Annotated in this window: 96 protein-coding genes and 2 pseudogenes (1 of these 98 running past the window's edge); 43 read left to right on the top strand and 55 right to left on the bottom strand. The window is 70.6% G+C overall.

What is annotated here, in order from left to right:
- Positions 1 to 842, top strand: the 3' portion of a protein-coding gene (locus H1D24_RS15480; RefSeq protein WP_181658135.1) for an SIS domain-containing protein. 4 nt of this gene lie to the left of the window's left edge; the window shows 842 of its 846 coding nt (coding positions 5-846); the start codon falls outside the window, past its left edge; it ends in the stop codon at positions 840 to 842.
- Positions 843 to 894: 52 nt separating this feature from the next.
- Here the strand turns inward: H1D24_RS15480 and H1D24_RS15475 are convergent, their stop codons facing one another.
- The 3 genes from H1D24_RS15475 to H1D24_RS15465 all read right to left on the bottom strand — a co-directional run bounded on the left by H1D24_RS15475 (position 895) and on the right by H1D24_RS15465 (position 6,870).
- Positions 895 to 2,304 (bottom strand): PAS domain-containing protein, encoded by a 1,410-nt coding sequence (locus H1D24_RS15475; RefSeq protein WP_181658134.1) that lies wholly within the window; start codon positions 2,302 to 2,304, stop codon positions 895 to 897.
- Positions 2,305 to 2,923: 619 nt separating this feature from the next.
- The gene (locus H1D24_RS15470; protein ID WP_181658133.1) at positions 2,924 to 4,984 is read right to left on the bottom strand and encodes a hypothetical protein; all 2,061 of its coding nucleotides are present in this window, start codon (positions 4,982 to 4,984) and stop codon (positions 2,924 to 2,926) included.
- 503 nt (positions 4,985 to 5,487) lie between these two features.
- Positions 5,488 to 6,870 carry an NsdA family TPR-like regulatory protein gene (locus H1D24_RS15465; RefSeq protein ID WP_181658132.1) on the bottom strand — a complete coding sequence of 461 codons (1,383 nt, stop codon included), beginning with the start codon at positions 6,868 to 6,870 and terminating at the stop codon, positions 5,488 to 5,490.
- 286 nt (positions 6,871 to 7,156) lie between these two features.
- On the opposite strand from H1D24_RS15465, the gene H1D24_RS15460 reads away from it, so the two are divergent.
- The 3 genes from H1D24_RS15460 (at position 7,157) to H1D24_RS15450 (ending at position 10,405) form a co-directional block, all read left to right on the top strand.
- Complete coding sequence (locus H1D24_RS15460; protein ID WP_181658131.1) at positions 7,157 to 7,834, top strand: bifunctional DNA primase/polymerase; 678 nt, start codon at positions 7,157 to 7,159, stop codon at positions 7,832 to 7,834.
- A 130-nt stretch (positions 7,835 to 7,964) separates the two neighbouring features.
- On the top strand, positions 7,965 to 8,753 hold the full coding sequence (locus H1D24_RS15455) for an ABC transporter ATP-binding protein (RefSeq protein WP_181658130.1): 789 nt from the start codon (positions 7,965 to 7,967) through the stop codon (positions 8,751 to 8,753).
- Complete coding sequence (locus tag H1D24_RS15450) at positions 8,750 to 10,405, top strand: transporter (RefSeq protein WP_181658129.1); 1,656 nt, start codon at positions 8,750 to 8,752, stop codon at positions 10,403 to 10,405. The genes H1D24_RS15455 and H1D24_RS15450 overlap by 4 nt, the downstream gene beginning before the upstream one ends.
- 144 nt (positions 10,406 to 10,549) lie before the next feature.
- Here H1D24_RS15450 and H1D24_RS15445 read toward each other — a convergent pair whose 3' ends face one another.
- Positions 10,550 to 11,842, bottom strand: coding sequence for an ABC transporter substrate-binding protein (locus tag H1D24_RS15445; protein ID WP_181658128.1), 1,293 nt, complete (start codon positions 11,840 to 11,842; stop codon positions 10,550 to 10,552).
- A 117-nt stretch (positions 11,843 to 11,959) separates the two neighbouring features.
- On the opposite strand from H1D24_RS15445, the gene H1D24_RS15440 reads away from it, so the two are divergent.
- Positions 11,960 to 12,460, top strand: coding sequence for an SCO4402 family protein (locus tag H1D24_RS15440; protein WP_181658127.1), 501 nt, complete (start codon positions 11,960 to 11,962; stop codon positions 12,458 to 12,460).
- A 156-nt stretch (positions 12,461 to 12,616) separates the two neighbouring features.
- Entirely contained in the window at positions 12,617 to 13,498 is an 882-nt protein-coding gene (purU, locus tag H1D24_RS15435; RefSeq protein WP_181658126.1) for a formyltetrahydrofolate deformylase, read from the top strand.
- Positions 13,499 to 13,550: 52 nt separating this feature from the next.
- Here purU and H1D24_RS15430 read toward each other — a convergent pair whose 3' ends face one another.
- Positions 13,551 to 14,900, bottom strand: coding sequence for a zf-HC2 domain-containing protein (locus H1D24_RS15430; protein WP_181658125.1), 1,350 nt, complete (start codon positions 14,898 to 14,900; stop codon positions 13,551 to 13,553).
- Positions 14,894 to 15,472 carry a sigma-70 family RNA polymerase sigma factor gene (locus H1D24_RS15425; protein WP_181658124.1) on the bottom strand — a complete coding sequence of 193 codons (579 nt, stop codon included), beginning with the start codon at positions 15,470 to 15,472 and terminating at the stop codon, positions 14,894 to 14,896. Before H1D24_RS15425 ends, H1D24_RS15430 begins: the two co-directional genes overlap by 7 nt.
- A 434-nt stretch (positions 15,473 to 15,906) precedes the next feature.
- Here H1D24_RS15425 and H1D24_RS15420 point away from each other — a divergent pair, with 434 nt between their 5' ends.
- Positions 15,907 to 16,299, top strand: coding sequence for an STAS domain-containing protein (locus H1D24_RS15420; protein WP_181658123.1), 393 nt, complete (start codon positions 15,907 to 15,909; stop codon positions 16,297 to 16,299).
- 195 nt (positions 16,300 to 16,494) lie between these two features.
- Positions 16,495 to 17,007, top strand: a complete 513-nt coding sequence (locus tag H1D24_RS15415; RefSeq protein WP_181658122.1) for an EF-hand domain-containing protein — start codon at positions 16,495 to 16,497, stop codon at positions 17,005 to 17,007.
- A gap of 39 nt (positions 17,008 to 17,046) precedes the next feature.
- On the opposite strand, the gene H1D24_RS15410 is transcribed toward H1D24_RS15415, so the two are convergent.
- Positions 17,047 to 18,582, bottom strand: coding sequence for a class I adenylate-forming enzyme family protein (locus tag H1D24_RS15410; RefSeq protein WP_181658121.1), 1,536 nt, complete (start codon positions 18,580 to 18,582; stop codon positions 17,047 to 17,049).
- Between the two features lie 238 nt (positions 18,583 to 18,820).
- Between H1D24_RS15410 and H1D24_RS15405 the strand changes: the two genes are divergently transcribed.
- The 4 genes from H1D24_RS15405 (at position 18,821) to H1D24_RS15390 (ending at position 23,139) form a co-directional block, all read left to right on the top strand.
- Positions 18,821 to 20,014: an amidohydrolase family protein gene (locus H1D24_RS15405; RefSeq protein ID WP_181658120.1), complete on the top strand. Its 1,194-nt coding sequence runs from the start codon at positions 18,821 to 18,823 to the stop codon at positions 20,012 to 20,014.
- A 9-nt stretch (positions 20,015 to 20,023) separates the two neighbouring features.
- Positions 20,024 to 21,205 carry an acyl-CoA dehydrogenase family protein gene (locus H1D24_RS15400; RefSeq protein ID WP_181658119.1) on the top strand — a complete coding sequence of 394 codons (1,182 nt, stop codon included), beginning with the start codon at positions 20,024 to 20,026 and terminating at the stop codon, positions 21,203 to 21,205.
- A gap of 7 nt (positions 21,206 to 21,212) precedes the next feature.
- A complete protein-coding gene (locus H1D24_RS15395) occupies positions 21,213 to 22,223 on the top strand; it encodes an acyl-CoA dehydrogenase family protein (protein ID WP_181658118.1) in 1,011 nt (336 codons plus the stop codon).
- A 370-nt stretch (positions 22,224 to 22,593) separates the two neighbouring features.
- On the top strand, positions 22,594 to 23,139 hold the full coding sequence (locus H1D24_RS15390; protein ID WP_181658117.1) for an ATP-binding protein: 546 nt from the start codon (positions 22,594 to 22,596) through the stop codon (positions 23,137 to 23,139).
- Positions 23,140 to 23,653: 514 nt separating this feature from the next.
- Here the strand turns inward: H1D24_RS15390 and H1D24_RS15385 are convergent.
- Positions 23,654 to 24,580 carry a cyclase family protein gene (locus H1D24_RS15385; protein ID WP_181658116.1) on the bottom strand — a complete coding sequence of 309 codons (927 nt, stop codon included), beginning with the start codon at positions 24,578 to 24,580 and terminating at the stop codon, positions 23,654 to 23,656.
- A 106-nt stretch (positions 24,581 to 24,686) separates the two neighbouring features.
- Between H1D24_RS15385 and H1D24_RS15380 the strand changes: the two genes are divergently transcribed.
- The 3 genes and pseudogenes from H1D24_RS15380 (at position 24,687) to H1D24_RS15370 (ending at position 27,242) form a co-directional block, all read left to right on the top strand.
- Positions 24,687 to 25,598, top strand: a complete 912-nt coding sequence (locus H1D24_RS15380) for an SDR family oxidoreductase (RefSeq protein ID WP_181658115.1) — start codon at positions 24,687 to 24,689, stop codon at positions 25,596 to 25,598.
- A gap of 318 nt (positions 25,599 to 25,916) precedes the next feature.
- Positions 25,917 to 26,176, top strand: a pseudogene (locus H1D24_RS15375) (acyl-CoA dehydrogenase family protein); the annotation flags it as partial.
- 16 nt (positions 26,177 to 26,192) lie between these two features.
- Positions 26,193 to 27,242 (top strand): Zn-dependent alcohol dehydrogenase, encoded by a 1,050-nt coding sequence (locus H1D24_RS15370; protein WP_181658114.1) that lies wholly within the window; start codon positions 26,193 to 26,195, stop codon positions 27,240 to 27,242.
- Between the two features lie 45 nt (positions 27,243 to 27,287).
- Here the strand turns inward: H1D24_RS15370 and H1D24_RS15365 are convergent, their stop codons facing one another.
- The gene (locus H1D24_RS15365; protein WP_258564090.1) at positions 27,288 to 28,454 is read right to left on the bottom strand and encodes a GlxA family transcriptional regulator; all 1,167 of its coding nucleotides are present in this window, start codon (positions 28,452 to 28,454) and stop codon (positions 27,288 to 27,290) included.
- A 191-nt stretch (positions 28,455 to 28,645) separates the two neighbouring features.
- Here H1D24_RS15365 and H1D24_RS15360 point away from each other — a divergent pair, with 191 nt between their 5' ends.
- A complete protein-coding gene (locus H1D24_RS15360) occupies positions 28,646 to 30,139 on the top strand; it encodes an MFS transporter (protein WP_258564105.1) in 1,494 nt (497 codons plus the stop codon).
- A gap of 1 nt (position 30,140) precedes the next feature.
- Here the strand turns inward: H1D24_RS15360 and H1D24_RS15355 are convergent, their stop codons facing one another.
- The 6 genes from H1D24_RS15355 to H1D24_RS15330 all read right to left on the bottom strand — a co-directional run bounded on the left by H1D24_RS15355 (position 30,141) and on the right by H1D24_RS15330 (position 36,135).
- Complete coding sequence (locus H1D24_RS15355) at positions 30,141 to 30,539, bottom strand: PIN domain-containing protein (protein ID WP_220136761.1); 399 nt, start codon at positions 30,537 to 30,539, stop codon at positions 30,141 to 30,143.
- Positions 30,536 to 30,805: a hypothetical protein gene (locus tag H1D24_RS15350; RefSeq protein WP_181658113.1), complete on the bottom strand. Its 270-nt coding sequence runs from the start codon at positions 30,803 to 30,805 to the stop codon at positions 30,536 to 30,538. Before H1D24_RS15350 ends, H1D24_RS15355 begins: the two co-directional genes overlap by 4 nt.
- 91 nt (positions 30,806 to 30,896) lie before the next feature.
- The gene (locus H1D24_RS15345) at positions 30,897 to 31,517 is read right to left on the bottom strand and encodes a flavin reductase family protein (protein ID WP_181658302.1); all 621 of its coding nucleotides are present in this window, start codon (positions 31,515 to 31,517) and stop codon (positions 30,897 to 30,899) included.
- A 44-nt stretch (positions 31,518 to 31,561) separates the two neighbouring features.
- Entirely contained in the window at positions 31,562 to 32,404 is an 843-nt protein-coding gene (locus H1D24_RS15340) for an enoyl-CoA hydratase/isomerase family protein (RefSeq protein ID WP_181658112.1), read from the bottom strand.
- Positions 32,405 to 32,648: 244 nt separating this feature from the next.
- Positions 32,649 to 34,874: an acetate--CoA ligase family protein gene (locus H1D24_RS15335; protein WP_181658111.1), complete on the bottom strand. Its 2,226-nt coding sequence runs from the start codon at positions 34,872 to 34,874 to the stop codon at positions 32,649 to 32,651.
- 67 nt (positions 34,875 to 34,941) lie between these two features.
- Entirely contained in the window at positions 34,942 to 36,135 is a 1,194-nt protein-coding gene (locus tag H1D24_RS15330; protein ID WP_181658110.1) for a flavin-containing monooxygenase, read from the bottom strand.
- 280 nt (positions 36,136 to 36,415) lie between these two features.
- Here H1D24_RS15330 and H1D24_RS15325 point away from each other — a divergent pair, with 280 nt between their 5' ends.
- The 3 genes from H1D24_RS15325 to H1D24_RS15315 are packed head-to-tail and all read left to right on the top strand — an operon-like array spanning position 36,416 to position 38,247.
- Positions 36,416 to 36,868, top strand: a complete 453-nt coding sequence (locus tag H1D24_RS15325) for a DoxX family membrane protein (protein WP_181658109.1) — start codon at positions 36,416 to 36,418, stop codon at positions 36,866 to 36,868.
- Complete coding sequence (locus H1D24_RS15320) at positions 36,865 to 37,323, top strand: Zn-ribbon domain-containing OB-fold protein (RefSeq protein WP_181658108.1); 459 nt, start codon at positions 36,865 to 36,867, stop codon at positions 37,321 to 37,323. The genes H1D24_RS15325 and H1D24_RS15320 overlap by 4 nt, the downstream gene beginning before the upstream one ends.
- 36 nt (positions 37,324 to 37,359) lie before the next feature.
- Positions 37,360 to 38,247, top strand: a complete 888-nt coding sequence (locus H1D24_RS15315; RefSeq protein WP_181658107.1) for a GNAT family N-acetyltransferase — start codon at positions 37,360 to 37,362, stop codon at positions 38,245 to 38,247.
- A gap of 18 nt (positions 38,248 to 38,265) precedes the next feature.
- Here H1D24_RS15315 and H1D24_RS15310 read toward each other — a convergent pair whose 3' ends face one another.
- Together H1D24_RS15310 and H1D24_RS15305 are read right to left on the bottom strand one after the other, a co-directional pair.
- Positions 38,266 to 38,922 (bottom strand): pyridoxine/pyridoxamine 5'-phosphate oxidase, encoded by a 657-nt coding sequence (locus H1D24_RS15310; RefSeq protein ID WP_181658106.1) that lies wholly within the window; start codon positions 38,920 to 38,922, stop codon positions 38,266 to 38,268.
- A gap of 318 nt (positions 38,923 to 39,240) precedes the next feature.
- Positions 39,241 to 40,431 (bottom strand): thiolase C-terminal domain-containing protein, encoded by a 1,191-nt coding sequence (locus tag H1D24_RS15305; protein ID WP_181658105.1) that lies wholly within the window; start codon positions 40,429 to 40,431, stop codon positions 39,241 to 39,243.
- Positions 40,432 to 40,728: 297 nt separating this feature from the next.
- Here H1D24_RS15305 and H1D24_RS15300 point away from each other — a divergent pair, with 297 nt between their 5' ends.
- Positions 40,729 to 41,961, top strand: coding sequence for an acyl-CoA dehydrogenase family protein (locus H1D24_RS15300; protein ID WP_181658104.1), 1,233 nt, complete (start codon positions 40,729 to 40,731; stop codon positions 41,959 to 41,961).
- Positions 41,961 to 42,449, top strand: coding sequence for a nitroreductase/quinone reductase family protein (locus H1D24_RS15295; protein ID WP_181658103.1), 489 nt, complete (start codon positions 41,961 to 41,963; stop codon positions 42,447 to 42,449). The genes H1D24_RS15300 and H1D24_RS15295 overlap by 1 nt, the downstream gene beginning before the upstream one ends.
- Before the next feature lie 278 nt (positions 42,450 to 42,727).
- Here the strand turns inward: H1D24_RS15295 and H1D24_RS15290 are convergent, their stop codons facing one another.
- A complete protein-coding gene (locus H1D24_RS15290) occupies positions 42,728 to 43,375 on the bottom strand; it encodes a TetR family transcriptional regulator (RefSeq protein ID WP_181658102.1) in 648 nt (215 codons plus the stop codon).
- A 322-nt stretch (positions 43,376 to 43,697) separates the two neighbouring features.
- On the opposite strand from H1D24_RS15290, the gene kbpA reads away from it, so the two are divergent.
- A complete protein-coding gene (gene kbpA / locus H1D24_RS15285; protein ID WP_181658101.1) occupies positions 43,698 to 44,477 on the top strand; it encodes an AfsK-binding protein KbpA in 780 nt (259 codons plus the stop codon).
- A 190-nt stretch (positions 44,478 to 44,667) separates the two neighbouring features.
- Positions 44,668 to 47,052 (top strand): protein serine/threonine kinase AfsK, encoded by a 2,385-nt coding sequence (gene afsK, locus H1D24_RS15280; RefSeq protein ID WP_181658100.1) that lies wholly within the window; start codon positions 44,668 to 44,670, stop codon positions 47,050 to 47,052.
- A 196-nt stretch (positions 47,053 to 47,248) separates the two neighbouring features.
- On the opposite strand, the gene H1D24_RS15275 is transcribed toward afsK, so the two are convergent.
- From H1D24_RS15275 to H1D24_RS15260, 4 genes are all read right to left on the bottom strand, one after another.
- Positions 47,249 to 47,809: a hypothetical protein gene (locus H1D24_RS15275; RefSeq protein ID WP_181658099.1), complete on the bottom strand. Its 561-nt coding sequence runs from the start codon at positions 47,807 to 47,809 to the stop codon at positions 47,249 to 47,251.
- Between the two features lie 224 nt (positions 47,810 to 48,033).
- The gene (locus H1D24_RS15270; protein ID WP_181658098.1) at positions 48,034 to 48,882 is read right to left on the bottom strand and encodes an enoyl-CoA hydratase/isomerase family protein; all 849 of its coding nucleotides are present in this window, start codon (positions 48,880 to 48,882) and stop codon (positions 48,034 to 48,036) included.
- Positions 48,879 to 49,334, bottom strand: a complete 456-nt coding sequence (locus tag H1D24_RS15265; protein ID WP_181658097.1) for a Zn-ribbon domain-containing OB-fold protein — start codon at positions 49,332 to 49,334, stop codon at positions 48,879 to 48,881. Before H1D24_RS15265 ends, H1D24_RS15270 begins: the two co-directional genes overlap by 4 nt.
- A gap of 1 nt (position 49,335) precedes the next feature.
- Complete coding sequence (locus tag H1D24_RS15260) at positions 49,336 to 50,487, bottom strand: lipid-transfer protein (RefSeq protein ID WP_181658096.1); 1,152 nt, start codon at positions 50,485 to 50,487, stop codon at positions 49,336 to 49,338.
- 103 nt (positions 50,488 to 50,590) lie between these two features.
- Here H1D24_RS15260 and H1D24_RS15255 point away from each other — a divergent pair, with 103 nt between their 5' ends.
- The gene (locus tag H1D24_RS15255) at positions 50,591 to 52,204 is read left to right on the top strand and encodes a FadD3 family acyl-CoA ligase (RefSeq protein WP_181658095.1); all 1,614 of its coding nucleotides are present in this window, start codon (positions 50,591 to 50,593) and stop codon (positions 52,202 to 52,204) included.
- Positions 52,205 to 52,239: 35 nt separating this feature from the next.
- On the opposite strand, the gene H1D24_RS15250 is transcribed toward H1D24_RS15255, so the two are convergent.
- The 6 genes from H1D24_RS15250 to H1D24_RS15225 form a co-directional block, all read right to left on the bottom strand.
- A complete protein-coding gene (locus H1D24_RS15250; RefSeq protein ID WP_181658094.1) occupies positions 52,240 to 52,653 on the bottom strand; it encodes a type II toxin-antitoxin system VapC family toxin in 414 nt (137 codons plus the stop codon).
- A complete protein-coding gene (locus H1D24_RS15245) occupies positions 52,653 to 52,973 on the bottom strand; it encodes a type II toxin-antitoxin system Phd/YefM family antitoxin (protein ID WP_181658093.1) in 321 nt (106 codons plus the stop codon). Before H1D24_RS15245 ends, H1D24_RS15250 begins: the two co-directional genes overlap by 1 nt.
- Positions 52,974 to 53,049: 76 nt before the next feature.
- Positions 53,050 to 53,427: a VOC family protein gene (locus H1D24_RS15240; protein ID WP_181658092.1), complete on the bottom strand. Its 378-nt coding sequence runs from the start codon at positions 53,425 to 53,427 to the stop codon at positions 53,050 to 53,052.
- Between the two features lie 89 nt (positions 53,428 to 53,516).
- Positions 53,517 to 54,476, bottom strand: a complete 960-nt coding sequence (locus H1D24_RS15235) for a hypothetical protein (RefSeq protein ID WP_309484322.1) — start codon at positions 54,474 to 54,476, stop codon at positions 53,517 to 53,519.
- A gap of 175 nt (positions 54,477 to 54,651) precedes the next feature.
- Positions 54,652 to 54,852 carry a DUF397 domain-containing protein gene (locus H1D24_RS15230; protein WP_181658091.1) on the bottom strand — a complete coding sequence of 67 codons (201 nt, stop codon included), beginning with the start codon at positions 54,850 to 54,852 and terminating at the stop codon, positions 54,652 to 54,654.
- Positions 54,833 to 55,684 (bottom strand): helix-turn-helix domain-containing protein, encoded by an 852-nt coding sequence (locus H1D24_RS15225; RefSeq protein ID WP_181658090.1) that lies wholly within the window; start codon positions 55,682 to 55,684, stop codon positions 54,833 to 54,835. The genes H1D24_RS15230 and H1D24_RS15225 overlap by 20 nt, the downstream gene beginning before the upstream one ends.
- Positions 55,685 to 56,058: 374 nt before the next feature.
- On the opposite strand from H1D24_RS15225, the gene H1D24_RS15220 reads away from it, so the two are divergent.
- Complete coding sequence (locus H1D24_RS15220) at positions 56,059 to 56,430, top strand: ATP-binding protein (RefSeq protein WP_309484321.1); 372 nt, start codon at positions 56,059 to 56,061, stop codon at positions 56,428 to 56,430.
- A gap of 71 nt (positions 56,431 to 56,501) precedes the next feature.
- Here the strand turns inward: H1D24_RS15220 and H1D24_RS15215 are convergent, their stop codons facing one another.
- From H1D24_RS15215 to afsR, 3 genes are all read right to left on the bottom strand, one after another.
- Entirely contained in the window at positions 56,502 to 56,657 is a 156-nt protein-coding gene (locus tag H1D24_RS15215; protein ID WP_181658089.1) for a hypothetical protein, read from the bottom strand.
- Between the two features lie 179 nt (positions 56,658 to 56,836).
- Positions 56,837 to 57,001: a hypothetical protein gene (locus H1D24_RS15210; protein ID WP_181658088.1), complete on the bottom strand. Its 165-nt coding sequence runs from the start codon at positions 56,999 to 57,001 to the stop codon at positions 56,837 to 56,839.
- Positions 57,002 to 57,218: 217 nt separating this feature from the next.
- Positions 57,219 to 60,176, bottom strand: a complete 2,958-nt coding sequence (gene afsR / locus H1D24_RS15205) for an SARP-family global regulator AfsR (protein ID WP_181658087.1) — start codon at positions 60,174 to 60,176, stop codon at positions 57,219 to 57,221.
- Positions 60,177 to 60,407: 231 nt separating this feature from the next.
- On the opposite strand from afsR, the gene H1D24_RS15200 reads away from it, so the two are divergent.
- From H1D24_RS15200 to H1D24_RS15170, 7 genes are all read left to right on the top strand, one after another.
- Positions 60,408 to 61,661: an amidohydrolase family protein gene (locus tag H1D24_RS15200; RefSeq protein ID WP_181658086.1), complete on the top strand. Its 1,254-nt coding sequence runs from the start codon at positions 60,408 to 60,410 to the stop codon at positions 61,659 to 61,661.
- A gap of 2 nt (positions 61,662 to 61,663) precedes the next feature.
- Positions 61,664 to 62,605, top strand: a complete 942-nt coding sequence (locus tag H1D24_RS15195) for an LLM class F420-dependent oxidoreductase (RefSeq protein WP_258564089.1) — start codon at positions 61,664 to 61,666, stop codon at positions 62,603 to 62,605.
- A 31-nt stretch (positions 62,606 to 62,636) separates the two neighbouring features.
- Entirely contained in the window at positions 62,637 to 63,416 is a 780-nt protein-coding gene (locus tag H1D24_RS15190) for an SDR family NAD(P)-dependent oxidoreductase (protein WP_181658085.1), read from the top strand.
- A gap of 110 nt (positions 63,417 to 63,526) precedes the next feature.
- The gene (locus tag H1D24_RS15185) at positions 63,527 to 64,645 is read left to right on the top strand and encodes an LLM class flavin-dependent oxidoreductase (RefSeq protein WP_374064240.1); all 1,119 of its coding nucleotides are present in this window, start codon (positions 63,527 to 63,529) and stop codon (positions 64,643 to 64,645) included.
- A 30-nt stretch (positions 64,646 to 64,675) separates the two neighbouring features.
- The gene (locus tag H1D24_RS15180; RefSeq protein WP_181658084.1) at positions 64,676 to 66,421 is read left to right on the top strand and encodes an N-acyl-D-amino-acid deacylase family protein; all 1,746 of its coding nucleotides are present in this window, start codon (positions 64,676 to 64,678) and stop codon (positions 66,419 to 66,421) included.
- The gene (locus tag H1D24_RS15175; RefSeq protein WP_181658083.1) at positions 66,418 to 67,884 is read left to right on the top strand and encodes an aldehyde dehydrogenase family protein; all 1,467 of its coding nucleotides are present in this window, start codon (positions 66,418 to 66,420) and stop codon (positions 67,882 to 67,884) included. Before H1D24_RS15180 ends, H1D24_RS15175 begins: the two co-directional genes overlap by 4 nt.
- Before the next feature lie 259 nt (positions 67,885 to 68,143).
- A complete protein-coding gene (locus H1D24_RS15170; protein ID WP_181658082.1) occupies positions 68,144 to 69,703 on the top strand; it encodes an APC family permease in 1,560 nt (519 codons plus the stop codon).
- A 100-nt stretch (positions 69,704 to 69,803) separates the two neighbouring features.
- Here the strand turns inward: H1D24_RS15170 and H1D24_RS15165 are convergent, their stop codons facing one another.
- On the bottom strand, positions 69,804 to 71,312 hold the full coding sequence (locus tag H1D24_RS15165; RefSeq protein WP_181658081.1) for a CehA/McbA family metallohydrolase: 1,509 nt from the start codon (positions 71,310 to 71,312) through the stop codon (positions 69,804 to 69,806).
- 262 nt (positions 71,313 to 71,574) lie between these two features.
- Here H1D24_RS15165 and H1D24_RS15160 point away from each other — a divergent pair, with 262 nt between their 5' ends.
- Positions 71,575 to 74,202: a bifunctional FO biosynthesis protein CofGH gene (locus H1D24_RS15160; protein ID WP_181658080.1), complete on the top strand. Its 2,628-nt coding sequence runs from the start codon at positions 71,575 to 71,577 to the stop codon at positions 74,200 to 74,202.
- 145 nt (positions 74,203 to 74,347) lie between these two features.
- On the opposite strand, the gene H1D24_RS15155 is transcribed toward H1D24_RS15160, so the two are convergent.
- Positions 74,348 to 75,757: an FG-GAP-like repeat-containing protein gene (locus H1D24_RS15155; protein WP_181658079.1), complete on the bottom strand. Its 1,410-nt coding sequence runs from the start codon at positions 75,755 to 75,757 to the stop codon at positions 74,348 to 74,350.
- Between the two features lie 291 nt (positions 75,758 to 76,048).
- On the opposite strand from H1D24_RS15155, the gene H1D24_RS15150 reads away from it, so the two are divergent.
- On the top strand, positions 76,049 to 77,167 hold the full coding sequence (locus H1D24_RS15150; RefSeq protein ID WP_181658078.1) for an ADP-ribosylglycohydrolase family protein: 1,119 nt from the start codon (positions 76,049 to 76,051) through the stop codon (positions 77,165 to 77,167).
- A gap of 79 nt (positions 77,168 to 77,246) precedes the next feature.
- On the opposite strand, the gene H1D24_RS15145 is transcribed toward H1D24_RS15150, so the two are convergent.
- On the bottom strand, positions 77,247 to 78,815 hold the full coding sequence (locus H1D24_RS15145; RefSeq protein ID WP_181658077.1) for a sodium:solute symporter family protein: 1,569 nt from the start codon (positions 78,813 to 78,815) through the stop codon (positions 77,247 to 77,249).
- Positions 78,816 to 79,162: 347 nt separating this feature from the next.
- The gene (locus H1D24_RS15140) at positions 79,163 to 79,945 is read right to left on the bottom strand and encodes an SDR family oxidoreductase (RefSeq protein ID WP_181658076.1); all 783 of its coding nucleotides are present in this window, start codon (positions 79,943 to 79,945) and stop codon (positions 79,163 to 79,165) included.
- A gap of 96 nt (positions 79,946 to 80,041) precedes the next feature.
- Between H1D24_RS15140 and H1D24_RS15135 the strand changes: the two genes are divergently transcribed.
- Positions 80,042 to 80,992 (top strand): hypothetical protein, encoded by a 951-nt coding sequence (locus tag H1D24_RS15135; protein WP_258564088.1) that lies wholly within the window; start codon positions 80,042 to 80,044, stop codon positions 80,990 to 80,992.
- A gap of 120 nt (positions 80,993 to 81,112) precedes the next feature.
- Here H1D24_RS15135 and H1D24_RS15130 read toward each other — a convergent pair whose 3' ends face one another.
- The 3 genes from H1D24_RS15130 to H1D24_RS15120 form a co-directional block, all read right to left on the bottom strand.
- Positions 81,113 to 81,322 carry a DUF397 domain-containing protein gene (locus H1D24_RS15130; protein WP_181658075.1) on the bottom strand — a complete coding sequence of 70 codons (210 nt, stop codon included), beginning with the start codon at positions 81,320 to 81,322 and terminating at the stop codon, positions 81,113 to 81,115.
- 280 nt (positions 81,323 to 81,602) lie between these two features.
- A complete protein-coding gene (locus tag H1D24_RS15125) occupies positions 81,603 to 82,460 on the bottom strand; it encodes a helix-turn-helix domain-containing protein (RefSeq protein WP_181658074.1) in 858 nt (285 codons plus the stop codon).
- A 357-nt stretch (positions 82,461 to 82,817) separates the two neighbouring features.
- Positions 82,818 to 83,558, bottom strand: a complete 741-nt coding sequence (locus H1D24_RS15120) for a GOLPH3/VPS74 family protein (protein ID WP_181658073.1) — start codon at positions 83,556 to 83,558, stop codon at positions 82,818 to 82,820.
- Between the two features lie 749 nt (positions 83,559 to 84,307).
- Between H1D24_RS15120 and H1D24_RS15115 the strand changes: the two genes are divergently transcribed.
- On the top strand, positions 84,308 to 87,145 hold the full coding sequence (locus H1D24_RS15115) for a D-alanyl-D-alanine carboxypeptidase (protein ID WP_309484320.1): 2,838 nt from the start codon (positions 84,308 to 84,310) through the stop codon (positions 87,143 to 87,145).
- Between the two features lie 384 nt (positions 87,146 to 87,529).
- Positions 87,530 to 89,467 (top strand): DUF8823 domain-containing protein, encoded by a 1,938-nt coding sequence (locus tag H1D24_RS15110; RefSeq protein ID WP_181658071.1) that lies wholly within the window; start codon positions 87,530 to 87,532, stop codon positions 89,465 to 89,467.
- A gap of 47 nt (positions 89,468 to 89,514) precedes the next feature.
- Here the strand turns inward: H1D24_RS15110 and H1D24_RS15105 are convergent, their stop codons facing one another.
- The 5 genes from H1D24_RS15105 to H1D24_RS15085 form a co-directional block, all read right to left on the bottom strand.
- Entirely contained in the window at positions 89,515 to 90,978 is a 1,464-nt protein-coding gene (locus H1D24_RS15105; RefSeq protein WP_258564087.1) for an extracellular solute-binding protein, read from the bottom strand.
- Entirely contained in the window at positions 90,975 to 92,345 is a 1,371-nt protein-coding gene (locus H1D24_RS15100) for a GlnX family signal transduction membrane protein (protein WP_309484319.1), read from the bottom strand. Before H1D24_RS15100 ends, H1D24_RS15105 begins: the two co-directional genes overlap by 4 nt.
- Positions 92,342 to 93,676 carry a vWA domain-containing protein gene (locus H1D24_RS15095; protein WP_181658070.1) on the bottom strand — a complete coding sequence of 445 codons (1,335 nt, stop codon included), beginning with the start codon at positions 93,674 to 93,676 and terminating at the stop codon, positions 92,342 to 92,344. The genes H1D24_RS15100 and H1D24_RS15095 overlap by 4 nt, the downstream gene beginning before the upstream one ends.
- A gap of 428 nt (positions 93,677 to 94,104) precedes the next feature.
- Entirely contained in the window at positions 94,105 to 96,627 is a 2,523-nt protein-coding gene (locus H1D24_RS15090) for a serine/threonine protein kinase (RefSeq protein ID WP_258564086.1), read from the bottom strand.
- Positions 96,624 to 98,849 carry a S1 family peptidase gene (locus H1D24_RS15085; RefSeq protein ID WP_181658069.1) on the bottom strand — a complete coding sequence of 742 codons (2,226 nt, stop codon included), beginning with the start codon at positions 98,847 to 98,849 and terminating at the stop codon, positions 96,624 to 96,626. The genes H1D24_RS15090 and H1D24_RS15085 overlap by 4 nt, the downstream gene beginning before the upstream one ends.
- Before the next feature lie 74 nt (positions 98,850 to 98,923).
- On the opposite strand from H1D24_RS15085, the gene H1D24_RS15080 reads away from it, so the two are divergent.
- Positions 98,924 to 99,235, top strand: coding sequence for a trypco2 family protein (locus tag H1D24_RS15080; RefSeq protein ID WP_181658068.1), 312 nt, complete (start codon positions 98,924 to 98,926; stop codon positions 99,233 to 99,235).
- A gap of 101 nt (positions 99,236 to 99,336) precedes the next feature.
- Here H1D24_RS15080 and H1D24_RS15075 read toward each other — a convergent pair whose 3' ends face one another.
- Positions 99,337 to 99,879 carry a glutathione peroxidase gene (locus H1D24_RS15075; RefSeq protein ID WP_181658067.1) on the bottom strand — a complete coding sequence of 181 codons (543 nt, stop codon included), beginning with the start codon at positions 99,877 to 99,879 and terminating at the stop codon, positions 99,337 to 99,339.
- Between the two features lie 205 nt (positions 99,880 to 100,084).
- Here H1D24_RS15075 and H1D24_RS15070 point away from each other — a divergent pair, with 205 nt between their 5' ends.
- Positions 100,085 to 100,936, top strand: coding sequence for a polysaccharide deacetylase family protein (locus H1D24_RS15070; protein WP_181658066.1), 852 nt, complete (start codon positions 100,085 to 100,087; stop codon positions 100,934 to 100,936).
- 72 nt (positions 100,937 to 101,008) lie between these two features.
- Here H1D24_RS15070 and H1D24_RS15065 read toward each other — a convergent pair whose 3' ends face one another.
- The 3 genes from H1D24_RS15065 to H1D24_RS15055 form a co-directional block, all read right to left on the bottom strand.
- Entirely contained in the window at positions 101,009 to 102,763 is a 1,755-nt protein-coding gene (locus H1D24_RS15065) for an ABC transporter permease subunit (RefSeq protein ID WP_181658065.1), read from the bottom strand.
- 6 nt (positions 102,764 to 102,769) lie between these two features.
- Positions 102,770 to 104,299, bottom strand: coding sequence for an ABC transporter substrate-binding protein (locus H1D24_RS15060; protein ID WP_181658064.1), 1,530 nt, complete (start codon positions 104,297 to 104,299; stop codon positions 102,770 to 102,772).
- 161 nt (positions 104,300 to 104,460) lie between these two features.
- Entirely contained in the window at positions 104,461 to 105,330 is an 870-nt protein-coding gene (locus H1D24_RS15055) for an arylamine N-acetyltransferase family protein (RefSeq protein WP_181658063.1), read from the bottom strand.
- A 267-nt stretch (positions 105,331 to 105,597) separates the two neighbouring features.
- On the opposite strand from H1D24_RS15055, the gene H1D24_RS15050 reads away from it, so the two are divergent.
- Positions 105,598 to 105,828 carry a hypothetical protein gene (locus H1D24_RS15050; RefSeq protein ID WP_181658062.1) on the top strand — a complete coding sequence of 77 codons (231 nt, stop codon included), beginning with the start codon at positions 105,598 to 105,600 and terminating at the stop codon, positions 105,826 to 105,828.
- Positions 105,829 to 106,409: 581 nt separating this feature from the next.
- On the opposite strand, the gene H1D24_RS15045 is transcribed toward H1D24_RS15050, so the two are convergent.
- The 6 genes from H1D24_RS15045 to H1D24_RS42370 all read right to left on the bottom strand — a co-directional run bounded on the left by H1D24_RS15045 (position 106,410) and on the right by H1D24_RS42370 (position 111,884).
- Positions 106,410 to 107,255 (bottom strand): alpha/beta fold hydrolase, encoded by an 846-nt coding sequence (locus tag H1D24_RS15045; protein ID WP_309484318.1) that lies wholly within the window; start codon positions 107,253 to 107,255, stop codon positions 106,410 to 106,412.
- 169 nt (positions 107,256 to 107,424) lie between these two features.
- Entirely contained in the window at positions 107,425 to 108,024 is a 600-nt protein-coding gene (locus H1D24_RS15040; RefSeq protein WP_181658060.1) for a DinB family protein, read from the bottom strand.
- Positions 108,025 to 108,123: 99 nt separating this feature from the next.
- Positions 108,124 to 109,116 (bottom strand): serine hydrolase, encoded by a 993-nt coding sequence (locus tag H1D24_RS15035; RefSeq protein ID WP_309484317.1) that lies wholly within the window; start codon positions 109,114 to 109,116, stop codon positions 108,124 to 108,126.
- Positions 109,117 to 109,454: 338 nt separating this feature from the next.
- Positions 109,455 to 110,123 carry a VOC family protein gene (locus H1D24_RS44040; protein WP_374064244.1) on the bottom strand — a complete coding sequence of 223 codons (669 nt, stop codon included), beginning with the start codon at positions 110,121 to 110,123 and terminating at the stop codon, positions 109,455 to 109,457.
- A gap of 392 nt (positions 110,124 to 110,515) precedes the next feature.
- On the bottom strand, positions 110,516 to 111,178 hold the full coding sequence (locus H1D24_RS15025; RefSeq protein ID WP_181658059.1) for a hypothetical protein: 663 nt from the start codon (positions 111,176 to 111,178) through the stop codon (positions 110,516 to 110,518).
- Between the two features lie 580 nt (positions 111,179 to 111,758).
- Positions 111,759 to 111,884: a hypothetical protein gene (locus H1D24_RS42370; protein ID WP_258564085.1), complete on the bottom strand. Its 126-nt coding sequence runs from the start codon at positions 111,882 to 111,884 to the stop codon at positions 111,759 to 111,761.
- On the opposite strand from H1D24_RS42370, the pseudogene H1D24_RS44035 reads away from it, so the two are divergent.
- A pseudogene (locus H1D24_RS44035) lies at positions 111,873 to 111,953 on the top strand (AbfB domain-containing protein); the annotation flags it as partial. The gene H1D24_RS42370 and the pseudogene H1D24_RS44035 overlap by 12 nt on opposite strands.
- Here H1D24_RS44035 and H1D24_RS15020 read toward each other — a convergent pair.
- Entirely contained in the window at positions 111,953 to 112,411 is a 459-nt protein-coding gene (locus H1D24_RS15020) for a hypothetical protein (RefSeq protein ID WP_181658058.1), read from the bottom strand. The pseudogene H1D24_RS44035 and the gene H1D24_RS15020 overlap by 1 nt on opposite strands.
- A gap of 98 nt (positions 112,412 to 112,509) precedes the next feature.
- Positions 112,510 to 113,451, bottom strand: a complete 942-nt coding sequence (locus H1D24_RS15015; protein ID WP_181658057.1) for a hypothetical protein — start codon at positions 113,449 to 113,451, stop codon at positions 112,510 to 112,512.
- A gap of 213 nt (positions 113,452 to 113,664) precedes the next feature.
- Between H1D24_RS15015 and H1D24_RS15010 the strand changes: the two genes are divergently transcribed.
- On the top strand, positions 113,665 to 114,660 hold the full coding sequence (locus H1D24_RS15010) for an ArsR/SmtB family transcription factor (RefSeq protein ID WP_181658056.1): 996 nt from the start codon (positions 113,665 to 113,667) through the stop codon (positions 114,658 to 114,660).
- 102 nt (positions 114,661 to 114,762) lie between these two features.
- Positions 114,763 to 115,164 (top strand): hypothetical protein, encoded by a 402-nt coding sequence (locus tag H1D24_RS15005; RefSeq protein WP_181658055.1) that lies wholly within the window; start codon positions 114,763 to 114,765, stop codon positions 115,162 to 115,164.
- The last annotated feature ends 179 nt before the right edge of the window (positions 115,165 to 115,343 follow it).

Here is a 115,343-nt window from a genome sequence, read left to right as displayed (position 1 = left end):
GCGACGAAAGCGACAGCACGCCGACCGGGCAGCATGGTGAGAGCACGCCGGCCGGGCAGCGCGGCGAGAGCACGCCGGCCGGGCAGCACGGCGACGGCACGCTGGCCTGGCAGTACTTCGACGCCGCCATCGGCCTGTTGCAGCGGGTCCGCGAAGAGGAGGCGGCGAACATCGCCGCCGCCGGAACCCTCATCGCCGACACCGTCGCCGCCGGCGGCCGCCTCTTCGCCTTCGGCGCCGGACACTCCTCGCTCGCCGCCCAGGACGTCGTCTACCGCGCCGGCGGCCTTGCCCTGATGAACCTGCTCGCCGTCCCCGGCACCGTCGGCGTCGACGTCATGCCCGCCACCCTCGGCTCCGTCCTCGAACGCGTCGACGGACTCGCCGGCGCCGTACTCGACACCAGTCCCGCCCGCGCCGGCGACACCCTCGTGATCATCTCCCTCTCCGGACGCAACGCGCTGCCCGTCGAGATGGCCATGAACGCCCGCGCCCTCGGCCTGAGAACCATCGGCGTGACCTCAGTGGCGTACGCGAGCGAGACGAAGTCCCGGCACGCGTCCGGCACCCACCTCAAGGACCACTGCGACATCGTGCTCGACAGCAAGATCGCGATCGGCGACGCCGAACTCGCCACCGAAGGCATCGAGGCGCCCTTCGCCCCCGCCTCCACAGTCGTCACCAGCGCACTCCTCCAGGCCGTCATGGCCACAGCCGCAGGTGAGCTGGCCGCCCGCGGCATCGAACCCCCGCTCCTGCGCTCCGGCAACGTCGACGGCGGCCACGAATGGAACGCGCGCGTCCTCACCGAGTACGCGGACCGGATCTTCTACCGGCACTGAAGCGGCGCCGAGCGCCGCCGCCCGCGGCGTCGGCGCAGCCCCTCACGGCCCCTTACCGCTCCCGCTCCCCACCACGCTCCAAGGCCCGCGCCAGATCCAGCGCCGCCGCGATCCGTACGGCGATGCTCTCCGCGTACATCGCATCCGCCCGCTCGAACGCGGACCGGCTGCCACCCCGAAGAAACGTCACCACGCCCAGGGTCCGCCCCCGGCTCCGCAGCACCGCGCACAGCGCATGCACCGCATCGTGCGGCCACTGCCGTTCCGCGGCCCACTCCCGCGCCCTCTCCAGCGACGACGCACCCGCACTCGCCCGCACCGACCCCGCACGCTCCACACACTGAAGCGCCGGATGCCCCTCCGCGTAACGCACCGGCAACCCCGCCCCAGGCGCCGGCATACTCGGCCCCGGCGCACCGGCAGGTGTGGCCGTCACCCGCACCAGACGCACCGGCTCCGCATCGCCGGCCGGCTCACCCGCCGCCGGCTCACCCACCACAAGATCGATGAGTGCGTGATCGGCGAACCCCGCCAGCGCGAAGTCCAGCTGGATCGTCGCCGCCTCCGCCGGATCCTCGCACTCCGCGGCCGCCCGCGCCGCACGGTGCAGCTGATTCGCCCGGAACCGCAGCTGGGCCGCCTCCTGTTCCGCCTGCTTCGACTCCGTCACGTCCCAGAACAGCCAGCCCACACCCAGCGGCACCGGCTCCTCCGCCAACGGCGACGCGAGCCGCAGGAACCCGCTCCGCCAGCACCGCCGCCGCTCACCGTCCGGCGTACGCACCGTCACCCACATCTCCGCGGGCGCAGGCGGCGTACCCTCCGCCAGCACATGCGTCAGAGCGCTCTCCAGCTCCTCGGCGCCCTGCCCAAGGAGCTCACCGAGCGGCCGCCCCAGCGGCGCCGTACGCCCCGAACCCAGCGCCCGCGCCGCATGCGCATTGACCAGGGCGGGCCGCAGATCGGCGTCCACCAGCACGACACCCCACGAGGCGTCTTCGAACAGCGCCTCGCTCAGGGCGATCGACCGCTCCAGATCGATCTGCGCATGCACCTCGCTGAACGCGCAGTACACACCGGCCGGCTTCCCGTCCTGCCCCCGCACCGCGGCCGACTGCATCCGTACGAGCACCCGCCCGCCGTCCTTCGTCAGCAATGCGAACTCGTGCACCTGCCGACCGGGCGCCTGCATCGCCGACAGCAGCCGCCCCTCGACCTCCTCGGCATCCGCCGCCCGCACGGCCCACCCCGCCAGACCCCGCCGCCCGACCGCCTCCGCGGCCGACCAGCCCAGAATCCGCTCGGCCTCACGGTTCCAGTGCGTCACCACACCGTCCGCATCGAACGCGCACAACGCCGCGTCCATACCGTCGAGCAACGCCGCAAGAAGATCCGAACCATCCCGCTCGGGCTCCGGAGGCCCCAGCTCGTCCGTGGTCCCACTACGCCGGGAAGCACTCACCTGGCACCCCCTGCAGGCCGTGTCCGCGTGTACTGCGCTGTGTACTGCCGTTACTGCCGTGTACTGCGATGCGTGCCGCACTACGTGTACCGCACCATGGATCATTCAACTCGAACGTGACCCAGCCCACATAGAGTTCCCGGGAAATCGTTGCGCGCTGGAGATTCGACCACCGGAAGCCGACGGGCCCTGCTCAGCGGGCGAACGGGTCGGCGACGAGTGGACGGCCGCCGCTGGTGAGCCCGCTGCCCCAGGTCAGAGCCGATGTCATCAGCATCGCGAAAAACCCCTTGAGGGACGTCTGGGGCCGTGCCTAAGGTGAGCCCATCACGGGAGAGGAGGTGGTTCGGCAGATGTATGAAATCCGGACGCGTGAGGTGACTGCGGGCTAGCGGCCCGTCATCACACTCAAGTGCGGTGCCGGACCGGCGCGCGAGCTGAGCGCGCAGCCGGCCGAAATTCCACGCAGTCACCCGACCCGCGGGCCGCCGGTACGTCCGGCCGGCTCCCTCCTCGGAGGGACCATGGCTCGCGGGTCGTCTGCGTTTCGGCCCGTTTCCCCGGTGGGGGAGGAGCAGCGGGCCCTTCCCGGTGGCGGGTGGCAGAGCCGTGCCACCGCTCAGAGCTGGTACGGCCTGCGCTGCGTCAGGTCGTATGTCGTCGCGATGGTGTTCCAGAGCGCTGCGGCCTTGCTCTTCTCCGTGGTGGCGGTGCCGCTCGCGCGGTCCCCTGCGCGATGGTGCGCGGTGGAGCGGGCCTCGCCCTTTCTGCAGCCCTTCTTACCGGCGACCTCGTCGGCCCATGCGGCGTAGTGGTTGTCCGCTGAAGCGGACGCCTTCCAGGCGTTGTTGAGTGCGGTGGTCAGCTTGGTGTGGTTCGGGAGCTTGTCGACGGAGAGCGCCGCGAGGCGCGTGATGAGGTCGTTGCGCTGCTTCGCCGCGTTCCGTAGATCGGTGGCTGCCTGGCCGAGGTTGTTGCAGGCGCGGACGTTGGCGACGGCCTTGATCACCGCGTCGCGGCTGTTGTTGCTGTCCGCCAGGAGCTTGTCCAGCGCGACGGCCTGTTCCTTGGCGGGGTCGGCGGTCGGCGATGCGGACTCGTCGTCGGCGGGCGCGGTCGCGGACACGGTCTTGTTGTCGTCCTTGGTGTCGTCGCCGGCGCCGAGGAGGGCGCCCGCGCCGATGCCGAGGACCGCGATGCCGATGCCGGCGGCTGCGATGAGGGGCAGCTTCGAGCGCGTACGGCCGCTGGTGCCGCCGCCGGCCGCCTGGCGTGCGGCGGCGCGGCCGCCGGTCTCGGGAACGGCCGCACCGTAGTGGCCCGCCGGGGCCGTCGGCGGCTGGAAGCGGGGCAACTGCTGGGTGGCCGCCGGGCCTTGGGGCTCCGGGTCGGCACGGAAGAGGCTGTCGAACTCGGCCGGGGGCGCCTGCCGGTCGTCCGGGGTACCGGGCCGGATGCCGTACGGGGCGCCGGGCGGCGGTGCCGGCACTGGGGCGATGTACTGCGTGGGCTCACTGTCGGGTCCGGGTCCCGCGGGCGCACCGTCGCGCGGCGCGCGCCCCAGGTACTGGGTGGCGTCGGCGGCGGCCTCGGGCGGCAGTGCGCCGGGGACCACGGGCGGGATGTACTGGGTGGCGCCTTCGTCGAAGCTCCCGGCGCCGGCCTGCGCTCCGGCGCCCGCCACGGGTGGCATGTACTGCGTCGCCTCGGCCGGGTCGACGGCGGGCGGGAGTGGGGTGCCGTGCGCGGTGGGCGGGAGGGCAGCGGCATGTCCGGCGGGGGGCAGCGGGGTGGCCTGCCCGTGGGACGGCTGAGGGCCGGTGCCCTGTCCGGGGGCGGCGGGCAGTGCCCCGCCGAAGCCGGTGGGCGGGGTCGGTGGAAGTGCCCCGCCGAAGCCGGTGGGCGGGGTCGGCGGAAGTGCCCCGCCGAAGCCGGTGGGCGGGGCCGGTGGAAGTGCCCCGCCGTACCCGGCAGCCGGCGGCTGCGGCGCGCCCTGGCCGCCGCCCGCGCCCGCGGCGCCCTGGTCGGCGGTCGGGAAGGCGTTCGCCCGGGGCAGCGGCGCGGGGCTCCCGCCCGGCTGGCGGGCGCCGGGGATCTGGGCCTCGGAGTGCTCTGCGCCGGGGACCTTGGTGCCGGTGATCTGTGCGCCCGGGTGCTGTGCGCCGGAGGTCTGGGCCCTGTGGACCTGGTTGCCGGGGGTCAGGGCCCCGTGGACGTGGGTGCCTGGGGTCCGGGCCCCGGGGTGCTGTGCGTCCGGGAGCTGCGGGTCGGCGTGGTGTGTGCCGGGGTACGGGGCTGCGGCCGTGGGTGGCTGCTGCGTCGGCTGTCCCGCGTCGTCGAGGCCCCAGGGAGCAGGGGCCGCCGGGGACGTGGCGTGGCCCGGGGCCGCGCCCCAGCCCGGTACGCCCGCCTGGGGATATCCCGGTGCCCCCGCGCCGGGTGAAGCCTGGCCCGCGGCCGCTCCCCACTCGTACCCGGAGGTCGCGGACGCCGGCGGGGCCGGCGGTGCCTCCTCCGGGCCCCAAGGCTGCCCCCAGGGGCGGCCGCCGGCCGGAGCCGTCTGGTCGCCCGCGGTGCCCGGCAGCAGCGGCTCGCTTCCGTCGGCGGGCAGCACGATGCCTTCTCGCACGGGCCGCGCCGCGGGAAGACGCGGCTCCTCGCCCTGTCCGCTCTGCGTCACCGGGACTCCTACTAGTGGGGGACTTACGGAATCGTCGGTTCACGCTACCGGGTGGCCCCACGGCGATGCCATGCAGCTCAGAGCGTTACTGCGGCCACATCGTCCGCAGTAACAAAACCGTCCGCCCTGGCGCTGTTAAGACCCCTCTCCGCGCCCGGGCCTGCGGCACAGGCCGACCGCCTGCCCAGGCGCCGTCGGGGTGCCGCTGCGCCCACCCGTGCCGCCCCAGCGGCACGACTGCCTGCAGCGGCGCGACGGCCCGCAGTGGCGCGACTTTCCCCCGGCGGCGCGACGGCCCGCAGTGGCGCGACGGCTGGCAGTGGCGCGACTGCGCCTAGCGGCGCGACTCCCGCAGTGGCGCGACGGCCTGCAGTGGGCGTGACCCCCCGCAGTGACGCGACTGCCCCCGGTGGCACGACTGCCAGCAGCGCGCGACGGCCCGCAGTGGCTCAGCCCGCAGCGGCGCGACCGCCCCCAACGGGCGCCCCCTCGAACCGCTCCGCTCAAGCAGCCTGCAGTTCCAGCCGCGCCCCGAACTCCCGCACCACCGACTCCTCCCGGTACGGCGCCAGGCGCTCCTGGAGGTCCTCCAGGTACTCCGCGCCCCGGTTCGACCGCAGCTTGCCCAGCAGTTCGATCGCCTGCAGCCCCGTATGGCAGGCCTGCTCCACCTCGCGTTTCTGCACCTGCGCGGTCGCAAGGAGCACCAGCCCGATCGCGCGCCGCCGCACCCGTGACTGCGGGTGCCTGGCAAGCGACTCCTCGGCCTGGCGCCCGGCGGCGTCGGGCTGGCCCAGGTCCCTGTGGCAGTGCGCCAGTTCGTCGGCGAGATACGCCTCGTCGAAGTGCGCGATCCACGCCGGGTCGTCGCCGGAGCCGGGGTCGGCCTGCTCCATCGCAGAGACCGCCTTCCCGATCACGGCCTGCGCCGCCCGCGCTTCGCCCATCAGCGCGTGTCCGCGTGCCTCAGCGGCGTAGAACATGGCCTGCGCGCGCGGTGTCACCCGGCCGCGGGCACCCTCCTGCGCGGCGCGTGCAAGCTGTGCGATCTCCCGCGGGTTGCCGAGCTGGGCCGCGAGGTGGCTCATGGACGCGGCCAGGACGTACCCGCCGTAGCCGCGGTCGCCGGCCGCCTGGGCGAGCCGCAGCGCCTGGATGTAGTAGCGCTGAGCGAGCCCCGGCTGGCCGGTGTCGACCGCCATGTAGCCGGCCAGCTCCGTCAACCTTGCGACTGCTGCGAAGAGTTCACGCCCCACCGCCTCGCGGTACGAACCGGCCAGCAGCCCGGAGACGACGCTGTTGAGGTAGTGGACGACGACCGGCCGTACGTGCCCGCTGCCGTACTGATGGTCGAGATCCACCAGCGCCTGGGTCATCGACCGCACGGCGTCCACATCGGCCGGCCCGACGCGCGGTCCGGCCGACCGCGCGACCTGCGGGTCCGGCGCCGAGATCAGCCAGTCCCGGCTGGGCTCGACGAGCGCGGACGAGGCGACGGACGAGCCGGACAGGAAGTCCCGGCGCCCCACGTCGCTGCGGTACAGCTCGCACACCTGCTCAATGGCGCCGAGGACGGACGGCGAGAACTGGAGGCCGACCCCGGCCGCCAGGTTCTTGCCGTTCGCCATGCCGATCTCGTCGATCGTCACGGTCCGGCCGAGCTTGCGGCCGAGTGCCTCCGCGATGATCGCGGGCGCCTGTCCTCGCGGCTGCTGCCCGCGCAGCCAGCGGGCCACCGAGGTCTTGTCGTACCGCAGATCGAGCCCGTGCTCCGCGCCGCACACGTTGACGCGGCGGGCCAGGCCCGCGTTGGAGCAGCCGGCTTCCTGGATGAGCGCCTGCAGCCGTTCGTTCGGCTGCCGCGCGACGAGAGGCCTTGCGGCCATGGCGTGTACCCCCTGTGACTAGGGCCTGTACCGGCCCGTGCACCGAAAGAGACGTGTCCGCGAAGATCAATGCCCCACTGATGAAGGGAAGATGCGGGATATGGGAGATATGCCGGGGTAAGTGCTGTTGGACCCCACACCTGCCTACCCGTCCCCTGGTGCCGATCCTCATGCGCGCCCCGGACGTGCACCCGTGCGCCCCGGATGCAGGAACGATGCGCCGTCACATGAGGCATGGCGGCCGTAACCCCTACCGGCGGCCGGAGTTGAGGCCGTCGTGGATGAAATGACCATCGGAGTGACGTCAACCGCGCAGATCCCGAAGCAGCGCGGAGCAGCCCGCGACACACCACGCGATACCTCACTGCTGGACACCGCCGTGCAGTACGCGGAAGAGCGCCACTGGGACGTGTTCCCGGGCACCTGGCTGGAGGCCGTCGAGGGCACCCAGCGGTGCTCCTGCGGCGACCCGGCGTGCGAGGCGCCCGGCGCGCATCCCGCGCGCGAGGACTGGCCCACGCAGGCGACGGGCAGCGCGACGGTCGCGCGCCGCCTGTGGTCGAAACAGCCCACGGCGTCGATCCTGCTGCCGACAGGGCGCTCGTTCGACGTGATCGACGTGCCCGAGACCGCCGGATTCCTGGCGCTGGCCCGTATGGAGCGCATGGGGCTCACGCTCGGCCCGGTGACCCGCACCCCGGACCGCCGGATGCACTTCCTCGTGCAGCCGGGCGGCGCGGCGAAGGTGACCGATCTCGTACGGAAGCTGGGCTGGTCGCCCCTCTCGCTGGACCTCGTGGTCCTCGGCGAGGGCTCCTACGTCGCGGCGCCGCCCACAAGGGTCGGTGGGCGCGGGGCCGTTCAGTGGGCCTGCCGTCCCACCGCCTCCAATCGGTGGCTGCCCGCCGCCGAGGAGATCATCTCGCCGGTGGCGTACGCGTGCGGGCGGGAGGCCAGGCGCTGAAGGCTCTGCCTGGCTGAGGTCTCGGCTCGGGTCTCGGTTCAGCCGAGGTCCGGGCCGAAGAACCGTTGCCGCAACGGAACCGCCGCCTCGACCCTTATCGTGCTCGCAGGGAACGACGGGAGGCCGGCGAGTGGTTGACGGAGCGGCGGGCGTACCGGCGGTGCGCGTGCAGGGGTTGTGGAAGCGGTTCGGGGAGCAGATCGCGGTCGCGGGAATCGACCTGGAGCTGCCCGCGGGCCGCTTCATCGGTCTCGTCGGACCCAACGGCGCGGGAAAGACCACCACTCTGTCCATGGTGACCGGCCTGCTCCGCCCCGACCATGGCACCGTCGAGGTCGTCGGACACGACGTATGGCGCGACCCCGCCCAGGTGAAGGCCCGCATCGGCGTGCTGCCCGAGGGGCTGCGGCTCTTCGAGCGGCTCTCCGGACATGAACTCCTCTCCTATACCGGAAGATTGCGCGGTCTGCCCGGCGCCGAGGTCGACAAGCGTGCCGCCCAGCTCCTCGACGTACTCGACCTCGCGGGCGCCCGGAACAAGCTCGTCGTCGACTACTCGACCGGCATGCGCAAGAAGATCGGGCTGGCCGCCGCTCTGCTCCACAACCCCGAAGTGCTCTTCCTCGACGAACCGTTCGAGGGCGTCGACCCCGTGTCCGCCCAGACGATCCGCGGAGTCCTGGAGCGCTACACGGCCTCCGGTGCGACCGTCGTCTTCTCCTCCCACGTCATGGAGCTCGTCGAGTCGCTGTGCGACTGGGTCGCCGTCATGGCCGCCGGCCGTATCCGCGCCCACGGCCCCCTCGACGAAGTGCGCGGCAAGGCGTCCTCCCTCCAGGAGGCCTTCCTCGAACTCGTCGGCGCCGGCGCCCGCACCGCCGGATCCGACCTCGACTGGCTCGGCGGCGGCGCCCGATGAGCACCACCACGACCGCATCCGGCGGCGCCACAGCGGGGTCCCTCACCTCCGTCGTCGTGCGGCTGAAGGTGTCCCTGCTGCGCAACGGACTCCGGCAGTCCACTCGACGCAGAGCCGCTTACATCACGTCCATCGTCGTCGCCCTGCTCGTCGCCGCACTCCAGCTGATCGGCCTCATCGCACTGCGGGGCAACCCGCACGCCACGGCCGTCGGCGTTCTGCTCGTCGCCGTGCTCGCGCTCGGCTGGGCCGTGATGCCGCTGTTCTTCCCCGGCGGCGACGAAACCCTCGACCCCACACGCCTGGTGATGATCCCGCTGCGCCCCGAGCCTCTCGTACGGGCCCTGCTGGCCGCCTCTCTCGTGGGCATCGGACCGCTGTTCACCCTCTGTCTCGCGGTGGGCGCGGTGATCGCGATCGCGCAGGGTGCCGCCGCCTTCGCGGTGGGCATCCTGGCGATCGCCCTCACGCTCCTCGTCTGCGTCGCTCTGGCGCGTGCCGTCGCCGCCGCCAACGTACGGCTGCTGACCAGCCGCAAAGGCCGCGACCTGGCCGTACTCAGCGGCCTCGTCATCGCCTTGGGCGCCCAGGCCGTCAACTTCGGCCTCCAGAAACTCGGTTCCTCCGGTGGCCTCGCCGCGCTCGAACCCGTCGCCGACGTACTGCGCTGGATCCCGCCCGCAGCGGCCCTCGACGCGGTCGACTCCGTCGGCGACGGGGCGTACGCCACCGCAATCGCCCAACTCGCCCTGACCGGAGCCGTGCTGGCCGCGCTGCTCCGCTCCTGGCAGCGCAATCTGACCCGCCTGATGACCTCCCCCGACGGCTCGACGCTCGGCGCCGCCGGTCCGACCCCCGACGGGACGCGCGACTCGACGCGCCCGGCCCGCCTCCTGCCCTTCCTCCGAGCCGACGCCCGCGGCGGTGCCCCCAGCCGCACCGCCACGGTCATGGAACGCAGCCTGCGCTACGTATGGCGCGACCCCAAGACCAAGGCGGCCTGGGTCACCTCACTGGCCATCGGTCTGATCGTCCCGCTCTTCAACGCCCTCCAGGGCACCGGCTCCGTCTACTTCGCCTGCTTCGCCGCCGGGATGCTCGGCATCCAGATGTACAACCAGTTCGGCCAGGACACCTCGGCCTTCTGGATGGTCGCGATGACGATCTCGTCGCCCCGTGACGCATACGTGGAACTGCGTGGCCGCGCGCTGGCCCTGCTGGTGATAACCCTTCCGTACGCGACCCTGGTGACCGTCGTGACCACCGCCATGCTCGGTGACTGGTCCGCGCTCCCCGAAGTCCTGGGCCTGTCCTTCGCCCTCCTCGGCGCCATGCTCGCCACCGGCGCCTGGTCCTCGGCCCGCTTCCCCTACTCCATCCCGCAGGAGGGCTACAAGAACGTGGCCCCCGGACAGACCGGCCTCGCCTGGATCTCGATCTTCGGCGGCATGGTCGCGGCCGCCCTGCTGTGCGCCCCGGTCCTCGCCCTCACCATCTGGCTGCACGTCGCGGACGCGGACGCCTGGACCTGGCTGCTGCTGCCCCTCGGCACGGCGTACGGCGCGGGGATCACGGCTCTGGGGCTGCGCCTGGCCGCACCCCGTACGGCGGGCCGGCTGCCGGAGATCCTGGCGGCGGTCAGCAAGGGGTGAGTGGTCGGCAGGGGCTGAGCCGTCGGCAAGGGGTGAGCGGTCAGCAAGGGATGAGGGCTCGGCAAGGGGCGAGTGGTCGGCAGGGGCTGAGCGGTCGGCAGGGGGTCATCAGCGGTCGGAAAGAGTGAGGCCCGGCCCCGCGCGTCACTCGTTCTCCAGCGTCTTCCTCATGTCGACGAAGCCGCGCTGCTCCGAGACCACGCGTCCGTCGCGGACCTTCTGGAATGTGACGTACGCGTTGACCAGACGCGGGAAGTCGCGGGCCGCGATCATGTCCTCGAAGCGCCAGCTCAGCTTCGGGGTGAGGCCTCCGGTGGTCACCTTGAGGCCGTCGTCGAGTTCGTCCCGGAGGCTCTGGGCCGTCACCTCGCCGTCCCCGAGCGACTCGACGGCCTTCTTGAGCACCGTGTAGGCGATCCAGGTGGTCTGCACGCCCGCGTCCGTGGGATCGATCCGGTTGTCGCCGAACGCGTGCTCGTTGATGACCTTGCGCATGGTGTCCCAGCGGCGGTCGCTCGACACGGGGTACCAGCCCGTGACGGAAGCCCCTTCGTACACACCGGACCTGCCGCCCGTACGGTCGACGAGGGACTGGTCCACGGAGCCGAGCACCGAGGCGATCCTGACCGCGGGATACTCGTCGCGGGTGCGCCGGAACGAGTCGAAGAAGGTGTCCGTGCGGTCGCCGAGCGCGGCCGTCACGCAGCCCTTGGTGGCGGGATCCGCACTCGCCCGCTCGAGGGCCCTGCGCGCCTGCGGCGTGTAGTCGGTGGCGTCCTCGACGGCTCGTATGTCGAGGGACTCGCCGCGGCCGCCCGCGGCGAGGCCGGCGTTGAACAGGTCCGGCAGTTCGTCGCCTGCGATCGTGTCGGGACGTACGAGTGAGACGCGGGAGCACGTCTTGGCGAGCTGGCGGCCGAGGCCCGCCATGAGCGCGGGCTGGCCGCCGTTCACGGGATACGACAGCGGGCTGGTGAATTCCTCGTCGGTGACGCCGTAGCCGCCGATGTAGGGGATGCCGGCGCCCTCCAGCGGGGCGAGGAAGGACCGGCCGTACTGGCTGTAGGAGCCGACGACCGCGACGACCTGCTCGTCGACCGCGCGCTGCGCGCACTCGCCGGCGCCCACGGTGTCGTTGTGGTCGTTGCAGGTGATGACCTTCAGCTGGCGGCCTCCGAGGCCACCGTTGGCATTGACCCAGCGCGCATACGCCTGCGCCATGGCGGGCATTCCGGGCTTGTTGGTCGCCTCGGTCTTCTCGGGCGCCATCGTCATCACGGTGACTGTCTCCCTGGAGCCCCCCGTGGCCCCAGGGAGCACGCCGCATGCGGCGAGGACGGACGCGCAGGCCGTCACGGCTCCTGCAGCGAGCAGGACCGCTTTGGCCGGGCGGGGAGGAGCGGGGTGGGTGGTGCTCATGCGTCGCCTGCCGGTCATGGACACGCACGATTCCGCCGCATCTCTAACCCCGGCGTGATCTTGGGTCAACACATGGTGACGCCTGGATGAATTACGGGGGTCAAATCGGTCGGCCGAATGAGGAACGTACGATCGATGACCGTGCAAGGTTCGGAGAAGTCTTCCCGTCGCGGCCGCCACTACACCACCATGGGCGGCATGCCTGTGAACGACATGCCGTGGTGGCGCTGGCGCAGCAATGTGCGCTCGGCGCTCCATATGCTCTCCGATCCCGGATTCCAGCGGGACGTCTGGCTGGCCGGCGTCGAGGGGTACGGGGACGTCACCGACGCCGTGTACCGCCTCGTCGAGGACACCTGGCTCGACAACTGGTCCGCCGAGAAGTACGTGGGGACGATCTTCCGCGACTCGCAGGAGGCGGCCCTCGTGGACACCGCGGTGCTGCGCGTGCTGCGGATCATGCACCAGGTGGGGCCGGACGCCCCGGTGTCCGCGTATCTCGACCACCACGGGTGGCCCGAGGCGGTGCGCGCCGCGAGGGACGCACATGTGCGGCTCGCGATGAGCGACGGGGAGGACCCGGACGCGCCGCCGCGGACGCTCGAGGTGCTGCGGATCCTCACCCGGTCGGCCTGAGGGCGGCGGGGGCCGGTCTGGCGTCGGCCGGCGGGTCGTTGCGACTCGTGGCGGAGCCGTGACGTTCCGTTCCGGCGCGTGAGGTGTCTCCCGGCCCTTGAGACGCTGGGGCAGTGGGTTTGCCCGCGGCCGGGGCTGCTGTGGGACCCTGACCGCATGAGTGAGCAGCCGGCTGGGTCTTCCGTGTCCCCTGAGCAGTACGTCCTTACCCTCTCCTGCCCGGACAAGAAGGGCATCGTGCACGCCGTGTCGAGCTATCTCTTCATGACCGGCTGCAACATCGAGGACAGCCAGCAGTTCGGCGACCACGACACGGGACTGTTCTTCATGCGGGTCCACTTCTCGGCGGAGCCCTCGGTGACCGTCGACAAGCTGCGGGCCAGCTTCGCCGCGGTCGGTGACTCCTTCCAGATGGACTGGCAGATGCACCGGGCCGAGCAGAAGATGCGCATCGTCCTGATGGTGTCGAAGTTCGGCCACTGCCTGAACGACCTGCTCTTCCGCGCCCGTATCGGCGCGTTGCCCGTGGACATCGCGGCGGTCGTGTCCAATCACTCGGACTTCGCCGAGCTGGTGGCGTCGTACGACATTCCGTTCCACCACATTCCGGTCACACGGGACACCAAGGCGCAGGCGGAGGCGCAGCTTCTCGAGCTGGTCCGCGCGGAGAACGTCGAGCTGGTGGTGCTGGCCCGCTACATGCAGGTGCTCTCCGACGACCTGTGCAAGCAGCTGAGCGGCCGGATCATCAACATCCACCACTCGTTCCTGCCGAGCTTCAAGGGCGCGAAGCCGTACCACCAGGCGCATGCGCGCGGTGTGAAGCTGATTGGTGCGACCGCGCACTATGTGACGGCCGACCTCGACGAGGGGCCGATCATCGAGCAGGAGGTCGAGCGGGTCGGGCACGGGGTGACGCCCGAGCAGCTGGTGGCGATCGGGCGCGATGTGGAGTGCCAGGCGCTGGCGCGGGCCGTCAAGTGGCATGCGGAGCACCGGATTCTGCTGAACGGGCACCGTACGGTGATCTTTGCCTGACCTGACCTGACCTGACCTGACCTGACCGGCCGGCGGGACCAGGAGCGGCGCCCTACATCCTGCTCAGTGAAGCCGCCGCGAACAGTACTTCTCTGATGGCCTCGCGGTCGCCGTCCAGGCCTGCCACCGCCTCGTGCGGGGCGATGTGCCCCGCGGCTAGCCGGGAGAACTCGACGCCGTCCAGGGCGATATGGGCCACCTCGTGCTCGGCGGAGGCGACCGCTCCGGGAGAGTCGAGGGAGATGAGCCACTCGCCCCCGCCGGCCCCCTCGACCTCCAGCCGCAGGGTGCGGCCGGGGCTCCCGGCGGCGACCAGTCGGCGGGGCGGGCTCGCGAGCCCTGCGCGCCGCCGCGCCGCCAGCGTTTTCGGGAGGAGGCGCGCCGCGAGGTCGAACATGTGGTGCAGATGGCGTGGGGCCGGCGGGTCGTACGGGTAGTCCACGGCGTCCGCGATGTCCCCCGCGTGCACCCAGCACTCGAAGGCGCGGTCCAGCATGGAGTCGCGCAGGGGCAGTTCGAAGTTGCCGTAGTCGACGGACAGCCGTCCCGGTCCGCGTGATCCTTCAGCGGAGCCGGAGCCGGAGCCGGAGCCGGAGCCGAGTGCGATGGCGGGGGCCTCGGGGCCGCTCCCGGCCTCGAAGGCCACCGTACGCACGAGCGTATGAGTCTGGTCACGCCACGGCCGGCGTACCGCGCGGGTGGGCGGCCGGTGCGACGCGCGCCAGTACGCCTCGGTGCGCTCCGCGGGACCCGGACGGCCCCCGCTCGCCTCACCGCCGGTGTGCCCGGATGCCTCGACCATCGGGGGAAGTTCGTCCAGACCGAGCGCGAGCGCCACCAGGCCGTCGACCATCATCAGATGCGCGAGGACCCCGGCGACCGTGGTCTTGCGGCTCACGAGCCCGTCCCGGTCGAACCACCGCAGCCGCACCGGGGCGTGCCACTCGGAGTCGCCGATGTCCTGCAGCAGCGCGTCGAGTCGCGCGGTCTCCGCGTCATACGGAGCGACCCATTCCGGCACCGGGATCCGGGGTGGCCGCCGGTCGAGGCAGCCCTCCAGGACCCGGGTGCGCAGCATCGGGTCGAGGTCGAGGGGCTCCGCGGGATGCAGCAGTCCTACCGCGTCGCGCAGCCGCAGCGCCTCCTCGGCGCACGGTCCGCACGTGCCGAGGTGCGCCTCGACGGCCTCCGCCTCCTCCGGGGAGCACGCGGAGAGCGCCCAGGCTCCCAGGAGCGACTTGAGTACCCGGTGCTCGAGTACGAGAGGCGCGGACGCGGTCGTCGGCGCACTGGGGGCGGGCGGCGAGGGGTCGGGCAGCGGCTGCCCGCCGTCCTCCACGGAGGAGCGGGGAGCCGGGATGCGTCCGTTGTACGACTCGAACCGGTCCGGACCGTTCACCACGTCCTCCCGTGTCCGGGTGGTGCACCCGAGGTGCTGTTGTCGTGGGCGGTCGACAGCAGTTGCAGACCGAGGCGGAGCCGGCGACGGGCCTCGTCCGCGGTGACACCGAGGTCGGCGGCGGCCTGCCGGTAGTCGCGGCGCTGGAAGTACGCCAGTTCGAGGGCGGCGCGCAGCGGGGCGGGCATGTTCGTCACGATGTAGTCCGCGCGGGCGGCCGCCGAGGCGCGGCGGACCTTGCGTTCCAGATCCTCCGTGGTGCCCGAGCCGTCCCGGGCCAGCGCCGCGGCCTCGGTCTGCCGCAGCCGCTGCACGGCCAGTCGGTGGGTGAGCGTGGCCACCCAGGAGCGCAACGGACCCTGTTTGGGGTCGAACGTCTCGGGGTTCTCCCAGATGTGGGTGAAGACCTCGCGTGTGATGCGGTCGGCGTCCCCCTCGTCGTCGAGGACGCGATGCGCCAGTCCGTGTACGAGCGATGCGAAGCGGTCGTACAGCTCGCCGAGCGCCGCCGCCTCGCCGCGCGCCAGTCGTTGCTGCATGGTGCGGTCCCAGCGGGGCGGTGCCTCCTTCGCCATGCGACCCCCTCACCTGGTCGTGCCGCGCGCTCCGTGCGTCTGCCACCGTGTTTCGAATGTAGTCCGCGGTCACTGCGGAGCACGTCGCTTTGCGTCAATGCCCGTCCAGTTCAGGCCGTGAGGTGGTATTGGCCACCCCAGACCCTTCCGCCGACTTCTCTTGCGCGTACTGTGAGCATACGAGACCCACAGGTGACTGAAAGAGACCGAACCAGTCCAAGTGTGATACGTCTGCGGGTTCTTGTGCGGTCGAATGCACAAGGTGCTTCACGAGGTGCTCCATCAGGTCTCCCCGTGACGGGTGCCGCACCGGATGCCTCGCGAGGGGTGCCGTACCAAGGGGTTTCGTCCGGGGTGTTTCGTGGAACGGCGGCCGGGCAGCCGCGAAGGGAAGCGAAGGTAAAGCTTCCGGATCGACTGGCGAAGGACGTGACGTGACACTGAGCGTGAGAGAAGGAGTCAAGGGCGAGTGGGTCGTTCTGTCCGTATCGGGTGAAATGGACCTGGTGACCTCCCCCTTGCTGCGACAGCGGGTGCACGACGCCGTGGCCGACGGCCGCCGCAGCCTCGTCCTGGACCTCTCCGAGGTCTTCTTCTGCGACTCCAGCGGGGTCGGCGTCCTGATCGCCACGCGCCGTCTCATCCGCTCCTGCCAGGGCCGGCTGCGGTTGATACTTCCCGCGCAGGGCGCCGACGGCGGCTCGGCGAGCGGGGGAGGCGCCCACGTCAACAAGGTCCTCGCCGCCCTGGGCGTACGCCGGCTCTTCGACGTCTATCCCGACGCGGCATCGGCCGTCGACGACGAGGCCGGCCCCCTCTCCGCGTGAGGGCCGGCCGCCTGCTCCCAGGCGGCCTCCCGCTGTGCGGCATCGATCACATCACGCCATCGCAGTGCCACGCTGTTGTCCCGGAATTCCTGCGGTCTTGGTACAAGCGTCGTTTTCCGGCTCCCGAACCCGCCCCGGCGTCGTACGCTCCCTGCCAGATACACCACCAAGTGACGTAAGGCGGCCCGAGAACACATGGTCAGCACCGAGTACGAACGCAGGATCGCTGCCCGTTTCGCCACGTTCGACCAGGACGGCAACGGCTATATCGACCGCGAGGACTTCAGCAGCGCCGCCAAGTCGCTGCTCGCCGAGTTCGGTACGACGGCCCGGTGCGACAAGGGCCAGGCCCTGTACATCGGCGCGGAGGCGTTCTGGCAGGGCATGGCCGGGATCGCGGACCGGGACGGCGATCAGCGGATCACCCGCGACGAGTTCGTGAACGGTGCCCTGAAGCGGCTGCGTGACAACCCGGACCGGTTCGCCGAGATCGCCCGCCCCTTCCTGCATGCCGCGCTGGCCGTCGCGGACTGCGACGGGGACGGCGCGGCCACCGTCGAGGAGACCGCACGGGTACTGAAGGTGCTCGGCGTGCCCGACGACATCGCCGCCGCGGCCGCCGCGACCCTCGACTCGGACGGCGACGGCCGGGTCATGGAAGCGGAGATCGTGACCGCGTTCGCGCGGTACTTCACGGTTCCCGAGTAGCGGTACTTCACGGACCCCGGGTAACGGAACGCCACCGGCTCACGCCCCCGCGAACCGCTCGCGCAGCTTGTACTTGAGGACTTTGCGCAGGGTCTCGTTGCGCGGAAGGGCGTCCACCAGCTCGAGCTGTTCGGGGAGCTTGTGCACGGACAGCCCTTCCGCCCGCAGATGGGCCGTGACGGTCTCCAGGGTCAGCTTCTCCGCGCCCGCCGGCTGTTCCACCACCGCGCAGACCCGCTCGCCCCGCTCCGGGTCCGGCAGCCCGATCACGGCGACATCGCCCACCGCCGGATGCTGATGGAGCAGGTCCTCGATCTCCTTCGCGGAGATGTTCTCGCCCTTGCGGATGATGACGTCCTTGACGCGGCCGGTCAGCACCAGATGTCCACCGGGCGTGAGATGCCCCAGATCGCCGGTGATGAGAAATCCGTCGGCGTCGAAGACCTCCGCGTTCTGCACCGGGCCGAGATACCCCTGGCAGACGGCCTCTCCGCGCAGCCGCACCTCTCCGTCCGTCCCCGTGGGCACCTGATCGCCGTTCCCGTCCGTGATCCGTATCTCCATTCCCTCGGGCGGACGGCCCTCCGTGGTCGCGAGGTTCTCGGCGGTGTCCTCCGGGTCGCCCATCGTGATCATGGGGACCTCGGTCATGCCGTAGCCGTGCGCAAGCTGACAGCCCATCTCCCGTACGACCGCGTGGTAGAGCTCGGGCGGCTTCGGTGCACCGCCGCCCGCCAGTAGCCGCAGGGATGGGATGAGCTTCCGGCCGGGCTGTTTGCGCTGCTCGGCGAGGAACATCGAGTAGAAGGCGGTCGAGCCGCCCGCGACGGTCACGCCGTGCCGCCGGTAGCCCTCCAGCGCCTCCGGCAGCGCGAACTGCTCGAACATGACAGCCGGTACGCCGTACAGCAGCAGCATGACGGTGTAGTCGGGTCCGCCGATGTGGGCGTACGGAAAGGCGATCGAGCCGACGTCGTCGGTGGAGAGGCGCAGCGCGTGGGCCAGGCACGAGCCGCCCGCGATCAGTGAACGGTCCGTGTGCAGCACGCCCTTGGGGTCCGATGTGGTGCCCGACGTCCAGTAGATCCAGCGCACGGCGGTGCCGTCGGCGGGCGGCGGGGGCAGGATGGCGGGGTCGCCGTCGGGAAGTGAGTCGTACGCCTCGAAGACGCCCTTCGCGCCGAGCCGTCGCCCCATCGCGGTGTGGTCGAAGCCGCGCCAGACGCCCGGTACCGCGAAGTACTCGGCCTTCGACTCCGTCAGCGCGAAGGCCACCTCACGGTCCCGGTAGAAGGGGATGACCGGTGACTGCACCGCGCCGAGCCGGGCCAGCGCGAAGGAGAGCAGGGCGGTCTCGAGACGCGTGGGGAGCTGCCAGGCGACGACGGTGCCGGGGCGTACGCCCATGTCGTACAGGCCGGCCGCGACCCGCTCGGCGCGGTCCCGCAGGGCGCCGAAGGTGAGGCTCCGGTCGTCCTGGAACAGGACGGGGGCATCGGGGGTGAGTGCGGCGCGGCGGTCGACGAGCTCCCAGAGCGTCCGGGATGCGCCCAGTGCGTGTGCGGTGTCGGTCACGGCGGTCCGTCCCCTCGTCACTGACGTCAGCTCGCAACTGACGATCAGCTCTTAACTGACGGCTAGTCAGATCGTGCGGAGAGCGTAGGGCCCGTCGCCTTGTCGGTCCAGGGGTGCGGGGTTAGCCTGACCTCAGCAAGGATCTGACGAACCATCAGAATCTGTCAGAAGCGATGAGGCTGATCAGCGACGACGGGCGCCGACGGGCCACCGGAAACGCCGGAGGGAACACGGACACATGACCGAACTGCCTCGGATCATCAGCGTCGACGACCATGTGATCGAGCCGGCGCATCTCTTCGAGACCTGGCTGCCGCAGAAGTACCGGGACTGCGGCCCCAAGCCGCTCACCGCCGGTATCGGGGAGCTCGCGTACGTCGGCGGGAAGTACCAGATCACCATGGACCCGGACGGGCCCCCGACGGACTGGTGGATCTACGAGGACCTCAAGTTCCCGTACAAGCGCAACATCGCCGCCGTCGGCTTCGACCGCGACGAGATGACGCTGGAGGGCATCACGCGCGCGGAGATGCGGCGCGGCTGCTGGGACCCCGCCGAGCGGCTGAAGGACATGGACCTGAATCATGTCGAGGCATCGCTCTGCTTCCCGACCTTCCCCCGCTTCTGCGGGCAGACCTTCGCCGAGGCGCACGACAAGGAGGTCGCCCTCGCCTGCGTACGCGCCTACAACGACTGGATGGTCGAGGAGTGGTGCGGCGACAGCGGCGGCCGGCTCATCCCGCTGTGCCTCATTCCGCTGTGGGACATCGACCTCGCAGTGGCCGAGATCCAGCGGAACGCGGCACGCGGGGTGCGGGCCGTGACCTTCAGCGAGATCCCGACCCACCTCGGGCTGCCGTCCATCCACTCCGGCTACTGGGACCCGTTCTTCGCCGTCTGCCAGGACACCGGCACCGTCGTCAACATGCACATCGGGTCGTCGTCCCAGATGCCCGCGGCCTCGCCCGACGCCCCGCCCGCCGTCCAGGCGTCGCTGTCCTTCAACAACGCCATGGCCTCGATGATGGACTTCCTGTTCTCCGGGGTGCTCGTGAAGTTCCCGCGGCTGAAGCTCGCCTACAGCGAGGGCCAGATGGGCTGGATCCCGTACGCCCTGGAGCGCGCCGACGACGTGTGGGAGGAGCACCGGGCCTGGGGCGGGGTGCGCGATCTGATCCCCGAGCCGCCGTCCACGTACTACTACCGGCAGATCTTCTGCTGCTTCTTCCGCGACAAACACGGCGTCGCCTCGCTGGACGTGGTCGGCCGTGACAACGCGACCTTCGAGACCGACTACCCGCACGTCGACTCGACCTTCCCGCACACCAAGGAGGTCGCCCTCGACCACGTCAAGGGCCTCGACGACGAGACGGTCTACAAGCTGATGCGCGGCAACGCCATCCGCATGCTCGACCTCGACTTCGACAAGTAGAGCGCGCACGTGGACCTCACGTACACGGAGGAAGAGGAAGAGTTCCGGGCCGGGCTGCGCGAGTGGCTCACCAAGGTGCTGCCGGGGCTTCCGCCGAAGCCCGACCCCGGCGACTGGCCCGCGCGCAGGGCGTACGACCTCGGCTGGCAGCGGATGCTGTACGACGCCGGGTACGCGGGGCTGCACTGGCCCGTCGACGCGGGCGGCCGTGGAGCGACCCCGACCCAGCACCTGATCTTCCTGGAGGAGACGGAACGGGCGGGCGCGCCCTACGTGGGCGCCAACTTCGTCGGCCTGCTGCACGCGGGACCCACGATCGCCGCGGAGGGGACACCGGAGCAGCGGGCCCGCTGGCTGCCGCCGATCCTGCGCGGCGAGGAGGTGTGGTGCCAGGGCTTCAGCGAACCGGACGCGGGCTCGGACCTCGCGTCCCTGCGTACGAGGGCGGTCCGGGACGGCGACGACTACGTCATCACCGGCTCGAAGATCTGGACCTCGCACGCGGAGGTCGCCGACTGGTGCGAACTGCTCGTGCGCACGCAGCCCGTCAGCGACGACGTGCCCAAGCACCGCGGCATCACTTGGCTCGTGATGCCTGTGGACGCGCCCGGCGTCACGGTCCGGCCACTGCGGACCCTCGCGGGCTCGACGGAGTTCGCGGAGGTCTTCCTCGACGAGGTGCGCGTTCCGGTCGGGAACCGGGTGGGCGCGGAGAACGACGGCTGGCGCGTGACGATGGTGACGCTGTCCTTCGAACGTGGCACGGCGTTCGTCGGCGAGGTCGTGGCCTGCCGGCGGGTGCTCGGAGAGCTCGCCCGCGAGGCACGGGTGAACGGCCGCTGGGACGACCTCGTGCTCAGGCGCCGCCTGGGCCGGCTGAACGCGGAGTTCCGGGCCCTGTGGCGGCTGACCCAGTGGAACGTGAGCGAGTCGGAGAGGACCGGCGGAGTCCCGGGCGTTGGCGGTTCGGTCTTCAAACTGCGGTACTCGCACGCCCGCCAGGAGCTGTACGACACCGCGGCCGAGGTTCTCGGCCCCGACTCCCTCGACCTGTCCCGCGAGTGGACCCTGGACCGGCTGTCCTCGCTCTCGTACACCATCGCCGCCGGAACGTCGCAGATCCAGCAGAACATCGTCGCCGAGCGCATCCTCGGCCTCCCGAAGGACCGGAACGGACGGAAGGACGGGTGAGCCCGGGATGCACTTCCAACTGACGGACGACCAGCGCGCCTTGCAGACGGGCGTACGGGAGCTGCTGGCCGGCCGGTTCGGGCGCGAGGCGCTGCGGGCGGCCGTCGACGCGGCTGGCGTGGACGGGTCGGGGGCCCGCCTTGACCGCGGCCTGTGGCGGGAGCTCGGCGAGGCCGGGTTCTTCGCGCTGTGCCTCCCGGAAGCGGACGGCGGCGTCGGACTCGGACTCCCCGAGGCCGTACTTGCCTTCGAGGAGGCGGGGCGTGTCCTGCTGCCGGGCCCACTCATCGCCACACACCTCGCCGCGGGCACCGTCCCGGGAGCCGCCGAGGGCCTGACCGTGGTCACGGCAGTGGACGGGGTCGTGGACGGGACCGGGGGCGGGGCGCTGGTGGAGTGGCTGGACGAGGCGGACGTCGTACAGGGCGATGCCTCCGGGGCCGTGCCCCTGCAGTCAGTAGATCCGCTGACGCCCTTGCACAGGGTGCACGCCGTTGTGGGCAATCGTTCCGCAGGGCGATGGGGGTCCCCCCTGCTCGAGCGAAGCCGAGAGCTTGGGGGAGGGTGGGCACAACCCACGACGGCGGGCGCCGACAACTCGTTCGCTGAGCTGCTCGGCGCCGCCGAACAACTCGGCGGCGCCACCCGTACCTGCGACATGGCCGTCCGGTACGCCCGCGAACGACAGCAGTTCGGCCGGCCCATCGGCTCCTTCCAGGCGGTCAAGCACCTGTGCGCCCAGATGCTCGTACGCACCGAGATGGCGCGCGCCGCGGTCTACGCGGCCTCCGTGACCGCCGACCCGCTCGACATCGCCACCGCCCGGCTCCTCGCCGACGAGGCGGCGGTCCGCGGCGCCCGCGACTGCCTCCAGGTCCACGGCGGCATGGGCTTCACCTGGGAGGCCGACGTACATATGTACCTGAAACGGGCATGGGTGAGGGCCCGGCGGGGGCAGAGCACCGCGGTGCACGAGGAATCTCTGGCAGCGGACCTGCTGCTACCGGAGAAACGGTAACCCTGCGTCGATACACGGTTGTGTCCTACGCGTGACTCGTCACAGCAAGGAGTCATGTCCCGGCTCGGGTACCTTGTGTGGGATGCGACCGGTTCCGAGACTGAGCCATCCCGGAGTTGCCCCTGGGGCGACGCCGGAACGGGTGATGTGCGCCGGTCGCAGGGCATGGCGACGTCACGTGCCTGCCTGTTCGACCCCCTGCAGCACGCGTCGCACAGTATGCCGCACGCGTACTCCTTCGCGCTGGAATATGCCCGAAGCGCTTGTTGGGGTGACTGTACGTCAACCATGCTGTCTCACAAGGGGATCACGGTCCGTGACCCCGTGGAGGCGCGAGGCGATGTGTCCGCCGGTTCGGATGGTGTGAGCGGTGCAGGTGCTTCAGGTTCAGATCGAGGTCCGGCCCGACCCCGCGGAAGTGGGACGGGCGCGGAGATGGGCCCGGTCGCGGCTCGCCGGGTCGGGCATAGAGGCTGACGAACCGCTGGCCGAGACGCTCGTCCTGCTCGTCTCCGAACTGGTCACCAACGCCGTTGTGCACACCGGCTGCCCCGCCGTGCTGCGCATGCTTCTCCCCGGAGTGCCCGCAACGCCTCCCGGCACGGTCCGCGTCGAGGTCGCCGACTCCAGCACCCGGGCCCCGCGGGCGCGGCAGGCCGACGGCGACGAGACGAACGGACGCGGCCTGGCCCTGGTCGACGGGCTCGCCGACCGCTGGGGCTGGCAGCACGAAGGGACGGGCAAGCGCATCTGGTGCGAGGTGGACCGCTGCGAAGCGGCGACGGCCACCGCGTCGTACGAGGCGACGGTGCACGGCGGTGCGGGGTACGAAGGCCCGGCGTACGAAGGTGCGGGGCACGGGGGTACGCGGTACGAAGGTGTGGCGTACGAAGCCGTGCAGGCGGAAGCTGTGTAGCAGAGGTCGCGCGCACCGTGCGGGTCATGCAGGTCATGCAGGTCATGCGGGTCATGCGGGTCATGCGGGTCATGCGGGTCATGCGGGTCATGCGGGTCTTGCGGTTCCTGTGGCAGAGGTCCGTACAGCAGAGGCCGTTGAGCAGGCGGCGTGAGGCGCCGGGGCTTGAGCCCCCGAGTTGAGGTGCGCGCGGTATCGCGCCCCTGTGCGCTCCCATGCACGCCCCTATAAATCAGGCATAACTTACATAACACCCGAGCGGGTGTTGACGTGAGGTGTCCGATTCATCACCCTTGTGGTCAGCGATTCGCGGCGAGGGGACGCCGAGGGCGTCCATCACGGGGGTCCTCGGCGAGTGTGGATCGCGGCGTGGCGGCGGCACCTTGCGGGGGCACAGGGGATGCGGTGCCGTTACGCCGGAGTTGGATGGCGGTGCGTGGTTCCGTGCTCGGGGCGGATGCGGCGCGCCGCCACTCCATCGCTTCCCTCCAGCCCGCTCTGCGATCGCGCCGGACTACAGGATCGCGACCGGCGCCACGGGAGTTCCCGTCCCGCCGACGAACGGCTCGGGCATGGCGGACAGCAGGAAGGTGTAACACCCCTCGTCCGCGCAGGCCGCGGAGAGCTCTTCGAGGTTCCAGTTCTGGCCCTGCAGCATTCCCATCTCGACCAGGTCGAGCGCGTGCACCGGCAGCCACAGGTTCTCGATCTCCGGCGGGAAGATCTCGAAGGTCAGGGTGTCGTTCGCGACCGCCGCAACATCGCGTGCGTGGAACCACTCGGGCGTCCGCACGGAGAGTCCGGGGGACGGAAAGCCGTATCCGTGCTTGTCCCCTGCCAGATACGCCTGGATCTGCCCGGTGCGTACGAGGACGATGTCGCCTGCCCGTACCGTCGTGCCCGCGAACTCCTCGGCGGCTTCGAGGTCCTCGGGGGTCACGGCGTGACCGCCGTCGAGCCGGTCCGTGCCGTGTGCGCGGGCCACGTCCAGCAGGACGCCGCGCGAGACGATGTGCCGCGGCTTGTCGATACCGCTGAACCCGGCTCCGCCGTGCGGCGTGATGGTGCTCGCTGGGCGGCCGTTGTAGATCTTCCCCGAGTGTGAGACATGCGTGAGGGCGTCCCAATGGGTCGCCGCCTGCAGCCCCATCGTCACGGCGTCGTCGCTGCAGGCGACGGTGCCGGGGCCGAAGATCTCCTGGTTGATCTGCACCATGGTGTGCAGCGGGTTGACCCGGCCCGGGATCACGCCGGTCTGCACGCCGTCCTGCTGGAGGGGTAGCGAGAGGGGCACCCGGCGCCCCGTGCGGACGGTCGCGGCCGCCTCCCGTACGACCTCGTCCGTGATCAGGTTCAGCGTGCCGATCTCGTCGTCGGCGCCCCAGCGGCCCCAGTTGTTGACGCGCTTGGCGATGTCGTGGAACTCGTCCGGCAGCGACATGGGTCGGTCCCTCCCCGGGGCTTGTGTCGAGGTATCTGACGGGTCGTAGAATCGGCTCGGGAATCGAATCTAACGGTCCGTCAGCAAACTCGGGAAGGGGCCGGACGTGGGGAACTTCTTGGCAGGCAAGGTCGTCGCGGTGACCGGCGCAGGGCGCGGTATCGGCCGGGCGGTCGCCCTCGCCGCGGCCGCGGAAGGCGCGAAGGTCGTCGTCAACGACTACGGCGTCTCGATCGAGGGCGCCCAACCGGCCAGCGAGATAGCCGATGCGGTGGTCAAGGAGATCGAGTCCGCGGGCGGAGAGGCGGTGGCGGTCGCCGACGACATCTCCACGATGACGGGTGGGCAGCGGCTCGTCGACGTGGCGCTGGCGGAGTACGGGCGGATCGACGGCGTCGTGTGCGTGGCGGGCATCCTGCGCGAACGCATGCTCTTCAACATGTCCGAGGAGGAGTGGGATCCCGTGGTGGCCACGCACCTCAAGGGCACCTTCACGGTCTTCCGCGCCGCCTCGGCGGTCATGCGCAAGCAGGGCTCCGGGGCGCTCATCGGCTTCACCAGCGGCAACCATCAGGGCTCGGTGTCCCAGGCCAACTACTCGGCGGCCAAGGGCGGCATCATCTCGCTCGTACGCAGCGCGGCACTCGGCCTGCACAAGTACGGCGTGACGGCGAACGCGGTGGCCCCCGTGGCCCGTACGCGCATGTCTGCGGGCGTCCCCATGGAGCTCAAGGAGATCGGCGAGCCCGAGGACGTGGCCGCTCTGGTCGTCTATCTGCTCAGCGACCGCGCGAAGGCGGAGAACATCACCGGGCAGGTGTACACGATCGCCGGCCCCAAGATCGCCGTGTGGGCGCAGCCGCGCGAGTTGCGCGCCGGGTACGCGGACGGCGCCTGGACCCCGGAGAAGATCGCCGACTTCCTCCCCGGCACGGTCGGCACGGACCCGATGCCGATGCTGGCCCGACTTGAGGAGATGGCGAGGGCGGCGGCAGCGAAGGAACGGCCGAACGCGTAGGGGTTTTCCGCTGTGGCGTCAGGGGGCTTGCATGTGTGGGCAGGTGCGCCGCTCCCGTAGTGGGCAGGCGTTCCGCAGGGCTGGGGACACCTCCCACGCCCACGCCCTTAAAGCTGCGCATGATGCGCTGGAACGCCCTTCGTACGCTGTGCAGTCCGGGCCAGGGTCGGGTTCGGGGTCGAGGTCAGGGCCAGGGTCGGGTTCGGGGGTCGAGGTCGGGTTTGGGGCCGGGGTCGGGGACGAGCTCCGGGCCGAGGGCGGGCTCCAGGGCGGGCGCGGGCTCCGGGCCGGGGGCGGGCTCAGACCCGGGGGGCGGGCTCAGACCCGGGTGCGCCGAGCGTCGCCAAGCTGCTGTGGGGCGGCTGGCACCAGCGGCTCGGCGAGCTTGCGATGCAGGTCCGAGGCGCCGCCGCTGCCGTGGGACTGCGGACTGGTCGCCGGACGCACCGTACGAACTCGACGCGCTGCAACGCCTGTTCCCCTTCAGCCGTGCCGACACGATCTACGGCGGCTCGGACGAGATCCAGCGCAACATCATCGCCGAGCGGGTGCTCGGCCTACCCAGGGAGCCGCGATGAGGAGCGTGCATCAGTGATGCGAGGCGTGATCTTCGACGGGAAACAGGTCCAGGTGGTCGACGACCTGGAGATACGGGAGCCGGGCCCGGGTGAGGTGCTCGTCCGGGTCTCCGCGGCCGGGCTCTGTCACAGCGATCTGTCGGTGGTGGACGGGACCATACCTTTCCCCATACCTGTGGTGCTCGGACATGAGGGCGCCGGTGTGATCGAGGCGGTGGGTGTGGGCGTCACCCATGTCCAGCCCGGTGACCATGTAGCACTGTCGACGCTGGCCAACTGCGGGGCGTGCGCGGAGTGCGACCGGGGACGCCCCACGATGTGCCGGAAGGCGATCGGCATGCCGCAGCAGCCGTTCGCACGGGACGGACGGCCGCTGTACCAGTTCGCGTCCAACTCGGCCTTCGCGGAACGGACGATCGTGAAGGCGGTGCAGGCCGTGCGGATCCCGCCGGGGATGCCTCTCACGTCGGCGGCGCTGATCGGGTGCGGGGTGCTGACGGGAGTCGGCGCCGTGCTCAACCGCGCGCGTGTGGACCGCGGCGACAGCGTGCTCGTCATCGGCACCGGCGGCATCGGCCTGAACGTCATCCAGGGTGCGCGGATCGCGGGCGCCCTCACGATCGTCGCGGTGGACGCGAACCCGGAGAAGGAGGCGGTGGCACGGCAGTTCGGCGCCACGCACTTCCTCACGTCGACGGAGGGCGCCAGGGACGTACTGCCGAACGGCGCGGACCACGCGTTCGAGTGCGTGGGGCGCGTGGAGCTGATCCGGCAGGCGATCGACCTGCTCGACCGCCACGGCCAGGCGGTCCTGCTCGGCGTCCCGCCCGCGACCGCCGAGGCGTCGTTCCTCGTCTCGTCCATGTACCTCGACAAGTCCATCCTCGGCTGCCGCTACGGCTCATCGCGTCCGCAACGGGACATCGCCCTGTACGCGGACCTGTACCGGGACGGCCGGCTGCTCCTGGACGAGCTGGTGACCACGACGTATCCGGTGGAGGACTTCGCGAAGGCGACCCAGGACGCCCGCGAGGGACGGGTGGCGCGGGCCGTACTGACGTTCTGAGCGTGGCGGTACTACCTCATGAAGCAGCCATGGTGGGCGTCCCCCTCATGAAGCAGCTCGGTCGGCAACCCCTTGGGCAGGCAGGTTGGCAGGCAGGTTGGCAGGCCGGTTCGCAGACGGGTTGGCGAGTTCGGCGGGCGGATTCGCAGGCGGGTTGGCGGGCGGGCTGGCAGGCAGTTCGGCGGGCGGATTCGCAAGGGGCTTGGCAGGCCGGTTGGCAGGTGGGTTTGTGGAACGGAAGGTGCGCCGGTAGACGGTCGGTGTGACGCCGAGAGCCGCCTGCAGGTGCTGGCGCATGGACTGGGCGGTGCCGAAACCGGCGTCATGTGCGATCTGGTCGACCGAGAGGTCGCTGGACTCCAGCAGCTGCCGGGCCCATTCCACGCGCTGCTGCGTCAGCCACTGGCCAGGGCTGACACCGGCCTCCTCACGGAACCGGCGCGTGAAGGTGCGTACCGACATCGACTCCTGCGCGGCCATGTCGCGCAGCTGGATGGGCTCGTGCAGCCGCTCCAGCGCCCAGGCGCGCGCGGCAGCCGTGTTCGCCTGCTGCGGTTCGGGGATCGGGCGCTGGATGTACTGCGCCTGCCCGCCGTCGCGATGGGGCGGTACGACGATGCGGCGCGCGACATCGTTGGCCACCGCCGTGCCGTGGTCCCGGCGTACGACATGCAGGCACAGGTCGATGCCGGCGGCTACCCCGGCCGAGGTCAGCACATCTTCGTCGTCGATGAAGAGGACGTCCGCGTCGACCTTGATCGAGGGGAAGAGCTGCTGGAAGTGTTCGGCGTGAGCCCAGTGTGTGGTCGCGGGCCGGCCGTCGAGATAGCCGGCAGCGGCCAGGACGTAGCCGCCGGTGCAGATGGAGAGAAGCCGGGTCCCCGGCCTCAGGTGGGCGAGGGCGGCGGCCAGTTCGTCCGTGAGCCGGCCCTCTTCGAAGACCGGGCCGAGCTCGTACGAGGCAGGCACGACGAGCGTGTCCGCGGTGGCCAGCGTCTCCGGCCCGTTCTGGACGAGGATGTCGAAGTCGGCGTCCGTACGCACCGGACCCGGCGGCCGGACGGAGCAGGTGACGACCTCGTACAGCCGTCGTCCCTCGGCATCCCGGGCGCGACCGAAGATGCGCTGGGGGATGCCCAGCTCGAAGGGGAGCAGCCCGTCCATGGCGAGGACGACGATGCGGTGTCTGCGTAGTGCGCGGACGGCAGTCATGGCCCGATCCTAGCGAAGGCTGTCCTTCGGGCCACTCGCTCACGGTGGCAGGGACAAGGAAGCTGTAGGGCGTGACGCAGAACGACGTGACCCCGACAACCACAGCGCCCGGCACCCAGGACGAGCCGCCGACCGCAGACCGCCCGAACCGTTCGACGGAGGGGGCCGGAAAGCCGGGCCCGGACCGTTCGATGGAGGGGGCAGGACAGTCGAGCCCGAACCGTTCGACCGATGGGGCAGGACAAGGGCTGGACCGGGGTGCCGGTTCCGGCCATGGTGCCGAACATGACGACCTGGCCGGCTCAGCCGATGCGAGCGGTGCGGGTCGTGCGACCGGCGCGACCGAGGCCAACCGCGCGCCAGGTGCGACCGTCGGGACCGGCGCAGCGGGCGCGCCCGCGCGCCCGCTGCGGACGCGCAGGCTGCCGGTTCACTGGGCCTGGTTCGTCGCGGCCGTCACCTTTGTGACGATCATCGGCGCTGCGGCCTTCCGCTCACTGCCGGGCCTTCTGATCGACCCTCTGCACCGGGAGTTCGACTGGTCGCGCGGCACGATCGGCCTCGCCGTGTCCGTCAACCTCGCGTTGTACGGCCTCACCGCGCCGTTCGCCGCGGCGCTGATGGACCGGTTCGGCATCCGGCGGGTGGTGGCCGTGGCGCTGACCGTGATCGCGCTCGGCTCCGGTCTCACGGTATGGATGACGGCGGCCTGGCAGCTGCTGTTGTGCTGGGGCGTGCTCGTCGGTCTCGGTTCCGGCTCGATGGCGCTCGCGTTCGCCGCGACCGTGACGAATCGGTGGTTCATCGAGCGCCGTGGCCTGGTCACGGGCATCCTGACGGCCGCGTCCGCGTCGGGACAGCTCATTTTTCTTCCCCTTCTGGCCTGGATCGTGGAGGAGCACGACTGGCGGCCGGCGGCTGTGACGGTGGCGCTCGCCGCGCTGGCGGTGGTCCCCTTCGTATGGCTGCTCCTGCGCGACCATCCGGCTGATGTGGGGCTGAAGCCGTTTGGCTCCGAGGTGTTCGTGGAGAAGCCCCCGCCCGTCCCCGGCGCTGCTCGGCGCGCGGTCAAGGTCCTTCTCTCCGCGGCGCGGACCGGCCCGTTCTGGCTGCTCGCCGGCACTTTCGCGATCTGCGGCGCCTCGACGAACGGCCTCATCCAGACACATTTCGTCCCGGCGGCCCACGACCATGGCATGCCCATCACGGCGGCGGCCTCGCTGCTCGCGGTCATCGGCGTCTTCGACGTCGTCGGCACGGTGGCCTCCGGCTGGTTCACGGACCGCTTCGATGCACGCCGCCTGCTGGCCGTCTACTACGCCCTGCGCGGCATCTCGCTCCTCTTCCTGCCGATGCTCCTCGCCTTCGGCGGCCCCTCCGTGCGCCCGCCGATGATCTTCTTCATCGTCTTCTACGGCCTCGACTGGGTCGCCACGGTCCCGCCCACGTTGGCCCTGTGCCGCGAGCACTACGGCGAGGACAGCGCGATCGTCTTCGGCTGGGTCCTGGCCTCCCACCAGGTGGGCGCGGCCCTGATCGCCTTCCTCGGCGGCGTCGCCCGGGATGTCTTCGGCTCCTACGACATGGTCTGGTACGCGTCGGGCGCGCTGTGTGCGGTGGCGGCGTTGATGGCGCTGGTGATCCGGAAGGGGCGCGCGATGGTGCCGGCGGTGGCGGGGGCGTAGGTCAGACGCGGATGACTTGGACGCCGGGGAAGGCGGTGAAGCCGTCGTCTTGGGTGATGACAGGGATGCTGTTGGCCCGGGCGGTGGCCGCGATCCAGGCGTCGTTGACGCGCGCCTTGGGCAGCCGGCGGCCGGACCTGACTATCTCGGCCATCATCTGCGACCAGACGGAGGCGACGATACGGTCGGGCACGAGGATCCGGTGCCCGGCTGCTGTGCGGAGGGTCGCGAGCCGACGCGCGCGTGTCTCCCCGTCGCGGGCTGTGCTGACGCCCAGACTCAGCTCAGCCAGTGTGATCGATGAGACCCCGAACCGTCGGGGCAGCGCCGCGGCCATGGGGCGGCCCGCCTCGCGGCCCACGAAGAAGCTGGTGTCTGCGAGGGCGAGTTCACTACTCACGACACGTCACCGGAGTCTCCGGAGGTGTACTCGTCCGAGCCGGAGAACAGGGCGTCGATCTCGTCCAGCATCTCGCGGTCAATGCCGCCACCGGACTCCCAGAACCGGATCATCTCCTCAGCTGTGAGGTAGGGCTTATCGCCCTCGATTACCTGGATCACCTCACCGTGATCCGTGATCTCGACCGGGTAGGGACCGGCGACGAGTTGCGTCAGGCGGTGGGGCTCGTGCAGCTCGGACACGTCGATGCGCGTGGGTTCGTTCATGCCTCGAAGGTAGAGGCCCCGCCACGCTCCGTAACAGCCCCCATCGTACGAATCACTCGCGCTGATGAGCGCCATCTGCGGAATCGAGGATTCAGTCGCTCAACCGTCCGAACCGCCCCCGATGGAACAGCAGAGGGTCCCCGGGGCCGTCGTCCAGCGTGCCCAGCGCGTTCACGCGCCCCACCACGATCAGATGGTCGCCGCCGGTGTGTACGGCCTGGATCGTGCAGTCGATCCAGGCAAGCGCACCGGAGAGGCGGGGCGAGCCGGACACCGGTGCCGGGTCGTAGTCGACGCCCGCGAACTTGTCAGCGCCGCTCACCGCGAAGCCGCGGCACAGGTCGCCCTGATGTGCTCCCAGGATGTTGACGCAGAAGACGCCTGCTCGTGCGATGCGTGGCCAGGTGGTCGACGTACGGGCCACCATGAACGCGACGAGTGGAGGATCGAGGGAGAGCGACGAGAAGGACTGGCAGGCGAAGCCCGCCGGGCCGTCCTCCTCCTCGTCGGCCGGGGCGGTGACCACGGTCACGCCGGTCGCGAAGCTCCCCAGTACGCGCCGGAACTCGGCCGCATCGACCGGCGCGCGCTCGTCGTCCCCGACCGCACGCAACTCCGGCCGCGGCAGCGCTTCGACGACGGCGGCGGCGGTGGGCGCCCCGACAGACCTGAGGTATCGGACGACGGTGGCCGCCATCCCTGCGTGTCCCATCACGTCACCCATTGAATCTGACGATTCGTCAGAAGTGAAGTCGTTCAGCGCCCCTTGTACGCCGGAGCGCGGCGCTCCACGAACGCGGTCACACCCTCCTGTGCGTCCGCCGTCGCCATGTTGATCTCCTGCGCGGCGGCCTCGGCCGCGAAGGCCGTCGCGCGGTCCGAGTCGAGCGAGGCGTTCACCAGGTGCTTGGTGAGGGCCAGGGCTCGGGTCGGGCCGGCGGCCAGCCGCTGTGCCCAGTCGCGGGCCGTCTTCTCCAGTTCGCCGGGCGGCACGACGCGGTTGACGAGCCCGAGCCGTTCGGCCTCGGCGGCAGGGAGCGAGTCGCCGAAGAACATCAGTTCCTTGGCGCGCTGCGGACCGATGAGACGAGGGAGGAGATACGCACCCCCTCCGTCCGGCACCAGTCCCCGCCGTACGAACACCTCGATGAACTTGGCGGATTCCGCGGCCAGTACGAGGTCGCAGGCGAACGCGAGGTGGGCGCCGATACCGGCGGCCGTGCCGTTGACGGCGGCGATCACCGGCTTCTCGCAGTCCAGGACGGCCGCGATCAGACGCTGGGCACCGAGCCGGATCGTCCTCGCCACGTCGCCCGGGATCCGCTCGGCGGTGGAGGGGGCCCCGCGCAGATCGGCTCCCGCGCAGAAACCCCTGCCGGTGGCGGTGATCACGACGGCTCGTACGTCAGGATCGGCGGAGGCGTCGGCGAGCAGCTGAATGATGCGTTCTCGCTGGTCCCAGGTGACGGCGTTCATGGCTTCGGGCCGGTTGAGCGTGATCCACAAGACGCCGTTGTCAGTGGCGTGCAGTACCAATGAATCGACGGATTTCTCGGGGGAGTCGTCGGGGGAGGGTGTCGTGAGGGGGGCGTTGGCCATGGGGGAGTGGCTCCGTTCGGTACGGCGGTGGGCTCGGGCGTGGTTGCGGGCGGGGGCATCGGCGTCGGCGCCCGCATGGGTACGGACGCGGGCATGCGTGCGGACGCGAGAATGGTCAGGGGTGCGGGCGTGGACCCGGGCAGGGGTGCGGAGGCGGGCATGGGCACGGGCGGCGCGAGCATGGGCAGGGGCGCGGGCCCCGGCGCCCGTGCCGCCGCCGGTTGCGGTGGATACGCGGGGAACCTCAGCGGCACACGGCCAGCGCGTCCAGCGCAACCGCCCCCTGCCCACGGGGCAGCACCATGAGCGGGTTGATGTCGAGCTCCGCGAGGTCGTCGCCGAGTTCGAGCGCCATCCGCTGAACGCGCAGCACGACCTCGACCAGCGCCTCCACATCGGCAGGGGGCGCCCCCCGGACCCCGTCGAGGAGGGCCCGCCCGCGCAGTTCGCCGAGCATGGCCCGTGCCTGGTCCTCGCCGAAGGGCGGCACGCGCACCGCCGCGTCCCGCATCACCTCGACGAGTACGCCGCCGAGGCCGACCGTCACGGTGGGCCCGAACAGCGGGTCCTGCGCGACGCCGACGACCATCTCGACGCCCCGCTCGACCATCTGGCACACGAGGACACCGTCCAGCGAGATGCCCTCGAAGCGGGCGATGTCGGTCAGCTCACGGTAGGCATCGCGGACCTGGCTGGCCGACGTCAGCCCCATCTTCACCAGACCCAGTTCGGTCTTGTGCCCGAGCTGAGCGCCCGACGCCTTCATCACCACCGGGTAGCCCACGAGCCCGGCGGCGCGCACGGCCGCGGCTGCGCTGGTCACCAGCTGCTCGCGCGGCACACGGATGCCGTAGGTGCGCAGCAGTTGCTTGGCCGCGTGCTCGCTCAGCTGGTGGCCAGGCCGCATCAGCGCCTGCGCCTTGCGGCAGGCGGGCGACGCGGTGCGGGGCGCCTCATCGAAGGGCGAGCGGTACGCGGTGGTGAACCGGTGGTGGTCCAGGTACGCGCGAACTGCGGTGATGCAGTTCGCGAAGGTCCGGAACGTGGCCACGCGCGAGGACCCGAGGAGGGTGTTGCGGTAGGCGTCCTCGGTGCCGACCGGCGATCCCCAGACCACGCACACCAGCTTGTCGGTCCGCTCCGCGGCATCCACCAGGTCCTGCGCGAGCTTGTCGCTCATCGGTGGGAAGGGCCCGGTGATCGGGCAGATCAGTACGCCGACGGAGGGGTCGTCGAGGATCGCATCGATGATCTTGCGTCCGCGCCAGTCGCCCACGGGGTGCCCGCCGTTGTCGACGGGATTGGCGACGTTCAGATACTCGGGTATCCACTGGTGCAGTTCGGCCTGCTTCGCCTCGGAGAGCGTCGGCAGTTCGAGCCCGGCCTCCGTCGCCAGGTCCGAGAAGTGCGCGCCCGTGCCGCCCGAGATCGAATAGACGACGACCCCGTCGGCCTCCGGTCTGCGGGCCCGTGCCAGCAGGGCCGCGGTGTCCTGGAGTTCGTCGAGCCCGTCCACGCGGATCACGCCGTACTGCCGCATCGCCGCGTCCACCACCGTGTCCGCGCCGGTCAGCTTGCCGGTGTGTGAGGCGGCGGTCCGGGCACCGGTCTCCGTGCGGCCGACCTTGACCGCGACGACCGGCACTCCCCGCCGGGCGGCCCGGTCTGCGGCGAGCAGGAAGGAGCGTCCGTCCTTGAGGCCCTCGACGTAGCAGGCGATGGCGCCGACCTCGGGCTGCTCGGCGAAGTAGGAGATGAAGTCCGCGGTCTCCAGGTCGGCCTCGTTACCCGTCGGTGCCCAGTGGGAGAGGCGGATGCCCAGTTCCTGCAGGGCGAAGACGGGGCGGCCCTGGTGCCCGGACTGTGTGATCAGCGCGATCGCCGGTCCGTCCAGGTCCTCGCGGAACTGCTCGAAAGCGTTGAGGTTGGTGTTGGGGCCCAGCAGCCGTATGCCGGAGCGTTCGACGGCGGCGGCGAGCCGGTGCTGGGCGTCCGCGCCCGCCTCGCCGGTCTCGGCGAACCCGGAGGCGAAGGCCACCGCGAACTTCACCTTGGTTTCGGCGAGTTCCTCGATCACGGGAAGGGGGTCCGCGACGAGCAGTACGGCCAGGTCGACCTGTTCGGGCAGGTCTCTGATGGAAGGGAAGCACGGTATGCCGAAGACGGACTGACGGGTCGGGTGCACCGGGTGCAGCCGGGCGCCGACCCGCTCGGCCCAGGAGAGCAACTGCCTGGTGATGCCCGTGTTCGGCCGCCCCTCGGTGTCCGAGGCGCCGACGACGGCCACGGACTCGGGGCGGAAGAGGCGGTCCAGGTCGGGCACGGCGGCGTTCAGCGGCCGTCCGCTGACATCCAGGTCGCCGGCCGTCGCGGCGCTGCCGTGCACGGCAGGCGGCAGGGTCTCGCCGCAGGCCACGACGCGCGTGCGGCGGGAGTCGGTGGTCAGGGTGCCGTATGTCGATCCAAGCATCGGTCCGCCCGCTCCTGTGTGACAGTCAATAACTGACGCATAGTCAGATTACTGAACTGACGCCCAGTCAGGAACGGGTCGGCGCCGACGCTCTTCCGGCGATCGCCTTGGCGATCTTCTCCGCGTCGATGGCCAGTTCGCGGAGCATCCCGCTGATGGGATTGGTGAATCCGGTGAAGTAGAGGCCGGGGGCGTTCTCCGGCGTGCGTGCGCCGTGGACCACCGGGCGGCCTCGCCCGTCGAGTACGTCGAGGTGGCCGACCAGTTCCTGCAGCCCCTGGGTGTAGCCGGTGGCCGCGATGACGGCCTCCGGGCCTATGCGGCTGCCGTCCGCGAGGACGACCTTGCCGTCCTCGAAGGACTCGACGGCCGCCACCGGTTCGACGCGGCCCTTGCGTATGGCGTCGATCAGGCCGACGTCCTGCACCGGGATGGAGCCCTCGTTGACGCGGGAGTACAGCCCTGTGTCCGGTCGCGGCAGGCCGTGTTCCGTCAGATCGGGGACGCTGATCTTCGCCAGGGTCCGGGCGAGGCGGTCGACGACGGCGACCGGCAGCCGACGCACCAGGATGCCGGTGAACTGGGCCGCCCAGCCCGCCGTGGACCGGCGCACGATGTGCGGTGCCGTGCGGACCGAGAGCCGCACCCGCGAGGCGCCGCCCTCGACCAGGTCGACGGCTATCTCGGCGCCCGTGTTGCCGACGCCGACGACGAGGACGTCGCGGCCGGCGTAGGGCGCGGCGTTGCGGTAGTCGGAGGCGTGCAGCAGCTCGCCGGCGTACGAGCCGCGGCCGGGCCAGTCGGGCAGGCGCGGGGTGTGGTTGTGGCCGGTGGCGACCACGATGGCGCTGCCCGTCAGTTCGCGTCCGCCCGTGGCGTGCAGCAGCCAGCCCGAGCCGTCGGGGGACGGCTCCACGCGGGACACCTCGACCCCGGTGACGATCTCGAGTTCGTGGTGCTGGGCGTACTTCTCCAGGTAGCGGACCACGTTGCCGCGCGAGACCCACCGCCCGAAGGAGCGCGGCATGGCCAGTCCCGGCAGGGCGGACAGCCGCCGGGTGGTGTGCAGATGGAGGCGGTCGTAGTGCCGGCGCCAGGAGGCTCCGACGTGCTCCGTCCGCTCGAGTACGACGGCTCGTACGCCCCGAGACCGCAGCGCGAAGGCCGCGGCAAGCCCGCCTGGCCCGCCGCCGATCACGTAGACGGGGCGGTCTTCGTGGTGCGGCACCGAGGGGCGTGCGGGGGTGGTCGAGTCGTTCATGGGCGGGAGCGTATCGGCGTTGCCCCTGGTAGGGACATGGTCGAGGCGGAAACCGATTGCGAATCGATCACGGGCGTCAACCGGGCTCTTGCGAGTCCCTTTCCGTGCCCGGAGGTACCGCGTGCGCACGCGGAGCCGCCGGCGCGAGCGTCGGCAGGGCTCTTGTCAGGCGCGTCCTGATGCGCTGAACTGACGTACCGTCAGGTACTTGCCGTCGGCAACACCCTCGGGTGTCGGTAGTGCCGTCGGGATAGCGTCCAGCAGTGGGAGGAACCCGCCCATGGAGTCCATCTGGCTCACCGGTGCGGAATGGCTCGCCGTGCTCCGTATCGGACTCGGTCTGTGGTGGCTGGAGAGCTGGCGGCACAAGGACAAGAAGGGCTGGTTCGAGCGGGGCACGGGGATCGCGTGGGCGGCGGACGTCGCCGCGAAGCACAGATGGAACGCGGTACGCAGCGGCTTCGACACGGTCGTCGCACCCCGGCCCAAGGTCATGGCGTATGTCGTCGTCTATGCCGAACTCGCACTCGGCCTCGGCCTGATCCTCGGCTTCTTGACGCCGATCGCCCTGGTCGGCGGGCTGCTGCTCAACGTCCTCTACCTCGTCCTCATGATCCATGACTGGGCCGAGCAGGGACAGAACTCGATGATGGCGCTGATCTCGTTCGTCGCGCTCTTCGGCATGTCCTGGCAGACCTGGTCCCTCGACAGCGCGATCGGACTCTTCGGATGACGCCGGCAAGCGCGGCCCCGCGGTTCGACCTCCCCGAACCCGACGCGTTCACCCGCCCCTACTGGGAGGCGGCGGCCGAGGGCCGTCTGCTGGTGCGCCGCTGCCGTGCCTGCGGCCGCGCCCACCACTACCCCCGCGAGTTCTGCCCGCACTGCTGGAGCGAGGACACCGACTGGGAACGGGCGAGCGGCCGCGCCACGCTCTACACCTGGTCCGTGGTCCACAGGAACGACCTGCCGCCCTTCGGTACGCGCACGCCCTACGTCGCCGCAGTCGTGGACCTCGAAGAGGGGCCGCGGATGATGACGGAGGTGGTGGACTGCGAGGAGGGGGCGCTGCGGATCGGAATGAGGCTGGAGGTGGCGTTCCGGGCCGTGGCGGGCGATGACTTCGTGGTGCCGGTGTTCCGGCCCGCGGCGGCCGGGGACCAGGGGCACGGGCAACCCCGAAATTAGCTTCCGCCGTACCTGCGGCTCCCGCCACCATGAGGTATGGCCGCACCCTCGTATGACATCGACTGGCAGCTGACCAGCGACCTCGACGACTTCATGGACCGCGCCGGGGACTTCCTGCGCGCTGATCCCGTCCTGCACACCGTGCTGCTGACCGTCACCGAGAACCTGCGAGTGCGCGGTCGTCATGTCTATGGCGCAGGCGAACCGCTGTTCGGCACGCTCTCGGTACGGGGTGAGGTCGTCGGTGCCTTCCTCTGGACGCCGCCGTTTCCGGTTCAGCTCACGTCCGTACCGGCGGAGGCCGCGGCTGCCCTGGCGGAGCGGCTGGCCGACCGGACCGCGGATGTGCCCGGCGTGGCGGCCGAACAGGCGACCGCCGACGCGTTCGGGGTGGCTTGGCAGAAGCGCACCGGTGCGGTCCCCCGTGTCGGCCTCCGCCAGCGCCTCTACCGGCTCGAGAAGCTCACGCCGCCGGAGCCCGTGCCGCCCGGCCGCGCCCGGGTCGCAGGCGAAGGCGACCGGGAGTTGCTGAAGCGCTGGCACACCGAGTTCAGCGAAGCCGTCGGCGACGGGCCCGGCATGGACCCGGGCGAGTGGGCCGACAGCCGCCTCGCCTACGGCGGCGTCACGCTCTGGGAGACACCCGACGGCACCCCGGTGTCCATGGCGGGCGCAACCCGGCGCATCGCGGGCATGGTCCGCGTCGCCCCCGTCTACACCCCGCGGGCGCTGCGCGGCCGCGGCTATGCGGGTGCCGCCACCGCCGAGGTGAGCCGCGCCGCGCTGGCCGCGGGCGCCGACGAGGTGCTGCTCTTCACCGACCTCGCCAACCCCACCAGCAACGGTCTCTACCAGCGCATCGGCTACCGCCCCGTACAGGACTCCCTGGTCTGCCTCTTCACGGCGGCCACAGCGGCCGTCTGACCCAGCCCGTCTGCCTCGTCACGGCCACAGCAGTTGTTTGACCCAGCCCGACCCGGTCCGGCGGTACGTGAGCCGGACGTGGCGCCGCCGCTCGTCGCCCTGGAAGAACTCCACCTCGTCCGGGGCGACCCGGTACAGCGTCCAGGACGGGGCAGCGGCGTCCGGTTCGCGCTGGGCGCGCTCCCAAGCCACCTCTGAGGCCCGCGTCAACTCCTCGGTCGACTCCAGGACTTCGCTCTGGCGCCCCACCAGTGCGGCCGCCAGTGCGCCGGTCGAGCGGGCGTGCAGATCCGCCTGGCTCTCCTCCGGCGGCGCCACCGTGACGGGGCCGCGGACACGGACCTGGCGGCCGTGGACGGGCCAGTAGAACCCCAGGGCCGCATACGGGCGCGCGGCCAGCTGCCGGCCCTTGCGGCTGGTCGAATGTGTCGCGAACGACCAGCCCTCCGCGTCCGCCCCGTGCAGCATCACCGTGCGGACGTCGGGCAGACCGTCCTCGTCCGCCGTCGCCAGGGCGACGGTGTGCGGTTCGGTCTGGCCCGCAGTCACGGCCTCGGCGAACCACTGCTCGAACAGCGGCAGCGGTTCGGCGGGCGCGGCGGACGGGTCGAAGCCGGGCAGCTCCGTGTCCCACACCCGCAGTGATCTCAGCAATTCGTGAAGATCCGTTCCCATGCGCCTGAGTATCCCCCTGGCACCGACAGCGCTCCCCTGGAGGCCACGGAAGCCTCGGAGGCCCCGGAAGCCCTCGGCCTCGGATGCCTCGAGCCCCGGAAGCCTCGGATGCTTCGAGCCCCGGATGCCTCGTGCCCCGGAAGCCTCGGAGGCCTCGTGCCTCCGAAGCCTCGAAATCCCCGTATGCCTCGTGCCTCGGAAGCCCCCCGAGGCCCGGATGCCTCGGGCCCGGAAGCCTCGGGTGCCTCGGGCCCGGGAAGCCCCGGATGCCTCGGAGTCCCCGGGAGCCCGTCACCCCGAGCAGCCCTCGGCCCGCGCTCACCCCCGCCCCAGCACCACCGTCCCCGACGAGCAGAACCACCCTCCCGTACCGGACGCCACCGCGAGCTGCGGCAGGCGGCCGCCCGGCCTGCGCACCTGCCGCTCATCCGCATCGCCACGCAGCTGCCGCACGGCCTCGACCAGCAGGAACAGCCCGCGCATCCCCGGGTGCTGGGCCGACAGCCCGCCGCCATCCGTGTTCACCGGCAGGTCGCCCGTCAGCGTCAGGCGGCCCTTCTCGACGAACGAACCGCCCTCGCCCTTCGCGCAGAAGCCGAGGTCCTCCAGCGTCACGAGTGTCATGTACGTGAAGGCGTCATAGATCTCGGCCACGTCGACCTCGTCCGGCCGCACGCCCGCGCGCTCGAAGGCCAGCCGTCCGCTGACCGCCGCCGGGGAGACCGTGAAGTCCGGCCACTCCGACATGGTGGTGTGCGAGACGTGCTCGCCGGTGCCGAGAACCCAGACAGGGGCGGTGCGGCAGTCCCGTACGTAGTCCTCGGCGGCCAGCAGCACGGCCGCCCCGCCGTCGGAGCGTATGCAGCAGTGCAGCTTCGTGAACGGGTCCGCGATCACCGGGCCGGAGAGGACGTCGTCGACCGTGATCGGGTCGCGGAACATCGCGTCGGGGTTGTGCGCGGCATTGGCGCGCGCCTGTACGGCCACCGAGGCGAGCTGCTCGAGCGTCGTGCCGTACTCGTGCATATGGCGGCGCGCGGCCATCGCGTACTTCGAGATCAGCGTGTGCCCGTAGGGCACCTCGAACTGGAGGGGGCCGCGCGCGCCGAAGGACAGGTTGGAGGTGCGGCGGCCCGCCTTGATGTCGGCGCGGGCCGTCGAGCCGTAGACGAGCAGCACGGCGTTCGCGTGCCCGGCCGCGATGGCGTCCGCCGCATGGGCCGCCATGACCTCCCAGGTGGAGCCGCCGACCGAGGTCGAGTCGACCCAGGTGGGCCTGAGGCCCAGGTACTCGGCCACCTCGGCCGGCGCGAGAGTGCCGAGCCCCGCGGAAGCGAAGCCGTCGACGACCTCGCGGCCGAGCCCGGAGTCGGCGAGGGCGCGGCGGGCGGCCTGGGCGTGGAGGGCGTAGGGGGTGGTCTCGTCGACGCGGCCGCAGTCCGAGAGGGCTATGCCGACGACGGCCACCTTGCGGGTCCCGGCTGCGCCGGAGGTCGATGAACCTGGCATGAATCTGACGGTACATCAGATCGGGCGGGCGACGGGAGGGGAAGTGGTGCGGCGTGCGTCATCCTGCCCATGCGATCCCGCCCAAGTGATCCCGGCCAAGCGATCCCGGCCAAGTGATCCCGACCAAGCGGACCCTGCCAAGCGATCCCGCCCCTGTGCTTCTGTGCACTCGAGCCCTAACATGACGCACCGTCAGATTAGCTGTGCTGGACACAGGGATCTTCACCTGGACACGTGGACAGCTGCTCAGATCCGATCGGGTTCGGTACGGATCCGGCCCGGGGAGGAGCCCCGCCGATGGATGCCACCTTCACCGCCGAGCAGGACGAGATCCGCCGCACCCTGCGAGAACTCCTGCTTAAACGCTGCGGTCCGGACGAGGTGAAATCGGCAACGCGGACCGCCGCCGGCTACGACACCGCCCTGTGGACCGCGCTCTCCGAGCAGGTCGGCCTCCCCGGGTTCGCCATCGCCGAGGCCTACGGAGGCGTGGGCTGCTCAGTCAAAGAACTCGCCCTTGCCTGTGAGGAGTCGGGCCGGGCCCTGGCGCCGTCCCCGCTGCTGGCCACCGCCGTCCTGGCGGCGCCTCTCCTCATGGCCCTCGGCACGGAGCGGCAGCGTGCGGAACTGCTGCCCCGCATCGCCTCGGGCGCGCTCACCGCGACCCTCGCGGTCCCCGGTGCGGGGCTCGCCACGGCACTCGGGCTGACCGGGGACAACCGCGGCGACTGGGCCGGCGGCGGCCGCGCGGGCGGCGTGCAGGCGCGGCGGGCGGACGGGGGCTGGCGGCTGTACGGGCAGGCCGAGCAGGTGCTGGACGGCCACAGCGCCGGACTCCTCCTGGCGGCCGCCCACACCGGTGGCTTCGCCCGCTCGCGCACGCTCCTCTTCCTCGTGCGGGAGGGGACGGCGGGGCTCGGGCGCACCCGGCAGACGTCGCTGGACGAGACCCGCCCGCAGGCGCGTGTCGAACTGCGCGACGTCGAAGCGGAGTTGCTCGGAGAGGCCGGACGGGAGAGTGGCGCCGAGGGCGCCGAGGGCGAGGCCGACGTGGCGGCTGCCCTGACCGCCGTCGGGGAGACGGCCGCCGCGGTGATCGCCGCGGAGGCGGTGGGGGCGGCCGACCGGGTGCTCGAGCGGACCGTCGAGTACGTACGGCAGCGCGAGCAGTTCGGGCGCCCGGTCGGCTCCTTCCAGGCGGTCAAGCACCGGCTGGCCGACATGTACGTACAGGTGCAGGCGGCGCGCTCCGCCGCGTACTACGCGGCCTGGGCCGCGGCAGCGGTCGGCGGTCAGGGCGGCGAGGAGCGGGCCGTGGGGAGCCTGGCCCTGGCGCAGGCCCTCGAGGCGCTGCGCTCCACCGCATCCGAGGCCGTGCAACTGCATGGCGGCATCGGTTTCACAGGGGAGCATGACGCGCACCTGTACTTCAAGCGCGCCTCGAGCGACGAACTGCTCTTCGGCCCGGTGCACCGCCTTCGGGCCCATGCCGCGGAACGGTCGGGACTCTTCGAGGAGGCCGGCATCTGATGTCTCCTGCAATCTCGGGCACGCCCGCGCTGCGCCTCGTGCAGAAGGTCTCCAGCTCCCGCGCCTTCATGAAGCTGGCACCGCACTTCCTCCCCGCGGTGGACCTCGCCGTGCACCGGCTGACCCGTGGAAAGGTGCAGCTCAGCGCGCAGGCGCTGCCGGGCCTCGTCCTCACGGCGCGCGGAGCCAAGAGCGGTCTGCCCCGGCGTACGCCCCTCGCCTGCATGCCGGAGGCGTCAGGTGACTGGATCGTGATCGGCTCCAATTACGGCCGGCCGGACCACCCGCTGTGGACCGTGAACCTGCTCGCCCACCCGGACGCCGAGATCAACTGGAGGGGGCGGGACATCCCGGTGACGGCGCGGCTGCTGGAGGGGGAGGAGCGGGCGCGGGTGTGGGAGGAGGCGCTCGGGTTCTGGCCGCCGTACGGGCTGTACCAGGCACGGGTCGAGCGGGAGATTCGCGTTTTCCGGCTGACGCCTCGATGACAGTGCCGCGGGGCGCTCGCCGCTGACGGTCGTGCGGAACGCCTGCCCACAGACGGGCAGACCCGGCCTCCGCCATCGCACAGACGGGCAGACCGGGCCTCCGCCATCGCACAGACGGGCAGACCCGGCCTCCGCCATCGCACCGACGGGCAGACTGGGCCGCGGTGAGGAACGCCACCCAGTCCGCCGCCGCCGTCTCCCATCTCCCCGCAACGCAACAGGCGGCAGATCACCTGGGTGAGCTGCCGCCTGCCTGACAGGACTTCGGTTGCCCGGGGCTACCGGGTCGGCTTCCTTCCGGTGATGCCCAGATGCACCAACAGGGCCAGGTTGGGCTTCAGTTCGGCCTGCTTGACACCCCAGGACTGGAAGCCCTTCTGGTGCCCGGCGACCGCGGCGAGCATGGCGACCAGGGAACCCGCGATCGCCGCGGGGCTCACCTCCTTGTCGACCTTGCCCTTGGCCTGGAGCTCCTTGACCGTCTCGGTAAGTGAATTGTTGACGGAGTTGAGAATCTTCATCCGGATCTTGTAAAAGCGCTTGTCGCCCTCGGCTGCGCCCAGATCGACGACCCGGAGGATCGCGTCGTTCTTGCGCCAGAAGTCGAGAAAGCCGTCGACCAGGTCCTGTGCCGTCTGCCAGCCCGCCTTGCCGACCCAGGACCGGCCGGCGAGGAGCTCGGTCAACCCGGCGCCCTCCGCGGCCATTTGCTCGGCGATCTCGAGGACCGCCCCTTCCACGTCCGGAAAATACTGATAGAAGGTCGCGGGCGAGGTCCCCGCCTTCCGGGCCACATCGATGACTTTGACGTCCCGATAGGGCGACGAGCTGAGCATTTCACTGAGGCACTCGAGCAGCTTCTGACGCGTCGCCTGCCCGCGCCTTCCGGCCACACGGCCGTCAACGGTACGTACTTGTCCTGTCATGCCGTCAGCTTACCGAGGGGTGATCGGAGCGCGATTCGGCCGACTGCAAATGGGGTTGGCGGCCTCCGTGAGCGTGTGTCACCCACGTCTCGTGCGTCACAGGATGTTCACGTACGGGCGGTTATGCACAAGTGTTATCAACAGCCTGTGGACATGATCGGTGGATGAGAAATTGACCAAGTGTTCGAATCAAGGGCCTGCGGGCGCCGTGAGCGGCCGTTAGCTTATGTGTGACGGACGCCACACGTGGGTGTGGGCGGGTGCCACAGGGCGGACACCGAAACCAGAGGGACCACAGAGAAAAGAGGGGCAGGGCAGGCTCATGGGCGAGAGAACCTTCGCGGAAGGCGTTCCGTGCTGGGTGGACGCGATGCTCCCCGACGTCGAAGCGGGCAAGCGCTTCTACGGCGAGATCTTCGGCTGGACCTTCGACGAGGGCGCGGGCGCGGAGTACGGCTACTACACGCAGGCGTACAGCGACGGAAAGAACGTGGCGGCCCTCGCGCCCAAGCAGGACGGCCGGATGCCCACCGTCTGGACCGTCTATTTCGCCACCCCCGACGCGGTCTCGCTCTCCGGCCGCATCCGGGACGCCGGCGGGCAGCTGGTCGTGGAGCCCATGCCCGTCGGGCCCTTCGGCACCATGGCGCTCGCGGCCGACCCCGAAGGCGCCGTCTTCGGGCTCTGGCAGGGCGGCACCCACACCGGCTTCGAGAAGCAGCAGGAGCCGGGGTCCTTCTGCTGGACCGAGGTGTACTCGCGCGACAAGACGGTCGTCGACCCCTTCTACGAGAGCGTCTTCGGCTACGGCGGATACGACCTGGAGGACGCCGGGGTCGATTTCCGCACCTGGTCGCCCGCCGGCGCGAAGCCGGGACCGGACACCGCGATCGGCGGCAGGAGCGTGATGTCCGGCGCCTTCCCCGTCGAGATGCCCTCCCATTTCCTCATCTACTTCAACGTCGCCGACTGCGACGCGACAGCCGATGCGGTGGTCCGGCTGGGCGGCCGCGTTCAGGCACCACCCTTCGACATCCCGTACGGCCGCATCGCGGTTCTCATGGACGACCAGGGCGCGTCGTTCGCGGTGCTGCAGGACTGAACCCGGTCACCCGGGGCGGCGGCGGGGAAGTAAGGGATACGTTTTGCCCTGAGACACCCCGAAGCGGCCCCGGGTTCGCAACCGGTGCCCAAGACAGGAAGAATCGGGGTGCGCGGCGCCGTGGCGATCCGGGGTGAGACGCTGCGCAGTGGCTGCTGCGGCGCAGCGGCGTACGGGGAGGTGGCAGGAAGTGGTGGATCAGCTGACGCAGCACGATCCGAGGCGGATCGGGCCGTTCGAGGTGCTGGGCCGGCTGGGTGCCGGAGGCATGGGGCTGGTCTATCTCGCGCGGTCGGCCTCGGGCCGGCGTGTGGCGATCAAGACCGTCAGGACCGAGCTCGCAGAGGACCAGCTGTTCCGCGTCCGCTTCACGCGCGAGGTGGAGGCGGCCCGTGCCGTGTCCGGCTTCTACACGGCCGCGGTCGTGGACGCCGACCCGCGCGCCGCGGTGCCCTGGCTCGCCACCGCGTACGTTCCCGCCCCCTCGCTCGAGGAGATAGTGAACGAGCACGGGCCGCTGCCGGTCCAGGCGGTGCGCTGGCTGGCGGCCGGTGTCGCCGAGGCGCTGGAGTCCATCCACGGCGCCGGCCTGGTCCACCGCGACCTCAAGCCGTCGAACGTGCTCGTGGTCGAGGACGGGCCGCGCGTGATCGACTTCGGTATCGCATCCGGGGTCTCCAACACCCGCCTGACCATGACGAACGTCGCCGTCGGCACCCCCGCGTACATGTCGCCCGAGCAGGCCAAGGACTCCCGCAGCGTGACGGGCGCGAGCGATGTGTTCTCGCTCGGCTCGACCCTCGTCTTCGCCGCCACCGGGCACGCGCCCTTTCACGGCGCGAACCCCGTCGAGACGGTGTTCATGCTGCTGCGCGAGGGCCCCGACCTCGAAGGGCTGCCGGACGAACTCCGTCCGCTCATCGAATCCTGTATGCAGATGGAGGCGACCGCCCGCCCCACCCCCGCCGACCTCCAGGCCCAGCTCGCACCGCATCTGTTCGGGCCGGGCTCCGACGACAGCGGTACGGCGTCCGCGTGGCTGCCCGAACGTGCCGTGGCGCTGATCGAGGCCCGGCGGGGCGGCCGCCCGCCCGTCAGGAGCAGCGGCTCCGGGCGCAGCGGCGGACGGGGTGCCGCCCCCGCCGTACCCCCGCGACCCGAGCTCCCCCCGGCGCCCGAGCAGCACCTGGGGCCCGCGCCCGTGGGCGACGGCGGCGGCCGGCAGGGCGGCCCCGCCCCGGACGCCGGACCCGTACGCCTTCCCGGCGCCCAGGTGCCCATCGGGCCCGGACCCCGCGTGGCCGACGCCCGCGCAGCCGCCGTCAAGGCCGCTCCCGTCGCCGGGGGCCTCGCCGCCTCCTGGTCACGGGCCGGCGCCGCGGTCAACGGCGCTCCCGCGGTGCCCGCGCCCACCACCGCACCACCCGTGCCCGAGCCCGAGGCGGGAGCTGCCTGGCGCCCCTGGCGGTTCCGGATGTCCAACGAGGTGTGGGGGACGCCCGTCGTCGCCGGAGACCTCGTGTATGTCACGTCGTTCGAGGTCCACGCGCTGGACGTCGGCACGGGCCGGCGCCGGTTCAAGACGCGGGACGTCGCCTGGTCGCTGGCGGTGGCCGACGGGCGTATCCACGCCTCGGACGGGCCCACGCTCCTCGCGCTCGACGCCCGCGAGGGCTCCGACCTGTGGCGGCTGACCGTCAACGGCTGGGTCTACTCGCTGAAGGCCGACCGCGGCACCGTGATCACCGCAACGCGCGGCGGCGGCGTCCAGGCCTGGGACGCGGGGAACGGCGACAAGCTCTGGGAGATCACCGGCGCCCAGAGCGACTTCGAGACCCCGGAGGCCGGGCCCGTCGTGCACGACGGGACGGTGTACGTGTGGCAGAACGCGCGGCTGCGCGCGCTCGAGGCACGCACCGGCGACGAACGCTGGTCGTACCCGATCGGCGACGCCGCGTCCTGCGGCGGCGTGCCGGTACGACTGACGCCGGCGCCCGACGGCCATGTGTACATCTCCGCGGGCACCCGGGTGCTCGCGGTCGACGTGGCGAGCGGCCACGTCCGCTGGCACTTCGAGGCGCCCGCGGTCTTCCTGAGCCCGCCCGCGTACGTACCCGGTCCCGCGGTCACCGGCGGCGGCGTCTACCTGGCCGACTACCTCGGCACGGTGTACGCCCTGGACGCGACGGACGGCCGCGACCGCTGGCGCATCGCCACCGAGTCCCGGTCCTCCGTGGACCCCGTCCTGGTCGCGGACGGCCATGTCCATGTGGGCAGCGGCAAGGGCCTGTACACGCTGGACGCGGTGACCGGCACCCCGAAGTGGCGTTTCCAGGCGGGCGGTGACGTGGTCGGCGCGCCCGCCGTCGCCGATGGCCGTATCCACTTCGGCTCGACGGACCATCTGCTGTACACCCTCAAGGCGGACGACGGCCGCCTGCGCTGGAAGCTCGCGACGGGCGGCGAGATCACCGGGTCGCCGGTCGTGGAGGACGGGGTCGTGTACGCGTGCAGCAAGGACCGCTGCGTGTACGCGCTGGACGCGGAGAAGGGGACGGGGACGGCGCGGGGGTGACCCCGCGCCGTCCCCGGGACCCTGGGGCTGCGCCCCAGACCCCCTGATCGCCCTGACGGGCTCGTCCTCAAGCGCCGGACGGGCTGAGTTTTCAGCCCGTCCGGCGATTGAGGACCGGGGGTCCAGGGGGCTGGCCCCCTGGTTACGGGAAGGGGCGGGGTGGGGAGCGATGCTCGGACGGGTGCCCGCTGAGCGATCAGGTGTGGTCCGGCGGCCGCCGCCAGATCGGACGCGTCGGTTCGTCGTACGGCTGGTCCTCGCCGGCCCGGGAACCTTCGACCGTGGCCGTGGGCTCCGCCGCGGCCGGCGGTGTGGTCCGCCGCCTGCGGCTCCGGCGCCGCTTGCGCCCCGGCATCACCAGGGCCGCGAGCAGCAGCACCGCGCCGCCCCCGACCGCGCCCAGGAGACCCGTCTCAAGGCCGGGACCGTCACCGCCGACCGTCAGGCTGCCCTGGGCAAGCCCCAGCCGCACCATCCACAGCACGGCGAAGCCCAGGACGATCAGGCCCGCCAGGGCCACCAGACCGCGCGAGCGGAGCACGATCCCGACCAGCGTCACCACCGCGGCGGCAGCGAACGGCAGCACGAGCGAGCCGAACAACTCGGCCTTCGCGGCCGTGACACCGGTACCGGAGAACAGCTCCGCGAGGCGGTAGTCGCGCCCGAGACGGCCGTCGTACCAGACACGGAAGGGGCTCCAGACGGCGGCCGTCGCTCCTATGAGAGCGAGGACGGACCCGAGGACGTTGCGGACCATCGCAGGCCTCCCCAGCAGCTCTCGATCACGACGCTACGCCCCGTGCGCGAGCCGCGCCATACGGCAACATCCATACGGCAACATCCCAGCCCAGGACGCCCGGGACCATTGCGCGGGTACCCGCGAAGGCGTACGTGAACCGTCCGCCCACGCCTCGCCGACCCCGTGACGGCGCCGCGACGCCTATGCGGCGCCGGGGAAGTTCACGTACGTCCCGGCGCCGCTTAGCGGAAGCGGTGGCCGGAATCAGAACCGCCACCGCCACCGCCACCGCCACCGGCTCCGGCCCCGGCCCCGGCGCCGGAGCCGGCACCAGGCCCCGAGCGGCGGGCGGCGAACAGCTCCGCCTGCCGCTCGGGCGGCAGACTGCCGAGCGCGATGAGGTGCGGCGCCTGCGCGAACGCGTGGTCCCGCGCCGCCTCCTTCGCCGCCCACACGGCACGCACCGTTCCCTGCACGGCCTCGGTCGGATACGAGGCGATCACCCGGGCGCACTCGAGAGCGGCGTCCAACGCCTCACCGGGCGCAGTCACTTGCGAGACCAGCCCCGTCTCGTACGCCCGGCGCGCCGAGATCCGCTCGGCCGTGCCCATCAGCGCCATCCGCGCGACCTCCCCGATCGGCATCCGCTGCGCCATGAGGATCGGCTCGTACGCGCTGACCATGCCGTACGTCGTGTGCGGATCGAAGAACGTCGCCGTCGCGTCCGCGACCACGAACTCGGCCTCGCCGAGGAGATAGAAGGCGCCGCCGCAGGCCATGCCGTTGACGGCGCCGATGACGGGCTTCCAGAGGTCGTTCGCCTTCGGCCCGATGGTGAGGAGCGGATCGTCGGTCGAGTACGGCGAGGCGGGCTGCGGGACTTCGGTGGAGCGGTCGATCCCGGTGCAGAAGGCCTTGGTGCCGGCGCCGGTGATCACGAGCGCACGTACGGAGTCGTCGGACCGGAACTCCCGCCATGAGGCCGCCAGTTCCCCGGCCGTCTCGAGGTCGATGGCGTTGTGCCTGCTCGGACGGTCGAGGGTGACGACGGCCACCCCGGTGTCCTTGTGCACCTCGGTACGGACGGTCATAGCCGCTCCAGTACCCAGCGCGGCACCGCCACACCGCCGACGTACGCGAACACGACCTGTACCTTCGCGCCGATCCGCAGCCGCTCGGACGGGATGGAGTTCAGCGGGGCGTTCGGCCCGCTGACGAGATTGCCGGCCAGCCGTATGTGCGGGGCGTCGGCGAGCTCCACGAGGATCGCGTTGTACGGGGCCAGCTCGGCGTAGGCCGGAAGCAGCGGCGGATGCGGGAGCACGTACGACCAGATTCGCCCCCGCCCGCTCATCCTGCGCCACTCGCTGTCGAACGACTGGCAGTGCGGGCAGCAGGGGCGGGGCGGGAAGCGCAGCGCGCCGCAGTCGGGGCGGGCGCACGCCTGGATGCGGAGCTCGCCGCGCGAGGCGTACTCCCAGAAGGGGGCGCCGTCGTCGTCGATGACGGGCGAGAGCAGGGTGTCGGTGTCGGACCGGGCCATCTCAACTCCTCAGCAGCAGAGCCGACGTGGGGACTCCCTCGCCCGCCGTGACCAGGCAGGTGGAGGCGTCCGGGACCTGGGCGGTGCTCGTGCCGCGCAGCTGTTTGACGCCTTCGTTGATGAGGTTGAAGCCGTGGACGTAGGCCTCGCTCAGCCCGCCACCGCCGGTGTTGATCGGCAGCTGCCCTCCGATCTCCAGTGCCCCGCCTTCCGTGAATGCGCCGCCTTCACCGCGGCCGCAGAAGCCGTAGCCCTCGAGGGAGAGCGGGATGAGAGGGGTGAACGCGTCGTAGATCTGTGCGACGTCGACGTCCTCCGGCCCGAAGTCGGCCTGTTTCCAGAGGTGTCGCGCGGCGGTCCACGCGGGCCCGGAGAGGGGGTCGTCGTTCCAGTAGTTGACCATGCCGTGGTGCTGGGACGGCAGGCCCTGGGCGACCGAATGGACGTACACCGCCTTCCGGCGGCAGTCGCGGGCGCGCTCGGCGGAGACGATGACGCAGGCCAGCGCGCCGTCGGTCTCCAGGCAGTTGTCGAAGAGGCAGAGGGGTTCGCTGATCCAGCGGGCGGTCATGTACATCTCGCGGGTCAGCGGGCGCTCGTACATGATCGCCGCGGGGTTCTGGTTCGCCCGGTTGCGGCAGGCCAGGGCGACGTTGAAGAGGTGGTCGCGGGTCGCCCCGTACTCGTGCATATAGCGGCGGGCGAGCATCGCGATCTCGTCGGCAGGACGGAGGAGCCCGAAGGGCCGGGTCCACTGGGCGGGGGTCGGCAGCTGGACGGCGGTGTTCTTCCACGGCCGGGGCCCGGACCCCCGTTTCCGCGACCGCCAGGCCACACCGACACTGGCCTGCCCGGTGGCGACGGCGGCGGCGAGATGCGCGACGGTGGCGCAGGAGCCGCCGCCCCCGTACCCGACCTTGCTGAAGAAGGTGACGTCGCCGGCCCCGATCGCCTTGGCGATCTCGACCTCGTCGGTCTCCTCCATCGTGTAGGAGGCGAAGGCGTCGACCTCGGAAGGCGCTATTCCGGCATCGTCGAGAGCGGCGAGGACGGCGCGGCAGGCGAGGGTCTTCTCCGATTCGGGGAGTCGTTTCGCGAAGGGGGTCTGGCCTATCCCGACTATCGCCGTAGCGTCCTTGAGACTCGCCGCCACCTGCCACCTCCACCGTGGGGCCACCAGTGCTGACAGGCCGTCAGAGTACAGCTAATCTGACGGACAGTCAGCTACTGCTTTTCGGTCTTGTGGGAGGCGTGCGATGCGCGGGGATCTGGAGTGGGGGAGCATCCCGGGGCTCGTACGGGCGGCGGCCGAGCGGTACGGGGACGGGGAGGCCGTCGTCGACGGCCGCACCCGGGTCTCGTACGCGGAACTGGGCGAGCGCGTGGAACGGGCGGCCGGGGCATGCATCGCGAACGGGGTGCGGGCGGGGGACCGGGTGGCGGTGTGGGCCCCGAACACCCTGGACTGGATCGTCTCGGCGCTGGGGGCGGTGACGGCGGGGGCGGTGCTCGTACCGCTGAACACGCGCTTCAAGGGCGCCGAGGCGGCGTACGTACTGGAACGGACCCGCGCGAAGCTGCTGTTCGTGACGGGGACTTTCCTAGGGGCGTCGTATGTGGCGTCGCTGCGGAGGGCGGCGGGCGAGGGGGGTGAGGGGACCGCGGGTCCGCTGCCTGGCCTGCCGTACCTGGAGCAGGTGGTGGTGCTGTCGGACGACGCTCCGGCGGACTTCCGTACGTGGAAGGACTTCCTGGCGGACGGGGAGGGGGTGACCGATGCCGAGGTCCGTGCGCGGGCGAATGGGATCACGGGCGGGTGTGCGTCGGACATCATCTTCACGTCGGGCACGACGGGCCGCCCCAAGGGCGCGGTGATCACGCACGCCCAGACGCTCCGCGGCTACGAGGTGTGGAGCGACCTGGCGGGCCTGCGCGAGGGCGACCGCTATCTGATCGTGAACCCCTTCTTCCACACTTTTGGCTACAAGGCCGGGATCGTGGCCTGCCTGATGCGGGGCGCGACGATGGTCCCGCAGTCGGTGTTCAACGTGGACACGGTGCTGGCGAACATCGCGGCGGAACGCATCTCGGTGCTGCCGGGCCCGCCGACCCTGCACCAGTCGCTTCTGGACCACCCGTCCCGGGACGCGTACGACCTCTCGGCCCTGCGGCTGGTGGTGACGGGCGCGGCGGTGGTGCCGCTGCAGTTGGTGGAGCGGCTGAGGGGTGAACTGCACGTCGACACGGTGCTCACGGCGTACGGCCTGTCGGAGGCGAGCGGCATCGTGACGATGTGCCGGCGGGGGGACGCGGCGGAGGCGATCGCGTCGACGTCGGGCCGGGCGATCCCCGGCACGGAGGTACGGGTGGTGGGGCCGGCGGGCGATCCGCTGTCCCCGGGCACCCCCGGCGAGGTCCTGGTCCGCGGCTTCAACGTCATGCAGGGCTACTTCGAGGACCCGGAGTCCACGGCCGCGGTACTGACGCCGGACGGCTGGCTGCACACGGGCGACGTGGGCGTACTGGACACCGCCGGGAACCTGCGCATCACGGACCGCATCAAGGACATGTTCATCGTCGGCGGCTTCAACGCGTACCCGGCGGAGATAGAGCAGTTGCTCGGCCTGCATCCCGACGTGGCGGACGTCGCGGTCATCGGCGTCCCGGACGCCCGGCTGGGCGAGGTCGGCAAGGCGTATGTGGTGCGGCGGCCGGGGGCTGTGGTGACCGCGGACGACCTGATCGCCTGGTCGCGCCGGGAGATGGCGAACTACAAGGTGCCGAGGTCGGTGGAGTTCGTGGGGGAGCTGCCGCGGAACGCCAGCGGGAAGGTGGTCAAGGGGGAGTTGCGGGCGGGATGGAACAGGTGATCGGCCACTCATGGCTTCGCTGAGACCGGCGGAGATCACTCAGGGCTTGGGCTCTTGACCGGCAGGCCCAATGATTCTGCGGATTCGACGAGTCGTTTGTCGTAGGCGACGAACGCGATGAGCGCGCGACCCAGCCCGCTCGCCGCCGCGAGGTGCAGCGCGTCGAGAGAGCGGAGGCGTGTGCCTGGGCACAACAACCCGGCTCGGTCGAAGAGGTTGGCTGGTATGCGGATCAGTGCGCTCTCCTCGAGCCAGTCCTCGGCTTCCGCGACGATCTCAGAGGCCGCGTTGGCGGCGTGCAGCGCCCGACGTACTTCGGTACGGGTGAGATCGCAGGTCAACACGGTGGCCGAGCCTTCGGTGGACAGCCACGCCTTCAGAGCCGACGTCTCATGCTCCTGTTTGAACAGCTTGAGTGCCGCGGACGTGTCGAGATAGATGAAACGCATCAGCGGTCGGAGTCCTCGTCTCGCAGCTCGGTCAGCGTCTGGCTGAGCGGTGTCTCTCCGGGAGCCGATGGCGCGGTCCTGATCCGTGCGGTCTGGGCGGCGGTGCGCGCGCGTGAGAGCTCCGTGAGGTCGATCAGCCCGTCGGAGACGGCTTGGTTGATCGCCTCCTCGGCGGGGTCCGGGGGGATTATCCGGGCGACCGTCCGACCATGACGGGTGACGCTGATGGTCTCGCCGTGCTCGAGCCGCTTGAGAACGGCGGCGGCGTTGCGTTGCAAGTCGCGCACGGTGATCTTGATGTCGTCCTCATGGGCTTCCATGTCGCACATTTTAAGGTCGTGTGCGACACCTGTCCATTATGTACGTCAAATCGATCTGACCAGGGAGTATGAGTGATCAGCCGACCGCCCGCTCGGCCGCACTGCGCTCCACGCAGAACTCGTTGCCCTCGATGTCGGCGAGTGTGACCCACCCCGTTCCGTCGGGACGCCGGTGATCCCCGACGAGCGTGGCGCCGAGGGCGAGGAGCCGCTCGACCTCCTCGTCCCGTGACCGGTCCTGCGGCTGCAGGTCCAGGTGCACCCGGTTCTTCACGCTCTTGGGCTCGGGCACGCTGATGAACAGCAGCCCGACTCCCTTGGCGGTGACCAGCGCCTCCGGGTCACCGGGGTTGTCGTCCTCCGCGAGCGAACCTTCCAGCACCTCGGCCCAGAAGCTCGCGAGGCGGTAGGCATCGGCACAGTCGAAGGTCACGTGACGCACGAGAGAAGCCATGGGCGTCACTATCGTCCTCGGCGGACGCGTGCGTCCACGGGTTTTGAGGCGCCCAGGCCGGGACGGCACCGCGCTGAGCGGGCTGCTGATCACTGTGGTGCGCGCCCGTGTCGGAGCCGGATGAGGGTGTTGCGGATGTCCTCGATCAGGTGAGTGGGCCGTTGGAATACGTCCACGGCGGTATAGCGGAGGAGCGTGCGGACCTCGGCGCACTGAAGTACTTGGTTGAAGCGCGCGAGGTCACGGCGGTGTGACTCGCGGGTGCCGTGGTAGGCATATCCCTCGATCTCGACGGCCAGGCCTTCGGCTCGGAAGAGGAAATCCAGGAAGCAGCGGCGGCCGCCGGGGGTGAGGAGTTCGGCTTGGCTCTCGGGGCGGAGGCCCGCGTCATGCATGTGCAGGCGCGCAACCGTCTCGGCCGGTGAGCCGGCGTTCGGGTCGGCGAGCTCCAGCCAGCGGCGGGCTCTGGCCGTCCCGCGGAGCGGGGTTCCGGAAGATTCAGGAGCTTCGAGAGCGGTGACGACCTCCGCGAGGGTCGTGAGCGGCCCGCGGCGTACGCGGTCGACGGTGCGCCGGGTGAGCGCCGACTCCACGGCGACGAGCGCGTCGTCCCTCGGCCCGGCCCGCAACAGGTCCGCGAGCGTACGGCGGACGGTGGTGACCCGCAGCCCGCGACGCTCCACCACCTCGTCGTGCGGGATCGGCACCCGGTACACGCGCACCCCCGTCCCCTCCCGCCGGACGGCGAGCCCGGGGTCGCTGAACTCCAGCGTCGGCCGCCGAGCCGAGCCCAGCACCTCGATCCGCCAGAGGGCGGCCGCCGAGCGATGGCTCACGACGAGCTGCGGCTTGAGCAGCTGCGCGGCCCGGAGGCGGGTGGGCAGGTCGACTTCCCACCCCGGCTCGGCCCAGGCGCCGGCCTGGACGCGGGTCCACCCTTCCGCACCGAGCCTCCGAAGGAGGGACCGCCGCGGCCACCCCGCCTCCAGGGCACGCGAGGTGAGCAGCACCCCACCTTCCACGAGCCCGCGCAATTCCCCCCGCTCCACGGCCCCACTCTCACGAGAGGCCCGGAGTTCCCGCGCCCCCTGTGGATAACCGGCCGGGGAGGGGGCGGCTGGCGATCGGGGAGTGGCAGATTTGGGCCACGCATGTAACGTTCTGGCACGGTGGCTACGTCACAGGGGTGGCCCAAATCTGCCAATTGCCGCACAGAGAGTTGGGTCAGCGCTTCACTCCGGCCATGAAGGCGGTCCAGGCAGGGGTCCGGAACAGCAGTACGGGGCCGTCCTGCACCTTGGAGTCCCGGACCGGGACGACTCCGGGGAGGCCGTCGGCTACCTCGACGCAGTCGCCGCCGTCGCCGTTGCTGTAGCTGCTCTTCCTCCAGTGCGCGGCGCTCAAGTCAAAGGCGTTGTTTGCCATTTCGGTAGTCCTCAGCCGCATCCTCGATCATGGCGAGGGACGCCTCAGGCGGCAGTGCGGCGGCCCTGAGCCGATCGTATGCCTTGCGGTACTGCTTCACGAGGGCCGGATCCTCGATGGTGTCGCCGCTGTACGGCGACTCCGTGTAGACCATCGGCGGGGCGTCGGGGAAGGCCATCGTCTTGACGGCGCCGAGCATCAGAGGATGTGCCCCGCAATTCCACGGAAGGATCTGTGGAGTGATCCGGGGCCGACGAGCCAACGCCGCAATATGGGCGAGCTGTTCGGCCATCGCCTCCGGCGGGAGGGACGGCAGCCGTAGTAGCGACTCGTGCAGGATCGCCCAGTACTCGGGCGTCGTGGGGTCGTCGTCGAAGAGGCGGGCACGCGCCAGCCGGGCGTGCACCTTCGCGTCTGTCTTCTCCTGCGGTTCGAGGGGATGCGTAGCCCGGACTACGGCTCGGGCGTACGCCTCAGTCTGGAGCAGCCCCGGAATGAGGGTCGGGCACCACTCCTCGACCTCCGCGTGCTTCTCCGCCTCCAGGACCTTCTCGAAGTACCAGGCGTGCCCGGCCCGCCGGGCCTTGCGTACCTCCTCGCAGCGGCGGGCGAAGAACCCGTCGGTCTTCAGCACCCGGTCCACGTGTTCTGCGAGGTCGCGGGGCATGCGGCGCTCGCCGCGCTCGATCTCGCTGAGGTGGCTCTGCCCGTAGAAGCTGCCCTCGACCAGCTGCTGAAGCGTGAGCCCCGCCTCCTCCCGCTTCCACCGCAACTCCTTGCCGTAGAAGCAGGGGACGCTTTCCGAGCCGTCGATGTCCTTGCGTCGCACCATGGACTACCGCCAATTCCACGTCTTCCGCGCTCAGTTCCGCGATTCGCAGCCGGGAACCCAAACCCCTTTTACGGTACGCCGCTTCACGTCACGGTGTGACTGGTTCATTACAGAGCGCACAGGAAGGCGTACACCGATGAACACGAGCCAGGACCGTCACGCACCCGCCAGCCCGACCGCCGACGACGTAACCCGCTGCGTGGACGAACTGCGCGACGCCCTCGCCGTACACGGCATCACCCTCCCCTCCCTCCGCGCCGACCTGCCGTCCTTCGCGGGTACGTATCTGCCTCCGGCGGGGCTGGTCGCGCTCGGCAACTGCAACACCGCCACTGCGCGCAGTCTGCTAGGGCCCTCCGTGAGGCGGCGGCCCAGTGAACGCGGTGCGCTTGGAGGTCGACCTGCTGGCCCTCCCCAAGGCCGTGCCCGAGCTGCGCCGGAGCGTGCGCGAGTACGTGGGCGCTCCCTGCGCCGACGTCCAGCTCTGTGTCACCGAGCTGGTGGGCAACGTCATCCGGCATCTGGGGGAGGGGACGCCCGTACGCGTACGCGTGGAGTGCGGCGGCGGGCGAACCCGTGTCGAGGTCACGGATCCTCACCAGTGCGCCATCCCTGTCCTCGTACCCGCCACGGCTGACGACGAGGCCGGGCGTGGCCTGGCCCTGCTCGATGCGGTGGCGCTGCGGTGGGGTGTGGAGCAGGAGGTGGCGGGCAAGACGGTGTGGTGTGAGGTGGGGGAGGCGTAGTGCGGACGGTTCGCTGAACGGCAACGGGGGCCAAGCGGACGCGCCCGGCCCTCGTTGCGAGCTGGGACTGATCAGCCGGCGTGGTTGTCCTGGGGGGTGATGACCGTGGCGTGATTGTCCTGCGGCGTCACCGTGATGTGGGTGTCCGCCATCGCCGTGCCAGCCGTGCCGAGAGCAGCCGCGGCCGCGACGGCGACAGTCACGAGGATCTTCTTGGTGCGGGTCATTCCAACTCCTTGGGGAGACGGGACTTCCGTGCGCACAGGGACCGTAGCGACGCCAGTGGCAACTGTTCGAGCTGCTCGCACGGTTCGCGCCAGAGATGGGCCGGATTCTTTCTCCGTACATGCATCGGCCGCGACGGCTCCCCTCCGCGCCGCCGCGGCCGATCCCCCGTTGAGATGGGCTAGTTGGATGGTTCCGTCGTCATGTGCTCGTCGAGCGGCTTGACGTCGCCGTCTTCGGTGCCGCCCGTCATGTGCTCGTCGAGCGGCTTGACGTCGCCGTCCTCGCTGCCGCCCGTCATGTGCTCGTCGAGCGGCTTGACTTCAACGACCTTCTTCTCGCTCATCGCGTCTGTCCTTCCGGGCCTGGTTCCTGGAATTGGCGGAGTCCGCCCGGCCGCTCCCCCGTGGGCTGCCGGACGGACTCCTCGGTGGCCGCTCACCCTAGGGCGTAGGGCCTTGCGTCGGCCGTCTGCCCCCCGACGCGACGGATCGACAGACATCAGAGTGACGCTCGGCGATAAACGAACGATGAACGTGTCGTCGTGATGCGGGAGTACGTGGCTACGCCGCTGCGGCAGGAGCCAGCAGTCCACGTACCTCAGCAGCCTCGGACGATCCGAGCTCCTCGAAGATGGACAGTGCTTCCTGCCAGCAAGCTCGCGCCCGCCCCTGCTGTCCCAGACCTGCCAACGCTCGTCCGAGGACGGTCAGGGCGTTCCCTCGGCGCCACTCCCCTCCGATCCCGCGCAGGATTGCCAGCGCTTGCTCTGCCTGAGCTGCGGCTTGAGCGGGGCGGCTGTCGGCCAGGTGCACTTCGGCGATTCTGAAGTTGGTCATCCCCTCCCACAGGCGCTGACGACTGTCGCGGAACAGGTCCAGGGCGACCGACAGGTGGGTTGCGGCATCGCTCAATCTGCCCGCTCGAGTCAGGGCGAGACCGAGCGCGTACAGGCCGTTGGCCAGTCGCAAGGTCAACCCCAAGCCGTCGTAGATCGCGACTCCTTGCTGGGCCAGCTCGACGGCACTTGATGTCTGGCATAGAGCGAGGCGTACGCGCGAAAGGTTGCAAAGGGCGCTGGCCTCGCCGGGACGGTTTCCGTCTGAGCGGAAGGCGTCGATGGCTTGCAGAAAGTGGACCTCCGCGTCGCTGTGGCGGTTTTGGTAGGCGGCAATGAGCCCACGCTGGTTCGGCACGCGGCAGGCAAGCAGAGGATCGTCGAATGCCACGACGAGAGTCGCGGCGAGCTCAGCTTGTTCGAAAGCATCGTTGAACCGGCCAGAAAGACTGTGCACATGAGCGAGGAACGTTCGCGCCCGGGCTTCCGATCGCGGCGCTTCGCAGCGCTCGGCGGCGTCGCTGACTGCAGCGGCCGCAGCCGCGTAACTACGGGCGTTGGCGCCGGACTCCGCGAGATCCGTTGCGGCCATGAGTAGGTCAGCTGCCCGCGGAAGAGTGCTTCGGCTGTTCGCGGCCTGCTGGGCGCAAGTCAGCAGACAGTCAGCCTCTGCGAACAGCCAGTCCAGTGCGGTGTCCCGGTTCCCGAAGCTCAGCCCCGCATACTCCGTCCGCTCCAGGTGATCCACCAACCGATCCCCCGGCCGCTCAATCGCATAAACCCCCGCCGCCGTAGCGAGATAGAAATCCAGCAGCCGCGACATCGCCGCTTCCCGCTCGCTCGGCGGCTGTTCGTCCCGCTCCGCGCACGCACGCGCGTAGAGGCGGACCAGGTCGTGGTAGCGGTAGCGGCCCGGCGCTGCCGACTCCAGCAGTGACGTGTCGACCAGCGACTCGAGCAGGTCCTCCGTCGAGTCCACCGGGAGGTCCAGGACCGCCGCAGCCGCCGCCAGCGAGATGTCCGGGCCGTCCGCCAGCCCCAGCAGGCGGAACGCCCGCGCCTGCGCCGGCTCCAGCTGGCCGTACCCCAGCTCGAACGTCGCCTTGACCGCCAGGTCGCCCGCCTGGAGTTCGTCGAGGCGGCGACGCTCGTCCGCGAGCTTCGCCGCAAGCACCGACACCGTCCACGTCCGCCGCGACGCCAGGCGGGACGCCGCGATACGGATGGCCAGGGGCAGGAAGCCGCACGCCGCCACCACGTCGAGCGCTGCCTCGCGCTCCGAAGCGACCCGTTCCTCGCCCACGATCTTCGTGAAGAGCTGAAGGGCCTCCTCCGGCGACATCACGTCCAGGTCCACCAGATGCGCCCCCGCCAGGTCCACCATCCGCACCCGCGCCGTCACCAGCGCGGCGCAGCCCTCCGTGCCCGGCAGCAGTGGCCGCACCTGGGCCGCGTCCCGCGCGTTGTCCAGCAGGACCAGCACCCGGCGGCCGTCCAACACAGACCGATAGAGGGCCGACCGCTCCTCCAGGGAGTCCGGAATCGCCGAGTCCGCCGTCCCGAGCGCCCGCAGAAACGCGCCGAGCACCGTCTCCGGCTCCGCCGGCCTCGGGCCCGCGCCCTGCAGGTCCACGTACAGCTGCCCGTCGGGGAAGGACGCCCGTGCCGCATGCGCCACGTGCACCGCAAGCGTCGTCTTGCCGACGCCGCCGATGCCCGCCACCGCCGAGACCGCCATCACGCGGCCCTCCGCGCTCGACAGCACGTCGCTCAGTTCGGATACGAAGGACGACCGGCCCGTGAAGTCAGGGACCGTGGCAGGGAGTTGCGCCGGGCGTACCGGCCCAGCCGCAGGCTCCGCTGCCGGAGCCGACGGTTCCGCCAGCGCCGGGTCCGCCTGGAGGATGCGCTGCTGGAGTTCCCGCAGGCCGGGGCGCGGGTCGACGCCCAGTTCGTCAGCCAGCAGGCGGCGCGTGTCCGCGTACACCGCCAGCGCCTCCGCCTGGCGGCCGGACCGGTACAGCGCGAGCATCAGCAGCTCGCGCAGCCGCTCCCGGAGCGGGTGCGCGGCCGTGAGCGCGGTCAGTTCCGAGACCGCCTCCGCGTGGCAGCCCTGTTCCAGGTCCATGTCCAGGCGGGATTCCAGCAGCTGCAGGCGCCACTCCTCCAGCCTCGTCCGCTGCGTCTCCGCGTACGGCCCGGGTACGTTCGCCAGCGGCTCGCCGTCCCACAGGCCCAGCGTCTTGTTGATCAGGGCGCGGGCCTGGCACAGGTCGCCGGCGTTCCGGGCCTTCTCCGCGTCCGCCGACAGTTCCTCGGCGAGGGAGAGGTCGAGGGCCTGGCCGCCCGTACGGATGGCATAGCCGCCCGACTCGCTGACCAGGACGCCCGGGTCAAGGACCTTGCGCAGACGGGAGGCGTACGTACGGACGGCCGCCAGGGCCTGGGACGGAGGCTCGTCGCCCCACAGGGCGTCGATCAGTTCGTGCGCCGTGGCCGTGCGGCCCTCGCGGAGCAGCAGGGCGGCCAGCAGGGCGCGTTGCTGCGGTGAGCCCGTGGGCAGCGGCTCGGCGCCACGCCAGGCGCGTACCGGTCCGAGCACGCTGAAGCGCAGCGCCGGCTGCTCGGGGTCGGGCCCCGGTGCCGGACTCCGCTCCTCCGCTACTCGCGGTACATCGCTCATCGCTGTCCCCCTGCATGCCGTCCTGCACGCGTCCTGCACGCCCGCCGCCGCAGCCGTCCATCACACCTGTCATGACGCGTCATGACGCGCCCGTCATGACGCACCCGTCAGTTTGCCTTGTTCATGGCGGATGCGTCAGCTCTGGGAAGCGCCTCTCACAAGGTCATCACCGGTGACCGAGTCCGCGCACGATAGCTGACGGTTCGTCAGATCGACGCTACCGTGAGCCGTATGGAGACCACGGCGACCACGGAAGAAACCTTCCCGAAGATCATCTCGGTGGACGACCACACGGTCGAGCCGCCCAACGTCTGGCAGGACCGGCTCCCCTCCAGGTACCGGGACACCGGACCCCGCATCGTCCGGGCGCCGCTGAAGGAAATGACCTTCCTGGGCGGCAAGTTCGCTCCCGTGATGGGCGACAAGGGCGACGACGGCCCGATCGGCGACTGGTGGGTCTATGAGGACCTGCACCGGCCCCTGACCCGCCTCGACACCGCCGTCGGATACGACAGGGACGAGATCAAACTCGAGGTCATCACGTACGAGCAGATGCGCCCGGGGTCGTACGACGTGCGGCAGCGGCTCGCCGACATGGACGTCAACCACGTCCAGTCCGCCGTCTGCTTCCCCACCTTTCCGCGCTTCTGCGGGCAGACCTTCACCGAGGCCAAGGATCGCGAGCTGGGGCTCCTCGGTGTCCAGGCCTACAACGACTGGATGGTGGAGGAGTGGTGCGGCCCCGAGGCGCGGGGGCGGCTCATACCCCTCACCCTCATCCCCCTCTGGGACGCCGAGCTCGCCGCCGCCGAGGTCCGCCGCAACGCCGCGCGCGGCGTACGGGCCGTCGCCTTCTCCGAGATCCCGCCCCACCTCGGACTGCCGTCCATCCACACCGACGACTGGGATCCGTTCCTGGCCGCCTGCGACGAGACCGGCACCGTGATCGCCATGCACATCGGATCGTCGAGCAAGATGCCCAGCACCTCCGCCGACGCCCCGCCCGCCGTCGGCTCCACCATCACCTTCGCCAACTGCTGCTTCTCGATGGTCGACTGGCTGATGAGCGGCAAGTTCGAGCGCTTCCCGAACCTCAAGGTCATGTACGCCGAGGGGCAGATCGGCTGGATCCCCTACATCCTCGAGCGCGCGGACGTCGTCTGGGAGGAGAACCGCGCCTGGGGCGGCGTGGCGGACAAGGTCCACCGGCCGCCGTCCGAGCTCTTCGCCGAGCACGTGTACGGCTGCTTCTTCGACGACGCCTTCGGGCTCAGGAACCTGGACGCCATCGGGGTCGCCAACGTCCTCTACGAGACCGACTACCCGCACTCCGACTCCACCTGGCCGAAGTCCAAGGACGTCGGCGAGGCCCAGATGGGGCACCTGCCGCCGGACGTCGTCGACCGGATCGTACGACGCAACGCCATCGACCTCCTCGGGCTGACGGAGGACGGCCTCTGGGCGGGAGCAGGAGCGGGGGCCTAGCCATGGCGCAATGTCCAGATCCCGCGCTCGTCTACGGGATGCAGCTCCCCGTCCAGTCGCAGAGCACGATCTACGCCGAGCCATGGGAGACCGGCGCCGGCCCCGCCGATCTCGCCGAGATCGCCCGGATCGCCGACCGCACCGGGTTCCACTACCTCGCGAGCTGCGACCACGTCGCCATCCCGCGGCGCCTCGCGCCCGCGATGAGCACCGTCTGGTACGACCCTGTCGCCACCCTCTCCTTCCTGGCGGGAGTGACCGAGCGCGTACGGCTCCTCAGCCATGTCGCCGTCGTCGGGCTCCGTCACCCCCTCGTCACCGCCAAGCAGTACGCGACGCTCGACCATCTCTCCGGCGGCCGGCTGGTCCTCGGGGTCGGCGCCGGGCATGTACCGGAGGAGTTCCAGGCCCTCGGGGTCGACTTCGCGCGGCGGGGAGCCGTCCTCGACGAGGCGATCGACGCACTGAAAGCAGCCCTCGGGCCGGACGAGTTCCCCGAGCACCACGGGAAGCTCTACGCGTTCGAGGGGCTCGGGCAGCGGCCCCGGCCCGCCCAGGCCCGGGTTCCGCTCTGGGTCGGCGGGTCCTCGCCCGCCGCTGTACGCCGTGCCGCGCTCAAGGGCGACGGCTGGCTGCCGCAGGGCGACCCGCGCGACCGGCTGCCGCACCAGATCGCCCGGCTCAGGAGGCTCAGGGAGGAAGCCGGGATCGCGGAGCCGATCACCATCGGCGCCATCACCGAACCCCTGTACGTGGGCGAGCCCGGCTGGGACGTCGGGCGCCGCACCCTCAGCGGCCGCCCCGAGGCGCTAGCCGAGTCGCTGCGGGCGTACGCCGCGATGGGCGTGAACCAGATCCAGGTGCGGTTCCGCAGCCGCGGCCGTACCGAACTGACCGACCAGATGGGCGCCTTCGGCACCGAAGTCGCGCCACACCTCAACTGAAGGCACGCCACATCCCGCCTAGGAGGACTTCATGGGAAAGCTGGACGGCCGCGTCGTCATCATCACCGGCGCGGCACGCGGGCAGGGCGAACAGGAGGCCAGGCTCTTCGCGGCCGAAGGGGCCAAGGTGGTCCTCGGCGACGTACTCGACGACCAGGGCGAGGCGCTGGCCAAGGAGCTGGGCGGCCTCTACCTCCACCTCGACGTGAGCCAGGAGGCGGAGTGGCAGTCCGCCGTGGCTGCCGCCAAGAGCGCGTACGGCCGCATCGACGGGCTGGTCAACAACGCGGGCATCCTGCGGTTCAACGAGCTGGTGAGCACGCCGCTGGACGAGTTCCAGCAGATCCTCCAGGTCAACCAGGTCGGTGTCTTCCTGGGCATCAAGACCGTAGCCCCGGACATAGAGGCGGCGGGTGGCGGGACGATCGTGAACACCGCCTCGTACGCGGGGCTGACCGGCATGGCGGGCGTGGGCGCGTACACCGCGACCAAGCACGCCATCGTCGGCCTCACCCGGGTCGCCGCGCTCGAGCTGGCCGCGAAGAACATCCGGGTCAACGCCGTCTGCCCGGGCGCTATCGACACCGCCATGAGCAATCCCGCGCAGCTCGACCCCGGGATGGCGAACGCCGAGGAGATCTCGGCGGCCGTCGAGGAGCTCTACCGGAACCTGCTGCCCATGGGGCGGATCGGGCAGCCCGAGGAGGTGGCGCGCCTGGTGCTGTTCCTGTCCAGTGCGGATTCCTCGTACATCACGGGACAGCCGTTCGTGATCGACGGAGGGTGGCTGGCAGGCGTCAGCGTGATCTGACGCTGAGTCAGCTATTGACGTGCCGAGGGTGCGGTGCGACAGTCGGCGCACAAAGTAATCTGACGATCCGTCAGAAATGGCGGGAGTGAACCAGGGGACGGTGAACCTCCTTGGAATTCGGGCTCTTCGTACAGGGATATCTGGGCAAGCGGGCCGAGATCGACCCGCTCGCGGAGCACAAGGCGCTGATGGAGGAGACCGAGTACGCCATCCAGGCGGACAAGTCCGGCTTCAAGTACGTCTGGGCGTCCGAGCACCACTTCCTGGAGGAGTACTCGCACCTCTCCGCCAACGACGTCTTCCTCGGCTATCTCGCCCACGCCACCGAGCGCATCCACCTCGGCTCGGGGATCTTCAACCCTCTCGCGCAGGTCAACCACCCGGTGAAGGTCGCCGAGAAGGTCGCGATGCTCGACCACCTCAGCGAGGGGCGGTTCGAGTTCGGTAGCGGCCGGGGCGCGGGCAGCCACGAGATCCTGGGCTTCCTGCCTGGCATCACGGACATGAACTACACGAAGGAGATCTGGGAAGAGACCATCGCCGAGTTCCCGAAGATGTGGCTCCAGGAGGAGTACGTCGGCTTCCAGGGCAAGCACTGGCAGCTGCCGCCCCGCAAGATCCTCCCCAAGCCGTACGGGAAGTCGCACCCGGCCATGTGGTACGCGGCCGGGTCCCCGCCCTCGTACGCCATGGCGGCGCGGAAGGGCCTCGGGGTGCTGGGCTTCAGCGTCCAGAAGGTCTCCGACATGGAGTGGGTCCTTGAGCAGTACAAGTCGAACATCGCCAAGGCAGAGCCGGTAGGGGACTTCGTCAACGACAACGTCATGGTGACGACGACCGCCGTCTGCGCGCCCACGCACGAGGAGGCCGTCCGGATCGCGGCGAACGGCGGACTGCACTATCTGCCTTCCCTCGTCTTCCGCTATCACGACACCTTCCCGCGTCCCGAGGGCTTCCCCGAGTGGCCCGAGACGCTGCCCGAGTACAACGAGGAGATCATCGAACTCCTCATTGCCGAGGAGCTGTTGATCTGCGGCGACCCCGACGAGGTGCTGGCGCAGTGCAAGCGCTGGGAGCAGGCGGGCGCCGACCAGATCTCCTTCGGCCTCCCGGTCGGGATCTCGCGGGAGGACACGCTGCAGTCGATCCGGCTCATCGGCGAGCACGTCATCCCGAAGATCGACACGGATCCCGTGCACCGGACCACCCGTTTCCGTCAGGCCGCCTGACCCGGGTATTCCAGCGAAAGGGGCGCCGCCATGCTCGACCACCTCATCAAGGGCGCGACCGTCGTGGACGGCACGGGCGCGCCCTCGTACACCGCCGACGTCGGCATACGCGACGGCCGCATCGCCGTCATCGCCGAGCCGGGCACCGTCGCCGAGGAGGCCAGGACGAGCGAGGACGCCACCGGGCTCGTCCTCGCGCCCGGCTTCGTCGACCCCCACACGCACTACGACGCACAGCTGTTCTGGGATCCGTACGCGACGCCGTCCCTCAACCACGGTGTGACGACCGTCGCGGGCGGCAACTGCGGTTTCACGCTCGCGCCTCTCCACCCGGAGCGGCCCGAGGACGCCGACTACACGCGGCGGATGATGTCCAAGGTCGAGGGCATGTCCCTGGTGGCCCTCGAGGAGGGCGCGCCCTGGAACTGGCACACGTTCGGGGAGTACCTGGACGCGCTGGAGGGGCGTATCGCCGTCAACGCGGGGTTCATGGTGGGGCACTGCGCGCTGCGGCGGTACGTCATGGGGGCGGACGCGGTCGGCGGGCAGCCGACGCCCGCGCAGCTGGAGGAGATGCTCCGGCTGTTCCACGAGTCGATGGACGCGGGCGCCTGGGGCCTGTCCACCACCCAGTCGTCCACGCATTCGGACGGGGATGGCAAGCCCGTCGCGTCCCGGCACGCGCGGCCCGCCGAGCTGATCGCGTTGTCGAAGGCCGTCGGCGAGCACGAGGGCACCCAGATCGAGGCGATCGTCGCCGGCTGTCTGGACCAGTTCTCCGACGACGAGATCGACCTCTTCGTGGAGATGAGCGCGGCCGCCGGCCGGCCCCTCAACTGGAACGTGCTGACGATCGACGCCGCCGTGCCCGAGCGCGTGCCGCGCCAGCTCATACCGAGTGAGCGCGCCCGTAAGGCGGGCGGCCGGATCGTGGCGCTGACCATGCCGATCCTCACGCCCATGAACATGTCGCTCGGCACCTTCTGCGCGCTGAACCTCATCCCCGGCTGGGGCGAGATCCTCGGCCTGCCGGTGCCGGTGCCGGAGCGGATCGCCAAGCTCCGCGACCCGGAGGTCCGGGCGGAGATGCTGCGCCGTGCCGACTCCAAGGAGGCCGGGGTCTTCCGCAGGCTCGCGAACTTCGGCCGGTACGTCATCGGGGACACGTACAGCAAGGAGAACGAGGGCCTCACCGGGCGGGTGGTGAGGGACATCGCGGCCGAGCGCGGCCAGGACGCTTTCCAGTGTCTCGTGGAGATCTGCGCCAACGACGATCTGCGGACGGTGCTGTGGCCGATGCCCAGCGACAACGACCCGGCCTCCTGGGCGCTGCGCCAGGAGACCTGGGCCCACGAGGACGTCATGCTCGGCGGCTCCGACGCGGGCGCCCATCTCGACCGTATGTGCGGCGCGCCGTACACGACGCGCTTCATCGGGGACTGTCTGCGAGGGCGGCGCCTGGTCCCGCTGGAGCAGGCCGTGAAGATGCTGACGGACGATCCGGCGCAGCTCTTCGGCCTGCGGGAGCGCGGGCGGATCGCGGAGGGCTGGAATGCGGACCTCGTCCTCTTCGACCCCGAGCGGATCGAGGCGGGCCAGGCCACCCTCGTCCACGACCTGCCCGGCGACAGCCCGCGCCTCGATGCCAAGGCGATCGGCGTCAACGCGGTGTGGGTCAACGGCGTCGAGGCGATCCGCGACGACGTGGTGACCGGTGCCGTACCCGGCAAGGTGCTGCGCTCCGGCCAGGACACCAGGACGGTGAGCACCAGGTGACCGGCGCACAGCGGCTGTTCATCGGCGGTGAGTGGGTCGAGCCGGACTGCGGCCACTACGAGGTGATCGACCCGGCGACGGAGGAGGTCGTCGGGCTCGCGCCGGAGGCGAGCCGCGCACAGGTCCACGATGCGGCGGCGGCCGCCCGCGAGGCCTTCGTGTCCTGGTCGCGTACGGCACCCGAGGAGCGCGCCGCGATCCTCGACCGGGCGGCGGACGAGATCCAGCGCGACTTGGCCGTGTACGCGGATCTCGCCCGGGCCGAGAGCGGCGCCACGACGGGGACGGCGCGGGGCATGCAGGTCGGGGTGGGCGTGGCCCGCTTCCGGCGGTACGCGAAGGGGGCGCTGGAACCCGTCGAGACGGGGCTGCTCCCGCAGATCAACGAAGCGGGCGCGATGGGCAAGGCGGGCGTCATGGGCGCCCTGGCCGTACGGCAGCCCGTAGGCGTCGTCACCTGCATCACCTCGTACAACAACCCGTGGGCGAACCCGGCGGGCAAGATCGCCCCGGCCCTGGCGATGGGCAACACGGTGGTCGTGAAGCCCGCGCCCCAGGACCCGCTGTCCGTGTACCGGATGGCGGAGGCGCTGGAGGCGGCCGGAGTTCCGCCAGGGGTCGTGAACGTGGTCTCCGGGACGGATGTCGGCGTCGGCGAGGCGGCCGTCGACTCGCCGGACGTCGACATGGTGAGCTTCACCGGCTCGACAGCCGTCGGACAGCGCATCGCCGAGGTGTGCGGCCGCGGCATGAAACGGCAGCTGATGGAGCTGGGCGGGAAGGGCGCCGCGATCGTCTTCGACGACGCCGACCTGGACCAGGCCGTGGCGGGCATCGGCACGACGTACGCCTTCTACAGCGGCCAGATCTGCACCGCCCCGACCCGCGTGCTCGTCCAGCGCTCCGTCCACGACCGGCTCGTCGAGAAGCTGGTGCAGTACATCGGCTTCATGAAGGTCGGCGACCCGAGGGAGCAGGGCACGATCGTGGGTCCGGTGATCTCCGCGGCTCACCGGGACCGGGTCGAGTCGTACGTGGAGCTGGGCCGCAAGGAGGGCGCGCGGGTGGTCGCGGGCGGTGCCCGGCCGGAGCTCGACAGGGGGTTCTACGTCGCCCCCACCCTGCTCACCGACTGCACCAACGACATGCGGGTCGTACGAGAGGAGATCTTCGGCCCGGTCGTCGTGGTAGTCCCCTTCGATGACGAGGACCCCGAGGAAGCGGCCGTCGCCCTCGCCAACGACAGCGAGTACGGGCTGATCGACTACGTCTGGTCCGGCGACGTGGCCCGCGCTTTCCGTGTCGCCCGGCGGCTGAGGGCCGGCGGAGTCGGCGTGAACACGGTCGGGCGCAACATGGAGGCGCCGTTCGGGGGCTTCAAGAAGTCCGGGGTCGGGAGGGACGTCGGCTCGTACGCGCTGCACGCGTACAGCGAGTTGCAGGCGATCGTGTGGCCGGGGTGAATGAGGCCAGAGGGGCTCCTGGCGGGCTCCGGTGACTGAGCCCTGAATCTCACGGGAAAACTTTGAAACCGGCAAAACGGACAGCTCTGCGGTTTTCGCAACCCGGGGATCCGGTCTTGCGCCTGTAAATTGTGCTCGGTTTGCCTCCGTGATCTTTCAATCCATGGTCGGATAGGGTTCAATCGAGCGATATTCAAGGTTTCCGTATCCGGAGTCAGTTGCTCCGGATACGGGAACCGCAGCACTTACCGTCGTCTTCATGACTCAGCTGGAGAGCCGGCCACAGGTCGGAGACACGGTAAGGGGACGCTCCGACGGGGGCGTCCGGACCAAGGGACTCGGCGGGAACTCCGTAGGCCTTCTCGGCAGTGCCGTCATCGGGGTCTCGACCGTCGCCCCCGTCTACTGCCTGACCTCCACCCTCGGCTCCACGGCGGGGGAGGTCGGGCTGCAGATGCCCGCCGTGTTCCTGGCCGGCTTCCTGCCGATGCTGCTCGTGGCCTTCGCCTACCGTGAGCTCAACCGCGCCATGCCGGACTGCGGCACCTCCTTCACCTGGACGGTGAAGGCGTTCGGGCCGCGCGTGGGCTGGATGTGCGGCTGGGGCCTGGTGATCGCGACAGTCATCGTGCTGTCGAACCTCGCGGGCGTCGCGACGTCCTACTTCTGGCTGCTGGCCGGTGAGATCAGCGGCAGTGAGTCGGTCGCCGCCCTGGACAGCAACAAGGCCGTCCACATCCTCACCTGCCTCACCCTGATCGCCGCCGCCACCGCGATCAGCTACCGCGGCATGACGGCGACGAAGGGCGTTCAGTACGCCCTCGTCGGCCTGCAGCTCCTTGTGCTCGCCGTCTTCGTCGTCATGGCACTGCAGAAGGCCGGCAGCGGCGCCTTCGACACCGGCGTCGACTTCTCCTGGTCCTGGATGAACCCCTTCGCGGTCCAGTCCTTCGCGGCCTTCACCGCCGGTCTGTCCCTCTCGATCTTCATGTACTGGGGCTGGGACGCCTGCCTGTCCACCAACGAGGAGACCACCGGCTCCGCGAAGACCCCGGGCCGCGCCGCGCTCATCGCGATGGTCGTCCTGGTCGGTTCCTACCTGGCCACCGGCGTGGCCGCACAGATGGCCGTCGGCTCGGGCGACAAGGGCCTCGGCCTCGCCAACCCGGACACCTCCGACAACGTCTTCGCCGCCCTGGCGGGACCCGTGATGGGTCCGGTCCTCGGCATCGCGCTCTTCGTCGCCGTCCTCGCCTCGGCCGCCGCCAGCCTCCAGACGACGTTCATCCCGGTCGCCCGCACGGTGCTCGCGATGTCGGCGTACGAGGCTCTTCCCGCCTCCTTCGCCCGCGTCAGCCCTCGCTTCAAGACGCCGGGCAAGGCCACGGTCGTCGCGGGCCTCGCGACCGGCGCGTTCTACACCGTCATGACCCTGGTCAGCGAGCACGTCCTGGTCGACACGATCTACGCGCTCGGCCTCATGATCTGCTTCTACTACGCGCTGACCGCCTTCGCCTGCGCCTGGTACTTCCGCGCGGAGCTCCGCCGCTCGGCCCGCGACTTCCTCTTCAAGGGGCTTTTCCCGGTCCTCGGCGGGATCCTGCTCGCGGCGGTCTTCGGTAAGACCCTGTACGACATGTGGGACCCGGCCTACGGCTCCGGCTCCGCGGTCTTCGGCGTCGGCTCGGTCTTCGTGATCGGCGTCGGCCTGCTGCTCCTGGGCGTGGCCGTCATGGGCGTGATGCAGCGCCGCAGTCCAGCCTTCTTCCGCGGTGAGGTGCTGACGAAGGAGACCCCGTCGCTGGTGGTCGCGGACTGATCCGCCGCTTTCGTCTCCAGCCGTCCCCAGCCGTCTCCGGCTGCTGACAACCTCCGGGCCCGGCCCCTGTCCCCCGGGGGCCGGGCCCGGCCGCTGGTTCTCAGCGGCCCAGGAAGACCGGATTGGTGAACGCCGCAAGCGGCCCGGGCAGACCCGTCACCACGGGCGCGTGCCGTACCTCCGCCCGTACGTAGGCCGCGTACGACGCCGTCGTACGCCACTCGGCCGTGCCCGAGCCGGAGGCCGGGAGTACGGGGGAGGTGAACAGGACGCCCTGGTCCGTGACGAAGCGGACCGTGCAGCCCGGGGCGCCCGTCACCTCCAGACGGACCGTCACCGAGGCGTCGAGGTCGACCGGCAGGCGCTCGCCGATGCCGGCGTGCTCGCCGCGGCTGCCGGAGGCGCTGAAGGAGAGGGAGAGCGACTTGGACTCGGCCATGTAGGAGCGGCCCGCGCGCAGGCCGTCCAGGATCGCCTCGCGGGTCAGGTCGTCGGCGAGGACGACCGTCTGCGGGGTGCCGACCGGATCGGGGTGGCGGTGTGCGTCGCTGTTGCCCATGGCCGGGATCCATGCGCGGCCGGAGCGTACCGAGGCGACGAGCATGCTGTCCCAGTCGGCCATGTTCACCTCGTCGTCGGGCGTGTAGGGGCCGTTCCACACCTCGACCACGTCCACGTCGTTGAACCCGAACTTCCAGTTGCAGCCGATGCAGGTGGCGTGCGGGTGCGCGGGTACGACAAGGCCGCCGGCGCGGCGGATGTCGCGGGCGTACTTGCCGAAACGGTTGTCGCGCGCGCGGTAGCGCCAGTCGATGAACGTGCCGGGGTCGGTGCCGAGCGCGATCAGGTGCCCGTTGCGTGTGGTGACCTCTTCGCCGAGCAGGATCAGCAGGTCGTCGCCCGCCTGGTCCGCCCAGTGGGCGTGCGCGGCATGGGTGTTGTGCTCCGACGTGTTGATGAAGTCGAGCCCGGCCGCGCGCGCGAGCGCCGCGATCTCGGCGGGAGTGCGCTTGCCGTCCGAGTACCAGGAGTGCAGATGGCAGTCGCCGCGGTACCAGTCGCGGCCCCGGCCCTTGGCCCGCTCCGGCGGGTACACCGGCTTCGGCGTCTCGCCCGGCTCACCGTAGGTGAGGGTGATGGTGACCTCGTACGAAAGGCCCTGCGGGGCGATCGTGTAGGGGCCGAGGATGATGTTCCACGTGCCCGCGCGGATCGGGCCCGGGATGTAGCCGGGCGTCGCGTCGTCCGCGCGGATGAAGAACTCGCTGCGGGCGCCGCCCGACCAGCCGCGGAATCCGTTGCCGCCGAGGTCCGTGCCGCGCTCGTCGAAGATGCCGATGTCCAGGCCGTTGCCCTGGGTGCCGGCGGGAACCGTCGGCTTGTCGTAGGTGTAGGAGACGTGGATCTCCCGTACACCGCTGGGGATTTCCAGCGGAAGATAGACAAAGTCGGGCGAACCGGTAGGAAGGGTGCCACGCACCGTCTTCTTCTCCTGTGTCGCCGTGGGGGTGTTGGCGCCACTCGCGAAGCTCACGCCGCCCAAGGTAAGGGCGGCCGCCGCTCCCGTCACGAACAGCGCACGTCTGCCTATGTGGTGGTCCTCGCACATGCCGGCTCCAGGAGTCGTCGGTGACGGTGGGTCGTACAGGCAACCCTGATGGCGAGCCGTGAACGTCCTTGTAAGGGAAGGGGAGCGGCAGATTTCGCCCAGCAGTCGCCCGTCTTGGCTGGACGTCGACCAGGGGCGGCGTCGCGTGGTACCGCCGACGGCCGGGAGCGGAACGAAACATGAACGGGCTCACGGAACGGCGTGATCAGCGGCACTCGGTGCGTCGCAGACGATGTCGGTGCGCACTCGTATGCTCGGGGGCATGACTGATCCTCAGCCTGCGCAGCCGCTCGGAACCCGGCCCGCCGACGCGGCCGGCCCCACCGCGAACGCCACGCGCCGTGCGCTGAGGCGGGCGCGGGACGGCGTCGCGCTGGACACCGCCGAGGCGGCCGTGCTGCTGCAGGCGCGCGGGGACGATCTGCGGGACCTCGCGGCGTCCGCGGCGCGCGTGCGGGACGCGGGCCTGGAAGCGGCGGGCCGCCCGGGCGTCATCACGTACTCGAAGAGCGTCTTCATCCCGCTCACGCGCCTGTGCCGCGACAAGTGCCACTACTGCACCTTCGCGACCGTTCCGGGCAAGCTGCGGCGCGCGGGCCACGGGATGTTCATGTCCCCGGACGAGGTCCTCGACGTCGCCCGCCGCGGCGCCGAACTGGGCTGCAAGGAAGCCCTGATCACCCTCGGCGACAAGCCGGAGGACCGCTGGCCGGAGGCCCGCGAGTGGCTGGACGCGCACGGGTACGACGACACGATCGCGTACGTACGGGCGATGGCGATCCGCATCCTGGAGGAGACCGGCCTGCTGCCGCATCTCAATCCGGGCGTCATGTCGTGGACGGACTTCCAGCGGCTCAAGCCGGTCGCGCCCTCGATGGGCATGATGCTGGAGACCACCGCCGAGCGGCTGTGGAGCGAGCCGGGCGGGCCGCACCACGGATCGCCCGACAAGGAGCCCGCGGTCCGGCTGCGCGTCCTGGAGGACGCGGGCCGCTCGTCCGTCCCCTTCACCAGCGGCCTGCTGATCGGCATCGGAGAGACGTACGAGGAGCGTGCCGAGTCGCTGTTCGCGCTGCGCCGCGTCGCCCGCTCGTACCACGGAATCCAGGAGCTGATCATCCAGAACTTCCGCGCCAAGCCGGACACGGCGATGCGCGGCATGCCGGACGCCGAGCTCGACGACCTGGTCGCCACGGTCGCCGTCGCCCGGCACATCATGGGCCCCTCGGCCTGTCTGCAGGCCCCGCCGAACCTGGTCGACGCGGAGTACGAGCGGCTGATCGGCGCCGGGATCGACGACTGGGGCGGGGTGTCCCCGGTGACCATCGACCATGTGAACCCGGAGCGGCCGTGGCCGGGGATCGAGCTGCTCGCCGAGCGGTCCGCGGCCGCCGGCTTCGAGCTGCGGGAACGCCTGTGCGTCTACCCGGAGTTCGTGCGGCGCGGCGAGCCCTGGCTGGACCCGCGACTGCTGCCGCACGTCCGGGCACTGGCGGACCCCGAGACGGGCCTGGCCGACCCGGACGCGGAGGTCGTGGGCCGTCCCTGGCAGGAGCCCGACGAGGGCTTCGTCGCCGGCGGCCGTACGGACCTGCACCGCACCATCGACACCGAGGGGCGTACGTCCGACCGGCGTGACGACTTCGACGAGGTCTACGGCGACTGGGAGGCACTGCGCGAGCAGGCGGCTCCGGGGATGGTGCCGTCGCGCATCGACGGCGACGTACGGCAGGCGTTGCGACAGGCCGCCGACGACCCGACGAAGCTGACGGACGACGAGGCGCTGGCGCTGCTGCACGCGGACGGCCCGGCACTGGACGCCCTGTGCTCCGTGGCGGACGACCTGCGCAAATCGGTCGTCGGTGACGACGTGACGTACATCGTCACGCGGAACATCAACTTCACCAACGTCTGCTACACGGGCTGCCGCTTCTGCGCCTTCGCGCAGCGCCGCACGGACGCCGACGCGTACACGCTCTCGCTGGAGCAGGTCGCCGACCGCGCCGCCCAGGCCTGGGACGTGGGCGCGGTCGAGGTGTGCATGCAGGGCGGCATCCACCCCGACCTGCCGGGCACGGCCTACTTCGACATCGCGCGCGCCGTGAAGGCCCGCGTGCCCGGCATGCACGTCCACGCCTTCTCCCCGATGGAGGTCGTCAACGGCGCGACGCGCACCGGCATGTCGATACGGGAATGGCTGACGGCCGCGAAGGAAGCCGGCCTCGACTCGATCCCCGGCACGGCGGCGGAGATCCTCGACGACGAGGTGCGCTGGGTCCTGACGAAGGGCAAGCTGCCGACGGCGACCTGGATCGAGGTCGTCGAGACGGCCCATGAGCTGGGCATCCGCTCCTCGTCCACGATGATGTACGGCCATGTGGACCAGCCGCGGCACTGGCTGGGCCACTTCCGGACCCTGTCGCGCATGCAGGAGACCGCGCTGTCCAAGGGCGTCGCGGGCTTCACGGAGTTCGTGACGCTGCCGTTCATCCACACCAACGCCCCGGTGTACCTGGCCGGGATCGCCCGCCCCGGCCCGACCACACGCGACAACCGCGCGGTGACGGCCATGGCCCGCATCCTCCTCCACCCCCACATCCCCCACATCCAGACCAGCTGGGTCAAGCTCGGCACGGAGGGCGCGGCGGAGATGCTCCGCTCCGGCGCGAACGATCTGGGCGGCACGCTGATGGAGGAGACCATCTCCCGTATGGCGGGCTCCAGTTACGGCTCGTACCGCTCCATCAAGGACCTCATCGCCATCGCAGAGACGGCAGGCCGCCCGGCCCGTCCCCGGACGACGCTGTACGGGGAGGTGCCGGAGGAGCGGCAGCGGGCGGCGGAGGCATCGGACGGGCATCTGCCGGAGTTGTTGCCGGTGCTGGACTGACCGTGGCCCGTCCCGCGTTCACCGGGCGGGCCTTGGCGGCACCCGTCCCGCGTTCGCCGGGACGGGGCCTTGGCAGCACGGGCTGCGGTGTGCGGGCGGCCACGCGCGGCCGAGCCGACGCCTCACGCAGCTTCCTACCGGCCTCCTACCGGGCGAAGCTGTCCCCGAAGCGCGCCCCCTTCTCGGGCGCGCCCAGCGAGCGCGGCCCGAACGACGTGATGTTGGTCGTGGTCAGGCCCGCCTTGGAGCCGCGCAGGACCCACACTGCGCCCGAGTCCGCGTAGGTGCCGTCCTCGTTGGGGGCGGCCACGGCCAGGTCGGCGCGGTTGTTGGCGTTGACGTCGCCGAGGAGCACGCTCCGGCCGAAGTAATCGCCCTTCTCCGAGATGCCGGGGACGCCGGACGTCGACTGGTGGAAGGCCTGGGCGCCCGAGCCGGTGAGGCCTGCCGCGCTGCCCTTGAGCAGGACGATGGCGCCCGCCTCGCGGACCGAGCCGACGTCCTCGCCGGGGACGCCCGCGGCGATGTCCGGGTAGCCGTCGCCGGTGACGTCGCCGGCCGCCAGGGAGTAGCCGAACTGGTCACCGTAGTTGAGCTCGAGGTCACCCCCCTCGCTCACGCCGGGGACGCCCGCCGTGTCCTGGGTGATCTTCGCCGTCCGGGTGGAGGGGCCGGATGCCGAGCCGTAGACGACGCGGATCGCGCCCGCGTCGTAGGCACGGGTCTCGGAGACCTGGTCGACCTGGAGGGCCACGAAGTCGCTGTAGCCGTCCTTGTTCACATCGGTGATGACCCCGCCGACCGTGTAGTAGCCGGTGGTCTTGTAGGTGTGGCTGAGGCCGTCCTTCCCGCCTGCCCAGAAGCGGGACTTGTACTGCATCTCCTCGAAGCTGTGGGTCGTGACCATGTCGTCGACGCCGTCACCCGTCATGTCGCCCACAGCGATGGCCCGGGGGTCCACCTCTTCGTCGAAGGGAAGGGTGTCCGTGGAGGCGGGCGTCCCGGTGCGGGAGATGGGGCCGTAGGACACCTGAAGACCGACGTCGCTGTCGGTCACCAGGTCGCCGTAGCCGTCGCCGTTGAAGTCGCCCGCGGCAAGTCTGGAGGAGGGTGTGGTCAGTACGGTGCCGCCGCTGAGGCCGCTCGCGGAGCCCCAGAGCACAACCGGGGTGGAGTAGTGGCCCACGACGAGGTCGGTGTAGCCGTCCCCGTCGAGGTCGCGAGCGGCCGTGCTGCGGCCGAAGGTGTCGTACTCCGAGACATCCCCCGGCACGCCCGCGGTCGCGCGGGTGATCAGCTGGGGGTGCGCGGTGTCGGCGCCTGCCGACGAGCCGTACACGACCGAGACGTAGCCGGCCTGGGGCATGCCGGAGACGGTGCCGTTGGGCGCGGAGACGGCGAGGTCCGCGTATCCGTCGCCGTTGAAGTCGACGACGGGTGTCGCCCCGGTGGTGGCTGCGACGGCCGGTGCGGCGAGAGCGCCTGACACCACGCAGGGAGCGGCGAGCAGGGCGGCCACGGCGGCGACGGCCCGGCGGCGGGAGGGTTGGGACATCGGTGTCTTCTCCAGTACGTCGCTTCGCCGGCAGCCACAGCACGTGTGTGCACCGGCAGTTGGGTCTGTGTACGGCAGTCGTTCACCTTGACCGTCAAGTCCGGCAAATGGTTGTGGTGCTCGCGCCAACCAGGCCCCATACGTTCAGAAATGATCACTGGATGACGCTCCACCCAGCGAAGTGATCAGCTCGGTGACGTTCCGGATATCGATCAGGGCCCTGAACCGGCCATTCCTGTTCGATTACAGTGCTGCGCAGTCAGCCGTATGGGGGGCAGGAAGGAGGGCCCGGTGAGCGCAGTAGCCGGTGCCGTCTGGGGCCGTGCCGAACAGCAGGACTTCCGCAGCCGGGTCCGCGGCACGCTCCTCGGCGTCGCCGTCGGCGATGCCCTGGGCGCCGCCGTCGCGCCCCTCTCGATCGAGGAGATCCGCGCCGAGCACGGCACGGAAGGCCTCACCGATCTCGCCCCCGCACACGGCCGACGCGGCGCCGTCACCGCGACGACCCAGCTCACCCTCTTCACCGTGGACGGGCTCATACGCGCCCAGGTCCGGCGCGACACCGGAGCCTGGCACCCGCCGACCGACCTGCACCGCGCCTACCGCCGCTGGACGGCCACGCAGACCGACTGGGGCCCCGACGAGCGCCGCAAGGACGACGGCTGGCTGGCCCGCGAGGAGTGGCTGTACGCACGCCGCGCCCCGTCCCGCGCCTGCCTCACCGGATTCGGCGACGACATCATGGGGACCGTCGAAACCCCGAAGAACCCCGAGGAACAGGGCGTCGGGGCCGCCCTCCGCTCCGCTCCCTTCGGCCTGCTTGTCGGCTGGGAACCGGGGCTCGTCGCGCAGCTCGCCGTCGAGTGCGCCGTGCAGACGCACGGCCACCCCGTCGCGTATCTGTCGGCGGGCGCGTATGCGGTGATCGTGCATGCGCTGGCCCGCGGCGAGAGCCTCGACGCCGCCGTACAGCGCGCCCTCTCCCTGCTCGCCGCCCGCCCGGGCCACCAGCCCGTCACGGACGGCCTGCAGCACGCGCTGGGCGCAGTGCGGCAGGGCATGCCCACGCCCGCGCGTGTGGAGGAGCTGGCCGGGTCGCCCGGTACGGCGGAGGGGCCTCTCGCGGCCGCCGTGTACTGCGCGCTCGTCGCCGAGGACATACGCCATGGGCTGTGCCTGGCCGTCAACCACGGTGGCGACTCGGGCGCCGTGGGCGCGCTCACCGGCGCGCTGCTCGGCGCCCTGCACGGCGAGACGGCCCTCCCGCCCGGCTGGCTCGCCGAGCTGGAGGGCCGTCCCACGCTTCTCGAACTCGCCGACGACTTCGCGATGGAGATGACCCAGGGGCCCGCCCTGCACGGGCCCGCCGGGTCCTCTCCGGGGTGGCTGGCGCGGTATCCGCGCGGCTGAGCACGCGACCCGCAGTGCCTCACGCGAACCCGCAGTCACTCATGCGAACCCGCAGTCCTTTCGCGCGAACCGCAGTCCCTCATTCCTTCGCCGGCGCCCGCATCGTGTCCTCCACCGGACCCGCCGGCGCCGGAACCGCCGCGGCCGCCGAGTCGCCGTCCGTGTTGATGCGCGCGAGGAGCGCGTCGCGCTCCGGTGTGTCCTCCGGCTTGACGAAGCCGATGACGATGTAGAGGACCAGTGACACGGCCAGCGGAATCGACACCTGGTACTGCAGCGGGACTCCGCCGTCGACGTTCCAGTTGATCGGGTAGTTGACCAGCCAGAAGGCCAGCAGGCCCGCACCCCAGCTGGTGAGCGCCGCCGTCGGCCCCGAGCGCCGGAACGTGGGCAGCATGCCCAGCATGAACGGGATCGCGATCGGGCCCATCAGACCGGCCACCCACTTGATCACGACGGTGATGATGTCCTTGAACGTCGGCGAGTCGACCTGGGTCGCGATCGCCATCGACAGTGCAAGGAAAGCGACGGTCGACCACCGCGCCGCGTACAGCCCGGCACGCTCGCTCCAGCTGCGCGCCCTCTTCGACAGCACGGGCGCGATGTCCCGGGTGAACACGGCTGCGATGGCATTGGCGTCCGAGGAGCACATGGCCATGGTGTGCGAGAAGAAGCCGACGATGACGAGGCCGAGCAGACCGTGCGGCAGCAGCTGCTCGGTCATCAGGGCGTAACTGTCGGACGCGTCCGGCTTCTCGGCCTCGACCAGCAGCGGGGCACACCACATGGGGAAGAAGAGCACCAGCGGCCAGACGAACCAGAGCACTGCGGACAGCCGGGCGGAACGGGTGGCCTCGCGGGCGCTGGCTGTGGCCATGTAGCGCTGCGCCTGGTTCCACATCCCCCCGTTGTACTCGAATGTCTTGATGAAGAGGAATGCGAGCAGGAACGTCACCGTGTAGGGGCCTGCGGTCGGTTCCGCGTGCCCCTGCAGCTCCGGCTCGTCCCAGATGGTCCACAGGGTCGAGAACCCGTCCAGCTCCGCCATCACCGCAATCAGCATGGCGATGCCCGCGAAGAACTGGATGACGAACTGGCCCATCTCCGTGAGGGCGTCGGCCCACAGACCGCCCACCGTGCAGTAGACGCCGGTGATGACTCCGGTGATGAGGATGCCCTGATTGAGGGAGATGCCGGTGAAGACGGACAGCAGGGTCGCGATGGCGGCCCATTTGGCGCCCACGTCGACGATCTTGAGCAGGACGCCGGACCAGGCCAGGGCCTGCTGTGTCGGCAGGTTGTAGCGGTTCTTCAGGTATTCGAGCGGTGAGGCGACATGCAGGCGTGAGCGCAGCCGGTTCAGCCGGGGCGCGAAGAGCTTGGCGCCGATGAAGATCCCGACGGCGATGGGAAAGGACCAGGTGACGAAGGAAGTGACGCCGTAGAGGTAGGCGATTCCGGCGTAGCCGGTGAACATCACCGCGCTGTAGCCCGACATGTGGTGCGAGATGCCGGACAGCCACCACGGCATCTTCCCGCCGGCCGTGAAGAAGTCGCTGACGTTGTCTACGCGTTTGTGCGACCACAGTCCGATCGCGACCATCACGCCGAAGTAGCCGATGAGCACGACCCAGTCGAGACTGTTCATGTGCCCCCTCCAGGGGTCCGCCTTGTGAACGTTGCGGCTCTTCGTCAGTACGTCCGTTCAGCGGGCGTCCCCGTGCGGGATTTGGGGACTCGGGGGATTGAACCCCCCTGTGGTGGGCCGGTCAAGACGTCATTTCGGTCATGGACGTGAACAGCAATCAGGAAGTCGAACCATTTTGCCTGTTCTTGACCTTCCGAGGCGTTGTCGTGCACACGATGGGACCCGGACGATGAGCGGGCGCTTCGTCAGGCGCCGTACAGCTACGAGGGCCCCGAGGGCACAGACGTACGACCGCGCGGGATGCGGGTCCCGTGCGGCCGCGAAGGAGGTGGGGCGAACGCCCTCTGCTACCGCATGAGCTCCCCTGCGTTCACGAGCAGCGACTGACCGGTGATCGCCCGCGCGCGGTCGGACGCAAGGAACACCGCGGCGTCCGCCACATCGCCGTCCGTGGCCAGCTCGGGCAGCGCCATCCTGTCGGTGAGCCGCCGCAGCACCTCGTCCTCCGGCACGCTTTCGGTTCGGGCCGTGAACTGCACGTACGCCTCGACCGGCGGGCCCCACATCCAGCCCGGCAGCACCGTGTTGACCCTGATCCGGTGCGGGCCGAGCTCGCGCGCCAGCGAGTACATCGCCGACATCAACGCGCCCTTGGACGCCGCGTACGCCGCCTGCCGCACCTGCGACGGTGCGGCCACCGACGACTGCGTACCGATGATGACGACCGACCCGCCGCGCTCCTTCAGGCCCGGCAGGCAGGCCCGGGTCATCCGCAGCGTCCCCAGCAGGTTCACGTCCAGGACCTGCTGCCAGGTGGCGAAGTCGGCGTCCTCAAGCCCGCCGAAGTAGCTGTCCCACGCGGCGACGTGGACCACCGCGTCGATCCGCCCGAACCGCTCCCGCGCCAGCGCCGCGAGTGCCCCGCACCCGGCCTCGTCCCTGATGTCGGTCGGCAGATACGCCGTGTGGACGCCGTCCGGGTCCATCTCGGCGGCGGACTTGGCGAGACGCGCCTCGGTGCGCGCCCCGAGCACGGCATTGCCCCCGTCGCGTACGACGGCCGTGGCGACGCGATGCCCGAGCCCGGCGCCGACTCCCGAGACGATGACGGTCTTCCCCTCAAGCAGCACGTGCGCCTCCGGGGTCTGGTGGATATTCTGACGGAGCGTCAGAGTGGGCGGGGGTCACGTTAGGGGCGTTCGGCGGAGGAAGGAAGGGGAGCGTCCATGAGCGAGGAGTCAGCCGCAGGGACCACTGCGGAAGCCGGCGCGGAGGCGGTCGTGAAGTCCCTCGACGCGGAGGCAGTTGCGGAGGCGGCCGCGGGGTCGTCCGCGGCATCGGCGGTGGGCACGAGCAGCGAGGTCTACGCGGAGCTGGCCGCCGTAGGGCCCTACGGCGTGCATCCCGGCCACGCCCTGATCACCATGGTGGAACCGCACCCCGGCCATGAGTACGCCTACAACCGCTGGTACGAGGACGACCACTACTACGCGGGCGCGATGGCGATGCCCTGGATGTACGCCGGACGGCGCTGGGTCGCCACGCGTGATCTGCAACTGCTGCGCTACCCGGAGAAGTCGGCGGTCGCGGAACCGGTGACGGCGGGCTGCTACATCTCGGTGTACTGGGTCACCGAGGGCCGCTACGAAGAGCACATGAAGTGGACCGTCGGCATCAACAAGCGGCTGAACAGGGACGGGCGGGTCTACCGGGAGCGCACGCACGTCTTCACGGCGTTCCAGGACCACGAGGCGACGGTCTACCGGGACGGGGCGGCCGGCCCGCGTGACTTCCATGCGCTCGACCATCCGTATGCCGGGCTGGTCGTCCAGGTCATCGACGCGGAAGGGCCGGTGCAGCGGGCGGAGTTGCTGGAGTGGCTGCGGTCGCGCCATCTGCCGAGCCGGTTGGCGGGCTCGCCGGCCGCGATGGTGACCGTCTTCCGGCCGACGCCGCTGCCGGGCGACCGGATGACGTATGTGAAGCAGGTCGAGGGCGTCGACACGCGCCTGACGCTGCTGTGGTTCCTGGAGGCGGACCCGAGGGAGTGCTGGGAGGAGCACTTCAGGGGGCTGGATGCTCAGGTGGCCGAGTCGGGCCTGGGCCGGGTCGAGTTGGTGGCGCCGTTCATTCCCACGGTGCCGGGGACGGATGTGTACGTGGATCGGCTGCGCTGATCAGGGGGTGTCCAAAAAGGGGAGCGCCCCCTCGGCCGGGACGGCGGACCAGTCGAGAGGGCTGTCGGGTGGTGCTTGTGCAGTTGTCGGTTGTGCTGGTCCTGCAGTGTGTGTGGTGCATCAGGCGAGGTCGAAGGCTCCCCGGCTCACCTCGGACACGAACGCGGTCCAGGAGTCAGGCGCGAAGCCGAGGGCGGGGCCATCGGTGACCTTCGAGTCCCGCACGGCGATCGCGTGCAGAACAGGGGACTTGACCTCGACGCATGCGCCGTTTCCCGTGGAGTACGAGGACTTGACCCACGTATCCGTGGCGCCCTGCTGAATTGCCATGTTTGCTCCGGTTTACCCAGTTGTCGAGTTGCTGCCGCAGTGCAGTTGCGGATGCTGGTGGTGACCAACGCCCTCTGTACTGCTCGGTGTGCGCCAACGTTCTTGCTCTTTGGCGTGATCGACGCTACTCGCCAACATCCCCGGGCGACGCTGCCATTCACTCGACCGGATGGCATATTCCATCTGAGACTTCCGCCCTGATGTGGCGAAGGTGTACTGTGCGGCACCTTCCCGGTTCGGGCGGATCCATGTCCTCTTCGGGGTTCTTAGAGGCTTTTCTTCAGCTGGCGTAATCCTTGGCGATCTTCGCAATGAAATGCCGCGACTGCTCCACGTTCAGCGCCTGCGCCCGCAGATGCTCGTACATGACGCTGTACTTGTGGACGTCGTTCGCCTTCTCCAGGTAGAGGTCGCTGGTGACGCCCTCGATGTAGACCACGCTCGAATCGGCCGCGTCGGGGAACTCGAGGATCGCGTACTGGCCGTTGAGCCCCGGGTGGGCGCCCATGTCGAACGGGATGACCTGCACCGTGACATGCGGCAGTTGGGACTGCTCCACCAGGTGCTCGAGCTGGTCGCGCATCACGTTGCGGCTGCCGACGACCCGGCGCAGCGCCGCCTCGTCCAGCACGGTCCACAGCCGCAGCGGATTGCTGTGCGCCGAGATCCGCTCCTGGCGGCGCATCCGCACCTGGACGCGCTTGTCGATGTCGGTCGGCGCGGTCTCCGGCAGTGCGCCGGCGATCAGCGACTCCGCGTACGGGCGTGTCTGCAGCAGGCCCGGCACGACCTGCGGGTCGTACACGCGCAGGGACGCCGCGTCGGTCTCCAGGCCGATGTAGACGCTGTACGGGATGTCGCCGAAGGAGTGCCACCAGCCCTGCTGGCGCGAATCCTTGGCCATCTGCATCAGCGAGTCGACTATGCGGTGGTCATCGACCTCGTAAACACCGCAGAGGTCACGGACGTCGCGCTGGCTGATGGAGCGGCGGCCGTTCTCGAGGCGGCTGATCTTCGACTGCGAGACCAGCAGCCGCTCCGCCACCTCCTCGGCGGTCATGCCCTTCTGCTCTCGGAGCCGGCGCAGCTCCTGGCCCAGTCGGCGTCGCCTGACGGTGGGATTGACATTGGACGCCACGGGACGTGCACCTCCGGCTGCGGGCCTGTCAACTTTGCGTATCTGGTGCTCAGCAGATTGCCACCAACGGGCTTCCTACCGCTGGGAAACGGCGGATATGCGGCGCATACGCGTTCGTTGTACGGCTCGGCGGTACGCGCGTCGGCTCTGTGGGAGCCCCGTGGCCGGTGATGGGGCCGTGAAAAGCGGCCGCGCGGGGCGGTGCGCCGAGTCGTCGTCCTGACGTCCGGCGTCACTGCCCCGCGCGGTCCAGCGGCTCCCGAACCGGGTCTGGGGACTGCGGTGCGGCGCTGGTGCGGGTGGTGCGGTGTTGCTGGTGCGGCTGTTGCCGTGCCGCGGTGGTGCGGGTGGTGCTGCTCAGTGGGCCACGGCGCGTGCCATGGACCCGCGGTGCGGCTGCATCGGAACCCTGCCGGGTTCCGGGGCCCTGCCGCTCGGGCGGCCGCCAGCGGCCGCACTTCGGCGGGGCTGCGCCCCGACACCGTTCTGGACGTCCATCACGGCGTGCGCCACGAGGCCGCCCATCGGGTCGTGCCTGATCAGGTCCCGGAGCCGGGAGCGCGACGAGCGCCCCTCGTTCCCGGGGTACAGGTGCTTGCCGAGTCCGACCGCGTGGGCCAGCGCGGCGAGCGCCGCGGTCCGTGGGTCCGGCGGCACGCCGGTACGGATCGCCGAGTCCAGCCGGGCCTTGATCTCCCGGCTGATTGCCGTGTCCGTCGCCTGGTAGCGAGTCGTCGGCAGCACCCCGCACATCTGGCCCGCCACGGCATGCACCATGCCGCACCGCTCCAGATGCGAGAGATACGTCTGGCGGAGCCCCAACCGGGGCCCGCCGATCCAGTGGACGGCCCGTACCGGAGCGCCACGCCTGCGCAGCAACTCCAATGCGGAGTCCAATGTCGGATCTCCTGTCGGCCGTGGTACCACCACGGCGATACGATCCCCGTCTGGGGCTATACGTCCGGCCAGCGCCAGCTCCACTAGCTGTGCTCCGGCCAGACCGAGGTCGAGCGACTGCGGCTGCGCTGTGGTACCCGTGGCCGGGTCCAGAGCGAGAAGCAGTAGCTCCTCCGGAATAGTTCTGCGGCTCCTGCCCATCCATGCCTCCCCGCGTGGATGAATGACAGGGTGACCCCTCTCACAATGGTCTGTCGAGGGTGCGTGACCGGTTCGTAAGGGAACCGGTAGGTATGTCGTTCTCGTCTAGCACCAGGGCCAGGCCCTCACACAGGACACTGGTACATGGTCCGGACAGCGAGTTCGGCGACGAACGGTTGGGCGCTGGGCGTATGAAGGAGGCATCGGTGGCGGGCGAGTCCCCCGACAGGTCGAAGCAGCAGAAGTCGTCTGGGGACCCGGCCGCGGCGCCGGTTCCGGCGCCGTCCTCGGGTGACCGCGACCCGCGGCTCGCGGTCGCCCGCGAGGTTTCGATCCGTGTCGACCAGCCGACGGCGGTCTTCGCGACGCGGACACGCGGGGAGGCGTCGTCCGCGACGGAGAGGGCGGAGGCGGCGGCTTCTTCGAACACGAAGACGCCGACCGATGCTGAAGCGGTTGCCCCGGGGGCCTCGGAGGACACTGCCGGGTCTATCGGGTCTATCGGGTCTATCGGGTCTGTCGGATCTGTCGGATCTGCCGGGCTGAGCTCCGAGGGCGGCGAAGGGGCTGAGGGCTCCCGCGGTTCCGGGGGTGTTGGGGGCTCCGAGGGGTCCCGCGGTTCCGGGAGGGCAGGGGACTTTGAGGGATCCCGCGGATCTGGGGGCGGCGGGGACACCGAGGGGGAGAGTGCGGCTGCTGCCGTCGAGGCCGCCGGCGACGCCCGGCTGCGTGCGGCCGTCGCCGCGTGGGTGACGGGCACGGACGCCGAGGAGGCCAAGGCGACCGCGGCGACCGACGCGACCGATGCGACGGGGAAGCCCGAGGACTCCGCCGGAACGGCCACCGGTCCCGACGTGGCTGATGCGGCGACGGCGGACGACGCGGCTCACGGTGGTCGCCCGTCGTCCGGCGACGTTGGTCCGGCGACCGGCAGCGGGGACGCGCCGGATGCGGACGTGGACTCGAGCGCGGGCGCGGGCTTGGGCGCGGGTGCCGAGAGCTCGGGCTCTGACTCGGCATCGGATTCGAGTCCGGAAACGGCGTCGGCTTTCGGTTCGGGCGCTGCCGCGAACGTGGTTCCGGACCCCGACTCGGGGTCCGGAACCGGCTCCGCCTCCGACTCGGATGTGGCTCTCGAGGCGGGTTCGCCGGCCGACCAGGCCCGGCCCGCGGCGCAGATCGCCGACGAGCGCGGGTCCGCGCCGGGCGCGGACGGTACGGTCAACGGCGTGGCCCACGTGGCCGACGCCGACGAAGGGCCGAGGACCTCCGCGGCTGACGCCGGTTCACGGGATGACGGCGCCTCCGACACCAACGCCGACGCGCGCGTGGAAACCCCCTCCGACGCCGACGCCGACGCCGACTCGGGGCCTGGCGGCGGCCCGGACGCCACGCGTGACTCCGAGGGGGACGGCGGCTCCGTGAGCGACGGCGGCTCCGTGAGCGACGGCGGCTCCGAGTCCGACGGCCGCGTCGAGACCGGCGCCGACCCGGAATCCGGGGCTGACGACGGTTCCGATGCCCACCCTGACTTCGTGGGCGATGGCGGTTCCGACTTCGACGGCCGCGTCGAGACCGGCGCCGGTGCCGACTCGGACGCCAACCGTGACTCCGGGGCTGACGGTGACTCCGGCGCCGAGCCCGCCCCCGAGCGTGACAGCGCCTCCGACCCCGCCCCCAACCCCGCGGACGACGCCCCGTCACACTCCAGCGTTCCTTCCGACGCCGTCGCCGGCGACCGTGATTCCTCCGGGCCCGCCGTCGATCAGGCCACCGCTGTGTTCAAGGCCGTCCGGCCTGCCGTCGATCAGCCGACGACCATGCTGAAGATCGGCGGGACGAAGCCCGGCGAGAAGGCGGCTGAGGACCGCGCCGCCGAGCGGAGCGGCGACGCGCAGCAGGCCGATGGGGTGCAGGACGACCGTAAGGTCGGCGCGTCCGGGGGCGACTCCGGGAGTGGGGAGCCGGCGCGCGGTGCCGGGCGCACGGGCGAGCCCGATGGCGAGCGGACCAGCAAGTTCGTGGCGTTGAAGCCGCTCGACGAGCCCGCGGTGCCGAACAGGCCCGCCTGGGGCAAGCCCGTGGCGTCCCCGGCCGACGCCTCGTCCCCTGCCGCGCCCGGTGGCACCGCCGCCGGACCCGGTGCCAACGCCCCCACGGCTCCCGGTGCCTCCGCATCGTCCGGCGCACCCGCCGCCGGATCCGCGACGCCCGCCCCCGCTGGATCCGCGGCGCCCGCCGCCCCGGCTCCGGCGGGTCCCGGGAACGTCGGTCCCGAGCGGACCGCGCAGCAGCCCCTGCCGCCCAAGCCGCCGCTCGATCTGCTGGCCGAGCTGACGAACACGCCGCCGCCCCCGGACACCCCGGTGCGGACCATCGTGCGCCGGATCAAGATCTGGACGCCGCTGGTGGTGCTGCTCGCCATCGTGTTCGCGGTCGTCCAGGCCGTGCGCCCGCTGCCGACGCCGACGCTCGCGCTGACGGCCGAGTCGGAGTACGCCTTCGAGGGCGGCAAGGTGTCGCTGCCGTGGCCCCAGGAGGGCCAGGGCTGGATGGACGTCACAGGCCTCGGCACCATGGACCGTTTCGGCGAGCAGAAGCCCGTACCGATCGGCTCCGTGGCCAAGGCCATGACCGCGTACGTCGTGCTGCAGGAGCACCCGCTCAAGGCCGGCGCGAACGGATCGTCGATCACCGTCGACGCGCTGGCCGAGAAGGAGGGCGGCTACGACGCCGGCGGCGAGTCGACGCTCAACACCGTCAAGGAGGGCGACAAGCTCTCCGAGAAGGACGCCCTCGCCGCCATCATGATTCCGTCTGCGAACAACATCGCGCGGCTGCTGGCCCGTTGGGACGCCGGTTCGGAGGAGGCGTTCGTCAAGAAGATGAACGACGCCGCCAAGAAGCTCGGGATGACCAACACCACGTACACCGACCCCTCCGGGCTGAAGGAGACCACCGTCTCCACCGCCGAGGACCAGGTGAAGCTCGGCAACGAGCTGGTGAAGATCAAAGCGCTGACGGACATCACCAAACTGCCCACCTGGAAGGACCCTTCGGGCAGGGTCTGGCAGAACTACAACCGCCTCGTGCCGTACGACAACGCGATCGGCATCAAGACCGGCTCGACCACCAAGGCCGGCGGCAACCTCCTCTTCGCCGCCACCAAGGAGGTCGGCGGGGAGACGGTGACCGTCGTCGGCGCGGTGCTCGGCCAGCACACGCCGCCGATCATCGACACCGTCAACGCGGTCAGCAAGACGGCGATGCTCGCGGCCCAGGGCGCCCTGAAGGGGCAGACGATCTTGAAGAAGGGCGACGTCGTCGGGTACGTGGACGACGGTCTCGGCGGGCGCACGCCGGTCGTCGTCACGCAGGACGTGTCCGCGGTCGGCTGGGCCGGGCTCACGGTGCAGCTGGATCTCGGCGACGACGGTACGACGATCCCGCACACGGCGAAGGCCGGCACCAAGGTCGGCGTGCTGAGCGTCGGCGACGGCACGGGCAGCGCGGTCGAGGTCCCGATCGCACTCCAGGACGAGCTCAAGGAGCCCGACTTCGGCGCCAAGGTCACCCGACTGGGCTGACTCCGCAGCCGTCCGGGCGACCGTGCGGCCGTCCGGGCTGATCCCGCAGCCGTCCGGGCGACCGTGCAGCCGTTTGGACGACCGTGCAGCCGTCCGGGCGACCGTGCAGCCGTTTGGACGACCGTGCAGCCGTCCCGGCTCCCGCGATTCGCCCCCGGCCGATGTTCCTGGGTTACCTCGAGCTGTCCGTGAGGTGACCCGGGACTGTCCCCCTCCTGAACCGGCGCCCGTCTGATCCGCGCCACCAGTGGGCATCCTCCAGGGCGCCCACGGGTGGCCCTCGTGCTAGCGTCGCGGGGATCGGGGCGGGTGCCGGGGCTTGCCCGGGGCGGATGGACCCCGGGACCCCGAACGAGAACTACACACGTACGGGGAGTGTCCTGAGTGGCCACTGCGGAGCCGACGCGGGGCGACGACGCCGAGCCGGGTGAGGGAAAGGGCGTGCGAATAGCCCTGCCCGAACAGCGGCACGAGCAGCGCACCAGACACACCCAGATATCCCCATCACCCCAATTGCCCAGAGCGCCGGGCGCGTCGCGGACGCAGCGGTCGCCGTGGAAGCAGCGGCCGCCCGCCGGAGGCAGCGCCCGGCCGCCCGGCCGCCTCGGGCTCCTGCCGCTCCTCCCGCTCCTCCGTCACCCGGTCACCTGGGTGACCGCCCTCGCCGCCGTCGTGCACCTCGTATGGTTCTTCACCTTCGCGAACAGCGGGGGCGATCTCGCGGCCCAGGACGCCTGGGCCGAGTTCGTCGGGCGGAACCCCGACTCCGCGTACAACCTCGCCTGGTACGGCGGGATGCACCCCGTGTCGTACAGCGTCGTGTCGCCGTATCTGATGTCCGTGCTCGGTGTGCGGACGACGATGATGATCGTCGGCACCGTCTCCGCCGGTCTGATCACGCTCATACTGGTACGCAGCCCAGCCGTGCGGCGGCCGCTGTGGCCCGCGTTCGGCGGGGTCGTCGCGCTGCTGTGCAACGCGGCGTCGGGCCGTGTGACCTACGGCCTCGGCACGATGTTCGGGCTCGCGGCGGTCGCCGCGGTGTTCTGCTGGCCGTACCGCTGGCGCTACAAGCGCTGGGCGAAGGCCGCCGTCGCCGCGCCGCTCGCCGGGCTCGCGACCGCCTCGTCCCCCGTCGCCGGGCTCTTCGTCGGGCTCGTCGCCGTCGCGCTGTTCCTGCAGAAGCGGCGGCCGGGCGCCTACGCGCTGGGCCTCGCGCCGACCGCCGTGGTGGCTCTGTCCTCCTGGCTGTTCCCGTTCTCCGGCACTCAGCCGATGGGGTTCGGTTCGGCCGTGCTGCCGCTGGTGTTCTCCGGCTTCGTCTTCTTCCTCGTACCGAAGGAATGGACGACCGTACGCCTCACGACGGCCGTCTACGCGCTCGCCGTGCTGCTGACCTGGCTGATCAGCTCGCAGATCGGCTCCAACATCACCCGGCTCGCGATGCTGTTCGCCGGGGTGGTGCTGCTCGCCGCGCTGCCGTTCACCGCACCCTGTACGCGCAAGTGGTACGCGATCGTCGTCGCCTTCGCGGGATCCGTCGCCTGGATCGGCTACAAGGCGGTCGACGACGTGGTGCACACGACGCCCGCCGCGTCCTGGGCGCGGGAGCTCGCCCCGCTCGTCAACCAGCTGCAGGTGGTCGGCGCGGAGAAGGGCCGCGTCGAGGTCGTCCCGGCCCGCTCCCACCGCGAGGCCTCCGCGCTCGCGCCGTACGTCAACCTCGCCCGCGGCTGGAACCGGCAGGCGGACATGGAGCGCAACCCGCTCTTCTACGACGACACCCTGAACTCAGCGAACTACCACGACTGGCTGAAGCGCTGGGCCGTCCACTACGTCGTCCTGCCGAAGGACGAGCCCGACGGGGACGGCGGCGAGCGGGAGCGCCAGCTCGTACAGCGCGGACAGCCCTACCTCGAGGAGGTCTGGGGTGACGCCAACTGGCGTCTGTTCGCCGTCGAGGACCCCACGCCGCTCGCCGAGCCCAACGCGACGGTCGACCGTGCCGAGCAGGGCGAGCTGACCATCGAGGTGAAGCAGGCGGGACGGGTGCTCATCCGCATTCCGTACTCGCCGTGGCTCGGACTCGTCGACACCGAGGGCAAGAGCGTCGAACCGCCGAAGGAGACGGAGGAGTCCAAGCAGCGCGAGGACGGCACCCCGAAGACGTACCGGAACGTCAACGGCTGTCTGATGGAGACGGAGGAAGACGCGGCCGGCGACAAGTGGACCGAACTCCTCGCCCCGCACCCAGGCGTCTACCGGCTTGCCGCGCCCTACCAGCTGCCTCGGGGGACGCCCTGCCCCGAGGAACTGCGCTGAGCGGCGGCAGTGCGGCTCCCTACCCGTCCGGTGTTGCCTGCGGCTCCCTAGCCGCCCGGTGACGCGCAGATGGCCTCGGGCGGGCGGGCCGCGCTCAGCGGCCCGTCGTCGTCCGCCGATGAGCCGTCCGCCGATGAGCCGTCCGCCGATGAGCCGGTCGTCGATGGGCGCGTCGCCGCATCCCGCACCGAGTCGAGCCTCTTGAGCAGATCCTTGAGGTGCTTGTCCGTGGGGTTTCGGAAGTACTCCAGGACGGCGCGGTGGAATGCGTCCCGCAGCGAGGGCGGCATGACGTCGGAGGCGTCGAAGCAGAGCTTGTTCGTCGGCTCGGTCAGGATGCCGGCGATCTCCCGGCCGATCGGGTCGGTCGGCTGTGGATCGTCCGAGGCGGGAAACAGCGGCTGGGGCTCCGGCTCGGACACCTTCCTGGCCATGTCCCGCCAGAGTCCGCGTGCCGTGCGGTCGGACAGCAGCTCGACCAGCTCCTGCGCATCAGGGTTGTCGCTGAACACGGCGGCCATGTCGCCCGACACCTCGTACGTGTTCTCGAACTCCTCGGAGCCCTGCAGGAACCGGGCCGACGGTTCGACGCGGACGTCGTCGTCGGCGTACAGGTAGCGGATGAACGCGCTCTGGTGCTCGTGTGTGCAGTCGAGCGAGTTGAGCAGCCCCCGCTTGCCGCCCACCCCGTCGGCTGCGCCCTCGAAGGAGGTCGTGAGGGACTCCTCGACCGCGTCATCCGTACGGGTCCCGAGCAGGTCGGCCCAGGTCTTCCAGGCCCGCTCCACGGCGCTGTTCTGCCAGCTCAGCCTGCCGGTGGCCCAGTCCGTGTACGTGGTGGGCCCGGCCTGGTGCAGCAGGATGTCCTCGATCCAGTCGGTGCCCGGCCAGCCGGAGGTTGCCTGGGAAGCGAGGCCTATGCACCACTTCGGCGCGGAAGTGCCGCCGGACGTACCCGTCTTGCTCCACACGAGGCTCTTGAGGTCCACCTTCAACGGCACCCAGTAGGTGTGAAGCCGGCCCTGCACCCGCAGCGGCCCCGCCCAGGGCGCATAGGCGCGCTCGGCCGCCTTCTCGAGAGGCCTGAGCCTGCCCCTGTGTGCGTACTCGCTCAGTTCACCGATGCTGTTGAGGATCGCCACGTCGGGCGGGGCGTCCGCCTCGAGCTGTGCGACGAGGGTCTCGCGCAGGGAGCTGGTCCCCTCGTACGCGTACGTGTACGCGGTGCCGTCGTCGAGCTGTTTGAGCATCGCTTCGAACGCCTTGCCCTCCGGGCCCGTCCAGGGACCGAGGACGACGAGGGTCTCCTTGGCGCCTTGCGCGCAGCCGCCGGAAAGAGCGGCGAGGGCTAACAAGGCGCAGGCCAGGGCGGCACGGAGGAGGGGGCGAGGGCGGCTGAGGTGTCGGCGACGGCTGGGGTGCGGCGGCTGCCGGTGCGGGCGGCGGCTGATGGGGCCGCTCATGAGACGGCTGACGAGGCGGCTCGTGACATGGCTGATCAGGCCGCTCATGAGGCCGCTCCCGGGCGCGCTAGGAGGAGATACTCGCGGCGGTACGCGTGCAGGGCACCGCCGATGACGGCCGCGCCGACCAGCCCCACCGGCGTCACGAAGGGCGCCACCCCGTCCAGGAACCCGAAGCGGCCCGCGGCCAGTTCGTCCTTGATCGACGACTCCAGCACGCCGATCGCCCGCGGGCTGGGCTTTCCGGCCCACTGCTCCTCGGCGAGCGTCTCGATGTCCGGCGAGGTCTTGTCGGAGAGGCCGTCGGCCGCCGGCACCACCTGCTGCTGCGCGTCGTACGCGAGAACGGCATCGGTCGCGAGCAGGGGCGTCGCCGCCAGCGGCAGCGCGGCCACCACCAGCGGCAGGCTCAGCCGGATCCGGAACCGGTGGCGCAGGAAGACGACTGTCCGGGCCAGCCCGACGGCGAGCAGGACGAAGGCGACAGCCGAGACGGCCAGGGCGGCCAGTACGCCTCCGCCCCATGCCGCGCGCGCCTCGAGCCGGTCGTGCAGTCCTTGCTCCAGGGCGGAGATACGGTCAACGATCGTGGTCGCGGTCGCCGTGGTTCCTGTCGACGGCCGGCATTCCGGGTACGAGGTGCCGTCGGCCTGGCGTGTCTCGCACAGCATGCTCTGGGCGTAGGTGAGTTCGGCCTCGCGCAGTGTGGGGTCGCTGTCCGCCTGGGCCCGGTTGATCCAGCCGCTGTAGTCCACGAGCAGACCCGAGACCACACCCAGCTTCTGCTGTTCGGACACGGTGAGCGCGCCGTGCTGCGCGACCTGGCTCAGGCTCTGCGTGGCCCGGCTCATCCGCGTCCGGTACCGCTCGCTGAGCCCGCTGAGCTCCACCGCGCCGTCCTCGTCCAGCAGGGCCCTGCGGGCCTCTGTCTGAGCGATCTGCAGCGACACTCTGGCGTCGGCCAGATCCACCAGCGCGGGCGCGACATGGTCCCGGAGGTACGCGGAGTCGCCGCGGACGTCGGCGTACGCCCAGCCGAAAGCGCCGAAGGCGATCACCGAGAGCAGCGGAAGCGCGATCAACCGGTCCCGCAGATAGGCCCGGTTGCGGCGGCCCGTCGGCGACGGCCACGCGTACCGCCACAGGCGCCTGGCCAGCTCGGCGGCGACGGCTCCGACGGCGGTGCCGTCGGCGCCCACGGCGCGTAGGCCTCGTAAGGCGCGCTCGGCCTGGTTCCGTGTGCCTGAGCGAGGCCGGTTGGCGGTGCGAAGGCGGTGGCTTGTGTGGTGGTCGTCGGTGTGGAGCTGGTCGCCGGTGTGGAGCTGGTCGTCGGTGTGGAGCCGGTGGCCGGTGTGGAGCTGGTCGTCGGTGCGGACCTGGTGGCCGGTGCGGTGCCGGTCGCGCGCCCCGCTCACCGGTCCCGCTCCACAGACGGCAGGACGCTGGTGCCCGCCTGGATGCGAGCCGCCTCGATGTCGAACCGCTCGATGACGGTGCGGAGCCGGACAACCGGGTCGCGCTCGTCACGACTTCGCACGTCGACAAGCTTACGGAGGTGGTCCTGCATGGCTGTGTCGCCCGTGCGGGTCGCCAGCGCCCAGGAGCGGGCGAAGTGGGCCTCGGCGGCCGCCGTGTCGCCCTCCCGGAGTGCGGCGCAGCCCTGCTCGAAGGTGCGGTGCAGCTCGTCCTCGTGGAGGTAGTGGGCGACCCGCGGATCGAGTCTGCTGTACAGGTCCGCCTCGTCCGACCAGCGCATCAACACGGCGGCCGGCTCCGGGAGTTCCACATCCGCCCCGGCGGGCCCCGCCACGTCGACCTCCACCTCCGTGAGGAACAGCACCTTGCCCAGCTGATCCGGGCGGTACGGAGCGCTGACGCACAGCAGATAGTCGCGCGTCTCCGCGCCCCACGCACCCGTCGCGTACTCCTCGATCGGGCCACCTGCCGCCGACTCCACCGCGGCCATGTCGACATACGCCGGCCGCAGCGCGACCCGGGTCGGATGCACCTGTTCGAAGGAGTGCAGCGTGACGTCCGCCCGGTGGTGCAGGCGCAGCCGCAGCCCGGTGACGTCGCGCTCCGCGGCCCGCGCGGTGAGTGCCGCGAACTCGCCGGAGAGCCGCGCGAGATCACCCACGGCGCTCGCCCGGCCGCCCAGCTCACGGGTGATCAGCAGGAGTTCGTCGGTGTCCCAGGCGTCCCCGATGCCGACGGCGTCGCACGTGAACTCCGACGCACAGTGCTCGACCCGCTCCCGCAGCTCGTCCCGCGATTCGTATCCCGGTTCGTTCCGGCCGTCGGTGAGCAGCAGCGCATGCCGTACGAAGGGGTCGTTGCCGGGGACGTCCGGGAGTCCGCGGAACAGCTGGCGCGCCCTCTCCAGCCAGGTGCCCATCGCCGTGCCACCGCCCGGGGTGCAGGCGTGCAGGGCGATCCGTGCGTCGGCACGCGAGCGGGCGTCCGCGACCGCGAGCCCGAACCGTGGCGGATAGATCATGGCGGCCCGGTCCCGTCCGGCGACGACCGCGAAGTGGGCGCCGTCCGGGATGCGGTCGAGCGCGGCGGCCGCGGCGTCACGGGCGGCGGCCAGCCGGCTCGGCGGGTTGACCATCGAGGAGGAGTGGTCGATGAGCAGCACCTCGGCGAGACGCGGCGCGCCGTCCGGCGTGGGGCGAGCGCCGCCGGGGCGGCGGACGGAGACGGTGATCACCGCGTACATGCGCGCGGAGTCCCGCGCTCCGGGCACACGCGTCGCGCCTGCGGCGGCCGGGTCCGGGGTTCTTGCGGGGGGCGGGCCTGGGTCTGGGGTGCTCGTGTGGGGCGGCCGCCCATCTGGCGTGTCTGCGTGGGGCGGGCGGCGGGTTGCGGGGACACCCGTGCCCCCGCCGTGTCCCTGCGCCTCCGGCGTGTTTGCGGCCTGCGCGGGTGCTGGGTCTGGGGTGTTTGTGTGGGGCGGGCGGGCTTCGGGCGCTTCTGTGGTCTGCGTGGGGGCAGCGTCTGGCGTGCTTGTGTGGGGCAGGCGCGCGTCTGGCGTATCAGCGGCCCGCGTGGGGGCCTCGTCCGGCGGGTTTGCCTGGGGCGGGCGCCCGGTGCCCCGTCCGTGCGTCCGGCCGGTGCCCCGTCCCTGCGTCCGGCCGGTGCCCGGTCTGGGCCTCGGCAGCTCGATGACCTGGCTCACCTCGAGTCCGATCGTGGTGGCCGGACCCTCGGCGGGGTGAGCGCCGCGGCCCGCAGCCAGTTGCTGATCCTCTTCCCCAACCATGGACTGTCCCTGTGGTGTCGGTAGGCGAACGGACGGACTTGGTAGGCCCGGTCCAGAAGCCGCTCGGCGAGATCGGCGCCGTCCGGTGCGTCGGAACGCGCCGCCTGCTGGGCGAGGCCCAGGTAGAACCGGGACAGGTCGGTGCGCAGCTGCTGTTCGTCGCCGGGGAAGTCGATCCGCGCCGCGTCCGGTGCGGCGGACAGCGCCTGGAGCTGCCGGGCGTTGACGGCGTCTCGCGCCAGCAGGTTCTGGGCGGCCTCCCAGACCTCCGCCTTCATCCGTACCCGGGCCTGCTCGTCGGTCAGGCCGTGCTCGTGGAAGAGCCGGGCGAGGCGCCGGAGCACCGCGGCCAGCTGCCCGGCGTCCTGCGCCCGGCTGACACCGATGCGCACGGCGGCGGTACGGGCCGCTGTGCGGTGGCGCGAGTGCTGCGGCACCGCGTCCAGGGCCTCGACGGCGTACGCGTCGGCCTGCGGTCCGCCCTGTGCCAGCCGTGCCCGCGCAACGCCGAACGCCGCGCCGCCCAGCGAAGGATTGCGCAGGCGCACCGCCTCGTGGAACGTCAGCGCCTCATGCCGGCGCCCCAGTCGCTCGGCGCAGTAGCCGAGGGCGAGCTTCGGTGCGTACTCGCCGGGGATCGCCGCGTAGACCCGGTCGAAGTGGTCCCACGCCTCCTCGGCCTGGTCCCGCGCGAGAGTGAGCAGCCCCCGGTGCCAGTCGATACGCCAGTCATGCCGAGCGCGTCCGGCGCCGATGGCCGCAATGGCGAGCTGCAACTCGCGTTCCGCATCGATGAGCTCGGGCTCCGCTGTGGACAGGCGTTCCGCGGTATCCGAAAGCGCCACTCTCAACTCGAGCCGACTCCGCAGCAGATGAACCTCCGCAGAGCCGTCCCACCCCTTCGTGTGCTGGAGCAACGCCGCCGGATCGGCGTCGGAAAGACGGCTCAGCTCGGCATGGTGCGCGTCGTCCGGGTCCGGCCGCGGCACCGGCAGCCGCTGGGCCACGTCGGCCGCGGACGGCGCCGCGTGCAGGGGCGCCCGCGGCCCGTCGTCCTCGGGCGGAGCGGCCCACCGCGACAGCCGGGGCGCGACGCCGAGCGCGCCCTCGAGGGCGTGGGGCGACTGCAGGAACAGCGGTGACGGCTCGAACGTCTCCAGCCCCGTACGCAGCGACCGCAACTCCCGGAACACACCCCGCAGTTGCTCCTCCATCTCACGTGCCGTCGCGAACCGGTCGGCCGGGTCCTCGCGCGTGGCGCGCCGCAGCACCCGGGCCAGCGAAGCCAGCCCCAGGCCCTGCGGCGCGGGAGCGGTCATGAGGAGGGCGGCCCGGGCCGTCACCTCGTCGGGGCCGGACGAGGCGAGCCGGTCCAGGGCGCCGAGCGCGGCGAGATCGTGCCGCGACTCGCCGAGCCCGCACACGCTGCGCAGCGTCTCGCCGAGGCTGAACAGGTCGTCCTGGCTGGTGGAGGCGCCTGTGGCGGCGTGCACGGAAGGCGCACGATAACCGGTGGTCGTGAGGCCGGGCGCCCGCTCGCCCCGGATGCTCCCCACGTCGATGAGCTTCGTGGTGCTGCCGTCGTGCATCACGTTCTGCGGCTTCAGATCGCCGTAGACCTTCCTGCGCTCGGGCGCGTGCAGATGCGCGAGCGCGGACAGCACACGGACGCCGTACGCGAGGACGAACTCGTGGAACCGCGCGCCCCCGAACCGCCCGGGATCGCGGCACGCCAGCGCCCGCACCTCTTCGAGGTTGAGCCCGTCCACGTACGGCAGGACGAGGAAGTCACCGACCCCCTCGTGATGCCCGTAGTTGAACACCGGGATGATGCCCTCGTGGTTGAGGTCGGCGAACGCCTGCCGCTCCTTCGTCAGCGCGTCGCGCGCGACCGCGGCCTGCACCGGCCGCAGGAACTTCACGGCCACCTCGCGGTCGTCGACCTTCGTGTCGAGCGCCAGATAGACCTCGCCCATGCCGCCGTGGCCGAGCGGCCTGACCATCCGGTACTGCTCGGAGAGCAGCTGCCCGGACAGCGCGTCCGGGGCGCCCGGGGCGCCCGGGGAGTCCGGGGAGTCCGGGGACACCGTCCGGCCCCGCGGCCTGATCTCGGGCAGCAGGGTGGGATCCGGGCTCTCGTCCGGAAGCTCGACGTCGGCGATTCGGCCGGCACCCTGGCCTGACCCGGCACCGGCTCCGACGACGAACAACGGCTCGTCGTGCTCCTGGTGCTCCAGGTGCGCTCGGGGCTCCATGTGCTCCAAGGCGTCCGGATCCGGGACGGCAGAGGAGCTCTTCGTCACGGGCGCTGTGGGGTCCGGGGCGATCGCCGACGAGTGGAGCCGGGCGACGGGGTCGACCCGCTCGCCGGAGACCCGGCAGTACCCGGACGGGGTGACCGTGCCGGGGCATCCCGGGTGAGGACACGGGGTCATGGCCCACCTGCCTGCAGCCGACTCTCTCCCGGCCCAGCCGCCTCCGGCCGAGCCGCCTCCGGCCGAGCCGCCTCCGGCCGAGCCGCCTCCGGCCGAGCCGCCTCCGGCCGAGCCGCCTCCGGCCGAGCCGCCTCCGGCCGAGCCGCCTCCGGCCCAGCCGCCCCCGGCCCACCCTCCCGCCGCCCCGCCTCCCACGACCCGTCCCGCGTGAGCCGACGTACCACCCGGGCGAACGCCTCCACCGCGCGTTCCGCGTCGGCGAGTGGGCAAGGGCCGCTCATCAGCAGCTCCTGCGCGCGGCCGAAGGCGCCCACGGCGTCGGGGTGTTCGGCCAGGCCCTGCCCGTCGAGCCGCGCCTGCTGTGCGGCGAGCAGACCGCGCAGCCGCAGATGCGCGTCGAGTACACCACGCAGCTCCCGCTCGGCGCGTTCCGCGCGCATCAGGCAGTTCTCCACGGCCTGTTCGGCGTACGAGAGCTTCTCGAGGAAGGCCGCCCGCTGCCTCTCCCGGCCGGGCGCCGGCAGGCGTGGCGCGCCCGGCGGACGCCGTCCCCCCGTGCCCGCCTCGCTCGCGAGCTGCACCGTCCACAGCCGGGCTCGTGCCCCGTACGCCGTCGGACGGGGCGGATCGACGACCCGACGCTCCACGCGGCGGTACACGTCCCTGGAACGCTCCTCGGTGGCGGCCAGCAGCGAGACGCGGTCGACGATCCGCTCGAGCCAGCGCTCGGCGCGGTCGTCCGGCAGCAGCCGGTGCGCGATCTCGTACGCGAATCCGTGCTCACTGCGGCCGCCACTGCCCCTGCCGCCGTCAGCACCGTCGTGACTGTCCCTGCCGCCGTCATCACCATCGTGACTGTCCCTGCCGCCGTCATCACCTTCGTGACTGTCCCTGCCGCCGTCGCGCACCACCAGCAGCAACCGGGCGCCGGCCCCGGCCAGTTCACGCAGGACCTGCACGGCCGCGACCGGCTCGGTGGCGGACAGGTCGGCGCCAAGGACGGCGACGGCGGGACGGGCTCCGCGCTGCCGCGAGTACGCCAGCTGCCGACGGAGGGCGAGCAGGGCCTCGCCGATCGCGGGATGCTCCGGCTCGGCGCGCTCCAGCGACGCGCCCGTCACGTCCAGGACCAGACTGATGCTGCCCAGGCGGGGCTCGATCCCGGCCTGCGACAGATGCGGGGCGCCGGCTGCCAGGCCGTCGGCCGGGTCGATGGACGTCTCCGGCACACCATCCGTCGGCACCCCGTCCGGGGACCGGTCTGCGGCCCCCGCGTCCGCCCCGGACAACCGCCGCGTCCCCCCGCCCCCCTCCGGAGCAACCGACAGCTGCGGCGACTGCTCGCGGTCGGCCATGTTCAGCACGAGGTGCAGGGCGTCCCGGGCCCGGACGTCGCCCTCGCCGAGGAACAGCACCTCGATGTCCCAGCAGCCGGGCTCCTCATGGAGCCAGCGCATGACGGTGCGCTGCAGGCCGTGCGGCCGTGCGGCGCGGGCGGCGTCCGGGGACACGGTGTGCGGGGCGGGGATGGCGGGCGGCCCGGTGACGTAGGCCTCGCCGACATCGCGGAAGTACTTGGCGATGGTCGCCGCCGGAATCATGTAGCCGTATCCCGCGCGCTCATCGGCCTGTACGACGATGCCCAGTAACCGTCCGTTCCCTTCCTCCAGGACGCCCGCCCCGCTGAACCCGCCCGCCAACCGTCGCCCCGGTTCGCGCGGATCGGCCAGGTCGATCTGCACCCGCTCGTCCCCGTGCCCGCCGGGCCCCATACATGCTCCCGTGAGCCACTGCCCGCCGGACCGCTGCTCCGGAAAACCGTCGATGAGGACGGGCGCGCCCCGGTAGTCCAGCGTTCGGTGCAGTGTGACGGGTGACGGCACCGGAGCGGGCTCATCGAGGACGAGCAGCGCGAGGTCCCCCTGTGCCTTCCCGAACGGCGGCACCCAATGGCCGTCCAGCACGGTCGCCGTACGGCGCTCGGTCCGCGGCAGGCCCTGCAGCAGAGGGAAGTCGACCTGTACGCAGTCGGGCCGCTGTCCCGTCTCCGGATCGCGGATCACATGGGCACAGGTGAGCACCCGGTCGGCACCGAGCAGCACACCGGCACCGAGCACGTCACCACTGCCCGACACACCGCCACGGCGCAGCCGGACCCGCCAACTGGCATGATGGTAAAGGTTGTTGACTTTCCGGACCTCCTCGTCCGCATCCCCCTCCATGCTTCCTCAGGATAGGTGCCGGGTCCGACAATGACTCCTGAGATGCATGGGCAGGGACATGAGGAGGTAGTGCAATGGGGCACGGGACCGACGACGACGCCGCGGTGGCAGGTCTTGCCGATGTGATGAGCCAGGTGCGGGAGGAACTGGAGGAGGCCCAGCGCAGAGGCGCCGACAGTCCGGTGCGCTTCAGCGTGGAGAAGGTCAGCCTCGAATTCGCCGTGCAGGTACGGCGGGAGGGTTCCGGCCGGGCCGGCCTGCGCATCGGCGTGGTCACGGCGGGAGCGGGCGGCGCGCTGTCCCGCGACACGGTGCACCGCATCCAGGTGGAGCTGCAGCCGCGCCGCGGCGACGACGGCCGGATCCTGGACGTAGGACGGGACTGAACGCGCGTACACCGCGAGAAAATCCGGGCCACGGGCCGGGCGGGCCACAAGGCCTGTGGCTTGTGGCCTGTGGCCCGTGGCCCGTGGCCCGTGGCTGATCGTCAGGCGGAGACGGGAAGCACCTTCTCGATCGCCGCCACGACCTCCGCCGACTCCGGCTCCGTCTGCGGCGAGAAGCGCGCGACCACGGAACCGTCGGCGGAGACGAGGAACTTCTCGAAGTTCCAGCGGATGTCCCCGCTGTGCCCCTCCGCATCGGCGAACCCGACCAGCCGCTCGTACAGCGCGTGCCGTCCGTCCCCGTTGACCTCGGCCTTCTCGGTCATCGGGAAGGTCACGCCGTACGTCGCGGAGCAGAACTCGGCGATCTCCTCCGAGGTACCGGGCTCCTGCCCCATGAACTGGTTGCAGGGCACCCCGAGGACTGTGAACCCGCGTCCGGCGTACTGCTCGTGCAGCCGCTCCAGCCCCGCGTACTGGGGCGTGAGCCCGCACTTCGATGCGACGTTCACGATGAGCGCGGCCTTCCCGCGGTACTGGCCGAGATCGGCGGAGCCGCCCTGCAGCGCCCCGATCTCGACGTCGTACACGGAGCCGGAGCCGTCGACGTCTCCGACGTTTTCCACAGCGTTGTCAGCAGTCATGGCCGGATGCTAACCCGGCCGCGTACTCCAGGGTCGGCACGGGCAAGGTCAGGACCGCGACCGAGCGGCGCGAGCCGGACGTCGAACTACGTCGAGCCAGAATCCAACCAGAATCTAACCCGGGAAATACTCTCTGCCGGGGAATTCACATCGGGCAGAGCTATTCAAGCAAACGACTCTTTCTGTACATCGATACGGTCCCCTCATGCGAACCAAAGCAGCCGTACTGCTCCTCGCGGCAGGGATCATGTCCATGCTCGTGCCGGGGTGCGCATCAAATCCGTCAGCGAAGAAGCCGGGAACTGTGACACGGGAAGCCTCGGCACCCTCCGCACCTGTCTCGCCGAATCCCCGTAAAGGACCCGGCGAGAGCCACAGAACGGCCGCTTTCCGCGCATGGGGACTCGAACCGCTGCCCGCACCGCCCACCCCGCCACAGGTCAAGCCGGGAAAAATGTCTCTAGGTTCAGTGCCGGTAATCCAGGACGTCCCGGTGAAGGACAGGGTTGTCTTCCTGACCTTCGATGACGGCGCCGAGAAGGACCCTGAATTCGTCAGGATGATGCAGGACTTGCGCATCCCTTTCACCATGTTCCTCACCGACGCGGCGATCAGGAATGGCTACAACTATTTCAAGCCCCTGCAGGACCTCGGTAACGCCATCCAGAACCACACGCTGACCCACCCCGACCTCCTCGCGCTCTCGCAATCTGCTCAGGAGAACGAGATCTGCGGTCAGCAACGGAGACTTGCCGAAGAATACGGAACGCCCCCGCGATTCTTCCGGCCGCCGTACGGCAACTGGAATGAAGCAACCCGCGCTGCCGCACAGTCCTGCGGCATCGAAGCCATCGTTCTGTGGCGCGAAACCATGCAGATCAAGAACCTGCGTTACCAGCGGGGTGACGGAAAGCTGCACCCGGGCGACATCATCCTCGCCCATTTCCGTGGCGCGAAAGACCTCAAAGGCACCACAGCGACCGAGATGACACTCACCTTGCTCCGGCGCATCCAGGAACAGGGTTTCACCGTGGCACGCCTGGACGACTACCTGTGAGACGGCCCGGTTGCCGGAGAGGAGTCATCGAGGGGAGCGCGGGCGACGCGCCTTCGGATCTCGCGGCTGCGGTCATGCACTGCGCTGACGCAGCGCGGTGCCCGACACGGCGAGCACGGAGAGCAGGACGAGGGCGCCGGCCGGGCCCAGGACGGTCCAGGGTGCCAGCTCGGCGTACGGCTGGTTCTCGGACAGGAGCCGCCCCCACTCCGGAGTGGGGGGCTGCTCGCCCAGGCCGAGGAAGCCCAGGGAGGCCAGCACGAGGACGGTGGTGGGCAGCCGCAGCAGGGCGTTGCGGAGGAGGGCCGGCACGAGCGCGGGCAGCATGTGGCGGCGGAGCAGGTGCAGCCGCCCGGCGCCGAGCGAGACGGACGCGGCGATGTGGCCGCTTGCCCGTTCCTGTTCGAGGAGCGCGGCGCTCTGGGCGGCGTAGGGGCTCCAGCCGACGAGGCACACCGCGCACGCCGCGCCCCAGACGGACGCCCCGGTCACCGCGGTCGTCAGCAGTCCCGCGAGGACGGCCGGCAGGGTCGCCGCCGCTTCTGTCAGGCCCGCGCTCACCTGCGGCACCATGCCGAGCAGCAGTCCCGTGACGGCGCCGACGGCTGTGACGGCGAGCGCCACGCCCGCCGTGCGCAGCGCCCCGTGACCCAGCCGGGCCAGCAGATCACGGCCCAGCGAGTCCGTGCCGAGCGGGTGGGCGACGGAGGGCGGCACCAGCCGCGCCACCGTGTCGACGTGCAGTGGGTCGCGCAGCAGTCCGGCTGCGACTAGGCCGAGCAGCACAACGGCGCAGGACCCGGCGACCCAGCGCAGAGCGCGCCCCTGCGGGAGGGCGGGGCGGTGCAGCGCGGGCAGGGCGCCGTCCCGGAGCGGACGGCCGAGGAGTGCGTGCCGCAGGGCCCCCACGAGGAGACCGGCGGCCATGCCGAGCAGAGCGAGTGCGAGCGTCGCGGTCTGCAGCAGCGGGAGGTCCTGGGCGATGGCGGCGTCGAGGGCGAGGCGGCCGAGCCCGGGGATGTTGAAGATCTTCTCCACGGCGACGGCGCCCCCGACCAGCGCCACGACGGTCGGCAGCAACTGCGGAAGCACGCCGGGCAGCGCCCGGCGCAGCGCGTGCCGGGCGGTGTGGCCGGGCGGGAACCCGACGGAGTACCACGTCCGGGCCCATGGCTCGTGGAAGGCGGCGGGCAGCGCCTGGTCGAGCAGCCCGCCGATCATCGCCCCGGACGGTATGCCGAGGGCGAGGGCGGGCAGCACCATGGACTGCGGCCCCTCCCAGCCGCTCGAGGGGAACCAGCCCAGCCACACCCCGCACACCGTGGCGAGCAGGGAAGCGAGCAGGAACTTCGGAAGAGCGGCCAGAACCGCGGGCCCGGTGCTCACCCGATCCTGCCGCAGCCGCCGCCGGGAACCCAGGAAGACCGTGCGGGCGCAGACCAGTCCGGCCACCAGGACGGTGACCGCGAGCGCGCCCAGCATCAGCGTGACGGAGACTCCGAAGGCGCCCGTCACCTGGGGCAGGACCGGTTCGCCCGACACCCAGGAGGTGCCCGCGTCCCCGCGCGCCATGCCGCCCAGCCAGGCGGCGAGATGGGCGAGCGGCCCTTCGTCGAGGCCCAGTTGCTCACGTACGGCGGCCAGGTCCGCGGGCGATGGATCCTGATCGGCGGAGCGTGCCCGCAGGACTGTCAGCGCGGGGTCGGTCCTGGACAGCCAGGGCAGCAGGGCGACGGCGGTCACCAGCCCGGCGCCGGCGAGTACGCGGCCGGCCCCCGACCGCCACCGGCGCGGGCGGGCAGGGGCGAGGCCGTGGGCGACGCTCATCCGGTGCTACTTCAGGTGCGTGTCGAGGTCGATCAGGGAGCGCTCGCGGGGATCGAGGAGCACGCCTTCGACATCAGGGGCGATTCCCTGCACGGCCTTCTCGTGGACCAGCGGCACGACGGCGTCGGTGCGCAGGATCTCCGCCTCCGCCCGCATGATCTTCTGCTGCCGCTCCGCCGTGTCGCTCTCCTCGGCGGCGGCCCTGATGGCCTTGTCGACCGCGGAGTCCTTCAGAGCGGCGATGTTGTAGACGCCGTCACTCGTGTAGTCGCTCGCGAGGTAGGCGACCGCGTCCCCGGTGTCGAGGAGCGTCACCCGGGAGAAGACGAGCGCGTCGTACTTGCCGGCGAGGAGGTCGGCTTCCATCTGCGTGTACTCGCGTACGTCCTGCTTGACCCTGAACCCGGCCTTCTCCAGCTGCTGCTGGAGGACGCTCGCGGCCTCGGGCAGTTCGGCGCGGTTGGTGTACGTGGCCAGGCGCAGGGTCTTGCCCTTCGTCTCGGCCTTGACCTGTGCGGTGGTCGCGGCCTTGGCGCGGCCGGTGACCTCGACGCGCTTGCCGGCCGTCCAGGGAACGGCGGGCCCGAACAGGCCCTCGGCCGGGTCCGCGTACCCGCCGAAGACGGAGTCGACGAGAGCGGAACCGTCCACGGCCTCGCGGGCGGCCGCGCGCAGCGTGGCGTCGGTGAAGATGCCGCTGCCGGTGTTGAGGACCAGGCTGTCGGTGCGCACGGAAGGCACCTCGTGACGGGTGTCCTTGTCCAGCAGCTTCGCCTGGGCGGTGGGGATCCACTCGGCGATGTCGACGTCGCCGCCGCGCAGCGCGTTGGCCCTGGCGGTGCCGTCCGCGATCCAGCTCACATCGATGCCCGGGGCCTTCGCCTTGCCGCCCCAGTAGCCGTCGAAGCGGGTGAGGGCGGCGCTGGTCTTGCCGCTGAGACGGGTGATCTCGAAGGGACCGGTGCCGGTGCCGACCGGGCTGACGGTGCCGTCCTTCGCGTACGCCTTCGCGGAGAGGATGGCGAGTGCGGGGCTCGCCAGCCGCAGCGGCAGCACCGGGTCGGCGCTCTTGGTGGTGATGGTGACGGTGTCGGCGTCCTCGGCCTTGGCCGTCAGGCTCACGTCGCTGAGGACACGGGGCTTGGTCTCGGCCTCGTTCGCGTGGTCCAGCGCGTCGACGACGGACTGGGCGGTGACCTCGGTGCCGTCCTGGAACGACGCCTTGCGCAGCTCGAAGGTCCAGGTGGTGGCGTCGTTCCGCTTCCAGGACCGCGCGAGCGCGGGTGCGGCGGCGCCGTCCTCGTCCAGGGCGGTGAGGCCTTCGGCGACGGACAGCTTGCTCAGCACGGTGGCGTCGTTGCTGTACGGAGACAGGGCCTGCGCCGGCGGTACGGCGAGGGCGACCCGCAGGCGCCCGGCCGCTCCCTCTTTCGAGCCCGCCCCCGAGCTGCTGTCGCTCTGGCCCGACGCGAAACAGCCGGCCAGCAAAGGGGTGAGGGCAAGTGCCGCGATGAGCCCGCGGGAGGGGGTGCGCATGTCAAGGTCCTGTCGTACGGGCATGGGTGTGCCTCTGGCGTGCCATGTACGGCGCCAAGGGAAATGCAGTATATGAGGCAAGCCTTACCAAACTTACGACGGCTTGGTGAATTCTCAACCACTGGACTGCTGCCGCCCGGCGACGACGGACCCCCGGGTCCCTAGAACTCCAGCCGTGCCGTCTCCGGCAGTTCGATGCCGAAGTCGGAGTCCAGCACCCGCCGCAGCTCCGCCGGGTCCGTCAACTCCCGCTTCTCGCAGGTACCGTCGGCCCGCGTGATCACCAACACGTGTCCGGCGAGGGCGAGATGGCCGTCGGGCGTGGTGCGCTGGGCGTAGAGAGTGTGCTGGAAGGGGGAGCGGGGGTTGGTCGCCACGTGCCAGTTGATGACCTCGTAGTCGGAAGGTTCGAACGGCTCCCGGGTGAAGGCGTACTGGTCGAACCACGCGCCCTCCTGGAACGCCTGTAGAACCCACAGGTCCTCCAGGCCCTGATGCGGCTCGCGGACCAGGCGGTGCGTGCGGCCGCCGTCGTGGACCTCGGAGCCGGCCGTCAGCGGGATGGCTTCGAGCAGGCCGCCGATGCTGCCGAAGCCGACGTCGGCGAGGTACTGCCGGGATTCGTCCGGCACGTCCACCAGGAGAAGCATGTGCGTACGCGGGCGCACGGCGCCCTGTGCGCCGACGCGGACGCGTGCGGCGAGGCGGGTGACGCCGAAGCCGAGCGCTTCCAGGACGGCGGCGAAGAGGGTGTTGTGCTCGAAGCAGTAGCCACCGCGGCGGCTACGGACCAGCTTGGCCTGCAGGTCGTCCAGCGCGAGGGAGGGCGCGGAGCCGAGGACGGGCTGGACGTTCTCGAACGGAATGCCCTGGATGTGGGCCCGATGCACCGAGCGCAGCGTCTCCGCACTCGCCTCACGCCTTCCTGACCAGCCGATACGCGCCAGATACGCGTCGAGGTCGAGCCGAGGTGACTCGCTGGGGGAGGGGGCGGGCACGCTGGAGGTCGCCGGTGCGGTCGTGTGAGCCATGCTCCGATCGTAGGGACGGACGGCGGCGTCGACGTCGGACCAGGGGACCGGGCTGTCTCGTCCGTAGGGCCTAGACGGTAGATCCGTAGGGCCTGGACGGTAGACCTGGGCCGGCCGCGGTTCGCTCCGTCCCGCGGCACCCAAGATCAACTGGCGGTGTCAAGATGCGATTTTGCGTGACGTGACGCCGGCCCCCATGGCCCCGCTTACTGGACCTCAGACCCACCGCCATCAGGTGGAAAACGTCCAGTGAAAGGCAGGATCACCATGCGTAACCTCGCGAAGCGGACTCTGACGGCAGGCGCCGCGTCCGCCATGCTCTTCGGCGGACTCGTGGCCGTGTCGAGCGCGCCGGCCTCGGCGGCCACCACGTCCAGTGCCCCAGCCGCGACCCATGCGACGCAGTCGCATCACGCCATGGAGGAGTACGACTACGTCTGCTGGTCGTATGTGGAAGACGGGTACGGCAACTGGTATTACGAGGAGTACTACTGCTAGCAGCTCCGAAGACCCCCGTTCAAAGGCCCCGGATCTTGATCGGTTCAAAGGCCCCGGACCTTGATCGGTCCGGGGCCTTTTGGCTGGTGCCCCCGACCGGGTGCCCGGCTGGGATCTCGTGCCTCACTCCCTGCGCATCCAGGAATACAGGAACCAGGGCCACAGGAACCAGCCGACGGTCCCCGCCGCAAGCACGATGACTGCGATCTTCCATCCCCGTGACATTCCGCTGCCCCCTCTGACGTTCCGCCACTTCTCATGGTGTGGTAGTGACTTCGTCTTAAACAGGAGTTCGCCCCGCGGCTATCCGGTTCCAGCCGTCCAGGTCTGGGCACGGCGATCTTCCGATTCGTAACTGGCCCTGCGCTGCCCGAACCTTGGGCCGTCTCAGTAGTTGGGCGGCGCTGACTCCAAGACGTAGCGCGCCTTGGTCACAAAGTCGCGGTAGGCATGTGGAACCTTCGTCTGCGCTTCACGCAGCTGCGTCCGGGCGGCCGAAGCATCGTGCCCTACCGCTTCTGCATCCCCCGAGGCTGTCAGTGCCTTGGACCCCTCTGGTGCTTCGCTGCTGTATCCGGCAGCTATCTGCGGTCGACGAGGAAGTCGCCGACCACGGTCCGAAAGCCGTTCGGGTCTTCCACCCAGGGAAGGTGCCCTGCGCCGTTGAGCGTCTTCCGCGAGACCCGGGGCAGGGCCTGTTCCAGTGAGTCAAGCGCCCAGTTCGGTCGGATGTCCTCGGCTCCGTGCACGATGAGAACGGGCACGTCCAACTTTTCGCATGCCGCCCGCAGTTCCGGTGTTCCCGAGGTGCGGTTGACTTCGGCGTTGATGGTCGCGCTGCACTCGAAGTTCACGCCGTACCAGGGTGTGGCCGCGGCCTTGGCCTGTTCCAGCGCCCGCTCCCGGTCGGCATAGTCTGCGGACCACTGCAGCACGCAGAGTTCCCGGTCTTCCGCTTCGGTGCGCTTCCGGCTGTCCAGTGTTTCCCAGCGCTTCAGGTATTTCCCGAGGTTGGCGCGCAGGTTCCGCTGGTAGGTCGGCCGCCAGGTGTCGCGGTTGTCGATTCCGGTGCCGGAGACGTAGACGAACTTGCTGACGCGCTCGGGATGGTCCAGCGCGTACTGCAGTGCCAGCTGAGCGCCGTACGAGTGGCCCAGTAGCGCCATCCGGTCCAGCCCGAAGTGGCGGCGGACGGCGTCCAGGTCGGCCACGGATCGGGCGACCGAGTACGGCCCGCGCCGTTGCGACCGCCCGCATCCCCGTTGGTCCCAGCGGTGCACGGTGGCCCGGTCAGTCAAGAGCTCGGCCAAGTCGCCCAAGAAATCCCAGATGCCGGGTCCGCCGTGGCAGAAGACCACCGGAGTGCCCTCGCCGCCTCGGGTCGCCCACAGCCGGACCCCGTCTTCGGTCAGCACCGTCTCATCCACGTCCGCAAGTCTGGAGCAAGTCGAGCGCCCATGAGTCGACGATCCTGAGAACCCTCGTGGCGCAGGCCACTGTGGGTTCAAATCCCCCACACACCGCGCAGCTTGAGGCCCCTGCCCAGGTAAAACGGTCGGGGGCACATCGCTGTTGCCCTTGTGATACGTGTCCGCATCAGCCGGTCGGCTTGTCCGAGTGAACCCCTGTTGCGAATGAGTCCGCTGCTGCCTGGATCCCAGCAACGTACTCACGCCACCAAGCCTCGTCTCCCATCGCGTCATGGTCCGGACCGGCGCGCCCGTCGATGAGCTCTCGCATCACATCGGCGTGGCCGGCATGCTGGGCAGTCTCGGACACCATCCGAATGAGCAGCACGCCCAAGGTCGTGTCGCGCCTTCCCTCCGGCCAGTGGGCCACCCACCCGGGGGTCTCCAGGTCCAGGTCCGCGATGGTCTGATCGCCGTGCGCACAGGCGCGTTTGTAGAGCCCGATCAGGTACTCGCTGGACTCATCGGGTGTCGCCCACATGTCGGCGCCCTGCCAGAGCGAGCCGTCCTCGATCCACGACATGGTCTCGGGCGCCGGTCGCTTGAATGATCCACCGAGGTACTCGTACTCCACACCGGCCAGGTGCTTGATGATGCCGAGCAAGTTGGTGCCGGTCGGTGTCATGGGCCGACGCAGGTCGTACTCGCTCAAGTCCTCAAGCTTGCTCAGTAGCCCTGCCCTGCCGGCTTGCAGCTTGCGATGCAATTCCTCTTTGAGATCGAACACCCTCGCCCCTCAGTCTCGTGGCCTGACTCGGCTGTTGTACACCCTGCCGGTGGGAACTGGAGCTCCGCCGAGAGGGAAGGCGCGGTGCGGTCCATGGCCTCAGCGGCTGCATCCGCAGCACGCTCCTCGATCTCCTCGGGTACTTCCCGCTCGTCGAGCACGGAGAGCCGACCAGCGGTGAAGTGCGTGGCCGGCTTCCACGCCGGACGGCGCCCCGCCTTCCGAGCAGCACGTCCGATGGCGGCGGCAGCCCAGCGGGCTGGGCGGGACCGCTGGCGGGCGTCCTCGGCGCCGTACTGCTGGCGGCCTCGGTGGTGCTGTGGCGGGGCCGTGCTTCGCACCGCTGAGGCTGTGCGCCTCCAGAGCAGTCAGGCTCCAGGGTTTCGGCCGCTGGCTCTGCAGGGCGGAGACCGCCGCCTTCGCAGCGTCCTCGACCAGGGAAATCCCTTTCGACATCGACGCATTGCCGTCGGACAGGACCGCGATCAGGTAGTGGCGGCCATCCGCCGTCACTCGTCCGATGCTGTTGATGTCCCACAGGCCGGTCGTGATACGCGGCAGCCAGCCGTTCTTGAGCGCCCACCCGGAATCGGCCGCCGCCGAGACACCCCAGATCTGGTCCTGCGCAATCCGCCCCATCAGCTTCTGGATGTACGCGCGCGACGCCTGGTTCAACCCGCCGGAGGAAGCGGACGACGACGCCGGTCCCGTCTCCGTTGCCCCGAACACGGCACGCAGCAGCGTGAGTTGGTCCTTCGCCGTCGTTTGGGTCAGCCCCCAGCGGTTGCCGTGGCCACCCACCGTCGAAACCAGCCCCAGCCGCTTGTTCGCGGCGTTCAGGCCGTCGGCTCTGCCGATCGCCCGCCACAGAACGCCTGCCGAGCCGTTGTCGCTGTTCTGGATCATCGCCTTGGCGTGCGAGCGCTCCTTCCTGGTCAGTTGCCGCTTTTCGTCTTGCGCCTGGAGCAGCAGCGCCGCAAGGAGATTCACCTTGATGATGCTCGCGGCGTCGTACGTAGAACGGTCGTTGTACTTGGCGTATGCGGCGTCACGGGCCTCACGGTGCCCGCCGTACAGGCCGATCGCCGCCACGGACAGCCGTGCGCCCCCGTCCGGAACCGATGTGAGCGCTTCGGCCAGCTTCTTGCCGGGGTCTGCGGTCGATGCCCCGCTGGGGGGCTTCAAGGGAGTCGTGGGCACCCGGTCCCTCGGCAGCGCCATCGGGGCGAGGGCCGGCTCCGCCGCGTCGACCGTCTCGCGGGTACTGGTGGCAGATCCTGCGAGCGCCCCTAGGACGGCAGCGGCGGCGAAGACGCTCACTATGTGGCGATGGCGGTTCGTTCGAGCTGAGCTTCGCCTTCGTGGCACGGCGACCAAGCCTCCGGAATCCCGATAGTACGAATGATGAGATGATCACGAGATTATGGCGGCTATGCGGTTCTATGTCGTAAATGGGTGTCTCGACGGGACCCTTGTCGTCCGGTCCGGGTACGGGAGCGTGGCGTACGGCGGCATGCTGGGCCGAATGCCAGGACTCGGCGGACCAACCGCCGGGTAGTGCGCAGTCCTACGGTGACTCGGTCGCCTTGCCGCTCCGGCGAGGCATCCCGCGATAGATCACCCAGAGGCTGACCAGAACAAGTAGCGCTCCGCCGATCGGCCAGCCCACGGACCCGCCGTCGCGGTAGTCCCTGATGCCGATCGCAAGAAGTAGGGCGGACAGGGGCAGCCCTGCCCAGTCGAGGGCTCTGCTCAATCTCGCAGGAATCGAAGGCTCGTTCACAGCCTGATCCTGGCAGGCGCTTATGCCCTCCACCAGACAGAAGCCCGCTCAGGCGCAGCCTCAATCGGCAACCGGTGACGCAGAACTCGTTGCCCTCGACGTCCTGCATGATGACGGGGCAGTCCTCGTCGTGGCGCAGGAAGACGGCGCCCGCGGCCACCAGTCGCGTGACCTCCGCCTCCTGCCAGGCGCGCTGTTCGGCTCCGCGCAGGTCGATCGGCGGCTTGAGGTCCAGGTGCACGCGGTTCTTCACGGCCTTGGACTCCGGCACCCGGAGAAAGTGGATGTCGGGCCTGGTCCCCTTGGCGTCGACGATGTTGAGGGGGAGGATGCTGCCGCTGCCGCTGCCGCTGCCGCTGCCGCTGCCGCTGCCGCTGCCGCTGCCCGCCGCTGTCGACCCGGTTGGCCCTAAATTCGTGGCTGAACTTCACGGGGTTGGGGGACCGGAGGAGCGACGGTCGCCCCCGGTCGCTTGGTCAGCCTGACCGTCGCGCGAGGCCGGCCTCACGGTGGACCTCACGGTGGAGTACGAGGACGGCTCAGGGAAGCGCCGCACCGCCCGCATCCGACACGCTCGCGACTGAAGGGAACCGTACGGTAATCAGCCAGAGTCAGATGCAGAGGCTTTGGCTGATGGCGGGGTGGCCGAGGCGCTGCAGGGCATCCATGGTGCGGGATTCGCGCAGCAGGACCTGAAGCCGTCGAACGTTAACGGCCACGATGCTCCGTCTCCCCGTCCGCCTCGTGCGTGACAAAACGGCCGCCCTCCCATGTCCAGGTGACATGGCGGAGTATTGAGGGTCCCTCCGCATGACTGTCTTCAGGTCCGTAGAACTTGACGTCAGCGGCAAGCCGACCATCCTTGATCATCAGGGATTCCGGCTGATATTTCGGCGACAACTCAGGGACATCGAAAGTGGGCGTGCGGCCTATCTCGCTGCCGTCATCGGTGCGGTAGACGCGCAGTTCCTGCAGGAAGAAGTTACTCGGTTGCGGAGAGCAGTAGAACAGCACAGCAGTCACGTTGCCGAGGCGCGGCAGGCTACCTTGGGCGGTCCGCTGGACTTCCACCTCCCAGCGGTCATATCCGCCGATGCCGCCGCCTTTCGCACGCCCTTTGCCATTGTGTACAGCCACCTTGACCGGCTTGTCGACGATGTCATCGCAAGTGAGGCTATAACTGCGATTCTCCCAGTCAAGCACTTCAGGCGCCGATGGCTTGTGCGCCTTCGACCCCAGGAAGTCGCTGCCCTGCTGGGCTTGAGATGCTGCCCGAGCACTAGTAGAACCTGTTGCCAGGGTTGATCCTCCAGCAAGGATGCAGGCTGCGCCGAAAGCAACTGAGGTACGCCGCCAAAAGCTTTTCCACATAGGAAGGATCCCTCTAAATCTCAAGGCAGTCCAGCGATCCCGGGTATGGGGCGCAAGCGCCCGCTCGGGGTATTGGGGGCACAAATCAGCCGCGCTGTACGGCTTCGTTGTTTTCGTCCACCATGGAATCGATCGAGCACTCTACGGGGCCGTCCGGAACACTGCTGACCGACGCGGAGGGGTCACTGTCATATACCTGGGTCGCACTGCCCACCGCTCCGCTCTCACCGCGAAGCACAGGGCGGCCGGCAAGATGACAAGCAAATGCCTGATGCGCATAAGAGTCTCCCCCGGTGAGATTAACCTTGGATTATGGCCGAGATCACCACCTACTGCGTCACTGGGTGGCAGCGTTCTGCCCAGGCGAGTGACGGAGAGCGTGCTGCACGCATCACTTTCAGAATTAGCCCATATGGGGAATAGGGCAACTTGAGCGAGAACCACCTGGCGCCGGCCGGGCTTTTCGCCGGTCTGGTCGGCCGGGGGCAGGTTGCATGGGTGTCTTCTTTCCTGGGAAACGGGAGCGGCCCAGCCGGTTGGGCCGGGCCGCGTGATGGGTCATCAGTCCTGCTCCGCCAGCTCAGGCGACGATCGAGCCCATCGCGTCGATGAGGGCCTTGATGTTGGTGGCCACGGTCACGTCGTCGGCGCTGTCCCAGTGGCCGCAGATGACCTGCGCGCCGCCGTGCTGGTATACATCAGGCACTCCGACTACGTCCTGCGCATCGACCCGATCTCCACGGCCACCGACCGCGCGGACGCCACCTTCTCAGTTCAGGAGTCCAGGAACTTGTCGCACTCCGATGCCCACACCCACCGGTGGGAACTGATGGCGTCGCTCACTTGGTAGCCGCTGGTGAATGAGTGCGGGAAAAGGATGCTCATGTAGTACTCCGACTGCTTGATGCAGGTGTGGCCTCCGGCCCAGTCCGTCCCCGTTCCGTTGAAAACCTGGACGGCCATGCCGGAGGTCCCCTTGTGCAGAATGGATCCGGCCCGATTGGTGTCGGAGCCCTGGAAACCACCCGTGCTGTTACCCCAGTCCGAGTCGTTGCCGGATGACCTCCCGAGGTAGTCGGTGCAGCCCTGAGCGGCGTAGGCGTAGAAGTACCCGAGTGCGGCGTTGTTCCACGCGTAGTCGCAGTTCACGGATGCCTGTGCGCTGGTCGCCGGGACGATTACGCCGAGGCTTGCGAGTCCGAAGGTGGCGGCGGTGGCGAGGATCTTACGCATGATGAATCGCTCCTTGTTCCGTTGGAGTCGTGCACGGCATTCCGCAGTCGGACTGCGGAAGTTTCAGGAGTCCGGGGACGCCGGACGGACATGTGACGTCAGGCCGTCGAGCCGGTGATGTCTTCGGCCCGGGCCAGCGCGGCGAGGCGCATGCGCTGATAGGCGGCGATGTCCTCGCTGTATTGCTTGAGCTTGTTGTCGCGGTACTCGGTCTGCAGCGCGCGTGCCGTAGCTGCCAGAGGCGTCTGGACGGCGCAGGTGGCTTCGGCGACCGCCAGTTCCACCTCCGCGGCGTACGCCTTCTCGGTGCTCAGCCCCTTGGTGAGCTCCGGAAGCCGTTCGCGGATCTGCGGCGGGTCGCCGTAGTCGTGGCCTGCCTCGCGCATGCAGGCGGACCAGTCCTTGACCGCGTTCACGAAACGCTCGTCCTTGACGAGGTCGGGCGCGTACAGGGCGGTCAAGTTCGTGGCGGTCTTCTCAACCTGGAACCAGGCCTCGAAGTCTCCATAGAGCTGGTCTTTGGCATCGACGCGGCAGCTGTCACGCGGGGTCTGGATGGCACCGCCGCGGGGCAGCTCGGCTGTGAGCATTCCGCTCGATGGTCCGCCTTCGAGAGCCGTGCTGTAGCGGACACGGTCCTTCTGCGAGAGCCCGTTGGCGTACGCGTGGTTGGGATCGTTGCGCTGGGCTACCTGGACCTGCTCCTCGAGCCGACTGCCGTAACCGTGCTCCTTCGCCCAGTCGGCGTTGGTCAGCACGTAACCGCCGCCCTTGAGGTCGTCGACGGTCGGCAACGGCCCCACCCAGTACTTGAAGCCCTCGCCCTCCATGCACTTCTTGACGAGCAGCTCTTCCGCACGCTGGACCAGGATCTGCTCGGCATCGGTCAGCTCTCGCCCCTGGCTCGTGGTGTTCTCGGCCGAGGTGTCCTGCCGCTGCCGAGCGGAGTCCGACTGGTCCGTCTCGTTTGCGGTGCAGCCGGCCATCGTGAGAGCGACGATGGCCGCGGCCGTGCACGCGGAACTGAACGCTCGCCTCATGCTGGTGTTTCCCCCGGTTGCTGCGGTGCTGTGATGGCCATGTGAGTTCCCCGTAGTCGTTGCAGCCGGGTGCGGTGAACCGCGGTGGCCCTGGTGATCAACGGATCACTCTCCCGCGCGCCGGTTTGCTCCATCAGCGTGTCTGACGTGAGCCTGGTTCAACCAGGCTTTTCGGCCCTGCCGAAATAGCCCAGGGCACGAGGGGGGAATGGAGTGCTCCGGATTCACTTCACCGATGCCGACCTGGCCCGAACCCGCATTGCGGCCGTACCGGACCCGCTGTGGGAGATCTGCGCGAGCCTGCACCGCTTCCAGTCCCGCCAGGGCCGATGGGCCTACGCGGACTGGTTCCGCACCGCACGCACCCGGCTGCACGCCGCAGGATTCGCCCCCACACTGCGCACCCTGCTGCTGCCACTGGTCCCGCGCGCCGCGTACTTCCCTGACTTCCTCACTCCACCTGAGGCCACCGAAGGACTCGACGCCGGACTGGAGGCCATCCTGGCCACCCCGAAGCGCCGAATCCTGGACGAGGTGGGCATCCTCGCCCGCACCAGCGGAGCCCCCGCCTGGGCTCCGAGCCTGGCCGAGCCGGATATGCGCAAGGAACTGGTGCAGGCCATGCGGGCTTACCACGACACGGTCATCGCCCCGCACAGCGACCACATCCAGGCCCGCATCGAAGCCGAACGATCCGCCCGCGCCCGCGCCATGCTCAACGGGGGCATCGACGGGGTCCTTCAGAGCCTGGGGCCCGACCTGCGATGGCAGCGCCCCATTTTGCACACTGTCTATCCCGAGGACCGCGACCTGCACCTCAACGGCCGTGGGCTCCTCCTGGTGCCGTCCTACTTCTGCTGGGGGAACCCAGTGACCTTCGGCGACACCACGCTGGATCCCATCCTGATCTACTCACTCAGCCACGAGCCCCACCACAGCGCGCTCCCCGGGGACCTCGGCTCCGGTGCCTCCCTGAAGGCTCTGCTCGGCCGCACGCGCGCCGCCGTCCTGCGCGCCGCCGCCACCGGCGCCACCACCGGCGAACTCGCCCGCGCCACCGGCGTCTCCGCGTCATCTGCCAGCCAGCACGCCACCGCCCTGCGGGACGCGGGACTGATCACCAGCCACCGCCACGCCGCATCCGTACTGCACACCCTCACGCCTCTCGGAGCCGCCCTTCTCCGTGCCAACACCCCAGGCTCCCCGTGACCACGGCGACAGACTGTGCCCTATCGTCGCTGTCTGGTGCTGCGCCGCGGTTCCGCCGATGGCCATCGGCGCGTTGACGGGGCATGGTGCTTGCTGCGGTTCGTGGCGACGGCCACCAGCACGCCGCCCCATCCCTATGACGGCTGGTCGCACCGGCTGATCGCCTGTCACCTGGCGGACGCGGGTATCTCCGCCTCCCAGGTCGGACGGATTCTGGCCGCGCTGCAGGTCAAGCCGTACCGGGTCCGCGGCTGGCTGACCCGGCCTGCTGACCCGGACTTCTTCACCGAGGCGGCAGAGGTGTGCGCCCTCTACCGCAGGTGCCCGCCGGACTCGGTGGTGGTATCGGTGGACGAGAAGACCGCGATGGCCGCCCGCTCCCGCAAGCACCCAGACCGGTCTCCCGCGTCCGGGCGGGTGCGCTGCGGGAGTTCGAGTACATCCCTTCTTCTCCCTCCTGGCCCGCGCCGTCCTGCGCCACGGGGACTTCTCCTCCCGCGGTGACCTGCTGGAGCCATCAGCCCGCTACCCTCTAGCCGCCCGGGATCGTCCCAGGCCAGACAGCAAAGTTCTGCTGGAGTACTAGGGGGGCCTAGGGCGTGTGTCGAAAGTCCCGCCTGCCCCGCGACGCCTGGCACGCACGCTCGCAGTGTTGCCGAAACGCCCGAATAGCTCCGCTATTA

Origin of the sequence: Streptomyces himalayensis subsp. himalayensis (assembly GCF_013778455.1) — a bacterium.
Lineage (GTDB): Bacteria > Actinomycetota > Actinomycetes > Streptomycetales > Streptomycetaceae > Streptomyces > Streptomyces himalayensis.
This window is presented reverse-complemented; position numbering and strand designations above follow the sequence as displayed.

Coding starts and splice junctions, on each gene's coding strand:
- H1D24_RS15395 (WP_181658118.1), top strand. CDS start 21,213: ATGCACTTCCAACTGACGGACGACCAGCGCGCCTTGCAGACGGGCGTA.
- H1D24_RS15050 (WP_181658062.1), top strand. CDS start 105,598: ATGCGTAACCTCGCGAAGCGGACTCTGACGGCAGGCGCCGCGTCCGCC.
- H1D24_RS15215 (WP_181658089.1), bottom strand. CDS start 56,657: ATGACCCGCACCAAGAAGATCCTCGTGACTGTCGCCGTCGCGGCCGCG.
- H1D24_RS15255 (WP_181658095.1), top strand. CDS start 50,591: ATGCGCGGGGATCTGGAGTGGGGGAGCATCCCGGGGCTCGTACGGGCG.
- H1D24_RS15315 (WP_181658107.1), top strand. CDS start 37,360: ATGGCCGCACCCTCGTATGACATCGACTGGCAGCTGACCAGCGACCTC.
- H1D24_RS15265 (WP_181658097.1), bottom strand. CDS start 49,334: ATGGCCCGGTCCGACACCGACACCCTGCTCTCGCCCGTCATCGACGAC.
- H1D24_RS15450 (WP_181658129.1), top strand. CDS start 8,750: ATGAGCACCACCACGACCGCATCCGGCGGCGCCACAGCGGGGTCCCTC.
- H1D24_RS15075 (WP_181658067.1), bottom strand. CDS start 99,879: ATGACTGCTGACAACGCTGTGGAAAACGTCGGAGACGTCGACGGCTCC.
- H1D24_RS15200 (WP_181658086.1), top strand. CDS start 60,408: ATGGAGACCACGGCGACCACGGAAGAAACCTTCCCGAAGATCATCTCG.
- H1D24_RS15300 (WP_181658104.1), top strand. CDS start 40,729: ATGGATGCCACCTTCACCGCCGAGCAGGACGAGATCCGCCGCACCCTG.
- H1D24_RS15080 (WP_181658068.1), top strand. CDS start 98,924: ATGGGGCACGGGACCGACGACGACGCCGCGGTGGCAGGTCTTGCCGAT.
- H1D24_RS15130 (WP_181658075.1), bottom strand. CDS start 81,322: ATGGCAATTCAGCAGGGCGCCACGGATACGTGGGTCAAGTCCTCGTAC.
- H1D24_RS15090 (WP_258564086.1), bottom strand. CDS start 96,627: ATGACCCCGTGTCCTCACCCGGGATGCCCCGGCACGGTCACCCCGTCC.
- afsR (WP_181658087.1), bottom strand. CDS start 60,176: ATGAGCGATGTACCGCGAGTAGCGGAGGAGCGGAGTCCGGCACCGGGG.
- H1D24_RS15180 (WP_181658084.1), top strand. CDS start 64,676: ATGCTCGACCACCTCATCAAGGGCGCGACCGTCGTGGACGGCACGGGC.
- H1D24_RS15135 (WP_258564088.1), top strand. CDS start 80,042: ATGAGCGAGGAGTCAGCCGCAGGGACCACTGCGGAAGCCGGCGCGGAG.
- H1D24_RS15320 (WP_181658108.1), top strand. CDS start 36,865: ATGACGCCGGCAAGCGCGGCCCCGCGGTTCGACCTCCCCGAACCCGAC.
- H1D24_RS15445 (WP_181658128.1), bottom strand. CDS start 11,842: ATGACCGGCAGGCGACGCATGAGCACCACCCACCCCGCTCCTCCCCGC.
- H1D24_RS15225 (WP_181658090.1), bottom strand. CDS start 55,684: ATGGTGCGACGCAAGGACATCGACGGCTCGGAAAGCGTCCCCTGCTTC.
- H1D24_RS15305 (WP_181658105.1), bottom strand. CDS start 40,431: ATGCCAGGTTCATCGACCTCCGGCGCAGCCGGGACCCGCAAGGTGGCC.
- H1D24_RS15440 (WP_181658127.1), top strand. CDS start 11,960: ATGACCGTGCAAGGTTCGGAGAAGTCTTCCCGTCGCGGCCGCCACTAC.
- H1D24_RS15245 (WP_181658093.1), bottom strand. CDS start 52,973: ATGGAAGCCCATGAGGACGACATCAAGATCACCGTGCGCGACTTGCAA.
- H1D24_RS15460 (WP_181658131.1), top strand. CDS start 7,157: ATGACCATCGGAGTGACGTCAACCGCGCAGATCCCGAAGCAGCGCGGA.
- H1D24_RS15085 (WP_181658069.1), bottom strand. CDS start 98,849: ATGGAGGGGGATGCGGACGAGGAGGTCCGGAAAGTCAACAACCTTTAC.
- H1D24_RS15055 (WP_181658063.1), bottom strand. CDS start 105,330: ATGGCTCACACGACCGCACCGGCGACCTCCAGCGTGCCCGCCCCCTCC.
- H1D24_RS15405 (WP_181658120.1), top strand. CDS start 18,821: ATGACCGAACTGCCTCGGATCATCAGCGTCGACGACCATGTGATCGAG.
- H1D24_RS15310 (WP_181658106.1), bottom strand. CDS start 38,922: ATGGGAACGGATCTTCACGAATTGCTGAGATCACTGCGGGTGTGGGAC.
- H1D24_RS15160 (WP_181658080.1), top strand. CDS start 71,575: ATGACTGATCCTCAGCCTGCGCAGCCGCTCGGAACCCGGCCCGCCGAC.
- H1D24_RS15065 (WP_181658065.1), bottom strand. CDS start 102,763: ATGAGCGTCGCCCACGGCCTCGCCCCTGCCCGCCCGCGCCGGTGGCGG.
- H1D24_RS15060 (WP_181658064.1), bottom strand. CDS start 104,299: ATGCGCACCCCCTCCCGCGGGCTCATCGCGGCACTTGCCCTCACCCCT.
- H1D24_RS15145 (WP_181658077.1), bottom strand. CDS start 78,815: ATGAACAGTCTCGACTGGGTCGTGCTCATCGGCTACTTCGGCGTGATG.
- H1D24_RS15325 (WP_181658109.1), top strand. CDS start 36,416: ATGGAGTCCATCTGGCTCACCGGTGCGGAATGGCTCGCCGTGCTCCGT.
- kbpA (WP_181658101.1), top strand. CDS start 43,698: ATGGGCGAGAGAACCTTCGCGGAAGGCGTTCCGTGCTGGGTGGACGCG.
- H1D24_RS15465 (WP_181658132.1), bottom strand. CDS start 6,870: ATGGCCGCAAGGCCTCTCGTCGCGCGGCAGCCGAACGAACGGCTGCAG.
- H1D24_RS15370 (WP_181658114.1), top strand. CDS start 26,193: ATGCGAGGCGTGATCTTCGACGGGAAACAGGTCCAGGTGGTCGACGAC.
- H1D24_RS15425 (WP_181658124.1), bottom strand. CDS start 15,472: ATGGCGAAGGAGGCACCGCCCCGCTGGGACCGCACCATGCAGCAACGA.
- H1D24_RS15365 (WP_258564090.1), bottom strand. CDS start 28,454: ATGACTGCCGTCCGCGCACTACGCAGACACCGCATCGTCGTCCTCGCC.
- H1D24_RS15120 (WP_181658073.1), bottom strand. CDS start 83,558: ATGGGCAGGAGCCGCAGAACTATTCCGGAGGAGCTACTGCTTCTCGCT.
- H1D24_RS15015 (WP_181658057.1), bottom strand. CDS start 113,451: ATGAGGCGAGCGTTCAGTTCCGCGTGCACGGCCGCGGCCATCGTCGCT.
- H1D24_RS15290 (WP_181658102.1), bottom strand. CDS start 43,375: ATGACAGGACAAGTACGTACCGTTGACGGCCGTGTGGCCGGAAGGCGC.
- H1D24_RS15335 (WP_181658111.1), bottom strand. CDS start 34,874: ATGCTTGGATCGACATACGGCACCCTGACCACCGACTCCCGCCGCACG.
- H1D24_RS15170 (WP_181658082.1), top strand. CDS start 68,144: ATGACTCAGCTGGAGAGCCGGCCACAGGTCGGAGACACGGTAAGGGGA.
- H1D24_RS15105 (WP_258564087.1), bottom strand. CDS start 90,978: ATGAGCGGCCTGATCAGCCATGTCACGAGCCGCCTCGTCAGCCGTCTC.
- H1D24_RS15345 (WP_181658302.1), bottom strand. CDS start 31,517: ATGGGACACGCAGGGATGGCGGCCACCGTCGTCCGATACCTCAGGTCT.
- H1D24_RS15025 (WP_181658059.1), bottom strand. CDS start 111,178: ATGTGGAAAAGCTTTTGGCGGCGTACCTCAGTTGCTTTCGGCGCAGCC.
- H1D24_RS15210 (WP_181658088.1), bottom strand. CDS start 57,001: ATGAGCGAGAAGAAGGTCGTTGAAGTCAAGCCGCTCGACGAGCACATG.
- H1D24_RS15295 (WP_181658103.1), top strand. CDS start 41,961: ATGTCTCCTGCAATCTCGGGCACGCCCGCGCTGCGCCTCGTGCAGAAG.
- H1D24_RS15360 (WP_258564105.1), top strand. CDS start 28,646: ATGGAGGGGGCAGGACAGTCGAGCCCGAACCGTTCGACCGATGGGGCA.
- H1D24_RS15240 (WP_181658092.1), bottom strand. CDS start 53,427: ATGGCTTCTCTCGTGCGTCACGTGACCTTCGACTGTGCCGATGCCTAC.
- H1D24_RS15020 (WP_181658058.1), bottom strand. CDS start 112,411: ATGCGTAAGATCCTCGCCACCGCCGCCACCTTCGGACTCGCAAGCCTC.
- H1D24_RS15385 (WP_181658116.1), bottom strand. CDS start 24,580: ATGTCGCTGCCGGACGAGTTCCACGACATCGCCAAGCGCGTCAACAAC.
- H1D24_RS15070 (WP_181658066.1), top strand. CDS start 100,085: ATGCGAACCAAAGCAGCCGTACTGCTCCTCGCGGCAGGGATCATGTCC.
- H1D24_RS15340 (WP_181658112.1), bottom strand. CDS start 32,404: ATGGCCAACGCCCCCCTCACGACACCCTCCCCCGACGACTCCCCCGAG.
- purU (WP_181658126.1), top strand. CDS start 12,617: ATGAGTGAGCAGCCGGCTGGGTCTTCCGTGTCCCCTGAGCAGTACGTC.
- H1D24_RS15165 (WP_181658081.1), bottom strand. CDS start 71,312: ATGTGCGAGGACCACCACATAGGCAGACGTGCGCTGTTCGTGACGGGA.
- H1D24_RS15155 (WP_181658079.1), bottom strand. CDS start 75,757: ATGTCCCAACCCTCCCGCCGCCGGGCCGTCGCCGCCGTGGCCGCCCTG.
- H1D24_RS15330 (WP_181658110.1), bottom strand. CDS start 36,135: ATGAACGACTCGACCACCCCCGCACGCCCCTCGGTGCCGCACCACGAA.
- H1D24_RS15415 (WP_181658122.1), top strand. CDS start 16,495: ATGGTCAGCACCGAGTACGAACGCAGGATCGCTGCCCGTTTCGCCACG.
- H1D24_RS15230 (WP_181658091.1), bottom strand. CDS start 54,852: ATGGCAAACAACGCCTTTGACTTGAGCGCCGCGCACTGGAGGAAGAGC.
- H1D24_RS15350 (WP_181658113.1), bottom strand. CDS start 30,805: ATGAACGAACCCACGCGCATCGACGTGTCCGAGCTGCACGAGCCCCAC.
- H1D24_RS15195 (WP_258564089.1), top strand. CDS start 61,664: ATGGCGCAATGTCCAGATCCCGCGCTCGTCTACGGGATGCAGCTCCCC.
- H1D24_RS15275 (WP_181658099.1), bottom strand. CDS start 47,809: ATGGTCCGCAACGTCCTCGGGTCCGTCCTCGCTCTCATAGGAGCGACG.
- H1D24_RS15190 (WP_181658085.1), top strand. CDS start 62,637: ATGGGAAAGCTGGACGGCCGCGTCGTCATCATCACCGGCGCGGCACGC.
- H1D24_RS15250 (WP_181658094.1), bottom strand. CDS start 52,653: ATGCGTTTCATCTATCTCGACACGTCCGCGGCACTCAAGCTGTTCAAA.
- H1D24_RS15270 (WP_181658098.1), bottom strand. CDS start 48,882: ATGACCGTCCGTACCGAGGTGCACAAGGACACCGGGGTGGCCGTCGTC.